Below are 113,461 nucleotides of genomic sequence, written 5' to 3' on the forward strand. Positions count from 1 at the left end.
GGCCGGGTAGAGGTAGTGGAGATCGCCGAGCCCGACGGGCGCAAGGCCCTGCGCGAAGCGGTGCTCGAGGCCCGTCGACAGCTCAATCACGGTAGCGTGCTACTGGCTCCTCTCGCCACCTCTTTCGACCAGTTCAAGGATTATAAGGAACGCTCGAGGGTATTCAGGGAAGTGGTATTCGAGTTGGGGGGTAGACGTGGATAGTATTTTGTTGCTGGCCCAGCTTTTGCTATTCGCTCTTTCAGCCCTGGGGGTAGCTACCTCCGACTGGATGCGGGGTGCTCAGGAGCCGCACACACTGGAAAACCTGCGCAATATCGTTCTTTCGCTGGCTTTAATGCTACTGGTCTCGCGCCTACGCCCCCAATGGGCTCTGTGGGCCGCCCGGCCCGCTTTCCTTCTCTCACTGGGCCTCTTGCTAGCCAATCTAGTGGTGGGGTTTGGACCCGGCAGCGAAAAGCGCTTTATCGATCTACCCTTTACCTCGTTCAACATCCAGGCCTCGGAGCTGGCCAAGCTGGCCGTAGTGCTCTACCTGGCGGCCTTTTTCCACAACAAACCCACCGATTATCCCATCATCGGCCCCATTGTGGCTGTGAGTCTGGCCGCAGGCCTGATTGTTGTCTCGCCCGACCTCGATACAGGCTTGTTTATACTGATTTTGTCGGGCTTATTGCTAATGGTTATCGGGGTTCCCTGGCGTCGCCTGGCAGCCATTACCCTCACAGCCTGTATCCTGGCGCTCTCGGTCTCGGGGCTATACCTGCACCGCTTCGAAAAGGTGCGCGACCGCTTCGAAGGTTGGAGCACCTACGTTAGCGGGCGGGTCAACGAGCTGAGCCCAGAGGTCATCCGGGGGCCTTTGTACCAGATTACCCAGGCCCACAAAATCATTGTGAATGCAGGTCTGTTTGGGCAGGGCGTAGGTGCCCGTATGCCTAACCTGCCCGAGTCCCACAACGACTTCGTACTGGCTGCCATCATCTGGTCGGGGGGGTGGCTGGCGGGCTTTATGGTCTTGCTGGCCTGGTGGCTCATCCTGGCCCGTGGGCTCCAGATTGCTGCCAACCTAGAAGGCGCTTCCAGTGTGCTGGCCCTGGGCCTGACCCTGTATCTGGTGCTGCAGGCAGCCCTCAATATCGCCGCAGTAATAGGCACCATTCCCATTGGTGGCTCCCCCCTGCCCATGGTCAGCATGGGCGGCAACTCGATGCTAATGGCCGGAATCGCCATGGGCCTCTTGCAGGCGCTTTCGAGGGAGGCCTTCACCCAAACCAGCAAAGCTCGAGGTCAGGAGGTTACTTCATGAACGCCATTCGTATAACGCTGCAAGGAGGTGCATGGTAGTCGTTACCGGGGGCGGCACCGGCGGCCACCTGTACCCAGGGCTGGCCGCGGCCAGGGCTCTGTTAGATGCGGGCCAGCCAGTCACCTACGTGGGGGCTTTGGGGGGCCTCGAGGCCCGTGTGCTGCCCGAAAGCGGCCTGCCTTACCGGCTTATCCCAGCTGGCAAGCTCTCACGTGAGGCCCTGCGCCCGGCAGAAGGGGTCAAGGTTTTGCAAGGCCTCCAGGCTGCTCGACAGGTAGTGCGCGAGTTAAAACCCAAAGCCGTGCTCAGCATGGGCGGTTACGCAGGATTTCCGGTAGCTTTCGTGGCCGCGCTGCTGGGCATTCCCATGGTGATCCACGAGCAAAACGCCAAGCTGGGGCTGGCCAACCGCATCCTGGCCCGGCTGGCCCGCCGGGTTGCCCTCGCCACGCCTATACAACTGGAACCCCGGCTGGCCGCCAAAACCCAGGTGGTAGGTTACCCGGTGCGCGAGGAGAAACACAGCCAGGCCGAGGCTCGAGCGGCCCTGGGGTTGGATCCCACGCGCCCCACCATTCTGATTCTGGGTGGGAGCCAGGGCAGCAAGGAACTCAACGAACAACTGCCCCAGCGGCTTTACCCCCTCCTGGGCAAATGGCAGGTTCTTCACCAGTGTGGGGTGCGCTGGGAAGCTGAGCTCAAGGCCCAAGAGCGACCCCACTACTTGGTGCGGGGCTACCTAGACAGTGCGCTGGCCTGGAGCGCCGCCGACTTTGCCATCACCCGCGGGGGGGCAGGCACCATGGCAGAAGCCGCCTTCCACCAGGTACCGGTGCTGGGCGTGCCGCTACCCCGCAGCCTGGACGGGGGCGCGCAGTGGGCCAATGTGGGCTTTTATGCCGAGCGGGGCGCGGCCCGGCTGCTTTACTCCTGGGATCGGTTCGAGGCCGAGCTTAATGCTTTGCTCGACCCCTCCACGCGGGCGAATATCCGCGATAAACTCAAGAGGTTGTCGCCAGCCGGAGCAGCCGAGCGGCTGGCCCAGATTGTTTTGGAGGCGGCGTGAAGCATTATCACCTGATGGGCATTGGCGGGATTAGCATGAGCGGGCTGGCCCGCATCCTGCGCAAGGACGGGCACATGGTGAGCGGCTGCGACCACCAACCCTCCGACCTGACCCGGCAACTCGAGCGCGAAGGTATCCGGGTCTACCAGGGTCATAGCCCAGCGCATCTGGAAGGGGTGGACGTGCTGGTAGCCTCTACCGCTATCCCGGACAGCGAGCCCGAACTGGCCACCGCCCAGACCCTGGGCCTGCCGGTCTGGCGGCGGATTCAGGTGGTGGCCGAGATTCTGCGGGGCGGTTATAGCCTGGGCGTCACCGGCTCGCACGGCAAAACCAGCACCACCTCCATGCTAGCGAGCATTTTTGTGGCGGCCCAGACCGACCCCACGGTGCTGCTGGGGGCCGAGCTGGGCCTGATCGGCGGCAGCGCCAAGGTGGGCTCGGGCCGGTATCGGATTGCCGAAGTGGACGAGTCCGACCCATTGTTCCGCTTTCTGGAGCTGGATGTGGCGGTGATTACCAACCTCGAGCCCGACCACGTCTCACCCGATGGACAGGCCCGCCCCAACTACCACACCTCCTTCGAGGCCCTGCAGGATGCAGTGCGCTCCTTTGCAGGCCGGGCCCGGTACATCATCTACAACGGCGAGCCCCGCTGGCAGTTGCTGGACGCGCTCACCCAGGGCCGTCCCCGCAGCAGCTTTGGGCTTTTGGCATGCGACTGCCACGCCAAAGAGATTGCCCTCGAACCCTTCGGCAGCCGCTTCGAGCTGGTCTGGCAGGGTCAGGTGCTGGGGCCGGTGCGCCTGCAAGTCCCCGGCGAACACAACATCACCAACGCCCTGGCCGCCTCGGCGGCGGCGCTGGTGGCCGGAATCCCCTTCGAGGCCATCCAGCAGGGCCTCTACCAGTACACCGGGGCCAGCCGTCGCTTTGAAAAAGTGGGCGAGTTGAACGGGGCTTTGATCGTGGACGACTACGCCCACAACGCCACCAAGCTGTTTGCGCTGCTCAAAGCTGCCCGCAACACCGGCCTGCGCGTGCGGGCCGTCTTCCAACCCCACCGCTATGGCCGCAGCGAGCAGGAATGGCCCCTGTACGCCCAGGCCCTCGAGCAAGCCGACGAGACTCTCCTCCTCGATGTCTACGCCGCCGGGGAGGCCCCCCTCCGGCTTACCAGCGCCCAGATTGCCCAGCGCATGCTCGAGCACCTCAGCGCCAAAGGCTGCCGGGCTTCGTACCAAAGCTGGGACGATACCCTGGGCTACCTGCGCCAGAGTGCCGCACCGGGCGATCTGATCCTGACCATCGGGGCGGGCAGCGTCTCCAGGCTGGGGCGGCTGCTGGCCGAGCCAAAGGAGGCGGTATGAAGGTAGCCCGTCTGCCTCTGGCCAAGCTCACCACCATCGGGGTGGGGGGGGAGGCCGAGGTCTGGACTGTGGAAACCCTGGCCGACCTGGAAAAGGCCACCCAGGCCCCCTACCGGGTACTGGGCAACGGCTCCAACCTGCTGGTCTCGGATGACGGTGTACCCGAGCGGGTCATCCGGCTCTCGGGCGAGTTTGCCGAATGGAACCCCGATCTCTCGGGCTGGGTGGGCGCGGGCGTCCTGGTGCCCACGCTCCTGCAGGCCTCGGCCCGGCTGGGCCTGAGCGGCCTCGAGGGCCTGCATGGGGTTCCGGCCCAGGTGGGGGGCGCGGTCAAGATGAACGCCGGCACCCGCTTCGGCGAGATGGCCGACGCCCTCGAGCTCGTCGAGCTCTACCACGACGGCAGACTGCATGTGTACCACCCTTCGGAGCTGGGCTTCCGCTACCGGCATTCCGAGCTGCCCGAGGGTAGCATCGTCACCCGGGTCAAGCTGCGACTGACCCCTTCCACCCAAGAAGCCGTACAGGCCAAAATCGCCCTGGTAGATGCCGCCCGCAAGGGCCAGCCCAAAAAGAAAAGCGCGGGCTGTGCCTTCAAAAACCCCCCCGGCGACTCGGCGGGCCGTCTGATTGATGCAAACGGCCTCAAAGGAACCACCATCGGCCGGGCTATGATCAGCCTCGAGCACGGCAACTTCCTGGTCAATCTGGGTGGGGCCACCGCCGCCGAGATGTACACGCTCATCCGGAAAGTGCAGGCAGTGCTTCCGCTCGAGGTCGAGTGGGAAATTTGGGGCCAGATAGCCGTAGGTACCGAGGTGGGCCGATGAAAAACCGCATGAACACAAGTGAATGGGAAAGCGCAACAGTTAGGTTTGTGCATCCAGGCTCCCGTGCACAGCGTGCCGTACGCCCACAGGGGGGTGGACATGGTTAGAGCCCTGCTCGCGGCTTTGCTGCTGGCTACCCTGGGGGTTGGCTCGCGGGTGGTGTTGCCTGTCGAGCAGATCGAAGTGGTGGGTAACAAGCAGCTCTCCTCCACCCATATCCAAAAGATCACCGGTCTGAGACCAGGCGAACCCTGGCTTTGGGCCTGGCCCTTCAAGCTTAGGCCTTTACTGGATAACCCCTGGGTGCTTTCGGCTACCCTCGAGCGCCCTGCGCCAGGGCGGCTTCGCATTGTGCTGCAAGAGCGCAGTTCAGTTGCCAACATCCTGCTCGACAATAGGCGCCTGGGGCTGAGCCCAGATGGCGTCCTGCTGCCCGATGCCCCACCCCAAACCCCACTGCTTGTGGGTCGGGGCGAAATTCCCTTGGACGACCTGTTGCAGTTGGTTCAAACTTTCCCTGGTGCAAAGCAAATCCGCTACGATGTGGGGGGTTATCAGGTCTTGGGTGAAAGACTTAATGTCTGGGGTCGAAGCGTCAAAGAGTTGCAAGATTGGGCCAAAGTCCGCAGAATAGGCAAAAGTGACGCAAGCCCTGTACTTGCGCACCCCGCTGTTGGGTCGGATGGCCCTGTATACGTGTATTCTTGGGGGGTGAGTGCTCGCCGATGATTCTTGTAGGTTTAGACGTTGGAACCACCAAAGTGACTGCGGTCATCGGTGAACTGTCTTCGGACGGTATCCTGGACATTATTGGGGAGGGTACGGTACCTTCTCAGGGGCTCAAGCGTGGGGTGGTCACCAACCTCGAGCGCACCACCGAGTCCATCCGTCAGGCCATTTTCCAGGCCGAACGAGTGGCCGGGGTCAAAGCCGAGCAGGTCTGGGTGGGGGTGGCTGGGGCCCATGTGCGTAGCGTAACCAGCCACGGGCTGGCTGCTATCCGGCGGGGCCAGCAAATCACCGCCACCGATGTAGAACGGGCCATCGAGCAGGCCAAGGCTTATCCCTTCGAGGGCGACTATGAGCTCATCCATGCTCTACCGCTGGAGTTTCGGGTAGATGGCCAGGAGGGCATTCGCGACCCCATCGGCATGGCCGGGGTACGCCTCGAGGTTGACGTCCACCTTGTAGCTGGTAGCAAAGGCCCCCTCACCAACCTGCGCAAGGCCGTGGAGGATGCTGGCCTGGAGCTACAGGGCCTGGTGCTGCAAGCCTATGCCTCAGGACTGGCGGTACTCTCGCCCGAAGAACTCACCATGACCGTCATGCTGGTGGATATCGGTGGGGGCACCACCGATGTGGCGGTCTTCCGCCAGGGGCGGCTGGCCCACTCAGCGGTGATTCCCCTGGGCGGCGACCACGTCTCGCAGGACATCGCCAAGCTGCTGCAAATCCCGGTGGAGGAAGCCGAGCGGGTGGCCAAAAAGTACGGCGCGGCCCTGCCCGAGCTGGCCGACCCCGAGCTGGTGCTAGAGGTCAGCCAAGAAGGCTCTGCCCAGATCTCCTACCAGGCCCCCGACCTAGCCCGCATCATCCGTCCACGTCTGCGTGAAATCCTGCATCTGGCCCGCCAGAGCGTGGACGAAGCCCTGGGACCTCTGGAAATTACTGTGGGTAAGGTAATTGTAACCGGCGGCACCAGCATGGTGCGCGGTTTGGAGGAGCTGGCCCGCAAGCAGTTCAACCTGCCGGTGCGACTGGGAAAACCCATTGGCGTGCAGGGTCTGACCGACGTGGTGGCCTCCCCTACCCACGCCACCGCTGTGGGCCTGGTGCGCCACGCTGCCAGCCTGGCTGCTCAATCCCACCCTGTCCGCAGCCACCGGCCCAGTCGTAGCAAGGCCAGCCAGACCAGCAAGCCCCTGCTCAACACCGAGAGTGCCAGTGGGCTCTGGGAGCGACTCAAAGGGATGTTCAAAAACTTCTTTTAGCTTTTGTATTGGTAAAGTAGTCTAGTGCAATAACACCAGGAGAGATTATGGGTGACGTACAGATTAAAGTTATCGGCCTTGGCGGCGCAGGCAACAACGCAATCAATCGCATGATTGAATCGGGCCTGACCGGCGTTGAGTTTATTGCGGCCAATACCGACGCGCAGGTACTGGCCACCAGCCTGGCCGAAGTACGCATCCAATTGGGCGACAAGCTTACACGGGGTCTGGGTGCCGGCGCCAACCCCGAAATCGGCGAAAAGGCTGCCCAGGAGGCCGAGGAGCTGGTGAGCGAGTACCTCGAGGGCGCCGATATGGTCTTCATCACCGCAGGGATGGGCGGTGGAACCGGCACGGGCAGCGCACCTGTGGTAGCGCAAATCGCCAAGAGCCTGGGCGCTCTCACGGTTGGGGTGGTCACCCGTCCCTTCTCCTGGGAGGGCCCCCGTCGCCTGCGGGCTGCCGAAGAGGGCATCAAGCGCCTACGGGAACAGGTTGACGCCATGGTGGTCATCTCCAACGACCGACTGCTGGGGGCCCTGGACAAAAAGGTCTCGGCCAAGGATGCCTTCATGATTGCCGATCGGGTGCTCTATCACGGGGTCAAGGGCATCACCGATGTAATTAACCTGCCCGGCCAGATCAACCTCGACTTCGCCGACGTGCGCACTCTGCTCACCGGGGCTGGCCAGGTCTTGATGGGCATTGGCGCAGGCCGTGGCGAAAATAAAGTGCAAGAGGCCGCCCAGTCAGCCATCCAAAGCCCCTTGCTCGACCGCTCGGTGGACGGGGCCCGCAAGTTGCTTATCAACGTAGTGGGTGATGAGAACATCTCGCTCTTGGAAGCCAGCAGTGTGGTCGAGCAAATTCGGGAAGCCACCGGTATGGAAGACGTGGATGTACTCTACGGCCTCACCTATGACAACCGCGCCCAGGACGAAATGCGGGTAATTCTGATCGCTGCGGGTTTTAATGAGAGCGCCGTGGTCGCCAAACCCGGCGGGCGCCTACCGATGGACTTTCCCACCAGCAACGTTGACGTTGGCAACTTCGATATCCCCGCATTCATACGCTATGGTGATGGCGATTACCCACCCAAGCGAGGCAATTAGCGCCTAGGGCCGGTCAACGCCCCAAGCCCGATGATCGTTTTAGGCATCGACCCCGGTATCACCAACCTGGGCCTGGGTGTGGTGGAGCAGGTCGGAAAGCAAACCCGGATGCTGCATGCAGAGGTGGTCAAAACCACCCACGGCGAACCAGCTCCAGCCCGAGTAGGTAAGCTATACCGCGCAGTTTACCAAGCCGCCATCAACTATCGTCCCCAAGCCGTCGCTGTAGAAGAGCAGTTTTTTTACCGGCAAAACGAGCTGGCCTACAAGGTGGGCTGGGCCATGGGGGCGGTCTTTCTGGTGGCCGACCAGCTCGAGATTCCGGTCTATGGTTATGCCCCCCCCAAAGTCAAGCAAGCCCTGGTGGGCACGGGCCAGGCCGACAAACAGCAAGTGGCCTACATGGTGCGGGCCCTGCTGGGCCTGAAAAAACCCCCCACCTCCACCCACCTGGCCGATGCCCTGGCTATTGCCCTAACGCACTGCTTTTATCAAAAGCTCGCACCAGGCAAACCCGTGAGTTAAAGACCTCGCTGGATGCAGATATGAACAAAGCTGGCAGCTGGCCCGCTCTACAATGTTTGTTGCTATGAATCGTCTAATTGGCGTCATGGTCTTTGTCTTGATATGTGGTTCTGCTTTGTCGCAGGGTGTGCGCAGCCTGGGTATGGCTGGCCTGGTTTTACCCGGCCCCGAGGCCGCATACCTCAACCCAGCTTACGCGGCCTATCCCGCAGGTCAGTATGGAAGAGATCAAGGCTTCCGGCTGCCGGTGGGGCTGCTGGGCCTGTTGTTGCGCCCCGAAAGTAGCCCGCTACCTGCCTTCTCTGGTCTTTCCAATCTCACCAACGAAAACAGCCCCTTCGACCTGCTTACCTTCTACGACCAGTTCACCTACCTGAACGAATTTCTGATCAACCCCGCCTCCTCAAAAGCCTTTATCAACCCCAATACTGGATATCCCGAAATCCAGATCGAGGTTAACGCTACCGGCATCAAGATCACCGACTACCAGGGCAACCCTATACCGCTCGACCTGGGGCTGGGGAACACAAGTGGTGTAGCCAGCACCAAAGCCCTCACCCCAGCCCCACTGTTTCGGATACCGGTCTCGCTAGAAAACAATCTTTACCTCGACCTTGGCCTGTATGCTGGGGGATTTGGTCTGGGTCTTTCGCCCAACGATAACTTGCGCCAGGCCTTGCGGAACAACCAGCTTCAATCCAATACCGAGTACGCCCTAATCCTTGATACAAGCGCGCAGGCCGGCATAAGTGTAGGGTTTGGCTATGCCACCCGCCTACCCGACCTACCCATTCCCGATCTTGGGTCGGCCAGGCTGTATGTGGGCACCAGGGGTGAGGCCTTTTATGGCCTGGCTTACCTCGAGGGCAATCTGAGCATCGGGGTTCAGACCGACGCTCAGGGGCGAATCGACCCCAACCAGCCGCCGGTATACAGAGGTACAGCCTTCTACACCATCCCCGGCAGTGGCAGCGGCTTTGGCGTCCGGGCCGACCTAGGAGTGGTTATGGAAGTGCAAGGCACCACGGTGGGGCTGGGTATTCGCAACGCCCTTGGCTATACCCACTGGACCGGCACCGAGCTCCAGTGGAGCGGCTCATCCATGAACCCCACCTCGGCCCCGGGTGAGCGCAGCAGCATTGGCTTCGTACCTGCCTTCTTCCTCAACGCTGCCACGCAAGTACCCCTCGAGACCGGCTCGCTGATGGTAGGGGGCGACCTGGGTTACGAGGGTAGCCTGTACGGCCGGGTTGGCGGCGAGTACAGCTTGGGGCCCACCCGCTTGCGTGCTGGACTGGGCTTCGACAATGGCTTCCGCTTCGGACTGGGAGCAGGCTTCGTAGGCCCCGGGTTCAGTCTGGACACTGCTCTCACCACCCACCGCGCCCCCATCGTAGGCAATACTGTGTTCGGCATCGCTCTGAGCCTTGGTTTCAACTTTTGAGGTGCACCATGCCCAGACTCATCATCACCCTATTGCTACTACTCCTGGTCGGGTGCAGCGCCAGCACCCGCTACACCTTCAAGTTTGATATCCTCAGCTTTATCCCGCAAAACCAGCGCAGCCTCAACATCCCCTCCGGCTATTACCTGGTGGTGTATCCTGGCCTCGAGGGCCAGTTAGTACCACTGCCTATAGCACTAGATATCCTTGAGCGAGGCCAGATTTCTATTCAGGGCAGCCTGACCAACACCGGTGCCATCCCCATGACCGGAAGCTATGAGATCCGGCTGGCTCCCGAAAGCGACACCAACCTCAACGACAACTCTGGCGGAGATGTGGGCCTGGGCAACACCAGCTTCAACGTTGCGGCTGGGCAAAGCCAGAACATTTCGACCACAGTAAGCCTGAGTGCATCCGAAAACAGCGTGGCATTCAATATCATCAAGTCCGGATCTTTCCGAATTGCCATTCGGGTCGAGGCCAATAGCAACGGAGGCCGTTTCGATCTTAGCGCTGCAGAGGCAAAAGTAACCGGGCGGCCCTTTGCTGTGATCAAATAGCGTCAGGTTTGGTGGCAAGCCACCGGGTCTGGCATCAAGCACGCTGGGGGGTATCCAAGTACCCCCCAGTATTCCCGGAGCAGTACGTCGGCGCTAGTTGACTGGGCTTTCACCTATCTGGCGGCGAGCCAACACGATTTCCTTGGTCGGGATACGGCTGTGAATAAACCAAAAACCCACCACCCCAATCAATAAGACCAGCACCTTAGCCCAGAATACCGGGATAAAGAAAATAGCGCTTGTTAGTGCAAAAAAACTCAGCATGCAGAGTGCGAAAATCTTGGCCCGCCGCGACATTCCAAGTCCGTTGCGGTAATCCCGCACAATGGGCCCCACCTTGGGTAGGTTAAGTATCCAGTTGAGGAAGCGCTGGCTACTTCTGGAAAAAAAGTACGCAGCCAAGATAAAAAACACCGTAGAGGGCATCCCAGGCACCACCGCGCCGACAAAGCCCAGACCTGCAAAGAAAAATCCGAGGGAAAGCCAAAGGGGCTGTAAGGGGTTGATAGGCGGCTTCATAGCTTTTAGATAGTATGCCAAAAAAGCAGTGGGGATAAATGTACTAGGCTTTAGCTATAAAAGCCTGTGACCCCAATACATGTGCCCAGCCCCCTACTGCGCCTAACCCAGATCCCAAGATACCGGAAGACCGAGCACGAGTGGGAAAACCGGATGTTGATGTGGTTGATAAGCTTGTCAAAGCAGCCTGATGGCCCTGGGCAGCCGGCGAACGAGCATTCTGGCGACAGCGCAGCGGGTCAAGTACCCGCAGAACACCCGAAAGTACCGAACCGCTTTGGAAAATAGAAACCACCCGTCCAGGCCACAGAGTATCGCTTCTTCTGGTTCTTGGGTTCGCAGCTGGCAGCTTTAACCAGGAGAGGCTCGGCCGATCCCCACAGGTCGGTTAGTTAAGGGCTGCGGCTCCCGCACCTTGTGAAAACAGCTAGGATTCCACGCACACACCGACCGGCTGCCAGCGGTTGACTGTGAACTAACTAGCTGCCGCAACACGGGCGAGCACCTGGCGGCTTACAGCCTTTAGGGTTTCGAAAACCCCTGTACCGTTGGTAGCAATAGCCTCAAAGATAGGCAGGCGCATCTCAGGGTCTATCACCGCCTGAATCATCTCAACCGGCAGGGCGTCCGGGGCGTCGCGCTTGTTGGCCTGGAGCACAATGGGGATATCTTCTACCTTAATGCCGTACTCCGCTAGGTTCTCGCGCAGGTTACGCATAGACTCGGCATTGGCCCGCAGACGGTTAGGGGCCGAGTCGGCCACAAATACAATGCCGTCTACGCCCCGCAAAATTAGCTTGCGGCTGGCGTTGTAAAACACCTGACCCGGCACAGTATAGAGGTGAAAGCGGGTTTTAAAGCCCTTTACCTCACCCAAGTCCACCGGTAAAAAGTCGAAAAACAGGGTGCGTTCGTCTTCGGTAGCCAGTGAAACCATCTCGCCTTTGCGGTTTTGCGGCACCTGCTGGAAAACCCATTTGAGGTTGGTGGTCTTACCGGACATACCGGGGCCGTAGTAAACAATTTTGAAGTTGATTTCCCGGGCGGCAAAGTTGATCGTGCTCATAGTTAGTTACCAAATAGTTCGTCCAAAAGGGCGCTGGCCCCATCGCGGTACTCGTGGTCAATTCCAAGGGTTCCGGGCTGAACCAAAGCGTCTTGGGTGATGACCTCGAGCGACTGTGCGGCCCGCTTACCAAACAGCTTAATCCGTCCGACCGGGGCCGAGTTATCGAAGATGATGACCAGTAGGGCCAGCTCGCCCACTTCTTCGGCGTAGAGGCCGTAGGTAGCACCCTGATGCAAAAGTTCGTTGAAACGAGGCTCACCCAGCATTTTGGCCAAAGCTTGGGTAGCGGCTGCGTTACCGGCAATTAGGGTTGCGAGCGAGTCCAAAGCAGGGGGCCGAGGTGCCCACAAGGCTTCTTTGTGTGCAAGTACGAAACCCTTCCGGTCAAGCAGCAGCACGTAGCGGGCCCCGCTCTCACGGAGCAGCTCCTCGAGGACGTGTGCAGCCTTTTCGTAGGCGCCCCCAAAGAGTGCGATGGCAGGCTCAACCATAATGGGCCCAGTGTAACATGCATGAGGCGTCTATCCCTGTGATGAATTACGCTGAGTTGGCAAGGTTCTAATGCCAGCCTCGGGTGAGCCGCCACCGAATGGTGGCGAAATAGCCCAGCCGGAGCCACCGCATAGCAGAACACAATAACACTCCTTGGTAGAAAAGCGTTTTCTCCGTCGAGCCAAGCGAGGGGCATGCCTTGTTTCGGCAAGCTAATCATCATAGGGTTCAAAAAGGGTTCAAATAGATAGCCTCTAAGATTTGATGACGGCTTTTTTAGCCCAGCATACAAAGAACAGATCTATACACCAAGGCACTAAACTGGACTGGGGGCCTAGACTTGAAGCACCTGTACGTTCACGTCCCATTCTGCCCTACCATCTGCCCCTACTGCGATTTTCACGTAGTTCGTCGGCATGGTGGGGTGGTAGAAGTCTATTTAGAGCGTTTAGCTCAGGAGGCTCAGGTTCTTTTTGAGCAATACCCGGGCCCGCTGGAAACGCTTTATCTGGGCGGGGGTACCCCCAGCTTCTTACGCGACCACGAGCTGGAGGCGCTTTTTCGCGCCCTGCCTTGGGGCCTCGAGGGGGCCGAGGTCACCCTCGAGGCCAACCCCGGCACACTCAACGCCGAGCGCCTCCGCCTGCTGCGCGACTTAGGGGTCAACCGCATTTCCCTGGGGGTGCAGAGTTTTCAGGATACCGTGCTCAAGGCCCTGGGCCGCGCCCATGGGCGTAAAGGCGCGCTACGGGCAGTAGAGCTATGCCTCGAGGCCGGTTTCCGCACCTCTTTAGACCTAATTCTGGGCCTCCCCGAACAGAATGTGGAGGCCGATCTCACGCAAGCAGTGGCCCTGGGCGTGGAGCACATTTCGGCTTACACCCTACAAATCGAGCCCGGAACGCCCTTTTCCTTGACGGATCTCGCGCCCGACCCGGACGCTGAGGCCCAGGCTTTCGCGCTGGCTCAAACGGTGCTGGGGCAGGCCGGTCTGGTGCGCTACGAGGTTTCTAACTTCGCTCGTCCCGGCCAGGAAAGCCGGCACAACCTGGCCTACTGGCGCAACACCTTCTGGGGGGGAGTTGGGCCTGGAGCCACCGGGCAGCTTGCCGGGCGTGATACCTACGCCTTCCGATATACCAACCCCCCTCTACCGCGCTGGTTACAGGGCGAGGGGCCTTTGATAGAGCAAGTCTCGAAGCTCGAGCACATCAAAGAATCCATCATGTTGGGCTTGCGGCTGGCTCAGGGAGTGGACATCGGGCAAATCGAGCAGCGGTGTGAAATGAACCTATGGCATGCCCTGGAGCCCGCAGTGCAGGCCTTGTACCGCAATGGGCTTCTGGAGGTACAGCAAAAGAGAATTCGAGCAACTGACCTAAGCACCCTTCATCCCATTATCTTGCGTCTTTGGGACGCACTGGAGGCAAAAGCGTTGCATGGGTAGCCCTCAGCCCGACTGCATTAAGGAAATATTCAGGGCCTCAAAGTCGCGCAGGGCCTCGAGGGCATTCGGGTAGCGCTGACGTATATCCTTGGAAATAAGGCGATCCAGGAAGCTCTGTAGTTCTGCGGTAACAATCAGGCCGGTATCCGGTGCGGCCACCAGGGGTGGTGGGGCAAGGTTAAGGTGGGCATTCATCACCTCGACTGGCTCACCCACAAAAGGCAATTCACCGGCAACGGCCCAGTACAGCAGAATACCAGCCGAGTACATGTCCGATGCCGCAGTGGGTGATTGCCCACGAATTTGTTCTGGGGCAATGTAGGCTATGGTGCCCAAGCGAACCCTCTGGCTAAAACGCTCGCTCTCTGGGCCAGACAGGTCAAAATCTACCAGGCGGGCCTCTCCAGTCCCGTCTACCACAAGGTTATCCGGCTTGACATCGCGGTGAACCAAATTCTGAGCGTGCATGTGCGCAAGGGCCTCAAGTAGATGCCTGAAAACCACCAGCACCTTTGCAGGGTTGCCCTTTCGCCACTCCGACATACGGCTACCGGGAGCAAAAGCTAGCAGCACTGCCGGATTTTCGCCGCCATCGTGCGGCACAGCCAGGCGTGCTAGAACAGGGTTGATGCGCGGGTGCTTGAGCCGCTGACCCACCTTCCATTCGCGGTCAGCCCGCCCCTCGAAACCCTTGGGAAAAACCTTCAGCGCATAGGGGGTGCCGTGTATATCGAAGGCCAGGTACACCGTCGCCAACGCCCCACGGGCAATCGGTCGGACGACCTTGTAGCGGCCTTCCAAGGTAATTCCGGCTAACCCCACAACCATCACTATACCGATTTTGTCTGGCGCTTGGGGTTAATTGACCGCCGTAGACGAAATAGAATAAGCAAATAACAAGCTCGGTATAATACCCTTTCCGCTTGAATCCTTCAGCGCCCTGCGCAGTCAGAGGTGAAGGATTCAAGCCGACCGAAGGGAGTAGAAAAGCATTTCGGTAGTATCGTTTAGGCTTGTCAAAGTGAACGATACTACCGAAATGCGTATAAGAAGTACGCCATCTTTTGAAGCTGGCCAGGCTTTACAAGATCGTGCTTAAAGAAGGCCCGGCAAAAACGAATCTGCTCAGCTTAGAATTCCTGCTAAGGAGGTTACTACATGCGTGGTCTAGTGCTATCTGGGGGTGGTGCCAGGGGGCTCGCCCATATTGGGGTGCTTGAGGTGCTCGAGGCCCAGGGGTTTGAAGCCGAGGTAGTTGCTGGCACCAGCATGGGGGCGGTCGTAGGAGCACTCTACGCCTCAGGCAAAAAACCCCCGGAGATCCTCGAAATTGCCCGTTCAACACCCTGGTTGCGCCTGCTGGATCTGGTTCCTCGTCCAGGGCTCATATCCCAGCGGGGCCTGAGGGAATTTCTGGCCAGACACCTGCCCACAAGGTTCGAGCAGCTTTCAAAAAGGCTGGTGGTGACGGCGGTAGACCTCGAGGCTGGCCGGCTGGCCTACTTCTCGGAAGGCGACCTGACCGGGGCTGTGCTAGCCTCTGCCGCCTACCCTGGCCTGATAGCCCCGGTACCCTTTGAGGGCCGAACCTATGTGGATGGCGGCGTGCTTGACAATTTGCCTGTAGACGCCGCCCGCTTTATGCGAGCCAGATACGTACTGGCCGTAGACGTAACCCCGGAGATACGCTTACCTGGGGTTCCACGCTCGTCTATCGGGCAGGTGCGAAGGGCCATCGACATTATGCAAAACCACCTAACCGCAGCGCGCCGCTCGCTATATCCACCCGAGCTTTATATTCGTCCCGAACTGCCTGGAGTTGGCATCGAGCAATTTGGGCGACTCGAGGAAATTGTCGAGGCTGGCCGCAAAGCAGCTGCTCAAACCCAGCTCAGGTTTTAGTTCGCCGCTATAGGGGAAGCGAGCATGGCGCACACGAAAGCCCCTGGCCTCGAGCTGCTTCATCCCGTGTCCAATACCAAATTCGCAAATCAAGCCGACTTTTCGGGCCAATCCTGTCGGGTGTGCGTTATGCTATGGGCCGGGCAGTAGCCGCGACGAAAGGAACTTTTGCGATGTACAGGTTTTTGGACTACCTCTTCAAAGAATGGTTTCGCCAGGTAGGCGAAGCGCTTTTACTGGCTTTTCTGGTTACTACGTTCGTGTTTACAACAGTGGGCGTGGTCGGTAGCTCGATGAATCCCACGCTGCTCAACGGTGAGCGGGTGTTCGTGCCCAAGTACGAGACCTGGCTGGTGCGCTTTGGACTAATGCAGTGGCGGCGGGGCGAGATAGCCATCGTCAAGCCCCCCGAAGGAACGCCCAATGCGGTGGCTCAATTTCCAGTGTTGGGTTTTCAGTTTCGGGCTTTTTTCATCAAGCGCATCATTGGTCTTCCAGGAGACGAAGTAAGCCTGCGAGAGGGCGTGGTTTACATTAATGGCCAGCCTATTAACGAAGTCCATATCACCGCTTCCCTTAATCCGTACCCCGATAGCTATCCCTTAGTGTGCTACGAAAATGAACGTTTGACTGCTTTATATACCCAGCAGCAGGTGCGTTTTACCCCAGATACATTACCCGACTATCTCAAGCCTACCCTCGAGATGCTGACACCCCCTAGCCCTGAAGACTTAGAAAAAAGCCGAACAGGCGAGCATTGCTTTACCGGGTCGCTCAAGCTCAAGCCCGGCTATTACTTTGTGATGGGCGACAACCGCACCTTTGGGGGCTCGGAGGATTCGCGCACCTTTGGCCCGGTGCCTACCGCTGCAATTGCTGGTCGGGCCAATGCTGTCTGGTGGCCCCTAAACCGTATCCGCGGCCTGGATATCCCTGAAGGTTTCAAGGGCTTGTAGCGCTGTATGGCCGCATGATAGCTATAATACCTAAGACAATCGGCAAACAAACAGCTCTAACGCCGGGCTCAAAAAAGCAGTCTTCGAGCAAAAAATCTTACTGCGGTTGCTGAGCTTTTCGAAGCAGGGCACACACCTCACTGCAGCGAATGAGCCGAATCCGGTATCATAGCGCTTTCAGCCAGGGAAGCATCTGGAGCAGGTTGGAGACCTCGAGGTCGGCGGGGTACTGGGGGTTTTTGGCCCTGAAGCCGCGCTCGACCCATACCGACTTCATCCCGGCTGCTACCGCACCAGCTACGTCGCGCTCGGGGTTATCGCCTACCATCACACACGCTGAAGGCTCGACTTCCAGCATATTGCAGATGTGTTCAAAGATACCCCGCTCGGGTTTGCCAGTATCGAGCTCCCCCGAAATTACTGCGGCCTGGAAGCGATCCAGCAAGCCAAAGCCCTCGAGCTTCTCTCGCTGCAAATCGGGCACGCCATTGGTAACGATGCCCAGATTGTAGTTCGAAAGAGCCTTGAGCAGCTCGTCAATCTCGGGATAACGCGGGTAGAGCCGCCGCTCGCTCAAATAGCGGTGGGCTAGGGCTTCGCTAAGAGCGTCGTCGTGGACGTTCTGTTGGGCCAGGGCCTCGTTCCACACGGCCACACGGAAAGAAGGGGCCCAGTCGTGCAGGATTTTTAGGGCCGGGTGGGTCTGGGTCTCGTAGCGCGCCCACAACCCCTCCCCTGCGCTGTGACCGATGCGTTGGGTATAGTCAAATACCGGCGAGGCTTTCCACAGCCGCACCGTGGCTTCCTCGGCATCCTGAATAAGGCGGGGGATGTCCAGGCTGTACCAGGAGGCTGCATAAAAGGCACAGCTTCGCAGGGCATGCAACGAGACCGGGTGATCCAGAATCAGGGTTTCGTCGAGGTCGAAAAGGACAGCACGAATCACCCCACAATCCTATACCAACTCTTCAAGCGTGCGACGCAAAAAGGCCACTCGGCAAACCGGCTGCTGCAAATGCAATCCATTGGGGTAGCGCACGAATGGAACCTGCTCCTGGGTAGCTGGCTTGAGCTTTTTACCGATGTGCTGTAAGAGAAAACTGTCTCCCAGCTCTGGCTATGGCTGATTCAACCAGAGATCCCCAGGGCCGCCAGCCTGCTTAATCCCTACAAATACATGCTATCTCAAAAGCAAACCAGCCGATGCTGCTCGCATCAGCTGGTCTTCAAAGTAGCCAAATAGGGCTTTATAGCAAGCCAGCCTCGCGCAACAACTTGAGCGCAGTATCGAGGGGTAGCTTTTCAAAGTCTACTTTGGGGCTCTTAGCCACCGCTTGGTTGATAGGGAGCAAGCTCGAGGTGAGCACAACGCCCTTAGTCACCGGGTACTCGATGATCTCGCTGGCAAAGAACTGCTGCCCTTTGGGCGAAAGCAACCACAGCAAGAAACGGTTGGCCGAGGCCGGGTTCTTGCTGGTTTTGAGAATGCCAGCGCCGGTAATCAAAGCCAAGCCGCCCACGTCGCCATCGGCAAAGTAGTAGGTAGCTATGGGCTGGCCCGCCCGCACATAGCGTTGGATGTAGTAGTGGTTGGTAGAGCCCAGGTCAATCTCGCCTGCACGAATAGCCTCCATCATGGCCGGGTTGGAGGCGTAAGATTTAGGCTCGAGGGCCTTCATCTCGGAAATCCACTGCCGTGTGCGGGCCTCGCCATACTGCGCAACCATGGCCGCAATCATGTCCTGGAAACTGCTGTAGGTTGGTGTCCAACCAATGCGCCCTTTGTACTGGGTGAGCTTAGGGAGATCCATAATGCTCTTGGGCAGGTCTTCTGGCTTGACCCGGCTGGGGTTGTAGGCCAAGACCCGCAAGCGAATGGTCAGGGGTACCCAAAGGCGGCTGGCCGGTACGAAGTGGCTGGGGATACGCGTGATGGAGTCGCCCAAGCGCACCAAAAGTCCCCGCTCGGAAGCCACTCCCAGGGCCCCGGCAGTATTGGCCCAGAAAACATCGGCTGGGCTGCGGCGGCCCTCTTCCTGGAGGGCAGCCAGAATCTCGGCGTCGCGCCCGTAGCGCACGTTGACTTTAATGCCGGTCTCGGCCTCAAACTGCTTCACCAACGGCTCGACCAGCCCTTGCCCGCGGCCTGTATAAATGGTGAGACTTTGTTGTTGGGCCTGAGCCAGGCTCAGTACAGCCAGCAAAACGGTTGCTAGAACAGGATATCTGCGCACTATCTTCCTCCTGGGACTGCCTTTCAAGCCGTTTCGGCTCGAGGCTGAGTCTATAGAAGGCCACATCTAAAGTCAAGTATTCCGGTCGGATTTATGCAATATTGATACGGATATTCATTCGCAAAAACCTGGCGGCAACCTTGGATTCAGTCTGTAACTGGCTTTTAGCGTAGACTTGATGGCATGGGCAGGTTTTTCACCCCCTCAACTGTTCGTGCCATCGGTCAAATTCTGGCCGTCTCGTATCCTTTGCTGGCCCTCTCGGCAGGAGCTCGCTCAATCTATCAGCTCTTTTTCAAACCCGGTGTAACCGACTACTTCCCTCCTACCCTCTCAGCCATTGCTGCGGCCATTTACCTGGTAGCGACCGTGGCATTTATAATCCGCAAACCCTGGGCCTGGTGGGTTTCGGTTATAGCTCTCAGCATCGAAATGGTGGGGGTACTCCTGGTGGGCACCCTCAGCCTGCTCATGCCCGAAGTAGTAGGTCGCACTGTCTGGCACGACTTCGGCATCGACTATGGCTTCCTGCCCCTGGTGCAACCTCTACTGGGCCTGGTCTGGTTGTTCTGGCCCGACAACCGCAGGCTCTTTATCACTTCAGCCCGCCCATCATCCCCGTTGTAGAGCTCAGGTTACGGCAGGTTCGCGGGGCCGGATGGCCTCGGCCACAAATGCCCATAGAACACCCAGCAGAAGACCCAGCACCCCGGCCACAATGGTAAATAACACCGGCCTGGGGAAGCTGGGCCGCAGCGGCTCGGCAGGAGGTACCAAGACCTGTACCAGCAGGGCCTGGCTCACCAATTGGTTGATGGATTCGGGCTGTTTCGATAAGTCGGTTAAGGTGCCAATGCGGGCCTCGAACTGGGCAATTTGCGAGCGCAGGCGCGACTCGTCAAGGCTCAGGCTGGTGTAGGCGGGGTTGGTCGCCCGCGCCGCCTGGGGGTCGTTGCCACGAGCCTCGAGGGCAGCGGCCACGGTGGGGTTAGAAACCACCCGATCGGGTGCCTGGGCAAGCTGGGCCTGGATGCTTTTGAGGGCGTCCTGAGCGGCCTGAAGGTCGAGCCGCGTCTGGGCTAGGGCCGCCCGCAGATTCGCCTGGGCGCCCTCGAGCAGGTTGCGCTCGAGGTACTTGCGGGCCACCTCGAGAATCCGCTCAGCCCGCTCACTGGCCTCAGCAGCAGTGCGCCCTTCTGCTGTGAGGAACAACAAACCCCGTTTCTCATCGAACCGGGCCTTATAGAAGCGGGTGGGGTCATCCACGCCAAGCTGGTTGGCTAGCAGCTTAGTCTGCTGCAAGTCCACAAACCCCTGGGCCAGCCCGGGGAGGGAAGGCAGGTTGTTTAGCAGGCCCTGGTTGGACTGGTTGGCCAGACTCAGGCTCACCACCACCTGACTGGTGTAGGTTTTGGGCGAGAGGAGGCTCCAGAGCAGAGTAACTACAGCCAAGGCTATCCCCAGGCCTAGTATTTGCCACATCCGCCGCTTGAGAGCCAGATAGATGTCGCGTAGAGATATTTCGTCGGAGGTTTGGGGCACTTGCTGTGTCACTGCATCATATTATCAGCCCTTTTTGGGCTGAGTACATAAGCGTAACTCCCACCATGGTGGCTACTGGAGGTGCAACATATAACTTCACCACAGTAACGTTGCCCAAATCTCGAAATCACCTACTATAAATATATGCAGACTCTGGAATCTCTAAACTTCCCTGACACCAGCGAGCTGGTTTCTATAATTATGCCAGTACACAATGGGGAAAAATTCATTAGGGAGGCAGTTGAGTCCGTATTTTCACAAAGTTATACAAACTGGCATTTAATCATTGTTAATGATATGTCAACCGACAGGACTCAATACATACTTGAGGAATTTACCTCATCTTCCTTTAAAAACAGAATCGAAATTATTGAGAATAAAGAGAACCTTGGCGTAGCTCTTTCAAGAAACAGAGCTATTTCTCAAGCCAGTGGTGATTGGATAGCCTTTCTCGATGCCGACGATGTCTGGCATCCCAACAAACTCAGAGAACAATTACAATTAGCAAGGTTGAACAGTTCCTTGGTGGTTTTCTCTCCGTACTATGTAATGAACGAGGAGGGAGTCGTAAATGGGATAGTTCAAAACAAGCCCATTGTTGAATTGAAAGACATGCTGCACTTTAATCCGATTGGAAACCTAACAGGGATGTACAAAAGCTCCATATTGGGAAAGTTTCTACAAAAAAAAATAAAGCACGAGGACTACATCATGTGGTTAGAAGTTATAAAAAAGGCTGTCCGAGCCCACTCGACCCCAAATCCATTGGCTTTTTATCGCAAGACTCATCGGAGTGTGTCTGCATCAAAAACCAAGGCGATTGGATGGCAATGGAATATATACCGAGAAGTGTTTCAATACGATTTTTTTTCAAGCTTATTCAGTTTGATGATCTATGCAGGTCATAATCTTACCAAGGTGAAATCCTTGAAGCATTCGCTACACTACAAATGTTATTGTACAAAAGGACTTGTTGAGATATGACGGTGCTGCTAAGTGTTTTCAGCTTGACACTCTTAATCTGCTTTGCCCTTAGCTTGGCACTTAGTATCAGGCTATTTGGTATAGCATCCACACCTTCGCTCTTCTTATATTCGCTAGCCCTCTTTCAAGTCATTCCAGTTTTGTACGGGCTATACACTGGATACTACCAATATGACCTAACCAGGCAAATAAACATGCTCTCCGTGGGCATCGTTGCCTTTACCATCGGTTATCTGCCTTTTGGGTTAGCCCGGCGTAGATTGCTCAAGAAGACAGTGTCCGGTTTATCCCCAAAGGAATCTCGCACTGTTTTCAAGGCAGCGCTGTATTTTAGCTTGCTACTTTTCCCAATAACCGCAACGCTAGCTGTACAGTTTTTTTTGAGTCGTCGAGGAGGGCAATATGGGCTCACCGAGCCCATTAGCAGTTTAGAGCAGCTTTTTTTCTATGCAGCCCTAAGCTTTTTTTGTTTAGCGCTCAGCGTGAACTTAAAACATATTCCACTCAAGTGGATTTTGCTTTTGGTAGCTATAGTTTTACTTCCACGTCTGCTTGTATCCTTGGTTTACAGCCGGATCTTTATCTTTTTAGCCCTGGTACCGCTCTTATATTCTTTGTATTTTAGTCGCCTGAACTATAAATTGTCTCCCTCAAAAGCTACGGTGGCTTTTGGTGTACTGGCTTTATTCGTAATCTTGCCTGCACTGACAAGGGATACCAGCATTGTGGCTTCACAGCAACGTTTTGAGGCCCTTGTCATGAATGGTTCCTCCATACCCATTCTGGAAAAATACGAACAGTACGACATACAACGCAACCAGTCGTACGTATTCGCTTCAGTGATACTAAAAGCCATTCCCTTTTCAATACCACTCCCAGAGAACTACCGTGTGAATGTATGGGGCATCGAAGGGGCTGTGGCTACACTAGATAGAGTACTGAGCAGTTACGAAAATCAAGCAAGGGAAGATCTGTTTTATGGCACGGGATCGAACTATTTGCATGAGCTATACATAGACTTTGGCTGGCTCGGGGTGATTGTTGGCAGTATACTTGTGGCACTGGTGGCTTCCTATATGGAATATAAAGGGGTTCAGTCACTTTTTTTTAGGTTTATTTGGCTGAGCGTGCTTACCAGCTTTCTTTTCCTACCCCGTAGCAACGTGGGTTACTTTGTGGAAAAGCTACCTTTATACATCGCCTTTTACTTGCTTGCCTGGTTTGCCATCAAGCTTCTCAAGGAATCTACTGAGGCCACAAAAACGACTTATGCAAAAACCCAAAGTAATCATAACCTCCAGTAAAAAAACAGGGGGAGTTCGAACGTTTTCCCAAGCGTTAGCATCGGCACTGAGCCATCTTGGTTATGAGTGTACGTTAGTTGATTCAATCCAAGAACTGCTCAAACCCGCTATGCTGCATCAGTTAAGACAACCAGGGGTCGTGCTTATATCGTCATTAGGTTTCGGGGTCTTCAACTTATTTGCTCGTAGCTCAATATACGTGCTGCACGGTTTCCCTCGTTTGGATGACGCTGGCTTGTTTGGTTTTATCAAGGTAGCTCTTGCTACAAAGATTTTTTCACGCTGGGCTACACGGGTTACGGCTATTAGTCAACTTACGTATTTAGCCAATGCTGCCTTTTTTGGAATCCGTAGCCATCGGATTATTGGAAACCCCTTTATCTCACAGGAAAGCCTCACTCGTAAAGAGGCCAGGAACGAGATCATTAGAGTTCTCTATGTGGGACGGTTGGTGGGCGTAAAGCGGGTCGAGCAAATCGTCCGTGGGTTTCTCCTGGCCGTTCAGCAAGAACCACGATTGCATCTTGAAATTGTTGGCTCTGGGCCAGAGGAACATTCCCTAAGAAAGTTAGCTGATCACCCCAGCATCTCTTTTGCCGGTTCCATGCCCAATTCTGAAGCCTTAGCCAAGATGAGCCAGAGTGATATCTTCATCTCCTTGGCCGAGGGGGAGAACTTTGGAATCACATTTGTAGAAGCGCTAGCATCCGGCTGCTACCTGGTTTGCCCTACCTCGGGCGGGCATTTGGACTGGGTGGTGGACTATCCACAGGTTGCCTATGTCAAGAACATTTTTGACCCCAAAGAGGTCGCGGAATCCATACTGGAGGCAGTCAAGAAGCTCGACTGCCCAAGGAAGCCGTTGGATGCAGAGTGGAATCTGAATGTTGCACGGAAATATGATGCGCTGATCCTCGAGGCCGTGAATGAAAAGGCTCGAAAAAGTATTTCGTAGCAATATAGATATCTTATTTTTTCAGTTATCCAATTTTGCTTTTAGCCCTCTCCTCTATTTCTTACTTGGAAGCGGGCAATTGGACAATGGGTTGGATTTGCTTAAAACCATCTACCTTATAGAGGTTTATCTTGCTGTACCTGCGGTTATTTTTTACTTTAACCAGCGTAAAATCTCGGCTTTAGTAGATACTTTTGGAAAGCCGCTATATGATGCCATTGCCGTCGTAAAAATATTACTCAGTGTGGCTACAGGTCTTGTGACGGTTTTTGTTTCGAAAGCCATTGGGCTCCAATTACTATCTGTGTTCATTTTGTGCCTGATAGGAAACGCCATTACGCCTCATTGGCTATTGAGTCAGTTTAGCTACACGCGTTTCACACTAGCCTCATTTATCTTCCGTTTGGGTGTCCTTGCCGCTACCTTTTTTGGTTTCGAGCAGCTTCTGCTGCCTCTATACACAGTTAGCTTGTTGGCACCCGGCCTATATGCTTTTGTGCACTTTCGAAACAAGATTTCTAAGGGATCTGGAGCCCCTGTCTGGCCTGTTGTTGCTAGCATTGGAACCTCTGGATCAATTAGTTTGGTACGAACCTTTGCCACTTCTACATTGCTCTTCTCGATAATAAGCCTTGTTCCACCAAACACGCTATCCATATACGCGACCCTGGAACGAGTAATTCGCTCGGGCTTTTCTTTTATGGTGCCTTACATTTTACGTCTGAATCTGCGAAGAGGTATCCATATGAAAACTCAGCTTTTGCCCATTTTGCTACTCGTAGCAGGGGCTCTGACCATCTATTTCTTTCATGCTCACTCTTATTTACCTTTATTATTGCTGGCCGTTATAGTTCTTTCTCTTGACCTTTTGGCCTTTATATTTAGTGAGCAGGTAGGTTCGAATCTAGCCTCGAGGTCATATTATATTGTTATTATCGGGCTTTTCGTGATCTCGTTTTTTGGATTTTATTCTTTTTTGATCCTGCTTACCCTTCTGGCTTTGCTACCATTTCTAGTTCGTTCAAGTGAGCACGTAGCATGAGATGGCTCTTGGTTACAGCAACTACCATAGGTGTGTTTTTACCTCACCTATGGTCGGCGCTGGTTATCCTAAGGGCTGTTCCACTTATTCGAGCGGCAAATTTGCCGCTCGAGCCTCTACTAGTTCCCACTATTTTTGCTCTTTTTCGCCTTGTGGAGAATTTGGGCAGAGACCCCTGGTTTGGCTTTGGCGAGATGGTGTACCTTTTAGTGGTTGGTTTTTCTCTCCTAGTGGTTCTCCACAACTACACAGCTAGTGATAAAAATGCCCTTCTGAAGGGTATATTTTTGGGTAGCACCATTCTCGCGGTTTTTTCAACACTCAACTTTTTTGACCAAATCTATTTGATAAAGCCCTGGACGGCATATCCTTCCGAAGCGCGCATTTTGAAAAGAAATACCTTTGAAGCCCTTAGCCCAAACACAATTGCAACCAGAGATTTGGGCTATGTGGGCCCCGGTATCCTCAAAGCTTCCGTGCGTTTGCGTCACATAGATACCAACAATCGAGAACTAAGGCTTCCGATATCATTTGTACGAGAAAGTAGTCCTATTACTCCTAGTGCATTTTGTACGGCCACTACAAAAGAAACAACCTGCACAATTACTGTAAAACTTGAGAGGCGCGAAAGAACAGTGCTGTGGCTTGGAGGGTGGGATAGCTGGCAAAGCAAGAATTCCTCGATACTCGAAGTATCTTCCCTAAGGCTTTTTTATCTGGAACCTCCACCTATAGAGCAAATTCTATTCAACAGTGGCCGTAGCGCTGGATTCACATTCAATCCAAACGCTTTAGGTTTGGTCTCGTTGATCTGTATTTTGCTAGTGGCTTTACTCCACAGAGCATCTTGGCATACGGTTATCTTGAGTTGTATTCCGCTCTTTGTCTTGCTGCTACAGTCCGGTAGCCGTGCTAGTCTGGCTGGATTGGTTCTGTTTATTTTGATACTGCTGATTAGGCCCCCTGCATTGAAAAGGTCTGTGGGCTACATGACCCCCATCATCATCTTGCTGGTGATATTTTGGGGATTCCGCTTCACCCCCGAACCAACCATTACACTACCTCGAATTCTCAACCCCTTTGAGGACGTCTATCGTGAGTCGAGGGTATCGCTATACGCCGCGGTCATTGAACGGATAGGTCTGAGCTTTATTGGCACTAGAGATACTGCGTCTTTACTAAACGATATTCAAAGTGATCTTGCACTAGGAACGCTCGAGCATACTCACAGCTTGTGGCTCCAAGTATACATAGCCAGCGGTATTCTCGGCTTATTGATCTTTCTGGCTGTGTTCATTTTGGTAGAGTACCGCCTAAGCCAGAAACGGCTATATGTAGCTCAGGCAGCATTTTTTTCTTTATACTGTGTTTCTTTTTTTGACTATTTCGCTTTTTATCCGCCTTATTATATTCTTTTGTTCGGGCTCGGATACCTAGCCCTGTCCCCGAAGGCCCGTTTGGTTTCTTAATTATGACTAGGTCATTTACAAAGTCTCTCAGTCATTGGGAGTCCCCACCCATCATAGCTCTGACTCTTTATCTTGCTCTCTGCATAGCAAGCCTAATAACGCTGGGGCACATCAGGCTATGGGAGGTATTTACTTATCCTTCGTATGGCGGACTGATCGTACTCCTCGTCATTGCTGGTTTATGTTCTTTCTGGCTTTCAGGCAGGTGGAGTCGGCATCCGCACACCAGCGGCTTGCTGGCCAGTGTATGGGCCATGGTCATACCTTTTCTTGCACTGGCTGCTGCTTTTTTTATCTTTGGCTGGTGGTACTCTCGCCCATTCTATTTAGTATTTTTCTTGGTGCTTTTTGTTATCAATTTTGTTAGTTTATTTATTAAATCACGGCGAGTGATCAAAGTGGCCGTGACATCTCCAGATGTCGCTGAAATCATCAAGTCAGCAGGCGCCAAAAATATTAAGGTTTTATACATCAACGATTCCGATGAAGCCGATGTGATTGTTACAGATCTCCGACACAGTTTCTCGGATTTTTCAAAACAAACTTATAGCAACTTTGCGGCCCAGGGCAAAGAAATTATAGATATTGCCACGTTCCTGGAGGAACTCACGGGAAAAGTGGAGATATCCTCTCTGTCTAAAGAAGCTGAGATTTTACTCAGGCCCAAGGACTATATAGGCATCAAACGTATCTGGGAAACAGCCCTAGTTCTTTTCACCCTCCCTATTTGGGTATTTTTGGCAGGACTCATAGCTCTGCTGGTACGCCTCGACTCCAAAGGCCCCATTTTATTTAAGCAGCGACGTATCGGTTTGTATGGTCAACCTTTCGAAATGTACAAATTTCGCAGCATGTATGCCGACTCCGAATCAAATGGCCCCAGATTCGCTCAAGTTGGAGATTCTCGAGTTACAAGGGTTGGGGCTATATTAAGGAAATTTCGACTTGATGAAATACCACAACTGTGGAATGTGATAAAGGGAGACATGAGTCTTATCGGGCCCCGTCCAGAGCAGGAGGCGTTTGCAACTCAATTCGCCCAAGAGATTCCCTTTTTTGAGACCAGACACTTCGTTCGTCCAGGTCTAACTGGATGGGCACAAGTTGTGCACGGCTATACGTCAGATCAAAGCGGCGCTAAGGAAAAACTGGCATACGACCTTTACTATGTAAAAAATTTTTCGTTTTGGCTTGACTTATTAATCATAATCAAAACACTTTCAGTAATTTTCCGTGGATTTGGTGCTAGATAGCTGCGGAAAACAGTAAGTGCGAATCCGGATTGGTACAAGGGTTTGATACCGTTTCCGCTTGAATCCTTCACCGTTGACTATCTCCAACGGTGAAGGATTCAAGCCGACCGAAGGGAGTAAAAAAGCATTTCTAAGAACCCAACATTTGTAGGGCTCGAGGTCTGGTTCCGGGCCTCTCAGCCTCAATGATAGGCCGCTAATCTCATGTAATATTCAAGCCTCTGAGCAGATTTTGCCAGCGGCCCGTGTCCAGCGATACGTCCTCGGGCAGCACCACCAAGGCTTCCTGGCGACGGGCTGGCTGAACGTCGGGACGGGTACGCAGGGCCAGCTCGTAGGCAGACTTGCGCTCGGTGGCGATGTGGAGGGTGTTATACGGAATGCGCTGGAGGTTTTGCAGGGCCAGGGCAATCTGGGGGGCGATGACCTCGAGGTAGTCCTGGCTGGTATAAAGGTCGGTATAAGCGGTGGGATACGGCCAGGGCGAAGGGCGGAAAGAGGTGCGGATAATCAGGTGACGCGTCAGCAGCCGCACGATCTCTTCGGCTACCAGTTTGGAAAGCGCGTAGTAGTTGCGCACCGGCCCCACCGGGTCTTCTTCCCGGTAGCCGCCCACATCCCCCCAGAACACATAATCGGTCGAGATGTGGACAAAGTGCAGGTCGTACCCCAGGGCAGCCCGAACCAGGTTACGGGTGCCCTCCACGTTCACCCTCCAGCAAAGGGCTTTTTCGACCTCGGCCCCGGCCACGTTGGTGTAGGCCGCAGCATGCACCACAACCTTTGGCCGGTACTTCGCAAAAGCCCGCTCAACGCTGGACGGGTCGGTGATGTCCAGCTCGGCTCGACTGGGCGCGATCAGCTCGGGCAGTAGCTCCCGCAGCGCCGTTCCCAGGCGGCCCGTTCCGCCGGTCAGCAGCATTCCCCCAGTTTCAGCGCTGCCCATACCAGGTCTGCATGAGGCTCTGGTGTTCTTTTTTCGCCCGCACGCGCTGCCACCAACCGGGGTTTTGCACGTACCATTCGATGGTCTCCGCCAAGCCCTGGCTAAAGTTATAGCGGCGCACCCAGCCCAGGGCCTCGGCTTTGGAGGGGTCTACCGAGTAGCGGTAGTCGTGGCCGGGCCGATCGGCCACAAACTTCTTTAGGGTTGCGGGTTTGCCCAAAGCGGCCAGGATGGCCTCTGCCACCTGAACGCCGCTGACCTGCTCCCGCGCCCCCAGGTTGTAGGCTTCTCCAGCAGCACCCCGGTGCAAAATCAGGTCTATACCGGCTGCGTGATCCAAGGCGTGCATATAGTCGCGCACCGCCGAGCCATCACCGTAAATGGGCAGAGGCTTATCTTCCAGAGCGTTGGTGATGAACAAAGGGATGATTTTCTCGGGGTACTGGTAGGGGCCGTAGGTGTTGGAGCCGCGTGTAATTACCACGTCCAGCCCGTGGGAGATACCGTAGGCCAGCACCAGATGCTCGGCCCCGGCCTTGGAGGCTGCGTAGGGCGAACGGGGCCGTAAGGGGTCGGTCTCGAGGGAGTGTCGGTCGGTACCGCTGAGATCACCATAGACTTCGTCGGTGGATACCTGCAAAAAACGGCGCACCCCCGCCTTGCGGGCGGCCTCGAGCAGCACCAGGGTGCCCTCGACGTTGGTACGCACAAACGCCTGGGCGTCCAGCAAACTACGGTCTACGTGGCTCTCGGCGGCAAAGTTCAGTACGGCATCGGCTCCCTGCAGGGCTTTTCGGGCATCGGCGGGGTTGGCGATATCGCCCTGGATGAACTCAATCTGGTTCAGTACGCCTTCCAGGTTCTCCAGATTGCCCGCATAGGTGAGCTTATCCAGCACCACAATCTGCCAATCGGGGTGGGCGGAGAGTGCATAATGCACGTAGTTGGCCCCAATAAAGCCTGCACCCCCCGTTACAACCACGCGTTTAAAATTCATCACGATCCCTCCCCTAACCTTTGTCGTCGGCCCACAGATCGGCCCCAAAAAAATCCCAGGGCAGGCGGCCCTCGTTGGGGTCGGAGGGGTTGAACTGGTCGTTCATAGCATACAGCAGCAGCGCACCCTGATAGCCCGCACGGTAGCCGTGAGCTACGCCCGAAGGAATGTACAGAAGTGAGGGCGCCTCGCCGGAAAGCAGGAAAGAACGCTTTGCACCTTTGGTTGGGGAATCGGCGCGCACATCCACCAACCACACCAGCAAGGCCCCCTGCACCACACACCAAAGCTCGTCCTGGGTGCGCTTGGGGTGCAGGTGAAAGGCATTGATACGGCCTGGAACTGCCCAAGAGACTGAGAACTGGCGAGCCTCGAAGGGCACCGGAAGCCCCTCCACCCGCCCATCCTTCAGGCGCAGGTACTCCATGAAGGCGCCCTCGAGGGCCCGGTGCTTTTTGAGGGGATGGTGAATCACGCCAGCGATAGGGGCCGCTTCGGAGTAATTCTGGTAGGTTAGATGCGCTAGGGCCTTATCGTCAAGTTTCATCAATGACTTATCTTATGCCATAGCAGCCAGCACCATGAGCCGAGACTTCTCTATCCTTATCGTATCGCACAACACCCAGGGCATTCTTAGCGAGTGTCTGCAAAGGCTAAAGGCCCACTACCCACAAGCCGAGCTGATCGTGGCCGACTCGGGCTCTACAGACGGCAGCCCCGACTGGGTAGCGGCCGCTTACCCCGAGGTTCGGCTGCTGCGGCTGCCCAACCGCGGCTACGCCTACGCGGTCAACCGGGGCCTCGAGGTAGCCCAGAGGCCCTGGGTGGTGGAGATGAACAGCGACGTATACCTGGAGCAGGGTGACCTCGAGGCCCTGCAGATGGCTTTGGAGGCCAACCCCAAGGCTGCGATGGCGGGGCCTACCCTGTACACACCCGAGGGGCGGTTACAGTCTTTTGGGCCGCTCTATGCCCCTTATTACTGGAACTTGCGCAGCCCCAGGGCCGTCCGTTGGGTATCCGGTGCAATCATTATGGCTCGTAAGTCGGCCTTGCAGGAAATTGGCGGGATGGACGAGCGCTTTTTTTTCTACAACGAGGATCTCGAGTGGTGCACCCGAGCCCGGCGCAAGGGCTGGCAGGTTTTGCTGGTACCGCGCCGGGTGCTGCACCTGGGGGGCAGCTCCACCCCCAAAGACCCCCGTTTTATAGCCGAGGGCTACCGGGGCGGCCTGCTGTTTACGCGGGATTACTACCCATATCTGCATGGGCTGCACCGAAAAGCGGTCTGGCTCGAGGCCCATCTGCGCCTGTGGCTCGATCCCAACACCTTGCGGCGGCAAGGCTACGGACTAATCTTGCAGATGCTACAGGACAGATTGCTAGACGTCTCCCCGTTTCTACGTGAGCCAGCACGCGGGCCTAGGGAAGATAGCTAAAACCGCACCCGACTACGATCCCCCAGCACCAGTTGCAGGGTATGGCGGCGGGCATTGCCCTGCCCGTCCACCACCACCCCCTGCCCCAGCACGCTGCTGTCCAGGCGGTAGGGCAGCTGGTAAACCTGGGCCTCGTCCATCAGAATCGAGTACTCGACCTCGCTGGAGATCACCCTGGCATTTTTGCCAATGGCCGTGTAGGGGCCAATAAACCCATCCTCCACCAGCGCCCCGGCCCCGATGTAGGCCGGGCCCCGCACCGTGCTGCGGACGATGCGGGCCCCCGGTTCCACCACCACCTCGCCCACCACCTGGGAATCGGCCAGCTCACCTTCCACCCGGCGCTCGAGGCTCGAGAGCACCAATCGGTTGGCATCCAGCAGGTCTTCGGGCTTGCCGGTGTCCTTCCACCAGCCGCGCACCTGGTGGGCTACCACCCGCAACCCTGCATCCACCAGGCCCTGAATGGCCTCGGTGATCTCGTACTCGCCCCGACCGGAAGGTTTGAGCTGGTTGATGATGTGGTGAACGGCCGGGCTAAACAGATACACCCCTACCAGGGCCAGGTTGGACGGAGGTTCCTGGGGTTTCTCTATGAGCCGCACCACCTTTCCGGCCCCGTCCAGCACCACCACCCCGAAGGCCCGTGGGTCTTCGACGGGCGTGAGCAGGACAATGGCCTCCGGGCGGGTTTGCAGATACTCTTCCACCAGGTGTTTGATACCGCCCGAAAGCAGGTTATCGCCCAGGTAGAGCACAAAAGGGCTATCGGATAGAAACCCCTGGGCGGTCTTGACCGCGTGGGCGATGCCCAGTGGCGCTTCCTGCACGATATAGGTGAGGCGCACACCCCAGCGCGAGCCATCGCCCAGCGCCGCTCGCACCTCGTCACCGGTCTCCGGGCTGAGGATGACCCCTATGTCGCGGATGCCGGCCTCGAGCAGATCCTCGATAGCATAGAACAGGTTGGGCTTCCCTGCGATGGGAATAAGCTGCTTGGCCCGGGTGTGGGTGAGGGGACGCAGGCGCGTTCCTTTGCCTCCGGAGAGAACCAGTCCCTTGAGTTCCATAAGCCTGCTCAGTTTATCCAATGCAAAAGCCCCGTTCGCAAGTCCTTTCCCGGCATGGTGTAGAATCGAGGCCAGGCTGCGACTGCCCGAGTACCCCTCGACGACCTGTTCTGCGCTTTTGGCTACCGACAGTCGAACTTTCGGAGGTTGCGATATGGTTCAGTCCAGTGGCAGCATGCCCTTCGGCCTCGAGGCTACCCCGCCCCGTTTTGCCCTCCACGGCACACCCACCCCAGGCCTGACCGGGCTAGCCCAATCGCTGAGCAAGGTACTCGAAGCCAAAGGTTACATCCTAGACCCGCAGGCCGAGGCGCCGCGGGCTGTTCTCAATTTTATCCAGGCCGAAAAACCCACCCCCTACCGGCGCAAAGCCCAGGGCACCATGGTGATCTCCTTCCTCGAGCTACCCCAGATGCCCCCCGACCCCATCGCCGGGCTGTACAGCTACCTGGTGCGGGCCCTTTCCAACATGCTGGTGGTGTATGTGCCGGGCCAGGGGGCGTATTTTCTGACCCTCGAGCTCGGTCGGTACCACGAGCCCGAAGGGCCTGGCTTTGCCGAGCGGGTCTTCGAGCGAATCCACCCCATTGCCTCCTCGGTGCTGGTGGTGCAGAACATCTTTGAAACCGACCTCGAGCCCGAGCTCTGGCAGGGCGATGCTCTAACCAAAAGCCTGAGCGCCGCCGGCCGCAAACTGGCCGAGTGGGACTTGCTTCCAGCCGCTTTTCCCATCGAGGAAATTCTGCCGCCCGAAGACTTCCGCCACGTCAAGCGGCTGTATGGCATTGGCGGGCTGTCCTACGGCAACCTCTCGGTGCGCAAGGACGAGCGGCGCTTCTGGATGTCGGCCAGCGGGGTGGACAAGGCCAACCTGCGCGAGGTGGGGCGGGACATCCTGATGGTCACCGACTACGACCCCATCCAGAACGCCATGCGCCTCTCGGTTCCACCGGGGATTGAGCCGCGCCGGGTGAGCGTGGACGCCATCGAGCACTGGATGATCTACCGCGAACACCCCCAGGTAGGGGCCATCCTGCACGTGCACGCCTGGATGGAGAACATCGCCTCCACCCAGTTCAACTACCCCTGCGGCACCTACCAGCTCGCCGAGGCCGTGGCGCAAAAAGTGCGCGAAGCCCCCGACCCCAGCCGGGCGGTGGTGGGCCTCAAAAACCACGGCCTGACCATTACCGGGCACAGCCTCGAGGAGATTCTGGAACGCATCGAGGGCCGGCTTTTGCGCCAGGTGCCCATGTCCTAAAGCGCATCCGCTTTGGTTGCTTGAAGGGCCTCGACCCGAGCGCGTAAGCGTCGGGCTCGCTCCACAAGCGGCTCGGCCTGGCCGGCAAGCTGGGCCTGAAACTCCAGCGCTACCACCTTGCCGGGGGTAAAGGCCCGCCCGTCGGGGTTGGGGAACAGGCTATTCAGCAGGTCGAAGTCTTCGTCGGAGCGCCAGTCGGCCTCTTTCTTGAGGCGATCCAGGTAGCCCCACTGGAAGCGCTCCTCGCTGAGCTGCCCTGTAATAAAGCGCTCGAGCAGATCCAGGTAGGCCTGAAGCCCCACCACCGCGGGGTTGCGCACGTGCTTGCCGATATGAACCGGCAGGTGCTGCAGCAGCAAAGGCTCTAGCTGCTCGGGGTTGATCTTCCAGTTGTCGAGGTCGAAGAGGGGCCGGGCCTGACGAAAAAGGATGAACTGCGGGCTCTGGTGCTGGATGCCGGTGCGGGCTTCGACATGGTTCGAGGCCGGGCGGTCTTCGGGAATGCGGATGATACCGATGGCCACGTCGGGGCGGGGCTCGAGGTACTTCTGCACGTACTGCATGGCCTCGAGGGTCTTGTCGCTGGTGCTGGCCTTGAAGATGGCCGTCAGCTCGAAGCGTTCTAAAAAAGTATCTACATCCTCGGGTGTTCGGAGGGGAAAAACCCGTTCACGCAGGCTCATGGGTTTCATACTAGCTGCTACAGGGCGGGCAATCCGTGGGGTATGCCCCGGTTTTGGCTCGTAAGGCGCGGCCACAACCCTCAGCCCCACGCTTCGCATTCGTCTTATGACCAATCATAAACTCATGCTTTGCGTTATCCTAAACTCTGGAATGGATCGGCTACCTCCACCCCGAACCTTGCCCATACTGCCCGCATTGCTGGCCTTGCTGCTGCTGGCGGGTGTGCTGACTGGAATCTATTTTGTGTTTCCTGGCCTTAAGGAACGCATTGATGGGGTCTATGGCTTGCTTTCCAGCGGCAATCAGCAGGCTATGCAGGCCTGGGTGGCCGGGCTGGGCTGGCTGGGCCCCCTGAGCATTATCGGACTGATGATCGCCCAGACCCTGGTCTCGGTGGTGCCGATGGCCTTGGTCATGCTGGTCTCGGTGCTGGCCTTTGGGCCGGTATTCGGCGGCATTTTGGGTTGGGTCGGGGCCGTTATCGCGGCCATGGTGGGCTACGGCCTCGCCAGGCTGCTGGGCCCGGTGGTGGTGGATCGCTTCGTTAGCGAGGATATCCGGCGCAAAGTGGAGACCCAGGTCGAGCGCTACGGCCCCTGGGCCATCATCGCGTTGCGGCTGTCCTTCGTGGTGCCCACCGACAGCGTGAACTTCGTGGCCGGACTGGTGCGCATGCACCCGCTTAAGTTCTTGCTGGCCACCGCAGTGGGGGCCCTGCCCGTAACGGTGGTTATTGCCTGGTTGGGCGCCGATTTCTCCCGGCTGGGGCCCTTTCTCCTGGTGGCCACCCTCGTGGGCCTGGTGGCCCTGGGGGGTTGGATTCTCTACGACCGTACTCGACTACAACGCAAAACCCAGCCCAGCGAGAGCGAATCAGCCTAGGTCTCCCACCAGGGCTTCCATGCCCTCCACCGCGCCCATCCGGAGGGAGCAGTCGGCCTGGCTCGAGAGGGGGGTGGGGTTGGGGTTGATCTCGATCAGATAGGCACCGCTCGAGTGCGCCAGCCGTCCCAGGCTGGCCGCAGGTTCAACCTCGGCGCTGGTTCCAATCACCAGGGCCACCTCGGCTTCGGCAAAAGCCCACAAGGCCTGCTCAAAAGCACCTTCCGGTAGCAACTCCCCAAACCACACCACATCCGGGCGACCCCTGGCCTTGCAGCTCGGGCAGTAGGGCGGCGGCACGAAATGGGCCGGGTCAGGAAGCGGAAACCGCTCTCCGCAGCGCTCACAGCGGCCCCTGGCAATGTTGCCGTGCAGTTCGACCAGGCGCTGGGAACCGGCCCGGCTGTGCAGGCTGTCCACGTTCTGGGTCACCAGTAGAAAGCCCTCCCCTATCCGCTGTTCCAGCAGGGCCAGCAAAGTGTGGGCCCGGTTGGGCTGGGCTTGCATGACGTTCTGGTAGCGCCAGGCATACCATTCCCAGACCTTCTGGGGGTCGCGGGCGTAGGCTGCAGGCGTAGCGTACTCTTCGATATCAAAATCCTTCCACAAACCCGCGGCATCGCGAAACGTAGGAATGCCGGAAGGTTGGGAAATGCCAGCTCCGGTGAGCACCGCCACCCGGCGGGCCTCCCACAGGCGCTTGCGAGCAGCTTCCAGGTTCATGCTCACAGTGTACGAGAAGGAAGGGACTCCGTAGAATACGGACAGCCTGCACGGGAACCATGCGACTCTACACTGCCCAAGCCATGCGCGAGGCCGACCGGAAGGCCACCGAGCTGGGCTATCCCAGCCTGCTCTTAATGGATACGGCCGGAAGGCGCTCGGCCAAACGTTTATTGCAGTATTTTGGGGGCCGCAAAGCTGTGGTGCTGTGCGGCAAGGGCAACAACGGGGGGGACGGGCTGGTAGCGGCCCGCTGGCTCAAGGTCTGGGGCGCAGAGGTCGAGGTTTTCGCCGCCGAGGGCCAGGCCGGCGATGCGGCCCTGGCAAGGCAGGCCTTGCAGGCCCACGGCATAGCCATCCGGCCCCTGGAGGAGTGGCAGCCCGAGCGCAACACGGTAATCCTGGATGCCCTGTTTGGCACGGGGCTGCGTGGCCCACTGGAAGGGCCGTATGCCCGGCTGGTCGAGCAGATCAACACTTCTGGGCTGCCGGTGGTGGCCATTGACCTTCCCTCAGGTCTACCCTATTCGCCCCATGTTCAGGCCAGCCTGACCGTGGCGCTGGCAGGGCTCAAAAACGAGCATCTGTTCTACCCACACCGCGCCGCCTGTGGGCGCATCCTGATAGATAACCTCGGGATGCCGCCAGAAGCCCTGAGGAATGAAGCGCTGCCGGAGCTCTTGCACAGAGCGCAGATGCAGAAGCTCCTTCCCAAACGAGCGGGCAATGCGCACAAGGGCTCGGTGGGGCGGGTACTGGTGGTGGGGGGCTACCTTAGCTATACCGGTGCGCCCAGCCTGGCGGCCCTGGGGGCCTACCGAACCGGTGCCGGACTGGTCACCATGGCCTATCCCGCCGACTGCGCGGTGCAACCACCCCTGGAGGCTGTGCGCCTCCCGTTGTTGGAGTGGAACACCGCCAACCTTCAGAGGGGCCGGGCAGAGGCGGTGGCAGTCGGGATGGGTGCGGGCGACGGAGGGGTACAGGCGGCCCTGGCCGCGCTGGGTCTAAAGCGCCCCACTGTACTGGACGCCGACGCCCTGTACGAGCGAGCTTTGCAAGCCTACAGCGAAGCAGCACTCCCCACCGTGATAACCCCCCACCCAGGGGAGGCCAGCCGCTTGCTGGGGCTGCCCAGCGAACAGGTGGCCCGCTTCCCCCTCGAGGCCGCCCAAACCCTAGCCAAGCGCTATCCGGGGCTGGTGGTGGCGCTGAAGGGTGGCCCCACCGTGCTGGCCTGGCAACCCCAGGGGGGCCCCACTTCAACGCCACAACTCGCGGTCAATAGCACCGGCAACCCCCATATGGCCACTGGAGGGATGGGCGATGTGCTCTCGGGGGTGATAGCTGCCCTGCTGGCCGCGGGCCTCTCGCCCTGGGAGGCCGCCCGGCTGGGGGTGTACCTGCATGGGCTGGCCGGCGACCTGGCGGGCAAACCGGGTCTGCTGGCCCACGAGGTCGCCGAGGCGCTGCCGGTAGCCATCGAGCAGCTACAAGCGGGTGGTATCAGAGATTTCTGGGAGCCCGAATAGTCCCCAACAGCAGCACGCTCATGGAGGCCATCCATAAAACATCGTAGGCCACGATGGACCACTGGGCCGGCGGTACACCGCCCAATACGTAGACCACTCGAGCCAGACTGCCCAGCACCAGCGCCCATACCACTTCTTGTAGGTATCGTCCGATACGGCCTCCAGCCAGCACCGGGGTTTGCTGGGCAAAAAGTAGGGTCAGGTAAAAGGCCACCACTGCATAAATCAGCTCGACCAGACTCAGGGGGCGGATCAGGGTAGTAAGGGCCGAGAGCAAGACCCCGCCCAGTCCGGCCAGCAGGGCCAGGCGCAGGGCAAATCCGAGGGGGTACAAGCCCTGGCGCTCCATGCGGAAAGGAAGCAAGCTGCCCATCAGCAGCAAGAGGGTCACACCCACCAGATAAATGCCCTCTCGTATGGCCCGGGTGTCCAGGCCAGTGGCTTCGTTGTAGGTAAACAGCAGGTCGCCGATGCCCAAAAACACCAAGCCTGTCGCCAGGCCAGACAGGGCTACCCGCAAAATGACCGGCGAGAGGGCAGCAACCCGCCACAGCGCATAAGCCCCCACAAAGTTGGATAGGCTTACGGCCAGATTGCGGGCATAGGAGTCGCCCAGCAGGCCCAGCAACCAGACCAGCCACAAAATTCCCAGCAAACCGTAAGCCCTCATGGACTTAGCCATCATACGCCTTTTGTGTCGAGGGCGTGTCAAGCGCAGGGGAAGCGCTGCTACAGTGTTGGACGTAGCAAGCGGTCGAAGAGGGTGGCGGCATTGGGCTCGAGGCTTTCGGTCAGCCACTGTCGGAGGGCTTTCTCCAGAGCAGTTGGGTCGTCGGTGGTGTAAATTTCGCGCAGTCGCTCGAGGGCCGAAGAAGCACCGCGCCCCATGTATTCTTTGAGCACCTCTTGCACCGCGCTCCAGACCACGCTAAGGCGGCTACTCCGCTGGGCCTGGTCTTCTTGTTGGGCTTGCTCGAGCAGGTCGGCCGGGGCCTGGCCCGGCGCCTGCACCAGGTGTAGGTAGCCCTCGTGAAACTCCGGCGGCAACGCTTCGTCAAAGAGGCAGTTTCCACGGAAAAAAAACCAGGCCCGCCCTACCAAACCATCCTCGAGCACCAGCGCGCCGGTAAACTGCTCTTGCGAAAGTTGATCCATCAGATCTGCAGCCACCACATTGCTGGCAGCCGCCCAGGTTGCCCGCAACGATCCCTGGGTGAGGGCCACCAGAGGGGGCAGGTCGTCGGGTTGAAGGCGGTAGAGCGAGAGTGTGGCCAGGCCCATCTCGCGCCGTAAGGCCCTGTAGGCCACAGTGCCAGCCAGGTGGCCGTAGGTCGTCTGTCGCCAGGCCCCTAGGAGCCGCCCCCGGTAAAAGGCCAGCCATCCCCGCTCCTCACCCGAAAAGCGTGCCAAAGCATAGCCGCAGAAACCCTCCCCGCGCAATCGCTCGATCAAGTCGGGGGTAAGTAAACTGCCCTGCACGCTTTCAGCCACGGGGTCGCGCCGGGGCAAGGCTGCCAGCAGATACCCCATGAGTGAGGGCGAGATATGCTCGAGCAAACCCTGATTCTCATCCACGGCGCCCCTCGCTCAAAAGGCTGATTTGATATAAACCCCGCGACCCCCAGATCGGTGTAGCGTCGAGTAAGCGGGCATAGCGCAACCAGCGATTACAGAAGGTGACGGCATCGCGCCATCCGTTCAAAAAGCCGTGCTGCGTGTTCACCGTTGACCCAGAGCTTTCCTACCGCGCATATGACCGCGGCATAAGACGCAAACCGCCCAAAGACAGCAGATGTCATCCGTCACAGGCTTGTAGTATAGCCTGATTTGTCTGAGGCTGAAGCGGAATAAGCTACGCCGCCCATGCCGGCCGATCTCGGTGCCGGATGGACTCTACCTTAGCTTGGTGTGAGGGTATGATGGCAAAGACCGCCGCCCTCGAGCGGTAGCGCTATGTCTGACCAAACTGTATACGTTCAAGTTCCGGCCACCCTGGCCAACCTGGGTTCTGGCTTCGATGCACTGGGGGTTGCGCTTGATCTGTACCTCGAGGTTCAGGCCACCCCGGCCCACACCGACGAGCTGCACTACACCGGCCAGGGGCAGGTGCCCAACACTCCCGACAATCTCATTCATCAAGGCTACCGCGCTGCCTGGCAGTCCCTGGGCGAACCTGACCCGCCGCCCCTGGCGGTCTGGGCCCATAATCCGATTCCCCTGGCCCGGGGCATGGGCAGCAGCTCAGCAGCCCTGGTAGCGGGTGCAGCCCTGGCCGATGCCTTTTCGGGGGGGCGGCTTGGGCTGGACGGCATCTTTCGGGTAACTGCTGGTCTGGAAGGCCACCCCGACAACGTGGCCCCAGCGGTATATGGCGGTTTTGTGGCCGCGCTGGCCGACCCCCCCCTGGCCCTGCCCATGCCCTCGCCCAAGGGGCTGCGCTTTGTGCTGGGTGTTCCGCCCTACGAGGTGCCGACGCCGCTAGCCAGGGCCGCTCTGCCTAAAACCATTCCCTACGCTGATGCCATCTATAACCTGGCCCGCAGTGCGCTCTGGCCTGCGGCCCTCCACACGGGGCGCTTGGATGCCTTGCGGGAAGCCGCCAAAGACCGCCTGCACCAGCCCTACCGCGCCCATCTGATGCCGGGCCTCGAGGCCGCCCTCGAGCGGGTCTATGCCGCGGGGGCTCTGGCCGCTTTCGTAGGCGGCGCAGGGCCTACCCTGGCCGCCCTGAGCGACGCTCAGCATATCGAGGCCGTTCGGCAGGCCATGCAAGACTATGTGGGGCAGGGCTTCACGCTGGTACTCGGCCTGGGAGAGGGGCTGCGATGGAAGGTAGCTTCGATACCATCCCACTAAGCGACGTGCTGCAGATGATCCACGCCAGCCGTGGAACGGGTATTTTGCAGCTTAAAACCCATCAACTTCCCTTAAAGCTACAGTTCATGCTGGGTGAGGTGGTCGGTGGGAGTATCCTGGACTGGGAGGGCCTCGAGGCCATCGTCACTTTTCCACTCCATCCCGAACAGGGTCATTTCAGGTTCGACGCAGGTCGGGTTCAAGGAACCCCGCTTATGCCGTTTAAGGTTTTTGTGGGGGAGTGGGCCCGCATGAACGACCAGTGGGCCCGCTTCCGCAGCGTGCTGGACTCCCCCAGCCGGGTGCTGGAAACACCCAGGGCGGTAGAGCCCTACGCCGTTTTTGTGGGGGGCAAGAGCATCCGGGCCGCCGCCAAAAGCTGGGGGGTTCCGCTGATCATTGCCGCCGAACGGGCCTGGCGGGGGTTACGAGAGGGCGACCTCACCAAGCTGCGCAAGTATGCCTGGTTCGCGCTGCGCATCCGCCACCCTTCGGCCCGGCGCACCCAGGCCGGCATACGCGACCCCAGCGACATAACGGTACTGCTCGACGGAAACCGCAATCTGGGCGAGCTCATTCAGGCCGGCCTACCCATTGCCAAGGTTCGGGCCTACCTGCTCGAGCGTATCGTCAGCGGGGAACTCGAGGTTCCAGGTAGAGGCTGGATACTGCGCGACCTGCTCTGGGAGATCGAGGCTGAACAAACCGCCCCCAAGTAGCGCGCGTTAAACCCCAGCCCTGCGAAAAGCCTCGCTAACCAGGGCCTTGGCCTCCTCCACGACGCGCTCGAGGTGGGCCTCGCCCCGGAAGCTTTCGGCATAAATTTTGTACACGTCCTCGGTTCCGGAGGGCCGGGCCGCGAACCAGGCGTTCTCGGTCACCACCTTGAGGCCCCCGATGGGCTCGTTGTTGCCGGGGGCGCGGGTGAGCTTGGCCCGGATGGGCTCGCCGGCCAGCTCGGTAGCGGTCACCAGCTCGGGCGAAAGGTTGGCCAGCACCTTTTTCTGGGCGCTGTTGGCCTCGGCATCGATGCGGGTATACACCGAAGCGCCAAAGCGGGCCTCGAGGTCGCGGTAGTGCTGGCTGGGCGACTGTCCGGTCTTGGCCAGAATCTCGGCGGCCAGCAGGCCCAGGATGATGCCGTCCTTGTCGGTGCTCCAGGCCGAGCCGTCCATGCGCACGAAGGAGGCCCCCGCGCTCTCCTCACCCCCAAAGCCCAGGCTTCCGCTCAAAAGCCCCTCCACGAAGTATTTGAAGCCCACCGGCACCTCCACCAGCCGGCGGCCCAGGCTCTGCACCACCCGGTCAATCATGCTGCTGCTGACCAGGGTCTTCCCCACCCCCATACCGGCGGGCCAGCCGGAGCGGTTTTGATAGAGGTAATGGATGCAAACCGCCAGGTAGTGGTTGGGGTTCATCAGGCCGTCCGGGGTCACGATGCCGTGCCGGTCGGCGTCGGGGTCGTTGCCAACGGCCACGTCGAACCTGTCCTTGAGGCCAATCAGAGAGGCCATGGCGTAGGGCGACGAGCAGTCCATGCGAATTTTGCCGTCTTTGTCCAGGGTCATGAAGGCAAAGCTGGGGTCAATGCGTTCGTTGACCACGGTCAGGTGGAGGCCGTAGTGCTCGGCGATGCGCTGCCAGACCCGTAGCGAGGAACCGCCCAGCGGGTCTACCCCAATCCGGACACCCGTGGCCTTGATGGCGGCCATGTCCACAACGCTTTCCAACTGGCGCACATAGGGCGTGACAAAATCGAAGTCCCGAACCGCCTCCAGGGCCCGGCGGAGCGGCCAGCGTTTTACTTCGGTGAGGCCGTCGCGCAAAATCTGGTTGGCCCGTTCCTGTATCGCCCGGGTCACGCCGGTATCGGCGGGGCCGCCGTTGGGGGGGTTGTATTTGAAGCCGCCGTCCTGGGGAGGGTTGTGGCTGGGGGTGATCACGATGCCGTCGGCCAGGCCGCTGCTCCGATTGCGGTTGTGCTCGAGGATGGCGTGCGAGACCAGGGGGGTTGGGGTATAGCCCCGCCCTTCCTCGACCCTCACCTCCACCCCGTTGGCCGCCAGCACCTCCACCGCGGTGATCCAGGCCGCCTCGGAAAGCGCGTGGGTATCCATGCCCATAAAGAGCGGCCCGGTAATGCCGTGCTCGGCCCGGTACTCCGCTACTGCCTGGGCGATGGCCAGGATGTGGGCCTCGTTGAAGGTGCCGGCCAGGGAGGTGCCCCGGTGGCCGCTGGTGCCAAAGGCCACCTGCTGGGCCGGGTTGTGGGGGTCGGGCTTTATGGCATAGTAGCTGCTCACCAGCCGGGGAATGTTGACCAGAAAACTGTGGGGCGCGGGCTGGCCGGCCAGGGGGTGTAGGCTCATAACGCCTCCTTCTGCCAGGAGTCTACGCGTTGGTGGGGTTGGTTTGTCAATGCGAAACGCTCAGGCCTGGGCTATCTCCTGGCCCTTGTGCAGGGCTTCTATCCTATCCACCACATACTCGGCAAAGGGCATGGAAGCCGTCCAGGCCGGCGAGATGGCGTTGAGCACGTGCAGGCCCTCCCCATTGCCCTCGAGCAAAAAGTCCATCACCAGCTTTTTTTCCTGGTGGTCGTAGAGCTGGGCGCGGATGCCCGGGCGGCCCCAGGTGCGGTAGTTTTCCGGCTTCACCCCTTCCAAGAGGGCCGCGGCCTGCTGTACGAGGTAGGTTCTGGAGTACTTTTTGATCTCTTCCAGGGCCAGGCTGCGGAAGTTGAAGTCGTTGCGGAAGAACAGAATGGCCTCGTCGCGCAGAATCGAGAGGGCCTCGAGCGCATCGAAACCCTTCAGCCCCTCGTAGTTCTCGCGCCAGAAAGCCGGAATGGCGGTGGGGCCAATTTTGGCCTGGCCGTCCACCGTCACCGTGAAGTGGACGCCCAAAAAGGTGTTGCGCAGGTCGGGCACCGGGTAGATGTTGGTTTTGAGCGCGCCCACCGGCTCCGAGCCGTACACGTACAGCCCCTTGAAGGGCAGGATGCGGTAGCGCAGCCCCACGCCAAAGTCGTGGGCCACCCGGTCGGCGTGCAGCCCCGCGGCGTTGACCACAAAGCCCGCGCTGTAGACCTCCTGGGGCGTGATGATATCCCGGCCCCGCCGGCCCTGGTAGGGGCTGTCCAGGCGAATCTCGATACCCTGGGCTTTACACTCGGCGGCGATGGCGGCCATGCACTCTTTGGGATCCACGGTGGCGGTGTTGGGCGACCACAGGGCCAGTTCGGTCGATTTCACCCGCGGTTCGATTTTTCTGGCCTCCTCGAGGGAGATCAGGTAGGTCTCTACCCCGTTCAGGTCGCCCCGGCGCTTGAGTTCCTTTAGCCCCTCCACCTCCTGCTCGTTTTTAGCCACCACCAGCTTGCCGCAGCGGTTGATTTTGAGGCCCCGCGCCTCCACAAACTGCTTCCAGCGGGCGTTGCCCTCACGGGTAAAGCGGGCCTTGAGCGAGTCGGCGGTGTAGTAAAAACCGGCGTGCAGCACCCCGGAGTTGCGCCCGGAGCCGTGCTGGGCCAGTTCTTTCTCTTTCTCCAGCACCACCACGCTGGCCGCGGCATCGCGCTTCTTTATCTCCAGGGCAACGGTCAGGCCCACAATACCCCCGCCAATAATCAGGTAGTCGCAGGTTTTCATCCCTTGCATTCTATGCCGGCCCGGAAGCAGCTTTTGTTCAAGCCCGGTCGCCCGCGTCTTTGACGATGCGCCGCGTGGGGTAGGGAATGACAATCCCTTCGGCGTCGAGCCGCAACTTGATGCGGCGGCGGAACTCGCGCCCAATAGCCCACTGCTCCTTGGGCTTGGTGTTGAACAGAACCCGGATCAGGATGCCCGAGTCGGCCAGTTGCTGGATGCCCAGGGTCTCAGGCGGCTGGTCGGTGAATTTGTCGCGCCACTCGGGGTCGGCGTAAAAGGCCTCGGCTTCCGAGCGCACCACCTCGAGGGCCCGGTCAATGGGCGTCTCGTAGGCCACCGAGACGTCCACCACCGCGCGGGCCCAGTCGCGGCTCATCACCGTAACTTGCTGGATGGTGGAGTTGGGGATGAAGTGCACCCGGCCTTCCAGGTCGCGCAGCACCGTAATGCGCAGGTTGAAACGCTCCACCCCCCCGGAAAGCTGGCCCACGGTGATCACATCGCCCACCCCGTACTGGTCTTCCAGTAGGATAAAAAAGCCGTTGATCACGTCGCGGATCAGGTTCTGGGCGGCCAGCGAGATGCCCAGCCCCACCACCCCGGCCCCGGCCAGCAAGGCGGTGACGTTCAGGCCCAGGTTGGACAGGGCAAACAGCACCCCCAGGGCAATAATCAGCACCTTCAAGACCGACTCGAGCACGCTTTTGAGGGTTTGTAGCCGCACCTGCTCCCGGCTAAACTCCCCCGGCCCCACCGGCATGCGCTGCAGCAGCCGGGGCACCAGGCGCAAAGCCAGCGAGGTCGCCCCCAGAATCAGCAGCACGGCCAGCCCGCGCTCGCCCAGCCAGCCAAAGAGCACCTGGCCCCAGGCGTAGAAGGGCTCGAGGCGCACCTGCCAGACCTGGGCTCCCAGTGCCGCTATCATCGCCGCGGTTAGAAGCCACCAGGCCCACCCCGCCCAGCGCCAGTAGCGGTCGTCGCGGGGGTCGGGGGTGAGTGAGGCCAGCCAGCCAGCCAGGCCGGCCCCGGCCCGCCCCACCCAGAAGCCCAGTATTAGCAAGCCGACAGTGATCAAAACACGTAGCCAGAGGCTCGAGGTCTCCACGCTTCCCCCTCCTATCCGGCCAGGCGGGCGATGCCGGCCCGCACCCGCTCCACCAGGCCGGCCTCCACCACGCCCTTGGCCTTGCGAATCGCGCTCAGCACCGCCCGCCCATCGGCGGAGCCATGCCCGATAAACACCGGGCCTTCCACCCCCAGCAAGGGCATGGCCCCGTACTCGGCAGGATCCATCCGGGCGCGCAAACCCTGCAGGGCCGGGCGCACCAGCAAGGCCCCCAGCCTGGTCAGGAGCGAACCCCCGCTCAGAGCTTCGCGAACCCATTTAAAGATTGTCCGGGCCTCGCCTTCGGAGAGCTTGAGCACCACGTTGCCGGTGTAGCCGTCGGTCACCACAATATCGGTCGTGCCCTTGAAGATGTCACGCCCTTCCACGTTGCCGTAGAAGCGCAGGCCGGGCGCGGCCTTGAGCAGGGGAAAGGTTTGCAGGGTGAGTTCGTTGCCTTTGTGCTCCTCCTCCCCGATGGAGAGCAGACCCACGCTGGGCTCCGCTATCCCCTGGGCCTGGGCATAGGCCGTGGCCATCACCGCAAACTGCACCAGCCATTCGGGCTTGCAGTCTACGTTGGCCCCGCCGTCGGTCAGAAAGGTACGCCCTTTTTCGCTGGGCAGCTCAATCAGCAGGGTGGGCCGATCCACCCCCCGGATGCGCCCCAGGTTGAACAGGGCCGAGGCCAGCGTGGCCCCGGTGTGCCCCATAGCCACCACCGCCGAGGCCTCGCCCTGCTTGACCAGCTCCATGCAGACGTTGATGGAAGCCCGGCGCTTTTTGCGTACGTCGGTGGCCTGGTCGTGCATGGTGATGTACTCGGGGGCTTCAGCGATGGGCAGATCGCCCCCCTGTTGCTGTAGCTCCTGTTTCAAGACCGCCGTGGGGCCTACCAGCACCACCGGGATTCCCTGCTTGTGGGCTTGTAGGGCGCCTTCTACCGTAACTTTGGGGGCATGGTCGCCTCCCATGGCATCGAGGGCAATCGGTTTCACGGGTTATAGCCTACGGCCAACGGCGCTACCACGCCACCGGCATGGCCTTGTGCCCCCGGATCACGAACCCACCGGCGTACTCGACCCGGTCGGTAGCCAGGTGGATGTTGGGCAGCCGCTTGAGCAGGGTCTGGAAGGAGGTCTGGAGCTCGAGCCGCGCCAGGGGTGCGCCGATGCAATAGTGGATGCCCAGACCAAAGGTCAGGTGCTGGTTCTCGGCACGGGTTAGGTTCAGCCGGTCGGGGTCGGCAAATTTGCGCGGGTCGCGGTTACCCGAGGCATACATCAGGGCTACCTCCTGGCCGCGCCGCAGCGGGATGCCTTTGTACTCGAAGTCCTCGAGCACCCAGCGCTCGAACATCGGCAAAGGGGTGTCGTAGCGCAGCAGCTCCTCCACGGCCAGCTTGAAGAACTCCGGGTGGTTCTTGGCCGCCGCCTCCTTGGCCCGCTCCATCTGTTCGGGGTTGCGCGAAAGGGCCAGAAAACCGGCAGTGGTGCCGTTGACCGTGGCCTCGTGGCCGGCGTTCAGGAGCAGGATGCAGTTGGCCACCAACTCGTCGGGGGTGAGTTTGTCGCCCTGCTCCTCGACCTCCACCAGGGCCGAGATCAGGTCGTCGCCAGGCTTGCGCCGGCGCTCGTCGGCCAGTTGCCGGATGTAGGCCGAAAACTCCACCACCGCCTGGTTGGCCTCCCTGGCCTGAAGGTCGGTGAAGCCCAGCTCGTACAGCTTCACAATTTTGGCCGACCACGGGCGCAAAAGGTGTCGATCCTCCTTGGGCACGCCCAGAAGCTCAGCGATCACCGTAACCGGCAGGGGTTCGGCGTAGTCCCGCAGGAGATCCATCTGGCCCATGTCTTCGGCCCGGTCGATCAGTTCGTTTACGATGCCCTGAATCTTTCCGCGCAGCCCCTCCACCCGGGCCGGGGTAAAGGCCTTCATCATCAGGCCCTTGAGCCGGGTGTGCTTGGGCGGCTCGTTGTCGAGCATGTGGTTTTCCTGGAAGTGGTCGAAGTCGCGGGTCAGCGGGTTGGGCGGCGGCCAGCCCAGCTCGTCGCGGGAAAGGATATGGGTAATCGAGCGGCCCAGGCGCTTGTCGCGCAACAGGTTGGCGATGTCCTCGTAGCGCAGGAAAAAAATCTTGTTCCAGACCTCGTCGTAGAAGACCGGCAGGTTCTCCCGCAGGTGGGCCAGGGTGGGGTAAGGGTCGTAGATGAAAGCCGGGTCGTTGATATCGAGGTGATAGGTGTGCATCAACAAAAAGGATAATACCGTTTCCGCTTGAACCCTCAACCGCCATGCGCAGTCAGAGATGAAGGGTTCAAGCCGACCAAAGGGAGTAGAAAAGCATTTCGGTAGTATCGCTTAGGCTTGTCAAAGTAAACGATACTGCCGAAATGCGTATAAACCCCCCTACCCATCTGGGTAAGGGGGCTGAACAATTACCACTAGAGGTGCTCAGGCGCTAACCGGGACGTGCTTATTAAGGCGGGCCACAAAGTTGCTCTTGGGGGCTGCGCCTACCATTACCTCCACCGGCTGGCCGTTTTTGAACAGGATGATGGTGGGGATGCTCATCACCCGGAACTTCATGGCAGTCTGGGGGTTGGCGTCCACATCCAGCTTGGCCACCGTCACCTTGCCTTCGTACTCCCTGGCCAGCTCTTCCATCACCGGCGCTACCATGCGGCAGGGGCCGCACCACTCGGCCCAAAAATCTACGAGCACATAGGGATGTTCTTTCAAGATGGTATCAAAGTTGGCATCGTTGACTTCGATCGGTTTAGCCATAGTTATTTACCTCACACAATGGGGCCAGGCACAGGCCCTCTAGGCTCCACACTCTAGCACGGCTGGCCGGCTGTAGGGAAAGCCGATACACTTTTTATAGTGCAAGAGGTCGGTCTGTTGAATAGGCCCGAATACATCGAGGCGCTTGAGCTTTGGCGTCAGGGGCGGTTCTGGGAGGTGCACGAGGCTTTGGAACCCCTCTGGCTTCGGCTTTCGGGGCCTGAGCGCGAGCTGACCCAGGGCATTATCTTGCTGGCCGCTGCCCTGCACAAAGCCAAAGACAACCCCAAGGGTGGCTGGCGCAACTTCCAAAAAGCCTTGCGGCATCTGGCCAACCTGCCCCAGAACTACCAGGGGGTTCGGGTGGCCGCCTTGATCGAGGAAACCCGGCGGGCCCTGGAAAAAGGCCCCGGCCAGATACCGCCTTTTCCCTTGTTATGAGGTGGTGTGGTCCTCGAGGGTAGCCTCGGGGGCGTTTTTCTTCACCGAGGCGATGCCGTTTTCCATCGCGGTCTGTGAGCTGTACATCTCGCTGCGCCCAATCTCCTGGTGGTTGGCGGCTTTGAGGACAAAATAGGGCTCACCGTTGCTGGCGGTGCGGCGCTCGTAGCGCTCATCCAGACCGGCGTTCTTACGTACCGACTCAATGCCGCCCAGGGCCCCGTCTTTGCTCTGGTAGCGCTCGCTGGTGAGAATGGTCTGGCCGTTGGCGGCCTTGAGGTTGAACATGTACTGACCATCAGACGAGCGGGTGAGAACGAATTTACCTGCCATGTAACTCCTCCTGAACTGGGTCTATCCACTTCCAGAATAGCAATCAGATATGCAGGAAATGTGGAAAACGCTTTGCCTAAACTACACTCCACAGCCCCACTCGAGCACCTTCACAAACTGCTGTCCGTTCCAGCGCCAGACCGTACTGCCCCACCCTTCGTGCACCCAGTCCTCGGTAATGATCTCCATTTTTCCATCGCCATCGAGGTCGAGGATGGCCCCCAGGCGGCGGGTCACCACGGTGGGCATGCCCTCGCTGCCGTCGAAGGGCTTTTCGAGGTGGGTCACGTCCAGCACAAACGTACGCAGTTCGGTATCGTTCAGTAGCTTGCGCACCAGGATGAGGCCGTAATCCCCCACCTCGCTGGCATAGCTGCCCTCAATCCGTCCGTTGCTCAGGAAAAAGCCGGGCTGGTTGGCGCTCAGGAGAACCTCGTCTCGCCCGTCGGCGTCGAGGTCTGCCCGCAGAGCCTGGGTGATGTTGGGAGCTTTCTTGATCTTGCGGCGGTCAAGCTCGGCGGCCACTGCCTGCCGGTGGGCGGGGGTGGGGGCGAAAGAGACCACCGGGCGCGGCTGGGGGTTCCAGGGGGCCGAGATGGCATAGGCCGGGTACTGGATGGCGCGGCGCTCGAGCAACACCAAAGGGGTTTCCCGGTTCCAATCGCAGATATCGGGGGTTGTGAGCCCCTCCGCCCCCTGGGCTTGGTTGATGCGGCCAGCCGGGCCAAACACCTGGTAGCGCCGGGCCTCGAGGCGGCTCAACTTCTCGGCCTCGATCCACCGCCCACCCTGAAAAGCGCCTACCACCACGGCCTGCTTGGCCTCGTTCAAACGCAACAGAACCGCACCTTGTGGGGCCTGCGCCACCGACAAACCCAGCACCATCAGCACACTCCATACCTTCTGCATGTTCCAAGGGTAGCAGAACGGTGTTCGGGCGTGCGTGCTTTTTGCGTGTCCATGCCCAGGCTTACCAACCATCCCCTAAACGATTAGGCTATGGGCGATGAATGCGTACACTTACCTCTACCGGGGCGGCCTGCTGGAAAACCGCCACAAGGTTTCGCTGGCTATTGTGGATCCCTCTGGCCGGGTGCTGGCCTACTGCGGCAACCCCTACCTTCAGGCCCCCCTGCGCTCCTCGGCCAAGCCATTCCAGACCCTGGCCCTTTACCTGAGCGGCGCCATCCAGCGCTTTGGCATCAGCCCCGCCGAGGTGGCCCTGACCTGTGCTTCCCACGATGGAGCCGAGCAGCACGTAGCCATGGCCGCGAATTATCTGCGCAAAATTGGCCTGGACGAAAGCTATCTGGCCTGCGGCACTCATCCCCCTTTCGACGCCGATGCGCGCAAGGCCCTGCAACAGGCCGGCCAGGCCCCCACCCCCCTGCACAACAACTGCTCCGGCAAACACACCGGCATGCTGGCGGCCGCCCTGGCGCTGGGGGTGAGCCCCCACGGTTACGAGCAGCCCGAGCACCCGGTGCAGCAGCTCAACCTGCAAACCCTGCGCGAACTATCGGGCCAGCCCCGTATCCCCTACGGCGTGGACGGGTGCAGCGTACCCACCTTTGCCCTGCCCCTGGCCCCTGCCGCCCGGATGTTTGCCCTGCTGGCCCAGCCCGAGGCCGCCCCTGCAAAGTACCAGGCCGGCCTGGAGGCGGTTTTCCGGGCTATGCGGCAGCACCCCGACCTGGTGGCCGGCCCCAAAAGCATTGACACCGTGCTGATGCAAAAGCTACCGGGGCTCATCGCCAAGCGCGGAGCCGACGGCTACTATGGCCTGGCCCTGCGGGATACCCGCTGGGGCCCTGTTGGCATCGCTCTCAAGGTGGAGAGTGGCTCCAACGAGGCCAGGGAGCCCATGGTGGTCAGGCTGCTGGAAGAACTGGGCCTGCTCTCACCGGAAGTGGAGCTGGAGTGGCGCAGACCGCTCATTCGGAATGTACGCAAACTCGAGGTGGGGCATCTGGAGGCGCGGCTCGAGCTCTGCTGGGTCTAGGTCGGTTCTCAGAAAAAACCCGGCCCTGCTCAATAGTCAAAAAGCCGTACTGAACTTGTTTTTTGCCGCTAGGACAAATTGGAAGGGGCCGCAATTGGCACATCCCGTGCGGTAATCTAACTCCGATGCAAGCTGAGTTTGTTCACGAAGTAGCCTCCCGCCCACCCCTGGTACTGGGGGTGGATCCCCGGCCCGAGCTGCACGGCCCCAACCCGCTGGCCCACATCCGCCGCTACACCCTCGAGCTTCTGGAAGCCTTAGCCAGCAGAATCTGCGCCGTCAAGTTCCAGGCCGCTTTCTTCGAGGCCCTGGGCCCCCAGGGGTTCACCCTAATGCACGAGCTGATCGTGGGGGCCCGGGTGCTCTCGCTGCCGGTGATTGTGGATGCCAAGCGGGGCGATATCGGCTCCACCGCCGAGGCCTATGCTAAAGCCTACCTGCAGGCCTATCCGGGCGCGGCCCTGACGGTCAACCCCTACCTGGGCCGCGATGCCCTGGAGCCCTTTTTCAACGCGGCCCAGGCCTCGGGGGGTGCGGTTTTCGTGCTGGTCAAAACCTCCAACCCCGGCTCGGGGCTTTTTCAGGATCTGCCCCTGGAACAGGGAGGGCGGCTGTACCAGGCCGTGGCGGACTACCTGGCCCAGCAGGCCGAGCAGCAGCGGGTGGGGGACTGGTCGCGGGTGGCGGCGGTGGTGGGGGTGACCTACCCCGAGCAGGTTACCGAGATACGCCAGCGCCTCCCCCACTCCTTGCTGCTCCTGCCCGGCCTGGGGGCCCAGGGGGGCCAGGCCATCAAGGGGCCGGGGCTGCTCAACTCGGCCAGCCGGGCGCTGTATTACCCTGGCGGCGAACCCGGTCTGGAAGCAGCCGTGCACCAGGCCGAGGAATACCTGGCCGCGCTGCGGTAACCCCGGTTCAGCCCCCTTTGAGCGCCCGCCTGAAAATCTGCGGGGCGAACTCGGCCACCGCCCGCAAAAAGCCGGTCACGCCGCGGGCCCGGCCCGGGGTGATGTAGACCGGCACCCCCAGGCTTTCGGCCTCCAGCCGCACCGGCTCGGAAAGGTCGTGGCCCACGTAGCTGCTGATGATCATCAGGCCGTGGGCCCGCTCGAGGCGGCTTTGTATGCGCCGGATAACCTCCCGCCCGGCGGTGTGGGTGTCGGAGTCGAACCAGTCGAGCTCGAGGCCCTGGTGTTGCAGGATGGGGGTCAGGCGGCTGCGGAGCTGGGTGTGCCCTCCCACCACGATCAGGTACTCCCCATGGAAGCGGGGCAGCCCCTCGCGCATCAGGGCCTCGGGGGTGACCCCGGCCAGGGTATCGGGGCCGCCCTCGAGGGTTGCCAGGGCCCTCGAGGTGGCCTTGAGCTCCTCCAGGTAAAGCTGTAGCTCGGGGTCGGTGGGGTTCAGAAAAAGCAGGTTGCGCAGAATCTCGCGCGAGAGCTCGAGGTCTTTCTCCCGGTAATAGGCGATGTCCAGGGCCTTACGCCAGGTCTCGGTGGCCTTCTGGTAGGCCCCGGTGCGCTCGTAGTGCTCGGCCAGGTCGTAGAGCACCTCCAGGGCCTCGGGGTTGCGGGCCAGCTCAGAAAGCAAGAGCCCCTCGGCCCCCAGGGCCTGCCCGGCGTTGTACAGCGCGGCCAGGTAGCGGCCCCGCACCGCCCCGGCCTCCTGGCTCTGGGAGAAGCTGCGCGAGAGGCGGTAGGCCAGCTCGAGGTGCTCCAAAGGCGGCTCGGCGGACTGTTCGAGGCTCTGGGTGAGCATCCGGAAGGCCTCCCAGGGCCCTTCCAGCTCCTCCACCAGCTTGAGTACGGGCTCAATCTGCGCAAAGGGCTGCAACCCTGCCTCGCGCACCCGACCCAAGAACTCCCGGGCCAGCACCGGCTCCCCGGCTTCCTGGGCCTCCTGGGCCAGCTCAAACAACTGGGTTACCGGGTAGGCCCGGTGGGCGTGGGCCCGCTTGTGATCGCCCAGCACCTCGAGCACCGGGGCGCCCAGGGCCCGTTTGGACAGGGCCAGCAGGTGGTAGGCCAGCCCCGCCGCCTCCCCCCTGGACTCCCGCGCGGCCCGCTCGAGGTAGCGCAGCGCCTCGGTGTGCCGCCCCTCGCGGTGCCGCAGCAGGCCCAGGGCCAGCAGTGCGGTGGCGTCCTCGGCCCGGGCCACCGCGTCGGTCAGGTAGGGCTCCGCCTCCTTCAGGTCGGCCAGCGGCACCCTGTCCAGGGCCTCGGGGCCCCGCACCTTCAGGCCCGCCAGGGCCAGCCCCAAAGCCCCGTGCGACTCCCCCAGCACGTACAAGCGCTGGGCATACCGGGCCGCCCGGCCCCACAGGCCCTGCTGCAAGGCGGCCTGCAAACCCACCCGCAGCAGCCCCCGGGTCAGCAGGTCGGGCGAGAGGTCTTCCACGAACTCCACCCGGCGGCTGGCCTCGCTCCAGTCGCCCTCGCGGCACAGGCGCACCACGCGCTCCTCGATGCGCTCGAGGGTGGTTTTGAGGTAGACCTCGGCCTCGGGCAGGCCGCACTCGTGTAACTGGCGCAGGGCCTCCGAGAGCCGTCCTAAGCCCAGGTAAACCTTCCCCAAGGCCAGCTTGAACCGGCCTCCGCGGCTGGACAGCGCTTCCAGGCGGGGCAGGGCCCGCGGGTAATCCTCCTGCTCGGCCCAGCACAGCACCCGCAGGTTTTCGGCCTCGGGCTGATGGGCCAGGGCCAGGGCCGCCTCGGCTTCGGCGTAGCGCGCCAGGGCAAACAGGGCCCGGCCCCGCAGGTGGGCCAGCTCGCCGGTTGCATCTTCCGGTATCAGGCGCAGCACCTCGGCGTATGCGCCGCCCTCGAGCAAAGCCCAGACCTCCTCGCTCGAGGGCAGGGGGCTTGGTGCGCTTGGGCGGGGGTTCCGGGCTTCGCCCGGCAGCGGCGAGGGGTCGGGCCGCACCAACGCCACCGGCATCCGGGCGGTAATCAGGGTGTAGTCCCCCTCGCCCACCAACTGCACCGCCTCAAACCCCATCTGCACCAGGGCCTGCTCGGCGGCCTGGGGGTTCTTGCCCAGAAACGGCCCGTGGGCGTAGGCCAGCAGACCACCCGGTTTGAGCAGCCCCTCGAGGCCCTGCAGGCGCTGCACAAAGTTGAAGTGCTCGAGGTAGCGGGGGGCCTCGAGGGTGTTGGGTAAGTCCCCCAGATACCCCTCGGGCAGGCAGGAGAGCAGCAGCACCGCGTCCATCTCCGGCAGGCCCGGCTGGTTCGGAAACCAGCCCTCATGCCACTGCACCCCCTCGCCGGTGCGGGCCCGACCGATCTCCACCGCCTGGGCCACCCCCTCCAGGGCGTGCCACTCCAGTTCGGGCCGGGCCTCACGCAGCAGCGTCACCAGCGCACCAGTAAAGGCCCCCACCTCCAGCACCCGCCCCTGGGCCGGCAAAAGCGGGGGCAGCACCCGCACGTAAAACTCCACGAATGGCAGATGCATAGCGTACACCAGGGCTTCCAGCCGCTCCCGCGGGTGGCTGAGCACCGCAGTGTAAAAACTTCGCACCGCCTCCAGGTCGCCTCCTTTGGCTTCCAGATAGCCTTTCCAGGCGTCCAGGATGGGTTTTCGTCGGCCAGGGCTGCCGATGCGTTTGGCCAGCACCGCCTCGAAACGGCCCGGCGAAAGGGGGGCCTCGAGGTGAAACTGGCTACGAAAGTAGCGCTTAACTTGGGTGTTCACGGTGTCCACAAACCACCTCGCTCATCCGAAGGCGTTGAGGGGTATTGTGGCAAGTTCGGCCCAGGCTGTAAACCACCCAGCTCACTACCCCCCGTGGGTATGTGCCCCACGGTTCAGGCTATGGGCAAAATGAGCTGGCAGGCTATCAAAATGTGGGGCTACTCGAGGGCAGCCGGTACAAAGCGAACCGTCTGCCCAGGGCGAAGCTGGGCCAGCCAGGGCAGGTCGGCGGGATGTACCAGCGCCGGCTTGGCATAGCCGCCGATGCGGCCCCGGTCGTTGAGCAGCACAATGGGCTGGCCCTCGGTGGTAATCTGCACCGCCCCCAGCGGGGTGGCCTCGCTGATCAGCTCGCCCCCTGGCACCTCCGGCCCCACAAGCCGGAGCCCCATCCGATCCCCCGAGGCCAGCTCGTAGGTTCCAGCGCACAAAGCCCGCATCGCTTCCAGGCTGTACTGCGGCCCCGGCAGCAGGCGCACCCGCTGCACTCCCAGAGGGGGTAGGGCAAAGCCGAAGCCCGCTCGAGCCCCCCGCACCTCCGCCACCCCCAGCACATCACCGGCCTGCAAGGGCCGCCCGATCAGCCCCCTGAAGTCGGTGCTGGCGCTCCCATAGAAGCGATCGCTCTCAATACCCCCCGCCAGGGCCAGGTAGCCCCGCACGCCGTCGGGGGCCGAGGCAAAGTGCAGCTTATCGCCGGTGCGCAAAGCAAAGGTCTGGGCCACAGGCATGGGCACGCTGTTGACCAGGGGCACCATCCCGTAGCCCACAAAGACGGCCACCAGCGGCCGCAACGCACTCAGCACAGGGCCCTTGAGGGTCAGTTCCAGGAGCGGTGCATCCGGGGGGTTGCCCACCAGCCGGTTGGCCAGGCCCGCCAGCCGCCCATCCAGCGCCCCCGAGGCCGCCAGCCCCAGGCGCCCGGCCATGCGTCGCCCGCTGTCCATCACCAGATCCAGCAGGCCCGGCTCCTCCACCCGCAGCGCCGGATACCGCGGGGCCGCTGGCAGCAAGGGCTTGAGGGCGGGCACCGCCGGGGTGGGGCCTTCAGACGGCACAAACCGCACCCGATCGCCGGCTTCCAGCAAAAACACCGGCGCGCGGTGGGGGTTGTAGACCTGGGTGAGCGCAGTGCCAATCAGGTGCCACCCGCCGGGCGAGGGCAGTGGGTAAATACCGCTCTGGTTGCCGGCAATCGCCACCGCGTGGGCCGGCACCAGGGCTCTGGGCGTCCCCCTTCGGGGCAGCCGCAGGCGCTCGGGCAGGGGCCCCAGAAAGGGAAAGCCCGGTGTGAAACCGGTGGCGAACACCCGGTAAGGGGCCTGGCTGTGCAGCCGTACCACTTCCTCGACCGAAAGGCCGGTTTGTTCGGCCACCCAGGCCAGGTCGGGCCCGTCGTAGCGGATGGGGATCTCGGCCTCTTTGCCTGCTAGCGCATCGGACAGCGCCTCCAGATGCCGGCGCACCCAGCGCAGAACCCGCGCCCGCGCGACCCGCTCGGCGTCGTACTCGAGGTAGAGCTTCACATAGCCAGGCACCACGTCGGTCACACCCGGCAGCAGGTGGGCCAGCAGGGCCCGCGTCAGGGCCAGCATTTTAGCGCTGGCCTCGAGGTCGAGTTGTTCGGAGAAAGGCAGGTAGAAGCCGGTCAGGGTCATGCAAGGCCAGGATACCGCTCCTGAACAGGCAGCAGGCCGTTACTCAGTAAGTCTCAATGGTCACCCCTTCGGCCTGCAGCGCCTCCCGCACGGCCCGGGCAATCTCGACCGCGTTGGGGTTATCGCCGTGGATGCACAGGGTCTGGGCCCGCACCTCCACCCAGCCCCCATCCACCGCTGCCACCCGGCCCTCCACCACCATCTGCACCGCCCGACGGGCCGCCTCGGCGGGGTCGTGAATCCAGGCCCCAGGGGTTCCCCGTGGGGCCAGCCGACCGTCGCGGCTGTAACCCCGTTCGGGGAAAGCCTCGGCGACGGTGCGGAGCCCCAGGCGCTTGGCCTCCTGCTCCAGTGGGGTGTTGGGCAGCACCACCAGCGGCACCTGGGGGTCGAAGTCCAGGGCCGCCTGGGCGATGGCGCGGGCGGTCGGGGGGTCTTTGGTGGCCCGGTTGTACAGGGCCCCGTGGGCCTTGATGTGGTGCAGGGGCAGGCCCCGCACCTTCAGAAAAGCGCTCAGGGCCCCCACCTGGTAGAGCACGTCGGCGTAGATCTCCTCGGGCGTGGCCGCCATCTCCCGCCGCCCAAAACCCACCCGGTCGGGGAAGCCGGGGTGGGCCCCCACCGCCAGGCCGGTCTTTTGGGCGAGCTCGAGGGTGCGCCCCATGGTGAGCGGGTCGCCAGCGTGAAACCCGCAGGCCACGTTCACCGAACTCAGCAGGGGGAACAGCTCCTCGTCCCGCCCCAGCTTCCAGTTGCCAAAGGATTCGCCTGCATCGGCATTCAGGTCAATCTGCATTAATTCACACAATAATCAGCTACGCCGGGTTGTCAACAATCCAACCTTCTTCCAAAAGTGCACGCTGCCTCGGGTTCGGTAAGGTGAAAACCCAACTCCAGGCGGGTTTGTGCCTACCAGCCCAGCACCAAGGCAAACATCAGCGGGGCCACAATCGAGGCGTCCGACTCGACGATGAACTTGGGCGTGTCCACGGCCAGCTTGCCCCAGGTAATTTTCTCGTTGGGCACGGCCCCCGAGTAGGAGCCATAGCTGGTGGTGGAGTCGGAGATCTGGCAAAAGTAGCCCCAGACCGGAATATCGGGGCGCTGCATATCCTGGTGCAACATGGGCACCACGCAGATGGGGAAGTCGCCCGCGATGCCCCCGCCAATCTGGAAGAAGCCGATGGAGTGCTGTTTGGAGGTCTCTACGTACCACTCGGCCAGCATCATCATGTACTCGATGCCGGTACGCACGGTGTGGACGTTTTTAATGTGCCCATTGAGGCAGTGGCCGGCGTACATATTGCCGGTGGTGGAGTCCTCCCAGCCCGGTACCACGATGGGCAGGTTTTTCTCGGCCGCCGCTACCATCCAGCTATCCTTGGGGTCAATCTGGTAGTAGGGCTCGAGCTTCCCCGAGCGGATAATGCGGTACAAAAACTCGTGCGGGAAGTAGCGCTCCCCGGCCCTATCGGCGGCCTCCCACTCGTCTAGCAGGGCCTGCTCGAGCCGCCGCATGGCCTCCATCTCGGGAATGCAGGTATCGGTCACCCGGTTGAGGTGGCGCTCCAGGAGCTTCTGCTCATCCAAGGCGGTCAGTTCGCGCCAGTTGGGAATGCGTTCGTAGTGATGGTGGGCTACCAGGTTAAAGAGGTCTTCCTCCAGGTTGGCCCCGGTGCAGCTAATGGCGTGCACTTTGTCCTGCCGGATCATCTCGGCCAGCGAGAGACCCAGCTCGGCAGTGCTCATGGCCCCGGCCAGGGTGACCATCATCACCCCCCCTTGCTCGAGGTGGGCGCGGTAGGCTTCGGCGGCCTCCACCAGGGTGGCGGCGTTGAAGTGACGAAAATGGTGCTTCAGAAACTTTGAAATTTCTCCACCTGGCATACAAGCTCCATTCTCGCGGGGTGGGCGATGGTGGCTCCCCCCTTTGGTCTTCAGACCAAGCGCCACGGTGCTCCAGGGACAAAGGCGTCCCGCCGAGCTCCAACTGAAAAGTGTACCTGGGGTTGTGTGGGCAGTCAAAAATAGGGGCTTTGCTCACTACCCACAGGTGCCTGCCCGGCGTATGGTGGGGCCTGTGAAAGACCTCGAGTCCCGAGCCGACATCGCTGTTGTGGTAGACAGGTTTTATGCCAGAGCCATCCAGGACGAGCAGATCGGTTACCTATTCGAAGGCCTCGACCTGATGAACCACCTGCCGGTCATCTACGACTTCTGGGAGAACATCCTGTGGCGCACCGGGGCTTACAAGGGCGGCATGATGTACAAGCACCTGCTGCTCAACGCCCGCAAGCCCCTCCGGCTCGAGCACTTTCAACGCTGGCTCGAGCTCTTTACGCAAACCATCGACGAGCACTTTGCCGGGGAGAACGCCCGCACCATGAAGCAGTTCGCTCACTCGGTGGCCCGCACCATCTACGCTCGAGTCTCCCAGCAAAATAGCCTCCCGCTCGGGGTTCGGGATGCCCCTAGCGAAACCAGCGCCAAAGCAGATTGAATAGCAGGCTCAGCACCAGACTCACCAGCAGCATGGAGGTGAGGGGAAAGTAAAAGCGAAAACCCTCGCGCTCGAGGCGAATATCGCCGGGCAGGCGGCCAAACCAGGCCAGCAGCCCCGGGGCATACAGCCACACCAGACCCAACAGCACCAGCATCAGGCCCAGGGCCACCAACGCGCGCCCGATCTCCATGCTTCAATGGTAGCCCAGTTCGCGTAGAGCTTCAGGGTCTTTGCGCCAGTTAGGGTAGACCTTGACCTGCAAGTCCAGGTAAACCTTGCGGGCCAGAAAGACCTCGAGCTGCTTGCGGGCGGCTGCCCCAATTTCCTTGAGCTTGCGCCCCCCCGCCCCAATCAGGATGGGCTTGTGGTTCTCGCGCTCGACGTAGATGTTCACCTGAATGTAGAAGGTTCCTCCGCCCCCGCCGGCGGGGGCAGGGCGCAGCTCAAACGCTTCGGTTTTGGTGGCAATCGAGTAGGGAATCTCTTCCTTGAGGCGCTTCATGGCCTCCTCGCGCACGATCTCGGCCGCCCATTCCTCGGGGGTCTGGTCGCCTTTGGCGTAGTCTTCAGGGAAAAAGAAGGGGCCTTCGGGCAACAGGGAAAGGATCTCGTCCCGCAGGGCTTTGGCATCGCGCTCATTCTGCGCCGAGATCATACGGGTTTCCAGGCCCGGCAAAAGCTCGGCGTAGGCCTGCAGCGCAGCCTCGGGATACTTGGCGGCATCGGCCTTGTTCCCGACCAAAATAATGGGCACCTGATCTTTCAGGGGCCGCAAAGCCCGCGCCACCAGCTCATCCTCGTGGGTAGGGGGGTGGCGCAAATCCACCAGCCAGAGCACCAGGTTGACCTCGGCCAGGGCCTCAGTAATCTGCCGGATCATGTACTCGCTCAGGGCATCGGAGGCTTCGTGCCAGCCCGGCGTGTCCACAAATACAATCTGGCGGTTGCCCTCGGTGTGAATACCGCGCACCCGCTTGCGGGTGGTCTGCGGCTTAGGGCTGATGGGGGCGATTTTCACGCCCAGCATGGTGTTGACCAGGGTAGACTTGCCCACGTTGGGCTTGCCCACCACAGCTACAAATCCGGAATAGGTCGTGCCTTCAGTCACGCCTCCTAGTATAGAGGCCTTCCCCACATCCGTTATCCTGTAGCGAGTTATGCCCGACCCCCTGGCCCTTGCGCTCACTCCCCAGATTGGCCCCCAACGCCTGCAGCAAGCCCTCTCAACCGACCTGAGCGTGGAGGCTGTGGCCGAGGTGCTGGGCCCGGAAATTGCAGCAGGCTATGCCAGAACCCTTCAGAGCGGCCTGGCCGAACAGGAGCGCGCACAGGCAGCCCGGCTGGGGGTACGGCTGATCGGGCTCTGGGAGGAGGATTACCCAGAGGTGCTCCGGCACCTGGAGAGTCCGCCCATGGTGCTGTACCTGAAAGGGGAACTACCTCCTTCCGAGCGCAACATCGGAATTGTGGGCACCCGCAAAGCCAGCCCCTGGGCTACCGCCTGGACGCACAAAGTAACCCGCGAGCTGGCCGAGGCTGGCATCGGGATCATCTCGGGGCTGGCTCTGGGCATAGATGCCGCCGCACACAAAGGGGCCCTGGACGGGGGCGGCTATACCCTGGGGGTGCTGGGCAGCGCCATAGACCACTTCTATCCGGCCCAGAACCGCGCCCTGGCCGAGAGGATGAGCGTACTCTCGGAGTTCCCACTGGGCACCCCCCCACAGGCCGGGTTGTTTCCCCGGCGCAACCGGATCGTGGCGGCCTTCGTCAGGGCGGTGCTGGTGGTGGAGGCCGGGGAAAAAAGCGGCAGTCTGATTACCGCCAGGTTTGCAGCAGAGCTGGGCCGCGATGTGCTGGCCGTACCGGGTCGGCCCGGCGATACTTTTTCGCTGGGCTGCAACCGGCTGATTCAGGACGGAGCCGGGCTGGTGCTGAACACCGAGGACGTGCTGAACGCCCTGGGGGTGCTGGCCCCCAAAAAGCAGGCCGTGCAGTTGGAGGGAAGCGAAGCTAAAGTCTACCGGGCCTTGCTCGAGTTCCCCGAGGCCCTGCCCGACGACCTCGCACAGTCCACCGGCCTTTCCACTGGCGAGGTTCTCTCGGTGCTGATGATGCTCGAGCTTAAGGGACTGGTGCAGAGCAGCGCAGGGCGCTACAGCCCAGCGTAATGGGCTAGCTCAGGAGCAACCTCTCCAGAGGCCGCCACCTGCTCGAGGGCCTCCTGTAACACCTCCACCCCTGCTCCCCGCCGGCAGGCCCGCTCGGAGAGTATTCTTCGCCACAGGCGGCCACGGGGCTGCCCCTTGAACAGGTTGAGCATGTGCCGGGCAATGGCCCATAGCGGGGTGCCCTGCTCGAGCTGGGCCTCGGTGTAGTGCAGCATGGCCTGGGCCACCTCGAGGCGGGTGGTGGCGCGGGCCTCGCCAAACAGCATCCGATCCGCTGCCTCGAGCACAAAAGGATCCTCGTAGACCGCCCGCCCCAGCATCACCCCGTCCACCTTAGCCAGATGGGCCTGAACTTCTTCCAGCGTGCGCACCCCCCCATTCAGCACGATGGTCAGGTGGGGGAAGTCCTGCTTGAGCTGGTAGACCCAGTCGTAGCGCAGCGGGGGGATGGTGCGGTTTTCGGCGGGCGAGAGCCCCTTGAGGTAGGCCTTGCGGGCGTGGATGATAAATACCTCTATGCCCACCCCGGCCAGTTTTTCGACGAAGCGGGCCAGATAACGGTAGTCCTCCACCTCGTCCACCCCCAGCCGGTGCTTGGTCGTGACCGGAATTTTCACGGCCTGTCGCATGGCCGCCATGCTTTCTGCCACGAGATCGGGCTCGAGCATCAGGCAGGCCCCAAACCCACCCCCCTGCACGCGCTCCGAAGGGCAGCCCAGGTTCAGGTTGATCTCGTCGTAGCCCCAGGCTTCGCCAATCCGGGCCGCCTCGGCCAGCTTTTCCGGCACCGAGCCCCCTAGCTGCAGGGCCACCGGGTGCTCTTCGGGGCTAAAATCCAGCAGTTTGGGCCGGTTGCCCAGCAAGATGGACTGATCCACCACCATCTCGGTATACAGGCGCACCCGCCTGGAGATGAGCCGCACCAGATAGCGAAAATGCCGGTCGGTCCAGTCCAGCATCGGCGCGACGGACAGCCGGTGGGGATTCGTAGCGTGGACAATCGGGGTGGTGGTCATTTGAAGCCTATGAGCATTCAGGCGCCTGCCAGAACTTCCTGGGGCGATAAGCGTTTGGGCTCGCGGAACTCGATATCCTCCCACTCGCCTTCCTCGATGACCTCGAGGTTGGGGTTGAGGCCACGGAAATAGGCCACCACCTCCTGCACCAGGTCGTCCGGGGTCGAGGCCGCCGAGGTAATGCCCACCGTGCGCACCCCCTGGAGCCACTCCGGCTGGATGTCGTGCACGGTATTGATGCGCTCAGCCCGGCCCACCAGGCTCTGGGCCAGCTCCAGCAGCCGCATCCCGTTGGAAGAGGCCAGGCTGGTGAGTACCAGAAACAAGTCCACGTTGGGCGCGATCCGCTTAACGGCATCCTGGCGGTTTTTGGTGGCGTAGCACAGGTCGTGGCGGCTGGGCACCACCAGCTTGGGGAAGCGCTGCTTGAGAATCTCGATGGTGGCGAGGGTGTCGTCCACCGAGAGGGTGGTCTGGGTCAGCACCACCACCTTTTCGGGGTCGGGCACCTCGACCGTGCGGGGGTCGGCCAGGCGGGGGTCGCGCCCCACGTGGGTGTGCACCGCCACCAGGATGGTGTTTTCCGGCGCCTCGCCGCGTGTTCCCTTAATCTCTTGGTGGTCGGCGGAGTCGCCAATCAGCAAAATCCAGTAGCCTTCCTTTGCATAGCGCTTGGCCTCACTGTGGACTTTGGTCACCAGGGGGCAGGTCGCATCAATCTGGTGCAGGTTGCGCTGGGCGGCCTCGGTACGCAGCCAGGGAGGAATCCCGTGGGCCGAGAAAACCACGGTTTCGTTCAGCTTTTTGCCGGCTTTTGCCAGCTCGTCGCGTAGTTGCTCTACCTCGGCCAGGTCTTCGACAAAGTGCACCCCGTGCTGTTCTTCCAGCCGTTTGACCACCACATCGTTGTGGACGATGGCATGGTACACCACCAGTTCGCCCTCATCGCGCAGCGCTCGAGCCGCCTTTTCCACTGCCTCAATGGCCATGACCACCCCGGCGCAAAAGCCCCGGGGTTTGGCCAGATAGATCCGCTCAACCATACCAAGAGCCTACCTTAGCACAGGCGCTTTCCCTGCTCTGTAAGCCAGGGCTGCACCCTGCTCTAGACCCCATAAAGCGCGGTGTATTTGCGGGTTAGATACTCTACCAGGTACTGCGGGTTAAGGTCTTCGCCGGTTACATGCCGGAGCAGGTCACGGGGCCAGTAGCGGCTGCCCTGATGGTGGATTTTCTCGCGTGTCCAGTTAAGCAGCGGTGCGAACTCACCGCGCTCGAACCTAGCCTCGAGGCCGCCCAGCTCCTGCTCGGCCTTGGCGAAAAACTGCGCCGCGTAGAGGTTACCCAGGGTGTAGGTGGGGAAGTAGCCAATGAGCCCCGCCGACCAGTGCACATCCTGCATCAGACCGTCTTTTATTTCCGGGGCCTTTATTCCCAGATAGGCCTGGTATTTGGCATCCCAGGCCTCGGGGGCCTCCTCCAGGCTCAGATCTCCCCGCAACAACGCCAGCTCGATCTCGAAGCGGATCAGGATGTGCAGGTTATAGGTCACCTCGTCGGCCTCCACCCGGATCAGGCTCGGCTCCACCGCGTTGACGGCGAAGTGGAAGTCTTCTAAGCGCACATCCCGCAGCGACTCGAAATACTGCTGGGCTCTGGGCCAGAAAAAGCGCCAGAATCCCAGGCTACGCCCCACCAGGTTCTCCCAGGTGCGGCTCTGGGACTCGTGCACCCCCAGCGAGATCTCGGTGCCCATGGGGGTGCCGAAGTGCTCCGGCAAAAGCCCCTGCCCATACAGGCCGTGCCCCATCTCGTGTACGATGCTAAAAAAGCCGGTGTTGAAGTAGTTCTCGTCGTAGCGGGTGGTCAGGCGCACATCGCCGGGGCCGATGCCCTGCATGAAGGGGTGGGCCACCACATCGAGCCGGCCCGCCTCGAGGTCGAAGCCCAGGGTCGCCAAAACCTCGAGCCCAAAGGCCTCTTGCGCGGCCAGGGGAAAAGATCGGTGCAGAATTGCGGTGTTAGGTTTGCGCGCACTACCCTCGAGCCGCTCCAGGAGCCTCACGGTAGCCTGGCGTAGCTGGGCGAAGACCGGCTCGAGCTGCCTGGCGGTAGCCCCCGGCTCGTACTGATCCAGCAAGGCGTCGTAAGGCTCCTCCCGATAGCCCAGCGCCTCAGCCAGCTCGCGGGTGAGGCCGAAGATTTTTTTAAGCGCCGGCTTGAAACCGGCCCAGTCGTTCCTGGGCCGGGCCTCCTGCCAGATGGTCTCTCCTTCGCTGGTAGCCTGGGCCAGCTCCACCGCCAGGCGCTCGGGTACCTTGGTCTGCAGGTCGTAGGCCCGGCGCCACTCCCGCACATTCACCGCTTCCACCGATTCGGGCTCCCCCAGCCAGTCCGAACCCTCCACCACCGCCAGCATCTCGCCGATGCGGGGGTCGGTGGCCCGCTGGTGCAGCACCTTGGCCAGCGCAGCCTGCATCTGGGCCCGGTGGGCATGTCCCTTTTTAGGGGTGTAGGTAGCCTGATCCCATCCGGCCAGCTTGCCAAAAGAGGCCAGGCAGGCGGTTTCGCGGCTGTGTTCCAAAAGCCAACGGTATGCTTCTTGCGGCGTCATACCCGCCCATCATAGCGGTTCAGTCCCAGGCCACCCAGGCCCCACCTGTCCGTAAATCAAGCTGCAGGAGGCCGTTCTGGTACGCATATCCCTGACCGCGTGTGGGGGGCGCTATTCCCCAGACCTCGGCCACCACCCCCTCCCGGCTGTGGCCGGAGCGGTCGGTAAAGTGAAGCTCGAGCCGCCCTCCATCAAAAACGCCCTCGAGCTCGCTCCAGGCCCCTTCATCCCCACCCTCGCCCGCATCCTCGAAGACCCGGCCCCGCACTTCCGGCCCCAGTGCCACCCGGAAACAGAGGAAGGGCCAGCGGGCAGAGCGGGTCGGGTAGCGGGCCTCGGTTAGGGGAATAGCCGTGCCGGCCCGCTGAAAAAGCGGCAGGTGCTCCAGCGGGGCGGCGACTCGGTGAAAACTAGAGCCCTCCAGCCGCTCGCCGCTCCAGAAGTCCTGCCAGCCCCCAGGCGGTAGGTAAACCTCGCGGGCCCGCTCCCCCCGGCGGAGCACCGGGGCCGCCAGCAGAGCTTCGCCCAGCAAAAACTGGTCGTCGCGCCAGGCCGCTGCCTCCTTGGGCCAGTGCAGCCCAAGCGGGCGCAAGAGCGGCAGCCCCTCCTCGTGGGCGGTGCGGGCCAGACTGTAGAGGTAGGGCAGCAATCGGTAGCGGAAACGCAGGGCCTCGCGCATCTGGCTCGTCCAGGGCTCACCAAAAGCGTAGGGCTCCTGGCGGCGGGTGCCCAGGGCGCTGTGGTTGCGGAAGAAGGGGTACAGGGCGCCCAACCACGTCCAGCGCAGCAGCAGTTCGGGCTCGGCGTCCAGGCCAAACCCACCCACATCGCCGCCGGCCAGGGGTATTCCCGAAAGCCCCAGGGAAAGCAGCATCGGCACCGAGAGGGCCAGATCCTCGTAGCGGCTTTCGTTGTCGCCCGTCCACACGAAAGCGTAGCGCTGGATGCCGGGGAAACCGCTGCGGGTCAGGATGAAGGGCCGCCGCCCCAGGGCTTGCAGGCCCCGGTAGGTGGCCTCGGCCATGCCCAGGGCGTACAGGTTGCGGGCCTCGAGGTGGCTCAGAACCCCCTGCCGGGCCGCGAGGGGCAGGGCCTTGTCGGGGGGTTCAGCACCCCCCAGCTCCAGCACCGCGGGCTCGTTCATGTCGTTCCAGATGCCCGCGAACCCGTATGTTTGTGCAAACTTCTGCACCTCTTCGGCCCAGAAGGCGCGAGCCTCCTCGCGGCTAAAGTCGGGCCAGACCGCCCGCCGGGGCCAGACCCCCCCCACCAGCAGCTCGTCCCGGTCGTCCTGAATGAACACCCCACGGCGCCTGCCTTCCTCAAATACCGCGTACCCCTCCTCGGCCTTCACCCCCGGATCCACGATGGGCACCAGCCGCACCCCCTGATCCGACAACTCCTGGGCCAGGGCGGCCAGCCGGGGGAAACGCTGGGGGCTGGCGGTAAAGACCTTGTACCCGTCCATATAGTGGATGTCGAGCCAGACTGCCTCCAGGGGCAGCCCGTGGGCAGCAAACTGCTCCACCACCTCCCGCACCGAGGCTTCGTCGGCGTAGCTGTAGCGGCACTGGTGGTAGCCCAGGGCCCACAGGGGGGGCATGGGCGGCCTCCCGGTCAGACGGGTCAGGCCGGCCACCACCTCCAGCAGGCTGCCTTCCAGCAAGTACAGGTCGAGGGTAGGGCCGGCCACCGCCAGGCGGGCCTCGGCGGGATGGGAAAAGCCCAGGTCGAACAGGCTGGGATGGCTCTCGTCCAGTAGCAGCCCCCAGGCCCGGTCGCCCTCAACCCGCAGCAGAAGGGGGCTGGCCTGGTAGAGGGGGTCGCGGCCTGGCCGGGGGGGCTGGTCGGCGGTAAAGTTCCAGTAACGCCTCCCCCGGCGCTCGAGCCCCCCCACCCGCTCCCCCAGCCCCAGGTAGCGGGCTGCTCCCAGCGGAAAGCTAAGGGCCAGCAAGGGGTAGGGTACGCCGTCGGTGAGTAGCCGCAGCAGCGGTGGAGCCTCGCGGTGCGGGCAGCCCCAGAAGGCCAGCTCGAGGCCCCCCCACCCAAGCCCCTGCTCCCCCGGCACCAGCGGCGAAAGCCCTTCAGCGAGGTAGCTTTCCGCCACCTTCTGGGGTTGCCTACGCACCACCCCCTGCACTGCCGGGCCTTCCTTGGTAGCGTCGCGGGGCCGCTGGGTCAGCAGAAACCGCCAGGCCCGCACCCCCTCGTGTTCGACCTGTTCCACCCTAGCCTGCACCAGCCCCCCCTCGAGGGCCAGCCGATCCATCCGATCAAAGGGAATCTCCCAGTTCAGCAGTTCGTTCAAAAAGCCTCCCTAGCCTAGCTTGCTCAAGAATCCCGGACACCCCCAACCGGGCCGCGGATTTCTAGAACCTCGAGGCTTCCGGTGTATGCCTGTGCAAAACGATGGTTCAGCCTTTCACCGCACCTGCGGTCAGCCCGGCCACGATGCGCTGCTGGAAGATCAGCACCAGGATCACCAGCGGCACCGTCACCACCACCGAGGCCGCCATAATCGAACCCCAGGGAATCTCGAAGGGGGTGGCCCCGCCAAACGAAGCGATGGCCACCGGCACGGTGCGCACGTTGTTGCCAATGGTAAAGGTCAGGGCGAAGAGGTACTCGTTCCAGGCGGCAATAAAGGCCAGCAGGCCGGTGGTCACCAGACCGGGGCCGGTGAGGGGCAGCATGACCTTGATCAGGGTTTGCATGGGCGTGGCCCCGTCCACGTAAGCGGCCTCCTCGAGCTCCCGCGGCAAACCCCGGAAGTAGCCGGTCAGCACCCACACGGTAAAGGGCAGGGTGAACAGCAGATACGAAAGAATCAGACCTGCATGGGTATTAAACAAACCCGTCTCCCGCAGCAGCACAAACATACCCGAGAGCACCGATACCTGGGGGAACATGGTCATGGCCAGCACCAGGTAAAGTACGGCGTTTTTAGGGGGAAAGCGCAGCCGGCCCAGGGCATAAGCGGCCATCACCCCCAGCACTAGGCAGATCAGGGTGGCCCCCCCTGCCACAATCAGCGAGTTGAGCAGGTTGCGGCCAAACTCCGCTCCGCTAAAGACATTCTGGTAATGCGTAAGGGTGAAGGGCACCGGCAAAAAACTGGGGTTCGAACTAAACAGCGCGTCGCTGGTCTTGAAGCTGCTAATCACCGCCCAGTAAAAAGGAAACACGCTGTAGACCACGATAAAGACCACCAGCGCATAAAACAGCAGCCGCCCCAGGTAGTAACTCCAACCTCTAGTCCTCACCGCGCACCCCCTTTCCGGCTACGCGCATGTAGAGCACCACAAAGATAAAGATGATCACCAAAATCGCCACCGATACCGCAGAACCGTAACCCAGATCCTGAAAGTCAATCAGGGTCTGGCGGTTGTAAATGGCCAGGCTTCGGGTAGCGGTATTGACCCCCACCATCACGAAAATTACGTCGAAAACCCGCAGCGCATCCAGGGTGCGGAAAATAAGGGCCACCACCAGGGCCGGGGTGAGCAGCGGGAGCGTGAGCGTCCAGAACTGCTGCCACTTGCTGGCCCCGTCAATGTCGGCGGCCTCGTAGATGTCGGACGGAATCAGTTGCAACCCGGCCAAAAGCAGCAAGGCCATAAAGGGTGTGGTCTTCCACACATCCACCGCCACCATGGCCCACAGCACGGTATTGGGGTTGGCCAGGAAGGCGATTTTGTTGGCCACCAAACCGGTATTTACCAGGATGACGTTGATCACCCCGTAGATGTCGTTGAGCATCCACTGCCACATCTTGGCCGAGACCACCGTGGGGATGGCCCAGGGAATCAGGATGGCCGCCCGTACGATACCCCGGCCCCTGAAGTTGGAGTGAATCACCAGGGCAATGGCCAGTCCCAAAACGGTCTCGAGGAAAACCGAGACCACCGTAAAACGCAAGGTGTTCCAAAGTGCGCCTCTAAAGTCGGGATCCTGCAGCAAAAAAATGTAATTTTTGAAACCCACAAATTCGGTCGGCTCCACGAACGAAATATCGGCCCGGTGAAACGAGTAGTAAAAGACCTGAGCCAGTGGGTAGCCAGCCACGAACGCCACCACCAGGAGCGTAGGCAGTACCAGCAGCCAGGCTAAGCGGGTTTGTCGAATTGTGAGCATCTACATACACCTCCACCCAAAGTCGAACCTCGACAGCCAGCGGTATTGTTCCAAGACACCGCTACTATATTGCTTTGTGCAGGCATATTCAAAGCGTGGTTCTCAGCCCTACCTGGCCGCATCATATGTCATGCAACGCGACCGTGAGAGAGCCTCCCTAAAAGTTAGTGTGGGTAACTCTATAAAGGATTGGGGCCGGATATCCGACCCCAATCTCGCACCACTATGGCAGTCTAGCGCAGAATGCGCCGGAAGGCAGCTTCCATGTCCCTCACGGCCTGGGCCGCGGGCTTACGTCCAGTGATAGCTTCGTGTACACCCGTCCAGAAGGCCTCGGAGACCTGGTTGTAGCGGGCACCCGCTACGCCCGAAGGACGGCCCACGGCGTTTTGGAACACCGGCAGCAGATCCTTGAAGAAGGCGTTCTTGGCCAGCACCTGAGGGTCGTTGTACAGGGCGGGCCGGGTGGGGAGACGCGAAAGGCTGATGGCGTTGTCTTTCTGGACTTCCACGCTGGTCAGGTACTTGACCAGATCAGCAGCAACCCGCTGGTTGCGGGAGTAGGTCGAGACCATCAACTGCCAGCCGCCCAGGGTTGCGGCGTTCCGGCCGCCTTGGCCTGCTCCACGGGGCAATACGGTCACGCCAATCTTGCCGCGCACAGCGCTACCTTCGCTCTGGCCCAGGCTGTAAGCATAGGGCCAGTTGCGCATAAAGGCAGCATTGCCCGACTGGAAGGCGTTACGGGCTTCCTCTTCAGCGTAGCTGGTCACACCGGGAGGCGAGATGCGGCCCACCCAGCTCCGTGCCATGTTGAGGGCGGCGATGGCCTGGGCGTTGTTGATGCTGATGCGGCCATCGGGCTCGATGATGCGTCCGCCGCCCATGGAGAAGATCCACTCCAGCGCGTCGCAGGTCAGACCTTCGTAGGCCTTGCCCTGCCAGACAAAACCCCAGAAGTCGCGGTTACCGGCCTGGCGCTCGCCGGCTTGAATCTTGGTAGCCATCTGGTCGAGCTCGGTCCAGGTCTGGGGCGGGCGCTGATACCCGTACTTCTGCAGCAGATCGGTGCGGTAATAGAGCAGACCCGCATCGGTGAAGAAAGGAATCGAGGTTAGCTTGCCTCGGATGGTGTTGTTTTCCACAATACGGGGGAAGAACTGGCTCAGCTCGGCTTCGGTAAAGAACTGCTTGAGATCGGCCGCATGGGGCGCCACAATGCCAGGCCAGATCACGTCGATCATGTACACGTCAACGTCGGCGCTGCGGGCTGCCCAGTACTGCTGGTACAGGGCCAAACGGTCGTTGGTATCGGCAGGGGAGTCAATGTACTCGATCTTGTTGCCGGTTTTTTGGGCCCACTCCTCTGCCTTAGCCTTCATCCAGCGGCCACCTTCACCCACCGCGGTCGAGTCGCCCGCCACGCGGATGGTTACCCCCTGGGCGAGGGCCAGCCCGCCCACAGTAAGGGTCAGGGCCAATGCACCTATCAGCCATTTCTTCATATTTCCTCCTATTTATTTGGAAGTGCTTCCACGGCAAGTCAACCATCAACACAGCTGGCTCAACATCTTTTGGAAGAACTTCCTGCGCGAAGTCTATACCAGCCATCTTACGCTGTCAACCCAATGCTCATTGCCGAAAAGCAGCACGGAGACGGCAAAATTGAAGCCCGGTAAGGCCAAGCTGCCATACCGGGTTTATTGCAAGGCGCAGGACGCTTTTGAGGCGTAGCAGCCTGCCGACTCATCTAGTCTGCGCAGTACGCCACACTACCCACATTTACTGTACCCACAGCTATAGCACTTGGTGCAACCTTCCTCGCGCACCAGGTTTTCATCGCCGCACTCGGGGCACTTCCCTAACCCTAAGCCTGGCTTGATATTCTGGATGGGCGCGGTCATGGCCCGCTGCATGGCCTGGGGCACCATGTGGTCGTCGGGGGGTATCTGGGTGGCTTTACGATCGGCCTCGGCAATCTGGATTTTACTGGTGGTCTCGAGGGCCACCGCAATCAGGTCAGCTTTGCTGGTCACGAAGCGGCCCTGGTAGCTGCCGTACAGGCCGCCATTAATGCCGCGCAGGGTTTTGACCAGTTCGGCTACCGGCACACCGTATTGCAGGGCCTTGGAGATGATGCGGCCCAGCGCCTCGCTATCGGCGTTGGCCTCGTCGCCGGCCTTGCCCGAGGTCAGAATTACCTCCACCGGGTGCTCACCCTGCATATTCACCGTAACCAGGAAGCCCCGGCGGGTGCCGTCGGCAGCGGTCAGCTTGACCATATCGGTGTAGCCCACCAGCCGGCCCGTGCGCTCGAAGATGGGGCGGGCGGTACGTTCTGGGCTGGGCGGAACCTCCAGAAGGGCGGGCTGTACGGCCACCGTCTCCTGGCTCTTGGCCTCGGTCTTCTCCTCTTTCTTTTCTTCCTTGCTTACCGAGAGCACCTGGTACTCGCGGCTGCCGTCACGGTAGACCGTAATGCCTTTGCAGCCAGTCATGTAGGCCTCGGTATAGGCCGCCTCTACGTCTTCTACGGTGGCCTGGTTGGGCAGGTTGATGGTCTTGGAGAGCGAGTTGGCCGCATAGCCCTCGGCGTCGAAGGCGGTCTGCACCACCCCCTGCATTCGCACGTGGTCCAGCGGGGGCACGTCGTGGGCCCCTTCAAACACCGCGGCGATGGCGGCGGGGATGCCCTCGAGTCCCTTCACGCTACCGTGGTTGGCCTGGATGGCCTCGATAATGGCGTCCCAGTTCCAGGCCCCGTCTTTCTCGAACGGCCCGGTGGCCGGGAACTGCTCCATCATCTCTACAAACAAGGGGTGCAGCAGGGCTTTGTACTGCCCGCCGATGCGCCGCCACATGAAGGGCGAGAACATCGGCTCGATGCCGCTCGAGACCCCCATCAGCATGCTGGTGGTTCCGGTGGGGGCCACCGTCAGCACCGCCACGTTGCGCCGCGGGCGGATGCCCAGCGCCTCGAAAGCAGCCCGGTGCTGTTCATAAAGCGGGAACACCCCGCGCTCCTGGCCCAGCCGCTCCGACTCGGCGATGGCCTCTTCGCGCATGGCGTTCATCACCTGGGCCACCACCCGGCGGCCCGCCTCCGAGGAGTAGGGCAGCCCCATCTTGATGAGCATGTCGGCCAGGCCCATCACCCCCAGGCCCAGGCGGCGCAGGATCTGGCTGGCGACACGGTTGTCCTCGAGGGCAAACACGTTCACGTCCAGCACGTTGTCCAGGAAGCGTACCGCGGTGCGCACATCCTTGCGGAACTCGGCAAAGTTGAACACGCCGTTTTCCACGTAGGCGGCCAGGTTGATGGCCCCCAGGTCGCAAGGTTCGCCCACCGTAAGAGGGATTTCCCCGCACGGATTGGTCGAGCGAATCTGATAGCGCGGCCCCAGGTTCTTGAGCGCCGAAAGCTCGTTAATGCGATCCACAAAGATCAAGCCGGGCTCACCGGTGGCCCAGGCGTGCCAGGCAATCTCGTGCCAGAGCCACTTAGCCGGCACTTTGCCGTCGTAGACCGGGATGGGCCGGGCGCCATCCTGGGCACGCTCGGGCAGGTCGGGCAGCGCCCCTGTGTAGGGCCCCTGCACCGGGTAGGGGTAGTATTTGCCTGGCACCTCCGAAGGTTCCACTGCCCATAGCCCATCAGCCTGAAGGGTTTGCCAGAAGGCTTCGGTGACCAGAATCGAGATGTTGAAGGTAGAGATATCGCCCTCGCTGGCCTCGCGGTCGAGATCCTTAGCGGTCAGGAAGTCCAGCAGGTCGGGGTGGTCAATGGCGATGGTCGCCATCCCGGCGCCACGCCGGGTTCCGCCCTGTCGCACCACCCGCAGCACCGGGGCGTACACATAGCGCAGGGTGGCGACGGGGCCGGCTTTTTCGGCTCCAAGGTTGGCCCACTCCAAAAAGTTATCGAAAATCTCCACCAAAAAGCTCACCGGGCCGCTGCTGGTGCCACCACTGCCTCGGATGGGCGCCCCCTCAGGCCGCAGACTGCTAAAGTCCACATGGGGTTCCTGGCCCTTTACAGCCAAACCCAGAGCCGATTTGGCAGCCTCGATAATGCCGCGCATATCATCGGGCACGATCAGCGTATCGCCGGGCTTTTCCCGCACCGTCATCACCCCGTTGCGCCGGGCCAGCGCCGCGAGCTCGGGCTTTAGAAGGCCGTAGACCACCCGCGTCCAGTTGCGTACGGTGATCTGTTCCTTATCACCATCGGGGTTGATGGGGGGGCGCATCATGCCCTTGATGAAGTCTTCGACGTCGGCATGGTCGGCAGCAAGGTACGCGAAACCGCGCACCGTGCCGCGGGGGCCTGCGCTTTTGCGGGAAGTGTAGGGATCGAGGTTGACCCCGTTACCCCCGCCCACCTTGGTCACCAGGGCCAGCTTGGTCGCCACTTCCAGCACCCCATCGAAGCTGCTGGGGTCGTGTTCGGTCGCGCCCTGTACAAAGCAGTTTAGAACGTTGCCGTGCTGGGTTCCCGCGCCTGCCAGCACCCGCCCGCCAGGGCAAAAGCGCTTCGAGGCCATCAAGCGATAAAACTGCTCACCCCAGTAGGCTTTGTCCTGCTCGGATTTTTCCGGTGAAGCCACCCAGGTAGCCACCCGACGAAACATACCAAATACATCCCCATCTCCCGGCTGCATGTACTGGCGCTTGGCAATGGCTTGGGCGTGATCATCGAAAAGTGCGGGCTCAAAGCTATTCATGGGTTCCTCCAATTTCGAGTAAAAACTCCCCAGCCACTTTGGTGGCACTATATATGGGGGTTTCCGCGCTAAATGCTACTACTGGTTGTGTATTTCTGGCAAGTAGCCAGGAAAACGATTAAGAACGAGGATGATTCGATAAGTACATAATACATCTGGGCTTATTGAAAAGCAAAGATTGCATATTGTGGATTTGAAGTAAAATAGCTACTAAAAGTAGTGGCTCAACAGTTGTTAAATCTGTTGCAAACAGAAATACCCAGATCATCCCAGCGGTTTATTCCAGGGTCTGCCATACTGCCAGGGTAAAGGGTTCTAGAATACCGCCCTCGAGGCAACCCCCCACACAACGGCCCGTTTTACCCGACAGCAAGTCTACTACCTGTTCGCCGCGCGGCCACAGCCCATGTAGGGGTATGTGGACGCGCCAGGGTTCAGGGGATGCGTTAACAGTCACCACCACGCTTGTAGGCTCGAGGGTACGGGCAAAGGCCAGGCGTCCATCCTGGGCATACAGGTATTGGTAACGCCCCCGGCGCAGCACCGGCAACGACCGGCGCAGGGCCGACATCTGCTGGATGGTGCGCTGAATGGGCTTATGCCAGCGAGACTCATCCCAGATCATGCCCCGACGGTTGTCGGGGTCGTGGCCTCCGGCCATGCCAATTTCGTCGCCGTAGTAGACCGTGGGTGCTCCCGGCAGGGTAAAGAGCATGGCAAAGGCCAACTGTACCCGCTCGAGCTGGCCCCGCAAAAGGCTAAAGATGCGGGGGGTGTCGTGCGAGGTCATGATGTTCATCTGCGCGGTCACGATATCCCAGCCATAGCGACTGAAGAGATCCTCGAGGCGATGGTGGCAGGCCATGGCCCCCAGACTCTCCAGCCGCCCCAGGCCGCTCTTGGCAGCCAGGTCTTTGTCAAGTAAATCGGCTCCTACAAAGCCCAGAATGGCCCGCCCTAGGGGGTAGTTCATCACCGCATCGAACTGATCGCCCCTCAGCCAGCGGCTGGCATCGTCCCAGATCTCACCCACGATATAGGCTTCGGGGTTGCGGGCCTTCACCCGCTGGCGAAACTCACGCCAAAAATCATCGTCATCGATCTCGTTAGGCACATCCAGACGCCAGCCATCGATGCCGTACTGAAGCCAGTACTCCGCCACCGACAGCAGATACTCCCGGCACTCGGGGTTGGCGGTGTTGAACTTGGGCAGCTCGGGGTTATTCCACCAGGCCGCGTAGTTAGCATGCTTGGCATAGGCATTTAGGGGGAACTTGTAAACATGAAACCACTCCAGGTAGGGTGAGGCGGCCTCGTTTTCGATGATGTGCTGGAAGGCGAAATGCGCCCGTCCGCAGTGGTTGAATACCCCGTCCAGAACCACCCGAATATCGCGCCGGTGGGCTTCCTCCACCAATCGCTGCAAAGCCACATTGCCTCCCAGGATGGGGTCTACCTGAAAGTAGTCGCTGGTGTGGTAACGGTGGTTGGCGGTTGAAGCAAAGACTGGGCAGAAGTACAGGGCATTGAAGCCCTGCTCTTTGATGTAATCCAGCTTCTCGATAACTCCCCAGAGGTTGCCCCCCTTGAAGCCGCGCAGGGTAGGGGGTGCGTCCCAGGCCTCAAAAGCACTTTGTACCGGCGCGGGATGGCCCGCTGGTCCCTGCCCTATACGAAAGCGATCCGGAAATATCTGATAGAAAACCGCGTCTTTGACCCACTCTGGTGTCATTCAAACTCCTGCACGTTGCCAGGGTTAGTCTAAACCCTATGGGCCAAATCTCAAGTGCAGCCGCACAAATATCTGGCGCTAAAGACCCGGCTCTGATAGGATGCCAAAGTTATGCCGCGTGGGAATCTCTTTGTCATGACCGGGGCCTCAGGAGTGGGCAAGGGTACCATTCGAGGGCGGCTCTTGGAGTATCACCGCATGTACTACTCCATCTCCATGACCACCCGCCCGCCCAGGCCAGGCGAGCGGCACGGGGTGGATTACTACTTTGTCAGCAAGGCCGAGTTTGAAAGCAGGATCGCACAAAACGGTTTTCTCGAGTGGGCCCAGTATGTGGATGACTACTACGGCACCCCTAAAGAGCCGGTCGAGGAAGCGTTGAGCAAGGGACAAGACGTGCTCCTGGAAATCGAGGTTCAGGGTGCTTTGCAGGTAAAGAAAACCATGCCGGAGGCTATTCTGGTCTTCATTATCCCACCCTCTCTTTCAGAGTTACGGCGCCGGCTGCTGGTGCGCGGAACCGACAGCCTAGCCAAAATTCGCAAACGACTGGAGCGAGCAGTAGAAGAGATTCGCATGGCCGACCGCTTCAAGTATGTACTGGTCAACGACCAGCTTGACAAGGCGGTCTCTGATTTCGCGGCTATTATACAAGCCGAGCGGCTGTTGCAGCCCCGTATGACCGAGGCCATCGAGCGGGCCCTCTCAAAAGACCCTGCCCTAGAAAGTGAACTCGATGAGATCGAGCGCAAGCGGCTCGAGGCCGGCGAAGCCAGTAAATAGCGGGAGCTGCGATAAGGGGACTCCTCATACAGCCCCGTTCTTATCCTTTAGCATGCTCTACCAAGAAAGTGCATGCCGTTGCTGCTTCTATCCTTATAGTTTTGGATGAGGCCCTCCAGTAAGCTCGGCACGAACATCCCTTTTTGATGTACAATCGGAACCTGGTTGCAGAGGTATACCTATGGCAGAACCCGGCATCGACACCCTTCTGGCCCTGACCGATTCGAAGTATCGCCTGACCGTAGTAACGGCCAAGCGAGCCCAGCAGCTTTTACGCTACGACTTCAAGAACACTGTACTGAGCCCCGACGAGTACCCCCGGATGCGCACCCTGGAAGGCGACAAGCCAGACCCCAACGCTGTGACCTGGGCTATGCAGGAGCTCAAGACCGGGCGGCTTCTAATCGGTGAAAACTTAATCCCCGAAGATCGGCTCACCAAGTTTCTCGATCAGATGTATCCACGCGAGGTCGTCGAACCCGCAGATTAAAACAAGGTGCTGTTTGGCGCGTGCGGGCTGCTCAGAGCCAGCCCGCATCTTCATGCATGGAGCAAGGAACGGTAAAGCTTCCTATATCGCATTATTTCTTGGTGCATTAGCTGTGCTGGCCCTGTATAATCTCAATCCGGTATTCAGGGAGTTGCTATGGCAAGCAAGGAGCAGCGGCATCGTGCCATCCAGGAAATTATCAGCCGGGAAAGTATTTCTACCCAGGCTCAGCTCGTGGAGCGGCTACGAAAGATGAACTTCGACGTAACCCAGGCCACGGTCAGCCGGGATATTAGCGAGATGCGTCTGGTACGAGTTCCACTGGGGCGAGGCAAGCATAAGTACGCCCTGGCCCACCTCGAGCTCTCCGAAGATGTGATGGACGAACTCCGACGCATTTTTCCCACCTTTGTGCGAGACGTAGATCGTGGAGAAAACATCGTGGTGCTGAAGGTTTCGGAGGGGCACGCGTCTGGCATTGCGCTCTTGATCGACCGGCTTCGGCGCGACGACATTGTGGGCACCATCGCTGGCGAGGATTCCATTTTGGTGGTGGGCCGCACCATTCAGGCCGCCGAAAATTTACAGGAAGAATTTGAGGCCCTTCTAACCTGATTGCACCTCCTCCAGGCCCAAAGCTGCAGCGCGTGGCCTCTTCAAAGCATAGGCCATTCTGTTATCAACAAAACCAATGTGATACCCTGATCTCTGGGTATGTTAGAGCGCCTCGAGGTGCAAAACCTGGCGGTGTTGGAGCAGGTAACGCTCGAGTTTAGCCCAGGGCTGACCGTGCTTACAGGCGAAACCGGAGCTGGCAAGAGCGTGCTAGTAGACGCCTTATCCCTGCTTCTGGGCGAAAAGGCCGATGGCCTTATACGCACCGGAGCCGAGACTCTGTTGGTCACAGCTTTTTTTGGGGGAAAGAGTCTCTCACGTAGGGTCTCGCAAGGTCGCAGCACGGCCCGTATCGACGGCGAAGTGGTCAGTCTGAGGGAGCTGAGCGAGGAGACCGCCCTGCATCTCACGATTCATGCTCAGCACGCAGCCCTGGCCCTCTTCAATCGTAAGGCCCAGCGCAGGCTGCTCGACTCTCAGATCAAACCGGATTTGCTGGAGCGCTATCAGCGTGCATTTGCACAGTATCAGTCCATTTTGAGCGAGACCGGGCGCTTGGAAGCAGCAGCCCGCGAGCGTGAGCGCAAGCTGGATATTCTGCGTTTTCAGATTGCGGAAATAGATCAGGCCCGGCTGGTCGTGGGAGAAGAGGAGCAGCTTAGGCAAGAGACGGAGCGCCTGCGGCACCTCGAGACCCTGCGTGAGCGGGTTTCGGCGGCGATAGGCGCTCTGAGCGGGGAGGGTGATGCGCTGGGGTTGGTGACCCTGGCCTCGAGGGAGGTCAAAGCGGCGGGCCGCTTTGATGCCCATCTGGAGAGCCTGGGCCGCGACCTGGAGACTGCCCTGGATGCATTACGGGCAGTGAGCCGCGAACTAGAAGATTATCTGGAAAACCTCGAGGCCGACCCCCAACGCCTCGACGAGGTAGAGGCCCGGCTGGCCCTGATCGAGAAGCTGGGGCGCAAGTACGGTGAAGGCATCCCGGCCATCCTCGAGTTTGCCGAGACTGCCCGGCAGGAACTGGTAGAACTCGAGGGGGCCGAGGATCGCCTAAGTCAGCTCTATAGCCAAAAAGAAACAGCCTGGAAAGCACTTCTGGAAGCAGGGCGGCAGCTTACCGAGGCTCGCACCCAAGCTGCCGAGGCGCTCTCACAAAAGGTTGTCGAGGAAATTCGGGCCCTGGGGATGCCTTCAGCGCAGTTTCAAGTAGGGTTGCTGCCTTTGGAGACCCCCGGCCCCGAGGGGCTCGAGGAAGTACAGCTGCTTTTTTCGGCCAACCCCGGCCTGAACCTGGCCCCATTGGAAAAAGCAGCCTCGGGGGGTGAGCTTTCGCGGGTCATGCTAGCCCTGGCCTTATTGACCGGCACCGAGGCCGAAACGGTGGTGTTCGATGAGGTAGACGCTGGGGTAGGAGGTGAGGCCGCCTGGCAGGTAGCCGAGCGGCTTTTCCGGCTGGCCCAGGAACGCCAGGTGCTGGTAGTGACCCACCTGCCACAAATTGCTGCTCGAGCCCAGAACCACTTCCGGGTGGTCAAGCATGAGGCCGGGGTGCAAGTACAGCGGGTACGCGACGAGGAGCGGGTGCGGGAGCTGGCCCGCATGCTCTCGGGCAGCTACTCCGAGGCTGCCCTCGAGCACGCGCGCGAGCTACTGCTGGGCGTAAGCTCGTAACCGTTTAGCCGAGCTTGAGCAAAACCCGCACCCCGTCCGCCACGTACTGCACGGCCAGCGCGGCCAGCAGGATGCCTAACACCCGAGTAATTACGTTGATACCGGTACGGCCCAGCGAACTGGAGAACTTGAGCGCAGCCCTGAGCGACCAGTAGGTCAGAAACAGCACCAGCGCGGCCACGGCCAGCACCACCACGAACCCCCATATCCCCCCCGGGGCCGACCCAGTGAGAATCAGCACCCCGGCCAGGGTGCCAGGCCCAGCGATGAGGGGGATGGCCAGGGGAAAGACCGAGATATCGGTTCGGGCTTGCGACTCGGCGTGCTCCTCGTCGGTCTCGCGCTCGAGCTGGGCATTGATCATGTCCAGGGCGATTTTGAATAGCAGTAGCCCCCCGGCCACCTTGAGGGCCTCGAGGCTGATACCCAGGTGGCGGAGGATCACTCCACCCAGTATGGCAAAGCCCAGTATCAAAAACCCCGCCACCAGGGTCGAGCGCAGGGCAATTTTCTTTTGCTCCTGATAGCTGCGAGTACCAACCAGGCCCAAAAAAAGCGGTATCAGGCCGATAGGGTCTATCAGCACAAACAGGGTCAGAAAGGCCTTAACAGCAAACTCAATCATGGATAGGGTTTTCCTTAGTATTTTCAACAATCCCTACAACAAGCCGTCAGTCTAGCATAGTTCCTGAAGGTCGGGTTCCAGTACGCCGCTCGAGGTATTTTTGTCTTCCCCAAACCCTTATACTGAGGCCACAAGGAGGTTAACCATGATTCGCACTGTCGCCCTCGTAGGGCACAGCGGCAGCGGAAAAACCACCCTCGGCGAAGCGCTTCTTTACTTCACCGGGGGCAAGGATCGCATGGGCAAGGTAGAAGAGGGCAGCACTACCTCGGACTATACCCCGGAGGAAAAAGCCCACCGGGTCTCAGTTCGCACAGCGGTGCTGCCCCTGACCTACCAAGGGCACCGCATTTACCTGCTCGACGCCCCAGGCTACACCGATTTCGTGGGGGAAATACGGAGCGCCATGGAAGCCGCTGATTCGGCGGTAGTGGTAGTCTCGGCGGAAACTGGTGTGCAGATTGGCACCGAGCGGGCCTGGACGGTAGCCGAGCGGCTGGAGCTACCCCGGATGGTGGTGGTCACCAAGCTGGAAAAAGGGGGCGATTTTTTTGCGCTGCTCGAGGATCTGCGCTCCACACTGGGGCACATCCTCCCGGCGCACCTGCCGCTTTATGAAAACGGGCAGTGGGTTGGGCTGATTGATGTGCTGCACGACCGGGCCTTCCGCTACGACAAGGGCCGCCCGGTGATTACCAGCATCCCCGAAGACCAGAAAGCCCAGGTCGAAAAATACCGTAACGAAGCCCGCGAAGCCATCATCGAGACCGATGAAAGCCTGCTGGAGAAGTACCTCGAGGGCGGCGAAGTGGAGGAGGTGGCCCTCTCGAGGGCCTTCCACGAGGCCGTGCGCAAAGGCCAGGTTTTCCCGGTAGCCATCGGCTCTTCGGGGGCGCTTATCGGGCTGGATATGCTGCTCGACCTGTTCCTCGAGGCCCTCCCCTCCCCCGAAGAACGCTGGGGCCAGGGCAGCCCGGCGGCCAAGGTGTTCAAAGTGCAGGTGGATCCCTTCATGGGGCAGGTGGCTTTTGCCCGGCTTTACCGCGGCAAGCTCAAGGCTGGCGACACCTTGCAGTCAGACAACGGCACGGTTCGGCTGGCCCACCTCTACACCGCCAAAGGTAAGGATTTGATCGAGCTCGAGGAGGCCGAGGCCGGAACCATCCTGGCCCTGCCCAAAGCCGATAGCCTGCACAAGGGCATGGAACTCTGGCAGGGGGAACGCCTGGAGTTTCCCTCGGCCCGCCTGCCCGACCCGGTCGCGATGGTGGCTATCACACCCGAGTCGCGCGCCGATGAGGCCAAACTCGGCGACGCTTTGCGCAAGCTGCTGGAAGAAGACCCCAGCCTGAGGTTCGAGCGCAACCCGGAGACCGGCGAACAGATTCTGTGGGGTATGGGCGACCTGCATCTCGAGACCGCCAAGGAACGCCTGGCCGACTATGGGGTCAAAATCATCAGCCGCCCCCCCAAAATCCCCTACCGGGAGACCATCCGCAAAAAAGCCGAAGGGCAGGGCAAGCACAAAAAACAAACCGGCGGGCACGGGCAGTACGGCGATGTCTGGCTGCGGCTCGAACCCCACCCCGACTACGAGTTTGTCTGGGAGATTACCGGCGGGGTGATCCCCACCAAGTACATGGAATCAGTAGAGGCGGGCATCAAAGAAGCAGCCAAGACCGGGCCGCTGGCCGGTTATCCAGTGATTGGTTTTAGGGCTGTGGTCTATCATGGCTCTTATCACGATGTGGATAGCTCAGATATGGCCTTCCAGCTGGCCGCCCAGCTAGCCTTCCGCAACGTGGTCACCCAGGCCAGTCCCACCCTGCTCGAGCCCATCTACACCCTGAAGATTTTTGTTCCCCAGGATCGGGTGGGCGATATTTTGTCGGATATGCAGTCGCGCCGGGGTCGCATCCTGGGCATGGATCAGGAGGGGGCCCTGGCCGTGGTGAGCGCCGAAGCCCCCCTGGCCGAGGTGCTCGAGTACAGCCGTACCCTGTCCGGGCTCACCCAGGGCACCGGTGCTTATAGCCTCGAGTTCTCCCACTACGCCGAAGTACCCCCCAATCTGGCCCAAAAAGTGATTGCCGAGCGGCAGAAAGCTGAGGCCTGAGCAAAGCGGTACAGCTACCTGTCAAGGCAAAAAATCGCACACTGTAGAAACCCGGGCGAGTACCATGAATCCATGGCTCGCCTGTTGATTTTTGTACTCCTTCTCCTTGGCTCGGCTCTGGCCCAGAACTTGCTTGCCCTGGCCCCTCAAGGGGCGGTAGCCGGCTTTTACCTGAACGACCTGCGCGGCAGCCGTTACCTGAGCGGGCTGGCCGCCGACTGGAAACAAAGTGGAATGGAAGCTCTGCTCAACCGTGAATTGCAGCAACAAGCCGGCTCCGAGGCGGCGCTTCTGGGAATTGCCGCCGGAGGTCTAGCAGCAGCACTTTATACCGATGGATTTTTCGTGATTGCCCGCCCCAGCGCCGAAGCCATGCAAGTGCTGCGTCGCGAGACCAAGGGGCTGCGGCCCCAGGGCGGCTGGCTGGTAGGGGGGGATCGTGAGGTCGAGATGGGCTTCAGCCGCGATCTGGTGTTTATGGCCTCCCCCAAGTATGCCCGCTTATTCCTGCAAAACCGCCGGGGTCTGCAAGCCCCGGTACGGGGGGATATCGTGCTATGGGGGGCCCCGCCGCAAGACCTCCTGCGAAGCCTGGATCTGCCCCCTCGAGCCCTAGGTGCAGCCCGAACCTTCCGCCGCTTTAGCTACGCCATCCAGCTCACCCCCGGAGGCTACACCGACGAGAGTCGTCTGGAGCTAAACCCCGCCTCCGACCCCGCCCTGGCCAGCCTTTTATTACCCAAAGAGCAACCCTATAACGCAGCCGATCTGCCCAGGGGTTTATCCGTAACGACCGGGGTATTCGACCTGAGTCGGTTTGGGGCCTACCTGCCTGGCTTGCTGCGCGAGTTCGATGTGCGGCTGAGCCTGGATCTGAGGGCTTTTGGAGCACGCTTTGCTACCGTTACGGTACAGGGGCCACCCCCTGCGCGGGACGGACTGGGCGAGGGCCTGCTGGGTCACAGCCTGATCTACTGGGAGCTGCGCGACCCCCCCACCGCCGAGGCCAATCTGCTGGCGCTTTTGCAAAGCCTGGCGGCCTTCTCGAGCCCCGACGGCCAGGGCGGTTTCAGGGTGCTGGGCAACGAGGGTGACTTTAAGGCCGTGGAGGTAGGGCTGGGTGGGGTGCTGTACTATAAGCTCGAGGCCAACCGGCTGATTCTAGCCACCAGCAAAAGCGCCCTGGCCGCGGTCAAAAACCCCACCTGGCGTACAGATCCGGGCTTCCAGCGCTTCCGTGTGCGCATACCGGCCAATGCGGTGGGCTACACCTTCGCCAACCAGGGCGCTATTTTGCAGCAACAGTTTGGTTCGTTGAACGATCTGCTGCCCCTAACCATCGGTCAAGGGGATGCACTCGAGCGCGATCTGATCAAATCCTTTGGCAGCTTCCTCGAGCTTGTGGGTAAACGTTTTGGTCTGGGTCTTTCCTATGCGGTGGTGGAGGGCAACAGTCTGGTTAATCGAGGCTTTTACGAGGTGCGGTGGTAGAAGGCTGCATAGGCTTGCCGAAGTAAACGATACTGCCGAAATGCGATCAGATGCCAAATCTGTGTACGTAGCGTATAGAGTGGCTCTGAGAAAGAACCCGGCGATATTCCGCAGTCAAAAAACCTGGTTGTCTTCTTTTAGGGATGGGGGCGAAAGTAGAGTTAATCACGGCAAAACGCCGCAGTGGGCATACTCGAAGTTCGCTTTCGCTTACCGTATCGGAGTCGGGCAAGCCAGGCTGAGGCGCTTCAGGGGGTCTCTTTGGCTGCTATAGAAGCGGCATCACACCGCAGCGACGAGAAAACCTCGAGCGCCCCATCGGAGCCTACTGATTAGCTCGCTGGTTTTATCGAGTGAAAAAGCGAAAGGAAAAAGCCAGTACTACAAAAAGCACGCCCAATACAACGGTAATCCGGTACAGGCCTCCGGTAATCCCGCGGGTGCTAAAAAGGTCAGTCGAGCCGCCAAACATATCGCCCGCCCCCTGCTTGGGTTCTTGCGATAGCACCAGGTAAACCAGAAACCCAGCCACAGCGATATAAATGAAAATTACGATGTTCTGTAAAAACTCCACTTGAGGCCTCCACAGCTACGGGGGATGGTTGGTGCCGGGAATGGGACTCGAACCCACACGGCTGTTAACCGTCCGATTTTGAGTCGGGTGCGTCTACCAATTCCGCCATCCCGGCACGCTCGCTTACTTCTGGCATAGTCGCCAGCAAGACTAAACTATAGTGCCTTTTGCACGGTTTCGCAAGCCGATACTGAGAAGTGCTGCCAGAATTACCGCCCAGTCCCCAAAACGTACGTAGGGGGTATGGTGTTGCAGAATACCAAACTCCCCCGCCAGATAGGCCGCCTGTCGCTGCGGTATGCGGGCCATGACCCGCCCGTAAGGGTCGATGATGGCGGTTACCCCATCGTTTCCGGCCCGCAGCAGCCAGCGGCCGGTTTCAACAGCCCGCAGCCGGCCCATCTGGAAATGCTGTAACCCGCCAAAGCTGGGGCCATACCAGGCATCGTTGGAGCCCAGCTCCAAAACTTGTGCACCATTCAAAACCAAACCTCGCGCCACCGACGGGAAAACCGATTCGTAGCAGATAAAAGCACCGTAGTTATCTAAGGGTGTATAGGCCGTACCTGGCATGCGGCTGCCCAGGTCGCCGTCGAAGCCAAAGGCTCGAAAAAAGAAGCGATAAACAGGGCGCAAAGCTTCGCTCCAGGGAAAGTATTCCCCAAAAGGAACCAGCCGGTTTTTGTCGTAAAAGTGGGTAACTTGCCCGCTCCAGAGGCGTACTACCCGGTTGGTTATGCCCGTTTCCAGACCGCTGATGAGTTCGCGGTGGCCCAGCAGGGCTACCAGTTGAGGCGAAAAGCCCGCAACGGCCGTCTCGGGCCAGACCACCACCGTTACATCGGGGTGGGCCTGCAAGCCCTGGCGAGTGAGTTGCAGGTAAGTTTCCTCGGCAGAGGCCCCCTCGAGCTTCCGCAAGGGGTTGATGTTCCCCTGCACCAACAGGGCTTTTTCGTTCGCTTGAAGCGCGGGGAGTGGGATGCTCCATAGCCCCACCCAGCCCAGCAGCAGCCCGGCCAAGCCCAGGGCCGGGGCCGAGAAAACCACCGGGTCGGCGCGCAGCCGTTGCCAGGCTGCATATACCCCCACGGCCATCCCCAATACCACCAACGAAAGCAAGTAAACGCCCCCCAGGCTTGCCAGCACCCGGCCAGGGGCCTCGACCAGGGCATAACCCATAAAACCCCAGGGAAAGGCGATCTCGCCCAGGGAGGTGAGGTATTCCTGCACCACCCAGAGCCCGGCCCGGGCCAGGGGACGGCCACGGGTCAGGCCAAAGACCACCCCCCAGAGGGCAGCTTTGATCAAGACCAGCGGCAGGTAGGGCACCGCCCCCCAGGGCGTTTCAAACAACACCACAAAACTCAGCGGGAGCCAGACCAGGTGCACTGCCCAGAAACCAATTCCGGCCAGCAGACCAAAGCGGAAGCCCCCCCGGGTCAAGAGCCAGATCAGGGGCAGTGGGGCCAGAAATCCCAGCGGTGTCGGCGGCAGACAGAGCGCCAGGGCCATACCCAAAAGAAGCGGGGTCCAAAACTGCACGGAATAAAGCATACGCGGTCGGGTTGTAAAAAGCCTGAACTTCGAGCCCAAAGCCCCAACCGGCCAAATGGGCCATCCCTTTGGCCGGTTCGTGTCAAAATGAAGCCGTCATGCGGCTGGGGATCATTGCCGAAATTCACGCCAATCTGCCTGCGCTCGAGGCCGCCCTCGAGGCTTTGCGCAAGGAAGGAGTCGAACAGGTGTTGGCGGTTGGGGATCTGGTCGGCTACGGCCCCCATCCCCGCCAGGTGATTCGCAGGCTCGACCGCGAGGGTATTCCCTGTGTGCCGGGGGCAGCCGACCTGCGGGTGGCCTATGCCCTGCCCGCGCCGCCGCGGGAGGGCATCGCCGAGACTACCATCGCCTGGACGCGCGAACAGCTCGGCCAGCGCGAGCTGCACTTCCTGCGCAACCTGCGCTCGCGCCACCGCTACGACACCCCAGGGGGCCGCCTGATGGCCTTCCACGGCTCACCGGAAGACCCCGAACACAAAATTGACCTGAATGAAGCGCATCCCCAGGAAATTCTGAGGATGCTCGAGTCCATCCGCTCGCGCTACGCGGTGGTGGCCGGCAAGCACATCCCCTTTCGTCGGGCGGTACACAGGGGCGTGGTCTTTGATCCGGGCTCGGTGGGCCTGAGTTTGGGGGGTGAGCCGGGGGCCGACGTGCTCATTCTGGAGGACGATATCCACGGCGAGGTGCTCCACCGGTTCTTGAAGCTACCCTACGACTACGGCCAGGTGACCTTCGACCTAGCAGCCTGGGAGCTACCCGAGGTGCTGGCAGAGGTGGTGCGGCAAGGGCGGTTTCCTCAGTAATACTCAGCCCTGTCTTTCCAGCAGACCCCGCGCCAATCCCGCCACCTGCAACACCGGGTCGCGGCGCAGCGGTTCAAGCGAAACAAAATCACCCAGCCGGGCCAGGGCCTGGGCGGCTGTGGCCCGCACCACCGGATTCACGTCCTGGGCACCCCGGCGTATCAGGGGCAGGTAGTCCGGGTTGCCCAGGTTGGCCAGCACCACCAGCGCGTTGCGGGCCATGCGGGTGCGGCCCGGGCGCAGGAACACCGTTCCAGCGTATTTGCGTTCGAAGGCCTTGGAGGAGAGGTAGAAAAAGTCTTCGAGGTTGGGGTAGGCCAGCTCGGGTTCGGGGACAAAATCCTGCCAGAAAGACCTGGCCTTGCGGTTCCAGGGACACACCTCCTGGCAGATATCACAGCCAAACAGCCAGTCGCCAATGCCCGCCCAAAGCTCGCCCGGAATCGGGCCGCGGTGCTCAATGGTCCAGTAGCTGATGCACAAGCGGGCGTCCAGGGTTCCGTCGCCCAGCAGGGCCTGGGTGGGGCAGCGGGCCACGCAGCGACTGCACCGTCCGCAGCGGTTGGGGTAGGGCTCTGACGGGGGGGGCTCGAGCGAGGTGAGGAGCACCGCCAGCGTAAGGTAGGTGCCCTCCCCCATCCGCATCAGCATGGCGTTGCGGCCAATCCAGCCCAGGCCCCCCAGCGCGGCATAGGAACGCTCGGACAGCGGGCCGGTGTCCACGTAGCCCTTGGCTTGCAGGCCCAGGCGCTGGGCCAGGTGTTCCAAGGCCTCCAAATGCGGCTGTATCAGGCGGTGGTAATCGCGCACCCAGGCGTAGCGGGCCATCCGACCCAAACGGAGACCGCCGGGGGGTTTGGGGGGCGGCGGGTAGGCGTGGGGGGCGGCCAGCACCAGCACGCTGCGGGCCCATGTAAAGCGCTGGGAAGGGTTGAGCCGGGTTTCCAGGTTCCGGGGCAGGTAGGCCATCCCAGCTTGCTTGCCTTCGGCCAGCCAGTCGCGGTAGCGCTGCTGGGTTTCCTGTGGCAAGTCCAGGCCGGCCCAGGCGGTCAAAAAGCCCCGCTCCTGCGCTGCTTGGGTAAGCGCTTCAGCCACCTGCACACGCCAATTGTCTGAGGTTTAGCAGGTAAATACAAGCCAGGAAGCCCGCTGCATACATTTGGTATACCGTGCTCTACAATAGCCGTTGTGAGCGTGAACGCACCGCGTGACTTTTTCGCCGAGCAAGGGATTGAACCCCTTACCGCCCAGGGCTATGCCCAGGAGGCCCGCGCCCAGGCCTTCCCCTATCTGAAGGCCCTCTCAGAACGGGTGCTGGTCTACGACGGGGCCATGGGAACCGAGATATTCAAGTACAACCTGAGCGACGCCGACTTTGGAGGGCCCCAGTACAGCGGCTGCCCGGAAATTCTGAACCGCACCCGTCCCGACGTGATTGCCGCCATTCACCGGAGCTACCTCGAGGCTGGCGCCGACGTGATCGAGACCAACAGCTTCGGCTCAATGCCCCACGTGCTGGCCGAGTATGGCCTCGAGTCCGAGGCCGAAGACCTGGCCTACGCTGCCGCCCAGATTGCCCGCGGTGAAGCCGATAAGAAGTCTGCTGAAAAGCCCCGCTTCGTGGCGGGGTCGCTGGGGCCAGGCACCAAGCTCATCTCGCTGGGGCAGATCGGCTGGAAAGAGATGTTTGAGTCATACCGCACCGCGGCCCGCGGCCTGATCCGGGGCGGGGTGGATCTGCTGATCATCGAGACCTGCCAGGACGTGCTGCAGGTGCGCTGCGCGGTGCTGGCCTGCCGCCAGGCCATGCAAGACCTGGGGCGGGAGGTGCCCTTGCAGGTACAGGTCACCTTCGAGGCCACCGGCACCCTGCTGGTCGGCAGCGACGACGGGGCGGCCCTGACCGTACTGGAAAGCCTGCCGGTGGATGTGGTGGGCATCAACTGCGCGGTGGGCCCCGACCTGATGGACACCCACGTCCGCCATTTCTGCCAGCACAGCACCCGCTGGGTGGCCTGCCTGCCCAACGCCGGGCTGCCCCGCAACGAGGGGGGCCGGGCCGTCTTCGACCTGACCCCCGCCGAGCTGGCCCGCTGGCAGCTCAAGTTCGTGCAGGAGTACGGGCTGAATGTGGTGGGGGGGTGCTGTGGCACCGGGCCGGAGCATATCCGGGCGCTGGTCGAAGCGCTGGGGGGTTGCCACGCCCCACAGCTGCGGGGCAGCCAGCAAAAGCAGACTCCTTCCCCGCTGGGCCAGGTGGCCAGCCTCTACCAGAGCGTACCGCTGCGGCAGGATACCGGCATTCTGATCGTGGGGGAGCGCACCAACGCCACGGGCAGCAAGAAGTTCCGCGAGCTGTTGTTTGCGGGCGACTTCGACGGCATGGAGGCCCTGGCCGCCGAACAGGTGGCCGAAGGGGCCCACGTGCTGGACGTCTCGGTGGCCTGGACCGGGCGCGACGAGGTGCGCGACATGCGCGAGGTACTCAAGCGCTTTGCCACCAGCGTGCCGATTCCCATCATGGTGGACACCACCCAGCCGGAGGTGATGGAGGAAGCCCTCGAGCACCTGGGGGGGCGGGCCATTCTGAACTCGATCAACCTGGAGGACGGCCTGGAGAAGTTCGACCGGGTAGCGGCTTTAGCCAAGCGACACGGCGCAGCCCTGGTGGCCCTGACCATTGACGAGGACAAGGAAGCCGGCATGGCCAAAACCGTGGAGCGCAAGGTGGAGATCGCCCTGCGCATGTACGAGCGGCTGACTCAGGTGCACGGCATCGCGGGCGAGTCCATTCTGTTCGACCTGCTCACCTTCCCCATCACCCAGGGCGACGAGGACACCCGCAAGCTGGCCCTATGGACCATCGAGGGCATCCGCCAGCTCCGCCAGCAGCTTCCCGAGGTGGGGTTTATTCTGGGCATCTCCAACGTATCGTTTGGCCTCTCGCCCCAGGCTCGGGTGGTCTTGAACTCGGTGTTTCTGGACGAGTGCATCCAGGCCGGCCTGACCGCGGCCATCCTGAACGCCGGGAAAATTCTGCCCATCAACCAGATTTCCCAGGAGCAGTACCAGCTGGCCCTGGATCTGATCTACGACCGGCGGCAGTTCGGGCCCGCCGGCGAGGTGACCCACGACCCGCTCTTCGCCTTTGTGGACTACTTCACCAAAAACAAGGTGGACAAGACCCAGGCCCGCGACCCGCTGGCCGGCCTCGAGCTCGAGGAGCGCCTCAAAAAACGCATCATCGAGGGGCGCAAGGTGGGCCTCGAGGCCGACCTGGAACAGGCCCTGGCAAAGTACAGCCCGGTGGAGATCATCAACCAGATTCTGCTGGAAGGCATGAAGGTGGTGGGCGATCTGTTCGGTGCGGGTAAGATGCAACTGCCCTTCGTGCTGCAGGCCGCCGAGACCATGAAGGCTGCGGTGCGCTACCTCGAGCCCCGGATGGAAAAGCTCGAGGGCGTCCACAAGGGCACCCTGGTGATCGCCACGGTTAAGGGCGATGTGCACGATATCGGCAAGAACCTGGTGGACATCATCCTCTCCAACAACGGCTACAAGGTGGTGAACCTGGGCATCAAAAAACCCATCGAGGAGATTCTGGCCGCGGTGGAGGAACACCAGCCCGACGCGGTGGGCATGAGCGGGCTCCTGGTCAAGAGCACCGTGGTGATGAAGGAAAACCTCGAGTACATGGCGGCTCGAGGCATCAGCCTGCCGGTGCTGCTGGGTGGGGCCGCGCTCAACCGGCACTACGTGGAAAACGACCTGCGCCAGACCTACGCCACCGGCCCGGTTTATTATGCTTCCGATGCCTTCGATGGCCTGCAGCTCATGGAGGAGCTGACCGGCCACGCCCCGCCCCGCCTCACCAGCCGCGAGGTGAGCGGCCACAAGTACAAAACCGCCTACGAAATTTTGCAGGAGAAGCTGATGGCCGGTTCAGAGTACATCCCTTCCAACACCCCCCCCGCCCCCCGCATCCCCAGGCCGCCCTTCTGGGGCCGGCGGGTGGTGGACAAAAGCGAACTGGAGGTTGGGGTCATCTCCCGCTACGTCAACAAAAACGCCCTCTTCCGCGGGCAGTGGGGCTTCCGCAAGGGCGAGATGAGCCAGCCCGAGTACGAGGCCTACCTCGAGCGGCTGGCCGAGCCCATGTTCGAGGAGATGGTCTTGCAGGCCATGGCCGAGGAGTGGCTCGAGCCCGCGGTGGTCTACGGCTACTGGCCGGTGGCCTCGGACAAAAACGAGCTGATCGTCTTCGACCCCGAGTCCGGGGCCGAGCTGTTTCGTTTCAACTTCCCCCGCCAGATGGGAGCGGGTTCGCGCCATCTGTGCATCGCCGACTTCTTCCGCCCCCGCCATGCCCCTCCCATCGGGAACGAGCCGGACTGGTTCCCGCCGGCGGCCTGGGCCAACGGGGCGCGCGACGTGCTGGCCGCCCAGGTGGTCACCATGGGCCGCAAGGTCTCGCAGGTGGCCCAGGAGCTGTTCCAGTCCGATGCCTACCAGGACTACCTCTACCTGCACGGCTTCTCGGTGGAGATGGCTGAGGCCCTGGCCGAGTACTGGCACAAGCGCATCCGCCAGCAGCTCGACATCGCCCAGGACGACGCCACCAGCTTAGAAGAACTCTTCCGCCAGGGCTACCAGGGCAGCCGCTACAGCTTCGGCTACCCGGCCTGCCCCCGCTTAGAAGACCAGAAGTACCTGCAAGAGCTTCTGCAGTGGCAGGAGATTGGGGTGGAGCTGAGCGAGGAGTACCAGCTTCACCCCGAGCAGTCCACCAGCGCCATTGTGGTGCACCACCCGGCGGCCAAGTATTTCAATCTTTAGTTTCCGCCAGCACCGCCTCGAGCCGGCCCAGGTGGGCCTCGAGCGCCTCGGGGGTATCGGCCCGCAGGGTGATGTGCCCCACCTTGCGCCCGGGGCGCACCTCCTTGCCGTACCAGTGCAGGTGGGCCCCCGGAATTTCCAGCACCCGCGCAAAGTCGGGCTTCAGGCCAATCAGGTTCAGCATGGCCGCCTGGCCGCGGGGGGCGGTGGCGCCCAGCGGCAGGCCCAGAATGGCCCGCAGGTGGTTTTCGAACTGGCTGGTCTCGGCCCCCTCGATGGTCCAGTGGCCGGAGTTGTGCACCCGTGGGGCCATCTCGTTGGCCCAGAGGGTGCCCTCCACCTCGAATAACTCAATAGCCAGAACCCCCACGTAGTCCAGCTTCTCCAGCACCCGCGTGGCGATGCGCTCGGCCTCGTGCTGCAAGCGGGCCGGGGTGGCCGGGGCGGGGGCCCGGCTCTTGCGCAGAATGCCCCCGGTGTGCTGGTTCTCCACCAGCGGGTAGAAGGCCATCTGCCCGCGGGTGTTCCGCACCGCCAGGATGGAAAGCTCGCGCTCGAAGGGCACGAAGGCTTCTAGAATCAGGGGCTGCCCGCCCAGAAGGGCCCAGGCCGCCTCGAGGTCGGCGGGCGAGCGCAGGAGCTTCTGCCCCTTGCCGTCGTAGCCCAGCCGCCGGGTCTTGAGCAGGGCCGGCCATCCGGTGCGCTCGAGGCCGTCCAGCAGGTCGTTGCGGGTCAGCACCGGGTAAAACAGGGGGGTGGGGATGCCCAGCCCCTGAAAAAAGGTCTTTTCGGCCACCCGATCCTGGGCCACCTCCAGCGCCCCGGGCGGGGGGTACACCGGCCGGTGCTGGGCCAGCCGGGCCGCCGCCGCCACCGGTACGTTCTCAAACTCGTAGGTCAGGAGCGAGAGCCCCTCGGCAAACCGATCCAGCGCCCCTTGGTCGGCATAGTCGCCCACCACCAGCTCGGCCAGTTGGCCCGCCGGGGCCTCGGCCGCCGTGTCAAAAAACCTGAACCCAAGCCCCAGCGGATACCCCGCCAAAGCCAGCATACGTCCCAGTTGTCCACCGCCCAGAACCCCTATCTGCACGCCTATAGCCTACTTTAGGCTGAAAAAAGAGCCAACCCAGCCCACCTTAGCTCCTCAATCCAGCCTTGGCACCGGAAATAACAGACGCTCAATGGGCTGCTGCGGCGGCCAGTCGGCAGCAGGCACCGGCTGGCCCACCAGATAACCCTGCACCAGGTCGCAACCGTTATTGTGCAGCCACACGAGCTGCTCCTGGGTCTCGACCCCCTCGGCCACCACCTCGGCCTCGAGGCTGTGGGCCAGGTCAATGGCCGCTCGGATCAGTTTCTCGTCCCGCACGCTGGTACCCAGGTAACTGATAAAGCTACGGTCTATTTTGAGCCGATCGAGGGGCAGTTGGCGCAAATAGCCCAGCGAGGCATAACCGCTGCCAAAGTCGTCAATGGCAATCTGTACCCCCAGGGCTTTGAACCTGCTGAGGGCCTCTCGAGCCTGCTCCGGCTCGCGCAGCAACACGCTCTCGGTGACCTCGAGGGTGAGCCACCGAGGGTCGGTTTCCGCTCGGCGCAGTGTCTCCAACAGTTCGCGCACCACCTCGGGTTGTATCAGCGACTGGGTCGAGATGTTCACGGCGAGGCGGTAATTGAAACCCTTCTGCTGCCAGCGCTTAAGCTGCAACAGGCCTTTTTGTAAAGCCAGCAGATCCATCTGCTCAATCAAGTGCACCTCTTCGGCCAGAGGAACAAAATCCGATGCCCGCAAGGTAGCTCCCTGATGGGGCCAACACAAGAGGGCTTCGGCTTCCTCTATACGCCCTGCCCGAAGATGCCAGATGGGCTGGTACAAGAGCTCAAACTGCTGCTCCTGGATAGCCTTACGCATCGCCGCTTCAAATTGCAGCCGTTCCTCGGTATATGGGCTTGTAGCCGCATCATAGATAACCACCCGGCTGCCTGAGTCCTTGGCCTGGTACATGGCAATGTCGGCTACTTTCAATAGCTCAACAAAAGTGCGACCATCTTTGGGAAAACTGGCAATTCCCACACTTACCCCTAGACTGGGCAGTTTATAGGCAGGGTTGCTCGATCCTAGGGTGCTGCGTATCGCCCTGGACATACGGAACGCCACCTGCCGGGCCTGTTCTGCATCGGTATTGAACAAAATGCAGGCGAACTCATCGCCGCCCAGGCGGGCCAGCATATCCTCGGAACGCAGTTGTTTGCTCAGTACTTGCGATACTTCTACTAAAAGCTCATCGCCTACATCGTGGCCCAGTGTGTCATTTACGGTTTTGAAGTTATCGAGGTCGAGGTACAGGAGGCTCACCGGTATCTCCCGCTGGCTGGCCTTGTACAGCAGTTCTTCGGCTGCTCGCCGCAATGCCCGGCGGTTGGGTAGCTTGGTGAGTTCGTCGTGGTAGGCCATATACTCCACATAAGCCTGCTGTTGCTTGCGCTCGCTGATGTCGCGCATCCCCACCACGATGCCCTGCAAAGCCCCCTCTTCGCTCCAAACAACATTGACCAGGCTCTCGATCCACACCGCATGCCCGTCCTTGTGCCTGCAAGCACACTCGGCGGTATAGACCCCCTTTTCCCGGATGGCCCGCAAACCCTCTCGCCGAACCTTAGACCACTGGGCCCTGTCCGTCAGGATGGAAGCAGGCTTACCCACCAGTTCCTCGGGGCGGTAGCCCAGCACCTGTTCAACCGAGGGGGTGACGTACTGCACCCTGGCCCAGGGATCGAGCAACAGCACCACGTCCCGGATGGAGTTGGTAATCTGGCGCAAACGGTACTCCCGCTCCCGCAAGGCCTCTTCGGCCCGACGTCGTTCGGTCACATCACGTCCATTCACCACACTTCCAACAGGGTTTCCTTGCTCGTCGAAGATAAAGTTGACCAGGGTGTCAATCCAGACATAGTGCCCCTCTGCATGGCGATAGCGGCCCTCGAGCTGGTACGAGCCAGCTCCAGCCAGACTTTGTTCAGCCAAGTGCATGGCTTCCTCGCGGTCTTCGGCGGCCAGGTAATCGAAGGCAAGCTGGCCCAGCATCTGATCCGGGTGATACCCCAGCAATCGCTCAACCGAAGGCGTTACATAGCGTAAATAGCCCCGTGGATCGGTGAGAGCGACCACGTCCTGCATGGCGTTAGTGATCTGCCGCAGCATCTGCTCGCTCTTGCGCAGTTGTTCCTCGGCCTCGCGGCGGTCTTGAATCTGCCGTGCTCCCAGCACCATACGGACGGGGTTGCCCTCGAGGTCGTAGACAAAGTCGAGCTGGGTCTCGAGCCAGACCTTCGAGCCATCCTTGTGGTGGTGCTGGTACTCCAGCCGCAAGGGCCGTCTTCCCTCTCGCGCAGCCCGCACCGCCTCCAGCACCCAGTTGCGGTCTTCTGGTTCAAAAAATTCGAAAGCGTTGCGGCCTACCAACTCCTGTGGATCGTAGCCCAGCGCCGCCTGCACCGAGGGGGTAACGTACTCGATCAGGCCCTTCGGATTCAGCATCATGACAACATCGCGCATCGAGTTGGTCAGCTCGCGCAAGCGCTGCTCGCTTTCCCTTACGGCTTGCTCAGCCAAGTAGCGCTCGGTCACATCCCGCAGGCCGACCACTACACCCTGAAAAACCCCTTCGGGCGAAAAAAGAAAACTGATGGAAGCTTCCAGGATGCGCCGTTCGCCGTCGGGGCGTTGATACGAAAAGCCCACCAGGGCCACATGGCTTTTAGGCGTGGCCTCGAGCACCATTTGGCTAAAGATGCGCTGTTGCTCAGTATCTAGCAGGCTATAAACCGAACGGCCTACCACTTCTTCGGGCCGCCAGCCCGCCACCGTATATACCGATGGGGTCGCGTACTGGATCTGGAGGTTAGCATCCGCCAACAAAACCACGTCTCGCACGGTCTCGGCAATCTGGCGCAGCACCTTTTCGCTCTGCAAATGCTCTCTTTCGGTCTGTTCCAGGGCCGTAACGTCTTGCCCAATGGAGGTAATTCCTACCACCCGCCCCTGCCCATCCCGCAGCACCGTGTTATTCCACACCACCGCCCGCTGCTCGCCGCTCCGGGTCAGAATGCGGTTTTTGTACTGGGGCATGATTGTCCCCTGGGCTATCTGCTGCTCAAAAGCTGCTTTTAGATTGTCGTCCTCAGGCACAAACAGCTCGAACCAGTCACGCCCGGCTATTTGAGGCCAGCTCCAGCCGGTGAGCTCGAGCAGACACCGGTTACAAAACATAATGCGACCTTCCCGGTTCAGTCTGACCACCAGCAACGCCATTTCCTCAAAGGCTCGGTCGGTCTGGCGATCGTCCTGCAAATCCCAAAAGCCACCCGACCCCCGGTACAACCAACCCAGCAGCCCCAACAACAGCAAGGCGGTTAGGGCCAAGCCCCACAAGCGAGTCTCTATACTCCACGCCACCACGAGCAAAGCCAGCAGCGCTGCCGCCGGCCATGCCCAGTCCACGGTGCGTTGGCTACTCACTTAGCTTAGTTTAGTGCATTGGGAAACAAAGCCCGGCCCAAATGTGGAATGGCATCATTCATCGGGGATCGGGTTCGGCCAGCACCGCCTCGGTCTGGGTTTTGCGATACTGTGCTAAGGCTGCTTTGCACGGGGGGTATTTGTTGGCCAGAATGCTCACGGCCAGCAACGCGGCATTGATCGCGCCGGCACGGCCAATTGCCAGGGTACCCACCGGCACCCCGGCCGGCATCTGCACGATGGACAGGAGCGAGTCCAGCCCTTTGAGGCTCCTGGACTCCACCGGTACCCCCAGCACCGGCAGGCTGGTTTTGGCCGCGGTCATGCCGGGCAGGTGCGCCGCGCCCCCGGCCCCGGCGATGATGACCTCGAGGCCCCGCGCCTCGGCTTGCTCGGCGTATTCAAACAGCAAATCCGGGGTACGGTGCGCCGAGACCACCCGCACCTCGTAGGGCACCTGTAGCTGCTCTAAGGTCTGTGCAGCGTGCTGCATGGTTTCCCAGTCCGACTTCGAGCCCATGATCAGGCCCACCAGGGGGTGAAGGGGTAGCTCCATGTGGCCTCAGTTTATCGCGCAGGCAGCACTTCGGCGAACCGGCACGCCCGCCTATCGACTGGGTGGCCTGACCTGATTTAGGGCTGACAAAAACTGTATGGACGGGTTAAGGTCGAGGATTCCTTGCGCATCCCAAGATCCAGGTTGACCTTAGAATCGTATAGCATGGACACCCTGGAGCTACTTCGCGCCAACCTGCTCTCCCCTGCCGTGCTGGCCTTTGCCCTGGGCATTGTGGCTACCCTGGTCAAGTCCGATTTAAAAATTCCCGATGCGCTTTATACCACCCTTTCGATCTACCTGCTGCTCTCCATCGGGCTCAAAGGTGGGGCTGCCCTTGCCACCACGCCCTTCGCCGAAGTATGGAAACCCGCATTGGCTACGCTGGCTTTGAGCATAATCACCCCGCTCCTCTCGTATACCACCCTGCGCCGCCTGGGGCGCTTTGACGTGGTCAACGCGGCGGCCATTGCCGCTCACTATGGCTCGGTCTCAGCGGTTACCTTCATTGCCGCCACCACCTTCATGCAAGCGGCAAAGCAGCCTGTGGAGGGGTTCTTGCCAACCCTGGTAGCCATTTTGGAGGTTCCGGCTATCGTGATCGCCCTGCTGATTGCCCGTCGCAGCCTGGGAGGGGGCTCACTGGGTGAAGCGGTACGGGAAATTTTCGCCGGGAAAAGCGTTTTGCTGCTGGTAGGGGGTTCGGTGATGGGGTTCCTGACCGGGCCCGAGGGTCTCAAGCAGGTAGCAGCGGTGTTCGTGGAGCCTTTTCGCGGTGTGCTGGTGCTGTTTTTGCTCGAGCTGGGGATGATAGCCGCCAAGCGCCTGCGCGACTTGCGATCGGTGGGGGGCTTCTTGGTTGGTTTTGGGATTGCCATGCCGCTGATTCAGGGCAGCCTGGGGGTATGGCTGGGCAGCCTGGCCGGCATGTCGGTGGGGGGGGCGATGGTGCTGGGCGCCATGGCCGCGAGCGCCTCGTATATTGCTGCCCCGGCCGCGGTGCGCATCGCCCTGCCCCAGGCCAACCCCAGCTACTATCTCACCGCCTCGTTGGGCATTACCTTTCCCTTCAATCTGACCCTGGGCATCCCCATCTATTACGCTATTTCTCGCTGGCTGCACGGAGGTAGTTAATGGCCCTGGTTTCACTCAAGCTGGTTACCATCATCGCCGAGGGGTTTCTGGAAGAAAAGCTGGTGCGAGACATCAAGAAGCTTGGGGCCAAAGGCTACACCATCACGGCTGCCCGGGGTGAGGGCAGCCGGGGGGTGCGGGCCAGCGAGTGGGAAGGAAGCAACATCCGCCTGGAAACCATCGTAAGCCCCGCCGTGGCCGAAAAAATCCTGAACCACCTGGCCGAGGTGTATTTTGCCAACTATGCGGTGATTGCCTTTGTGGAAAACGTCGAGGTGGTGCGGGGCGATAAATACACCTAGCCAGACCGCTACGACGGCACCCCAGACTTCCTTACCCCTCTGCCGTCTCGCTGGTAGTGCAGCACGCCGCCTTTAATCACCAGCTCGAGGTGCTGCTCGGGGCGGGTAAGCACCCGGATGTCCTCGAGCGGGTTTCCCTCCACCGCAATCAGGTCGGCGTAGGCACCGGGGGCCACCACCCCCAGCCGCCCCTCGGCCCGCAGCAGCCGGGCGGCATACAGGGTCGCGCCGCGGATGACCTCGAGGTTGGGCTGCACCTGCGCCCGGATGGCGAACTCCTCGAGCTGGTGCCGGTGCATGGCCCCCAGCAGATCGGTGCCGTAGGCCAGGTTCACCCCGGCTTTATAGGCCATCTCCAGCGCGGCCAGCCCCTTATCGAGCACCAGGTCAATTTTGTAGGCCACCTCCTGGGGCAGGCCCGCCGCGACCCCTTCTTTGGCCAGGGCCTGATAGGTGACCAGGGTGGGCACCATCCAGGCCTCGTGCTGCAAGAATAGCTCCACACTGGACTCGTCAATCAGGTTGCAGTGCTCGAGGCTCCGCACCCCCGCGCGCAGGGCCCGGTTGACCGCGCGGGCGGTGTAGGTGTGGGCCATGACGTACAGGTCGGCCATCTCGGCCTCCTCCACCGCGGCCCGGATCTCCTCGAGGGAGAACTGGTCGTTGGTCAGGCGGTCGGTGGGCGAGGCGATACCGCCCCCCAGCATCAGCTTGATGTGGTCGGCCCCCCGGCGAATCTCCTCGCGGGCCGCCCGCCGCACCTCGGGCACCCCGTCCACCACCCGGCCAAAGGCCACCGGGGTGCTAACGGTCTCGACAGCAATTTCACCCGCCGCCCGGCTGTCGGCGTGGCCCCCGGTCTGGCTCAGGGCCCGCCCGCAGATGAAAAGCCGCGGCCCCACGATCAGCCCCTCCTCCACCGCCCGCTTGAGGCCAAAGTCGGCCCCGGCAGCGTCCCGCACGGTGGTAAAGCCGCGCAAGAGCATGGCCCGCATAATCTCGGCGGCCTGCAGGGCGTTGTAGTGCGGGGAGGCGTTGTGCAGTTCGCGCAGATTGGCCGTCCAGGCCAGCACGTGCACGTGGGCATCAATCAGCCCTGGCAGGAGGGTTTTACCCCCCAGGTCAATCTGTACCACCCCGGTGGCCCGGGCCTCGGGGGCTTCTAGGTGCATGGGCTCGAGGCGCTCGATCAGGCCGTCCCGAACCACCACCCGCTGATTGGGCAAAAGCAGGCCAGCTTGTACATCCAGCACGCTGGCGTTTTGGAGGAGGGTTATAGGCAACACAGGCAAGTCTAACACCCCATGCGTTTGTACTATTTTTCCCATGAAATAGGGCTTAAAGTCACTCAACTACCGCATGGTTTTCCGATAGGATATGGGCAAGCACAGGAGGTGCTATGAACGTTCTGGAACGACAGCAGGAGGCGGGCCTGGCAACCCCTACACCCATCATCAACGACTTTTCGCTAGTGGTAGCCACCGCCAACGGAACCGGAAGTCAGACCGCAAACCTCACGCTGTTGCGGTCTTTTTTTAAGCTGGGCATACCGGTTCACGGCAAGAACATCTTTCCTTCCAACATCCAGGGGCTTCCTACCTGGTATCACATCCGGGTGAGCCACGAGGGCTACATTGCCCGCAAGCCCTCGGAAATTCTGGTGGCCTTCAACCCCGCCACCGCCCACGAAGACCTGCAGGAGCTACCCAGCGGCGGGGTATGTATCTACAATGCCGATCTCAAGAACCTGCCCAAGCGCAACGACATCACCTATTACCCGGTTCCGGTTGGCGAGCTCATCGCTGGGATTGACGTGCCGGTCAAGCGCAAGCCCTACATCGCCAACATGACCTACGTGGGGGTGGTGGCCTGGATGCTGGGGGTGCCGCTGGAGGTGGTGGAAGAAGCCCTGGGTGCGCAGTTCGACTACCGCCAAAAGCTGGTGGAAAGCAATATGCAGGTGGTGCGCCGGGCCCACGCCTGGGCCACCGAGAACCTGCACAAACAAGACCCGTTCCGCCTCGAGCCCATGAACAAGACCGAGGGCCTGATCATCATGACCGGCAACGAGGCCGGGGCCTTAGGGGCGGTGTTCGGCGGGGTGAGCGTGGCGGCCTGGTACCCCATCACCCCCTCCACCAGCTTTATGGATGCCCTGCGGGAGTTTTTGCCCAAACTCCGCAAGGATGAAAACGGCAAACCCACCTACACCGTGATTCAGGCCGAGGACGAGCTGGCCGCCGCCGGCATTATCATGGGCGCGGGCTGGGCCGGGGCCCGGGCCCTTACCGCCACCAGCGGCCCTGGTATCAGCCTGATGGCCGAGTTCGTCAGCTACGGCTACTTCACCGAGATTCCCGCGGTGATCTGGGATATCCAGCGGGTCGGCCCCAGCACTGGCCTGCCCACCCGCACCAGCCAGGGGGATGTCTCCTTTGCCTACACCCTGGGTCACGGCGACACCAAACACCCCATCCTGTTCCCCTCCTCCATCGAGGAATGCTTCGAGTTTGGCTGGAAGTCGCTGGACCTGGCCGAGCAGCTCCAGACCCCGGTGTTTGTACTCTCCGATCTGGATCTGGGCATGAACAACTGGATGGGCAAACCCTTTGAGTACCCCGACCAGCCCATGCAGCGCGGCAAGGTGCTGAGCGCCGAGCAGCTCGAGGCCCTGGGCAGCTTCGCCCGCTACAAGGACGTGGACGGCGACGGCATTCCCTACCGTACCCTGCCCGGCACCCCCCACCCCCTGGCCGCCTACTTTACCCGCGGCAGCGGCCACAACGAACAGGCCCAGTACAGCGAGCGGGCCGACGACTGGGAGCGCAACATGGCCCGTCTGGCCCGCAAGTTCGAGACCGCCCGCAACCTGGTGCCGGCTCCCGCAGTAGACCACCACCCCGCCGCCCGGGTGGGCCTCATCGCCTACGGCACCACCCGCTATGCCATCGAGGAAGCCCGCGACCGGCTGGCCTCCCAGCTTCCCACCAGCTTTTTGCGCCTGCGGGCCCTGCCCATCAACCAGCAGGTGCGCGATTTTGTGGCGGCCCACGAGCGGGTCTACGTAATCGAGCTCAACCGCGACGGGCAGATGTGCAGCATTCTCCAGGCCGAGATGCCCGATTATGCTGCCCGTATTCGCTCAATTGCCCACCTGGACGGGCTGCCTCTCACGGCCCGCTGGGTACAAGAACGTCTGTTGCAAGAAGAGGCCAGCGCCTAAACCCAAGCCAGAGGTTAGTTTTATGGAAAACCCCAGTCCAGTCCCGCCCATCAAGCTCAACGCGGTGGGCCTCAGCAAAAAAGATTACGACGGAAGCCCCAGCACCCTGTGCAAGGGCTGCGGCCACAACTCCATCGCCAGCCAGGTGGTGCAGGTCGGCTTCGAGCTCAACCTACGGCCCCACGAAATTATCAAGCTTTCGGGCATCGGCTGTTCGTCCAAGTCGCCGGCCTATTTTTTGGGCATGTCCCACGGCTTCAACGCCCTGCACGGGCGGATGCCCAGCGTAGCTACAGGAGCCCTGCTGGCCAACCACACCTTGAAAGCCATTGGGGTCTCGGGCGACGGCGATACCGGCAGCATTGGGATGGGGCAGTTTAAGCACCTGATGCGCCGCAATGTGCGGATGGTTTACGTCGTGGAGAACAACGGCGTGTACGGCCTCACCAAGGGGCAGTTCTCGGCCACCGCGGAAGAGGGCCTCGAGCTCAAATACGCCGGCCACAACGAGTTTCCCCCGGTAGACCTGTGCATGGAGGCCATCATCGCCGGGTGCGGCTTTGTGGCCCGCAGCTTTGCCGGCGACGCCAAGCAGGTACGCGAGCTGCTCAAGGCCGCCCTCTCCCACCGGGGTACCGCCCTGCTCGACATCATCAGCCCCTGCGTGGCCTTCAACAACGAGGACGACAGCCCCAAGAGCTACAGCTACGGCACCAAGCACGAGCAACCCCTGCACGAGCTGGGTTTCATCCCCCACGCCGAGGAAATTTCCATCGAGCCCTTAGAGCCCGGCGAGTTCCGTACGGTGCGGCTGCACGACGGCTCCCTGATTAGCCTGCGCAACCTGGGCCACGACTACGACCCCACCAACAAGCTAGCAGCCCTGGAGCGCCTCCAGCGGGCCCAGGAAACCGGGGAGTTCATTACCGGCCTGATCTACTACAACCCCGACCGGCCCAGCCTGGCCGAGCTCGAGGGCCTGAGCACCCCCCTGGCCCAGCTTTCCCCCGAACAACTGCGCCCCAGCCAGGCCGCTCTGGAGCAGTTGTTGCAGTCCTATCGTTGATAGGCCTTTGAGCTAGGGCCAAGCTGGACTACAACCAGCCGCGCAGGCGGTAGACCAGCAGCCCCAGGTACTCCCGCGTAAGCGGGGTCAGGGCCTGCAAGCGATCGGCGGGGGCCACCAGGGCCCTATCGAAGCGGGGCTCGCTCGAGTTCACACTCAGCACCTCGAGGCCCAGCCTGCGAAAGGCCCCTGCAGCCCGGCGGCTGTGGGCGGGGGTGGTAACCAGCAGCACCCGCTGCCAGCCCCGCGCCTGTACCAGCTCGGCCACGGCCAGGGCCTCGGTGCGGGTGGTGCGCATCTGGGGCAAAAAAAGAATCTCCGGGCCTTCGTCCCCGTACAAGGCCTGTACGCGCTGGGCGGCCACCCGGCCCAGCGAAGGGCAGCGGGCGTCGCCAAAAATCTCCCCCACCGTGTCGGAGAGGGTGATGCGGGGAGCATGGCCGGCCCGCCAGAGCTCGAGGCCCTTCTCCAGCCGGGCCAGCGAGGAGGCCTCGAGCTCCCCCGCCCCGCAGTGCATCCCGCCCCCCAGCACCACAATCAGGTCGGCTTTTTGCGGGGCTTCATTCACAACCAGGCCCTCGGCCAGCACCCTGGTGAGCGGGGTAAACACCACCACCGCAACCAGCAGCGCACAGAGCCCACTGCCCCAAAGCAAAACCCGGAAGGTGGGGCCCCACCCGCCCAGCAGCGTTCCGCCCAGCCACAGCCCCACCAGCGGCCCCAGGCCCAGCTCGGGGTTGATCACCAGCCCCAGCGGTAAGAGCAGCAGGCTCAGTCCCGCAGCCATCAGTAACCGTAGCGATAATCCGGGCATCGTGATCATCTTACCGATTACCGACCCAGCCTCGAGAAAAACCGCCTGCCGGGCTGTTGGACAGGATTATCTGGCAACTTTTTTATGACGCTTTTTGTGCACAAAACGCGTGATACGATATATTCATGGCCGTTTTGACCACCGACCAGAAAATGGTGCTGGACATGGTGCGGGCAGTCTCCCGCGAGGTGCTGTGGGCGATGGCCCCCGAGTACGACCGCACGGGGCAGTACCCCTGGCCCCAGCTCAAACAGCTCGCCCAGCTCGGGCTCCTGGGCATGACCACCCCCGAGGCCTGGGGCGGGGCCGGGCTCGACTCGGTCACCTGGGCTTTAGCCATGGAGGAGATCGCCGCCGCCGACCCCAGCGTGGCGGTGATTCTTTCGGTCACCTCGGGCCTGCCCCAGTACATGCTGAACCGCTTTGGCAGCGAGGCGCAAAAAAAGAAGTACCTGGTGCCCCTGGCCCGCGGCGAGTGGATTGGGGCCTTCTCCCTCACCGAGCCCCACGCCGGCTCCGACCCGGCCTCCCTCAAGCTCTCGGCCCAGAAGGTGCCCGGCGGCTGGGAACTCAACGGACTTAAGAGCTGGGTCACCTCCGGCGGACAGGCCCAGGTGTATGTGGTGATGGCCCGCAGCGAGGCCGGCATCAGCAGCTTTATCGTGGAAAAAGACACCCCCGGCCTCAGCTTCGGCAGCCCCGAGGACAAGATGGGCCTGCATGCCTCGCACACCTGCGAGGTGCGCTTCGAGGGGGTTTTCGTGCGCGAAGAGAACCTTCTGGGCCAGGAGGGGCGCGGGCTGGCCCAGGCTTTGGCCGGACTGGACTCGGGGCGCATCGGCATTGCCGCCCAGGCCGTGGGGATGGCCCGCGCGGCCTTCGAGATTGCCCGGCAGTACGCCGACGAGCGCACCCAGTTCGGCCAGAAGATTCGGGAATTCCAGGGGGTGGGCTTCAAGCTGGCCGAGATGCACACCCGCATAGCCGCCGCCCGGGCGCTGGTGCTGGAAGCCGCCGCCAAAAAAGACCGGGGCGAAAAGTACACCCTCGAGGCCTCCACTGCCAAGCTCTTTGCCTCCGACGTGGCCGTGAACGTAACCCGCGAGGCCGTGCAGGTGCTGGGGGGCTATGGCTACCACCGCGAGTACCGGGTAGAACGCTACTACCGCGATGCCAAAATCACCGAGATTTACGAGGGCACCAGCGAGATACAGAAGCTGGTAATCGCTCGAGAGCTTTACCGCTAAACCCGCCCGGTTGCAGCCCTGGGGCCGTTGGCCGTAGGCTTTGAGCCGATGAATGTCCTGATTATTTACGCCCACCCCAACCCCGGCTCCTTCAATGCCGCCCTGCGCGACCTGGCGGTGCGAACCCTGAGCCAGGCCGGGCACAGCATTCTGCTTTCCGATCTTTACACCATGCGCTTCAACCCGGTGCTGAGCGCCCAGGAGCTACAGGGCGACCTGAAGGACATTCAACCCGAAATCGAGAAGGTGCGGCGGGCCGACCTCTTGCTGTTTCAGTTTCCCGACTGGTGGTACGGAATGCCGGCCATCATGAAGGGCTGGATTGACCGGGTATTTGCCTACGGGTTTGCCTACGACGACGAGCACAGTTTCGAGAACGGCCTTTTGCGGGGCAAAAAAGCCATGCTCAGCCTGACCGTGGGGGCCCGCGAAGACTATTTTCGCCAGGCCCCCCAGCGCGACCTGGTGCGGGTGCTCGAGCCCATCCACTACGGCATTTTTGCCTACTGTGGCCTGGAGGTGCTGCCCCCCTTTATCGCCTACGGGCCGGGTGAGATGAGCGAGGCCGAGCGCAAAGCCACCCTCGAGGCCTTCCGCGAGCACCTGAAAAGGCTCCCCGAACTCGAGCCCCTGCGCTTCAGCTCGACTTAAGCCATAACAGCTAGGCTACACCCATGCACCGCCGCACCGTGCTCAAAGGCCTGGCTTCGGCCCTGCTAACCGGCCCCTCTGCCTTTGCACAGGCCACCCCCAGCCCCAGCAACCCCAGCCACCACAAACTGGCCGCCCTTTACTCGGCCCAGCACCGCGGCATCGCGCTGCTGGTGATGGTGGACGGCCAGATCCTGTTCGAGGATTATCCGGGCCGGGGCCGCCCCAGCCGCGCCCACGAACTGGCCAGCGGCACCAAGAGCTTTAGCGGCGTAATGGCCGTGGCCGCTGTGCAGGACGGCCTGCTTTCGCTGGAAGAACCCCTGGCCCAGACCCTGACCGAGTGGCAGGGCGACCCCTGGCGTTCACAAATCAACCTGCGCCAGCTCCTGCACCTCACCAGCGGCATTCCCGGCGGCAACCTGGCCCGCCCCCCCACCTACCAGGCCGCCCTCGAGACCCCCGCCGAGGCCCCGCCCGACACCCGCTTTTCCTACGGCCCCATCCCCTTTCAGATCTTTGGCGAGCTGATGCGCCGCAAGCTGAAGGGTGACCCCCTCGAGTACCTCACGCGCCGCATCTTCGAGCCGATTGGCCTGGAGTACGCCTTCTGGCGCCGGGGGCCCGACGGCCACCCCCACCTGCCCTCCGGGGCCTTTCTCACCGCCCGCAACTGGGCCCGGTTTGGCGAGCTGGTACGCCAGGGCGGGCGGTGGCAGGGCCAACAGGTGGTGGACGAGGCTTTGCTGCAAAAGTGTTTTGAGCCCTCGAGGGTCAACCCCATCTACGGCCTGACCTGGTGGCTGGGACGACCCATCAGCCCGGCCCAGCGCGCGGCCATTGGACGCGTAGGGCAGGACATGGACGCGCTGGCCGGCACCCCCGGCCTCCCCGACGACCTGGTCATCGCCGCCGGCGCGGGCGACCAGCGCCTCTATATCAGCCGCCAGCTCGGGCTGGTGGTGGTGCGGCAGGCCGAGGGCATTGTGGAAAGCCTGGCCGGACGCCAAACCGGTTTCTCCGATGCGGTTTTTTTGCGCCTGCTCTTGACCGGGCAGGGTTAGCCCAAAACCGCCGGATGCGCTAGACTGCCGCCGTGACGCAAGGTGAAGTACGCGAACTGGTCTGGAACGCCCTGGCCCAGCACCGGGCCGCCACCTACCCCACCCCACCCCACGGACACCATCCCAACTTTGTGGGGGCCAGTCGCGCCGCCGAGCGCCTGATGGGCCTCCGGCTGTGGCAGTTGGCGACGGTGATCCTGGCCGGGCCCGACCAGGTGCTCAAGCCGCTGCGCGAGGCGGCTTTGAAGTCCGGCAAAATCGTCCTCATGCCCCACCCCGACAAAGCCGGGCGGTACCTGAGCCTCGAGGGCCTCCTACCCCACCAGCTCAAACGGGTGCGGGAAGTGGCCCAGCTGGGCAAACCCATCGAGCTAAAAGAGACCACCATCGACCTGGTGCTGGTAGGGAGCGTGGCGGTGGACGAGGCGCGCAACTGGCTGGGCAAGGGGTACGGCTTCCCCTACAAAGACCTGCAGGTGGCCGCGCCCTGGGTCACCCTGGCCCATACCCTGATGATTTTTGATGAGCTACCCTGCCAGCCTGAACGAAGGGTAGACCTGATCGCCACCCCCCATCAGATCATTGGGGTTTGAGGTGGCCGTCCGGCAGGCCCCAGATCGCGGCAGGGGCCAGTTCCACCAGGTTGCCGGCCGGGTCGCGCACGTACAGGCTGGGGCCGGCTTTCCACTCGGCCCAGGTGACGGGGTAGCCGTGGGCCTCGAGGCGCTCCGCCCAGCCTGGCAGCTCCTCCGCGGCCACCCGAAAACACACGTGCACGCTACCTAAGGCCCCATGCGGCGACAGAACGGTTTCCTGCTGGGTGGCTTGGGGGTTGAAGACCAGAAAAACCCCCGGCCCGGCCCGAAAAAACAGATGCCGCCCCGGCTGCTCGGCGAAAAGCTCCAGGCCCAGCAACCCCTGGTAGAAGCCTCTGGCGGCCTCGAGGTCGCTCGCGTACACACAGGTCTCGAGCACCCCCGCGATGTTCATGGTGATACCTCTCGGGGTCTATGAAAACCCATCGTGTGGCCTGCGGTCAAGCGCGCTGGCTGGCCTCGGCCAGGGCCCGCAGTCCCGCGGCCAGACCGGGCTCGAGGTCGCCTTCGGCATAGCGCCACGCCCAGTTGCCCCCCAGCCGTCCGGGGAAGTTCATGCGGGCCTCGGGGCCCAGCCCCAGCACGTCCTGCAAAGGCAGGATAGCCAGCTTGGCCGGGCTCCTGAAGGCCAGCTCAATCAGAGCGCCTGCGGCTTCGTATTCCGAGAGGCAGCGGATGCCATAACGGGCCAGGTAGGCCCGCATGAAGGCCCGCTCGGCCTCCGGCGCGGTGCGGAACCATCCCAGGGTGGTGTCGTTGTCGTGGGTTCCGCTGTACACCACCACATTGCCGTGCTCGGGGTAGTTGTGAGGCAAAAAAACGTTGTCCTCACCGGAAAAGGCAAACTGCAAGATCTTCATGCCGGGAAACCCAAAGCCGTCGCGCAAAGCCTCCACCTCGGGGGTGATCACCCCCAGGTCTTCAGCGATGATGGGCGCATCGCCCAGTTGGGCCCGCACCGCGGCAAAGAGCTTCTCCCCCGGGGCCTTGACCCAGCGGCCCTCCACCGCATTGGGCCGGCCAAACGGAACCTCCCAGTAGGCTTCAAACCCGCGGAAGTGGTCAATGCGCACCAGGTGGCACTGCTTGAGCGACTGCCTTATGCGCGCAATCCACCAGGCAAAGTTCTCCCCTTCCATCACATCCCAGCGGTAGAGCGGATTACCCCAGAGCTGGCCGGTTTCGGAGAAGTAATCCGGCGGAACGCCCGCCACCACCGTGGGGTTGCCATCGGCATCGAGGTAGAAGTACTGCGGGTTGGCCCAGACATCCGAGGAATCGAAAGCCACGAAGATGGGCATATCGCCGATAATCTGAATACCCCTGGTTTCGGCATAGGCTTTAGTTTTGCCCCACTCGGTGTAAAACAGCCACTGAACCCACTCGTGCAGGGCCACCTCGTAGGCCAGCTCCTCGCGGGCCTTGGCCAGGGCAGCCGGTTTACGATCGCGCAGTTCGGGGCTCCACTCGTTCCAGGGCTTGCCGCCAAACCGGGTCTTGAGGGCCATGAAGAGCGCGTAGTCTTCCAGCCAGAAGCGCTCGGCCTCGATAAAGGCTTCCAGTCGTGCTTTATCCTGGGCAGAGGCCCCTGCCTGAAACCCTGCAAAGGCCCGCCGCAACAGGGGCCAGCGGGTCTCGTAAAGCCAGCCATAGTCCACGCTGCGGGCGTTGTACTGCGGGGGTTCTTCGCTTTTTTCCAGCCAGCCTTTTTCAATCAGCAGCTCGGGGTCAATCAGGTACGGGTTGCCAGCAAAAGCCGAAAAGGACTGATACGGCGAGTCGCCGTAGCTGGTAGGGCCCAGGGGCAAGACCTGCCACCAGCGGGCCCCCGCGTCGGCCAGCCAGTCCAAAAAACGCTCGGCCTCGCGGCCCAGAGCCCCAATCCCCCAGCGACCCGGAAAACTGGTGGGGTGGAGCAAAATTCCAAAAGCGCGTTGGAGTTGCATAACAAGGCTAGTTTATACCCATACCGACACATTATGGAAGCGCTTCTATACGGAAAGACAGGCTGTAAAGACGATAACTGACCCGCCCCAGCGAAAGGTGGCGGGGGCGGGCAAAGAGATACTGAGCGCTAGTCGGCAGCGGCCTCGACCACGCCCAGGGCCTCGTCCACCAGGGCCAGCCCCTCTTCTATCACGTCCAGGCCGTATTTCAGTTCCTCGCGGTTGATCACTAGGGGTGGGCAGACCCACAGCATGTTGAAGCGGCTGAAGGCGTAGATGTGCCTGGACTTGAGGTAGCCCGCCAGTTTTTGCATCTCGGGCGAGGTGCCGTTGAAGGGCGCCAGGGGCTCTTTGGTGGTTTTGTCCCTGACCAGCTCGAGCACGCTGAACAACCCGATGTAGCGCACATCCCCCACACAGGCGTATTTTTTGCGCATGGCCTCGAGGCGCTCCCCCAGGTAGCGGCCCTGCTCGAGGGTGTTTTCAAACAGGTTTTCTTCTTCGTATACCGACAGGTTGGCTACCGCCGCCGCACACGAGACCGGGTGGCCGGAGTAGGTCAGCCCGCCCCAGAGCATATGGTCTTCGAAGAAGTCGGCGATGGGCTTGGAAACAATCACCGCACCCAACGGCATATAGCCGCTGGTAAGGCCCTTGGCGCAGGTCACGATGTCGGGCTTGATGCCGTAGTGCTGGGTGGAGAGCCACTTGCCGGTGCGGCCAAAGCCGCTCATCACCTCATCGGTAATAAGCAGGATGCCATACTTGTCGCACAAAGCCCGCAGCTTGGGGTAGTAGTCGTCGGGCGGTACCAAAAGCCCATTGGAACCGGTAATCCCCTCCACCATAATGGCCGCGATGGTGTGGGGGCCTTCCATCTGGATAATCTCCTCGATATGGCTCACACACTCCCGCTGGCAGCTATCCGGGGTCTTGCCAAAGGGGCAGCGGTAGCAGTAGGGGTCGAAGGCTCGCACGATGCCCGGAATGCCCGGCTCCACCGGCCAGCGGCGGGGGTCGCCCGAGGCGGTCATGGCCCCCATGGTGGCCCCGTGATAGGAGCGGTAACGGGTGATGATCTTGTCACGGCCTGTATACAGACGAGCCATCTTCATGGCGTTCTCGTTGGCCTCGGCCCCGCCCAGGCAGAAAAACGACTTGGCCAGCCCGGTCACCTCGGCCAGCTTTTTGCCCAGCTGGCCTCTAGGCTCGGTGGCAAAGCTGGGGCCGGCGAAGCAAAGCTCGTCAACCTGCTTCTTAATGGCCTCGAGCACCTTGGGGTGCTGGTGGCCCACGTTGATATTGATGAGCTGGCTGCTGAAGTCCAGCCACTTGTTGCCGTCGCCGTCCCAGAACCATACGCCCTTGGAGCGGGTCATATGGATGGGGTTGGCGGTGCTTTGTACCGACCACGAAAACAGGGTGTAGTCACGGTTCTCTTGAATAACTTCCTTAGATGAGCGTTCCATACCCAGGCCTCCCCTACGCGTTTAGATAGTCTCAATGGTAGTCCTCGCGCTCGGGGGAAGCAATGGTCAAAGTGTCAAAGAACATAAGTCTTTTGTGTTAGATGCAAAATATTTTTTATTTATCTGCAAACATAAGGGCTCGTATAGTTTTGCTGGTGACCAGTAAGGCCTGGCCTAGCTACGCCGCGTAGGATTGGGGGTCAACCGCAGTTCAACCTTGAGAATTTGCTGGCCTCGCCGCACCGTCAGGACAACGGTATCCCCCACCTCTTTACTCCGAATGTAGCGCTGAAGCTCGGTGACGTTGTTGAAGGGACGGCCATCGGCCTCGAGGATCACGTCAAATTCGTAGACTTCCTGGCCGTTCTCGCGCCGAATGGCAAAACCGCGCAAACCTGCCCGCTCGGCGGCCCCACCACGCAGCAGGCCCTGAATCAAAACCCCTTCCTTGGGGATGCGCAAGGTGGCTGCGGTTTCGTCATCAATCTGGAAAAGCTGCACCCCAATGTAGGGAACATCGCGCTTGCGGCCGGCCTGCAGTTGCGCAATCACCTCACCCAGGCCTTGCAGCGGGGAAAGGTAGCTCTCGAATACCCCATTGGGCTGTCCAATCGCCACCACCACCGCTACCACCCGCCCCGCCTGGTTGAGCACCGGGCCGCCCGAGTCGCCAGGGGCCAGCGGGATGGTGGTGGAGATGGCGATGGAGTTGAAAAAGGGGAAAATATCGCGCTCGACGGTATTGACTATCCCATAACGCGGTGCGATAAACTGGCCCCTCGAGTTCCCAATAGCCAGCAAGGGCTCTCCCACACTTGGGCCGCTGGTGGTCTCGAGCGGCAAAAATGGCACCGGCTCGTTTACTGAGGCCCGCAAAATGGCAATATCGCGGAACTCATCGTAGCCCACCAGTTCGGCAGAGAACGACTGGTTTTTGGAGTCAATCACCCAGAAGCCCCGGGTGTCCTCGACGACGTGGTACGCGGTCATGACCAGGCCATCGGCGCTGATGAAAAAGCCAGAGCCCGTGCCTTCGGGCACGGTTTCGATGCGCACGGATGCCGGGAGGGCCTGGGTGTAGACACGCTCGAGGGCCGCACGCATCTCGGCCGACAGGGTTCGGGGGGGCTGCACCGGCTGCGCATGGATCACCGCAGCCAAAATGCTAAGGTAGGCCACCGCTGCAAAGGCTAGCCATGAACGCCGCATTTGAGGTCTCCTCCCGTTGCGCCCGAGCGCAGCTATAAAAACCAGGGTAGCTCATTGGCGCTGGATTTCGATATTGGAATGCACAGTTTATTCTCTCTTTTTTTTTCAACAAAACAACCTCCTCCAGGCGGAGGAGGTTGTTGATGAGTAGATTTAGCGACCCGAGAGACCCTTGTTAATTTCCGCTACCATGGCGGACACGATTTGCGCCACATTGGTATCCGGCTTCTGCACAGCCTGGGACAGCGCATTGCCCCAGGGCCCCCAAACCTTACCCATCTCGGGGATGTTGGGCATGGGGGCGCCAAGGGCGATCACCGCCGAAAAACCGGCCACTACCGGGTCGTTGCGAAGTTGCTGTACAGCCTGCTTGGATACCGGCAGGCGGCCACCGGCCTTGTTGAAGGCCACCTGGTTCTGGGTGCTCACCAGCAGCTTGGCAAAGTTGGCCGCCGCAGTCTTGTTGCGCGAGTAGGCGTTCATGGCTACGCCCTGCACGCCCACAAAGGGACGCCACTGCCCACCGCCGGGCGGGTTGGGCATGGGGGCAATGCCAAAGTCGATGTTGGCTTTTTTGTAGTCGCCAATGGCCCAGGGGCCGTTGAGGATCATAGCCAGGGCCCCTTCCTTGAAGGCGCTATCGGCCACGCCGTAGTCTACCCCTTCGGGAATCAGGCGGTAGCGGTAGCGCAGGTCTTTGATGAAGCTCACAGCGCGGACGCCCGCATCTCCACCCAGGCGGGTCTGGCTGGCATCGACGCCCTGGGCCGTGCGGCCAAAGACGCTGGCTCCATAGGCCGTGAACCAGCCATAGTTAAAGTAGGGGTTGGCCAGGTCGTAGAGGAAGCCGTAGGAGTTGCCCTTAGTGTTTTCCTGTGCAATTTTTAGGAACTCGTCCCAGGTCTTGGGGGCTTCTTTGACCAGTTTCTTGTTGTAGATCAGGGCCACCGACTCGGCGAACATGGGCAGCGCGAAAAGCTGGTTGCGGTAGGTGAGCGCATCCACCGCTACATCCGAGAGGCTTTGAATGTAGCTGCTGGTTGCGTACTTGCCCATGGGCTCGAGCACCCCCGCAGCCGCCATCGCCCCCACCCAGTCGTGGGGGATGCTCACCACCAGGTCGGCCGCCTGACCCTGGGGCGCGCCCAGGATGAACTTGTTCTGAATATCGCCGAAGGGTACTTCGACCACTTCAACCTGGGTGCCGCTGCTTTTGGCAAAGGTGGCCGCGGTCTGCTTGAGCCAGGCCAGCTCGGGCCCGCCGTAGTGGGTCCAAATTGTGAGTTTGCCCTGTGCCATCGCCGAGCCCAGTAGACCTAGGGCTGCTACGGCAGCAATCAAAAAGCCTTTTTTCATTTCTTCCTCCTGGTTTGAAGCCATTGCCTAAAGAATTTGTGGCATGGCTTGCCTTGAACATCGACAGCAGACTCTGGCAGCGTTTCCACAGTGTTCTAAACGTTACTTTTGGACTATCTGCCTTCTGCGTCACCAGGTATCTTACTACATTCTTCGACTACGTAAAGAGTCTGGTATCCCCCCAAGACAAAGCTAAAGGGCACGTCAAGACCAGCGTCCAGGATTTATCTTGAGTGAGTTGGCGGTAAAGGCATCGCGCAATCCACCCCCGGGACATTTGTCCGATGCTAGCTAAAAATCACGCCTTACTTCCTGGGTGGCTGGCTCGGGCGCAGATCGAGCTGGCTTGGGATGACGCGGGGGTCGCTTTGCAGCAGGTAGAGCACGGCCTGTGCAATGTCTTGCGGCTGTATTTTCCAGGATGCCCCGGTACTGTTGCCGGCAAAGGGCGTGTCTACCGAGCCGGGCAGAATGCTGCTCACCCGAATGCCGTGGTAGCGCAAATCCAGCATAGCCGCCTCGGAAAAGCCCAGCAAACCAAACTTGCTGGCATTGTAGGCAGCCCCGTTGGCAAAGGCGTTTTTCCCGGCCAGCGAACCAATGTTGATGATATGGCCCCCACCCCGCTTTTGCATGGCTGGTACAGCGGCCTTGGTCGCGTAAAAGGGGCCGGTCAGGTTGGTTTGCAAGACCTGCTGCCAATCCTCCGGGGTAAGCTCGTGCACGGGTTTGAAAATACCCACCCCCGCGTTGTTAATCAGGAAGTCGAGTCCGCCAAAATGGGCCTCGATCTGCTGCACAGACCGCTCCAGATCCTCGTAGCGGGTCACATCACCCGGCAGGGCCAGGCTGTTGCCCAGTTCTCCCGCCAAACGCGCCAGCCTGTCCTGGCTGCGGGCAAAAAGCCCCACCCCCACGCCGCTCGAAACCAGTTGTTTGGCAATCTCGAGGCCAATCCCGGAGGAAGCTCCGGTAACCAGTGCTACTTTTCCTTGCAGCTTTGACATAGGCCAATACTGTACAAAAAATGCAGGCGAACACAAGGTTCGCCCACACGATTCATCTATACCTACTTGGGTTTGTAAATGTCCACCCCACCGGCTTTTTCCAGGCTCTGCATGAGGAACTGTGCGGTCACCAGGGGCTTGCTATTGGCATCGCCCGGCAGCGTTCCAGCAAACACCTCGAGCACGTCGGCGTAGCCGTCGCCGTCGGAGTCTTTCATAGCCTTGAGCGTTTCGTACAGGGCTTCGCCGATGTTGCCCTTGAAGTTGGCCCGGAGCTGGTTGCCGAAGGCATTCCAGGGCGCACCCCCGTTGGGGTTTACGTGGCAGTACTGACAGGTAACCGTGCGCACATCGCCGTTATCGGCTACCAGATTGAACTGCGTAATGGCCTGCAACCGATAGGGCCCTCGAGCCTGCACCAATGGGAGCAGCACAACGGCCAAGGCCAGCACAAAAAAACCTAGTTTTCTCATTCGAGCCCTCCTTAGGGGCACGCCTCTAGCGAACCGTTATCTTGCCAAACATGGTTTGTGCGTGCACCACAGTGCCTGTGTTTATCGAACAAATGTACTCGTATTCACCTGCGATGTTGAGCACGATTTTTACCTTGTATGCCGGGCCAGGGAAAAGGTTTTGTGTGCTAAAGTCCTTGGGCGCGCCGGAACCCGGCCTGGTCTGCGCGATGTGAACCGTGCTGTCCTGGTTAACGAACTCAATGCACTCACCCCTCCGGATGGTCACATCTGCGCTGTTGGTGCCCTTTACCCTGAAGCCCTCCTCGATGCTTACAGCCTCGATTACAACACACGCTTTGGGAGTGTCGGGTTGACAGGAGAGCAGCAGGCCCAACAATAGCAACCCAATCCACCGCATGGTCTTATTGTACGCGTTTCATCGAAAAGCATCTGGCAAACTTCGCACCCCGACCCTCAAGGTGGCCTGCTCGGTCTCATATGTCACCTCCACCCATATTTACGTACCGGTAGCCGGGACGGATTCACGGGCTATTCGGTTGTACGAGGCCCAGAGGCCAGATGGGCTTCGGGTAGGGCTATTCCTGCAGCGGCTGCTCCTTGCGGGGAGATCCGAATTTATGGGCCTCTACCAGCATCCGCAGGGCCTTGCCCCGGTGGGAGTGCACCGCTTTTTCCTCCAGGGTCATCTCGGCAAAGGTTTTGCCTACCTCGGGCAGGTAGAACAAGGGGTCATAGCCAAAACCCCACTCCCCACGGGGGGCCTCGAGGATCTCTCCCTCGGTCTCGCCCCGGTAAAGTTCCATGTAACCATCGGGGTAGGCAATTACCAGCACGGCCACAAACTTGGCCTTGCGCGCGCTGGGGGGAATTCCTTTAAGGCGCTCGAGCAGGTATACGTTGCGCTCGGTGTCGGTTTTTTTGTTGCCGTAAC

General features: G+C 61.1%; 104 protein-coding genes and 1 tRNA gene (2 of these 105 only partly in view). 48 read left to right on the forward strand and 57 right to left on the reverse strand.

Annotated elements, in window-relative coordinates:
* The 11 genes from murD to Q0X18_RS08365 all read left to right on the forward strand — a co-directional run.
* Positions 1-204 carry the 3' end of a UDP-N-acetylmuramoyl-L-alanine--D-glutamate ligase gene (gene murD / locus Q0X18_RS08315; RefSeq protein WP_297560891.1) on the forward strand. Its footprint begins 1,071 nt before the window's first position, so only the last 204 of its 1,275 coding nucleotides appear in the window; its start codon lies beyond the left edge, outside the window; the stop codon is at positions 202-204.
* Positions 197-1,309: an FtsW/RodA/SpoVE family cell cycle protein gene (locus tag Q0X18_RS08320; RefSeq protein ID WP_297560894.1), complete on the forward strand. Its 1,113-nt coding sequence runs from the start codon at positions 197-199 to the stop codon at positions 1,307-1,309. Before murD ends, Q0X18_RS08320 begins: the two co-directional genes overlap by 8 nt.
* A gap of 31 nt (positions 1,310-1,340) precedes the next feature.
* The gene (locus Q0X18_RS08325) at positions 1,341-2,375 is read left to right on the forward strand and encodes a glycosyltransferase (RefSeq protein WP_297560896.1); all 1,035 of its coding nucleotides are present in this window, start codon (positions 1,341-1,343) and stop codon (positions 2,373-2,375) included.
* Positions 2,372-3,745 (forward strand): UDP-N-acetylmuramate--L-alanine ligase, encoded by a 1,374-nt coding sequence (murC, locus tag Q0X18_RS08330; RefSeq protein ID WP_297560899.1) that lies wholly within the window; start codon positions 2,372-2,374, stop codon positions 3,743-3,745. Before Q0X18_RS08325 ends, murC begins: the two co-directional genes overlap by 4 nt.
* Positions 3,742-4,575: a UDP-N-acetylmuramate dehydrogenase gene (locus Q0X18_RS08335; RefSeq protein WP_297560902.1), complete on the forward strand. Its 834-nt coding sequence runs from the start codon at positions 3,742-3,744 to the stop codon at positions 4,573-4,575. Before murC ends, Q0X18_RS08335 begins: the two co-directional genes overlap by 4 nt.
* A gap of 99 nt (positions 4,576-4,674) precedes the next feature.
* The gene (locus Q0X18_RS08340; RefSeq protein ID WP_297560905.1) at positions 4,675-5,304 is read left to right on the forward strand and encodes an FtsQ-type POTRA domain-containing protein; all 630 of its coding nucleotides are present in this window, start codon (positions 4,675-4,677) and stop codon (positions 5,302-5,304) included.
* Positions 5,301-6,566 (forward strand): cell division protein FtsA, encoded by a 1,266-nt coding sequence (gene ftsA, locus Q0X18_RS08345; RefSeq protein ID WP_297560909.1) that lies wholly within the window; start codon positions 5,301-5,303, stop codon positions 6,564-6,566. The genes Q0X18_RS08340 and ftsA overlap by 4 nt, the downstream gene beginning before the upstream one ends.
* Before the next feature lie 47 nt (positions 6,567-6,613).
* On the forward strand, positions 6,614-7,678 hold the full coding sequence (gene ftsZ, locus Q0X18_RS08350; RefSeq protein ID WP_297560911.1) for a cell division protein FtsZ: 1,065 nt from the start codon (positions 6,614-6,616) through the stop codon (positions 7,676-7,678).
* Positions 7,679-7,708: 30 nt separating this feature from the next.
* Entirely contained in the window at positions 7,709-8,203 is a 495-nt protein-coding gene (ruvC, locus tag Q0X18_RS08355) for a crossover junction endodeoxyribonuclease RuvC (protein WP_297560913.1), read from the forward strand.
* A gap of 64 nt (positions 8,204-8,267) precedes the next feature.
* Positions 8,268-9,647, forward strand: a complete 1,380-nt coding sequence (locus tag Q0X18_RS08360; RefSeq protein ID WP_297560915.1) for a TetR family transcriptional regulator — start codon at positions 8,268-8,270, stop codon at positions 9,645-9,647.
* 8 nt (positions 9,648-9,655) lie between these two features.
* A complete protein-coding gene (locus Q0X18_RS08365) occupies positions 9,656-10,207 on the forward strand; it encodes a hypothetical protein (RefSeq protein ID WP_297560917.1) in 552 nt (183 codons plus the stop codon).
* A 93-nt stretch (positions 10,208-10,300) separates the two neighbouring features.
* On the opposite strand, the gene Q0X18_RS08370 is transcribed toward Q0X18_RS08365, so the two are convergent.
* The 3 genes from Q0X18_RS08370 to Q0X18_RS08380 all read right to left on the reverse strand — a co-directional run bounded on the left by Q0X18_RS08370 (position 10,301) and on the right by Q0X18_RS08380 (position 12,286).
* Positions 10,301-10,726 carry a YbaN family protein gene (locus tag Q0X18_RS08370; protein ID WP_297560920.1) on the reverse strand — a complete coding sequence of 142 codons (426 nt, stop codon included), beginning with the start codon at positions 10,724-10,726 and terminating at the stop codon, positions 10,301-10,303.
* Positions 10,727-11,201: 475 nt separating this feature from the next.
* The gene (locus Q0X18_RS08375) at positions 11,202-11,792 is read right to left on the reverse strand and encodes an ATP/GTP-binding protein (RefSeq protein ID WP_297560922.1); all 591 of its coding nucleotides are present in this window, start codon (positions 11,790-11,792) and stop codon (positions 11,202-11,204) included.
* Positions 11,793-11,794: 2 nt separating this feature from the next.
* Positions 11,795-12,286: a roadblock/LC7 domain-containing protein gene (locus tag Q0X18_RS08380; RefSeq protein WP_297560925.1), complete on the reverse strand. Its 492-nt coding sequence runs from the start codon at positions 12,284-12,286 to the stop codon at positions 11,795-11,797.
* Positions 12,287-12,627: 341 nt separating this feature from the next.
* On the opposite strand from Q0X18_RS08380, the gene hemW reads away from it, so the two are divergent.
* Entirely contained in the window at positions 12,628-13,734 is a 1,107-nt protein-coding gene (hemW, locus tag Q0X18_RS08385; RefSeq protein WP_297560928.1) for a radical SAM family heme chaperone HemW, read from the forward strand.
* Between the two features lie 3 nt (positions 13,735-13,737).
* Here the strand turns inward: hemW and Q0X18_RS08390 are convergent, their stop codons facing one another.
* On the reverse strand, positions 13,738-14,562 hold the full coding sequence (locus Q0X18_RS08390) for a serine/threonine-protein kinase (protein WP_297560930.1): 825 nt from the start codon (positions 14,560-14,562) through the stop codon (positions 13,738-13,740).
* Between the two features lie 330 nt (positions 14,563-14,892).
* On the opposite strand from Q0X18_RS08390, the gene Q0X18_RS08395 reads away from it, so the two are divergent.
* Together Q0X18_RS08395 and lepB are read left to right on the forward strand one after the other, a co-directional pair.
* On the forward strand, positions 14,893-15,636 hold the full coding sequence (locus Q0X18_RS08395) for a patatin-like phospholipase family protein (protein WP_297560933.1): 744 nt from the start codon (positions 14,893-14,895) through the stop codon (positions 15,634-15,636).
* Between the two features lie 173 nt (positions 15,637-15,809).
* Positions 15,810-16,592 (forward strand): signal peptidase I, encoded by a 783-nt coding sequence (gene lepB / locus Q0X18_RS08400; protein WP_297560935.1) that lies wholly within the window; start codon positions 15,810-15,812, stop codon positions 16,590-16,592.
* 166 nt (positions 16,593-16,758) lie between these two features.
* On the opposite strand, the gene Q0X18_RS08405 is transcribed toward lepB, so the two are convergent.
* Together Q0X18_RS08405 and Q0X18_RS08410 are read right to left on the reverse strand one after the other, a co-directional pair.
* Complete coding sequence (locus Q0X18_RS08405) at positions 16,759-17,538, reverse strand: HAD family hydrolase (protein WP_297560937.1); 780 nt, start codon at positions 17,536-17,538, stop codon at positions 16,759-16,761.
* 301 nt (positions 17,539-17,839) lie between these two features.
* On the reverse strand, positions 17,840-18,826 hold the full coding sequence (locus Q0X18_RS08410; RefSeq protein WP_297560940.1) for an iron ABC transporter substrate-binding protein: 987 nt from the start codon (positions 18,824-18,826) through the stop codon (positions 17,840-17,842).
* 183 nt (positions 18,827-19,009) lie between these two features.
* Here Q0X18_RS08410 and Q0X18_RS08415 point away from each other — a divergent pair, with 183 nt between their 5' ends.
* Positions 19,010-19,453: a hypothetical protein gene (locus Q0X18_RS08415; RefSeq protein WP_297560942.1), complete on the forward strand. Its 444-nt coding sequence runs from the start codon at positions 19,010-19,012 to the stop codon at positions 19,451-19,453.
* A gap of 3 nt (positions 19,454-19,456) precedes the next feature.
* On the opposite strand, the gene Q0X18_RS08420 is transcribed toward Q0X18_RS08415, so the two are convergent.
* The gene (locus tag Q0X18_RS08420; RefSeq protein WP_297560945.1) at positions 19,457-20,380 is read right to left on the reverse strand and encodes a Wzz/FepE/Etk N-terminal domain-containing protein; all 924 of its coding nucleotides are present in this window, start codon (positions 20,378-20,380) and stop codon (positions 19,457-19,459) included.
* Between the two features lie 132 nt (positions 20,381-20,512).
* Here Q0X18_RS08420 and Q0X18_RS08425 point away from each other — a divergent pair, with 132 nt between their 5' ends.
* The 6 genes from Q0X18_RS08425 (at position 20,513) to Q0X18_RS08450 (ending at position 27,375) form a co-directional block, all read left to right on the forward strand.
* Entirely contained in the window at positions 20,513-21,352 is an 840-nt protein-coding gene (locus Q0X18_RS08425; protein ID WP_297560947.1) for a glycosyltransferase family 2 protein, read from the forward strand.
* Positions 21,349-22,656 carry an O-antigen polysaccharide polymerase Wzy gene (wzy, locus tag Q0X18_RS08430; protein WP_297560948.1) on the forward strand — a complete coding sequence of 436 codons (1,308 nt, stop codon included), beginning with the start codon at positions 21,349-21,351 and terminating at the stop codon, positions 22,654-22,656. The genes Q0X18_RS08425 and wzy overlap by 4 nt, the downstream gene beginning before the upstream one ends.
* Positions 22,622-23,611 carry a glycosyltransferase family 4 protein gene (locus tag Q0X18_RS08435; RefSeq protein ID WP_297560951.1) on the forward strand — a complete coding sequence of 330 codons (990 nt, stop codon included), beginning with the start codon at positions 22,622-22,624 and terminating at the stop codon, positions 23,609-23,611. The genes wzy and Q0X18_RS08435 overlap by 35 nt, the downstream gene beginning before the upstream one ends.
* Positions 23,583-24,653: a hypothetical protein gene (locus Q0X18_RS08440; RefSeq protein WP_297560959.1), complete on the forward strand. Its 1,071-nt coding sequence runs from the start codon at positions 23,583-23,585 to the stop codon at positions 24,651-24,653. Before Q0X18_RS08435 ends, Q0X18_RS08440 begins: the two co-directional genes overlap by 29 nt.
* Complete coding sequence (locus Q0X18_RS08445) at positions 24,650-26,122, forward strand: O-antigen ligase (RefSeq protein WP_297560962.1); 1,473 nt, start codon at positions 24,650-24,652, stop codon at positions 26,120-26,122. Before Q0X18_RS08440 ends, Q0X18_RS08445 begins: the two co-directional genes overlap by 4 nt.
* 233 nt (positions 26,123-26,355) lie before the next feature.
* Positions 26,356-27,375, forward strand: a complete 1,020-nt coding sequence (locus Q0X18_RS08450; protein WP_297560967.1) for an exopolysaccharide biosynthesis polyprenyl glycosylphosphotransferase — start codon at positions 26,356-26,358, stop codon at positions 27,373-27,375.
* Positions 27,376-27,577: 202 nt separating this feature from the next.
* Here the strand turns inward: Q0X18_RS08450 and Q0X18_RS08455 are convergent, their stop codons facing one another.
* Genes Q0X18_RS08455 through Q0X18_RS08465 form a run of 3 tightly spaced genes read right to left on the reverse strand, consistent with a single transcriptional unit; the run spans position 27,578 to position 29,865 of the window.
* Positions 27,578-28,321, reverse strand: coding sequence for a sugar nucleotide-binding protein (locus tag Q0X18_RS08455; protein ID WP_297560969.1), 744 nt, complete (start codon positions 28,319-28,321; stop codon positions 27,578-27,580).
* The gene (gene rfbB / locus Q0X18_RS08460; RefSeq protein ID WP_297560972.1) at positions 28,308-29,318 is read right to left on the reverse strand and encodes a dTDP-glucose 4,6-dehydratase; all 1,011 of its coding nucleotides are present in this window, start codon (positions 29,316-29,318) and stop codon (positions 28,308-28,310) included. The genes Q0X18_RS08455 and rfbB overlap by 14 nt, the downstream gene beginning before the upstream one ends.
* Positions 29,319-29,331: 13 nt before the next feature.
* Entirely contained in the window at positions 29,332-29,865 is a 534-nt protein-coding gene (locus tag Q0X18_RS08465) for a dTDP-4-dehydrorhamnose 3,5-epimerase family protein (RefSeq protein ID WP_297560974.1), read from the reverse strand.
* 34 nt (positions 29,866-29,899) lie between these two features.
* Here Q0X18_RS08465 and Q0X18_RS08470 point away from each other — a divergent pair, with 34 nt between their 5' ends.
* Positions 29,900-30,757, forward strand: a complete 858-nt coding sequence (locus Q0X18_RS08470) for a glycosyltransferase family 2 protein (protein WP_297560976.1) — start codon at positions 29,900-29,902, stop codon at positions 30,755-30,757.
* Here Q0X18_RS08470 and Q0X18_RS08475 read toward each other — a convergent pair.
* Entirely contained in the window at positions 30,754-31,827 is a 1,074-nt protein-coding gene (locus Q0X18_RS08475) for a glucose-1-phosphate thymidylyltransferase (RefSeq protein WP_297560979.1), read from the reverse strand. The genes Q0X18_RS08470 and Q0X18_RS08475 overlap by 4 nt on opposite strands.
* Before the next feature lie 154 nt (positions 31,828-31,981).
* Here Q0X18_RS08475 and Q0X18_RS08480 point away from each other — a divergent pair, with 154 nt between their 5' ends.
* Entirely contained in the window at positions 31,982-33,088 is a 1,107-nt protein-coding gene (locus tag Q0X18_RS08480; RefSeq protein ID WP_297560981.1) for a class II aldolase/adducin family protein, read from the forward strand.
* On the opposite strand, the gene Q0X18_RS08485 is transcribed toward Q0X18_RS08480, so the two are convergent.
* Positions 33,085-33,771, reverse strand: coding sequence for a monothiol bacilliredoxin BrxC family protein (locus tag Q0X18_RS08485; protein ID WP_297560983.1), 687 nt, complete (start codon positions 33,769-33,771; stop codon positions 33,085-33,087). The genes Q0X18_RS08480 and Q0X18_RS08485 overlap by 4 nt on opposite strands.
* 151 nt (positions 33,772-33,922) lie before the next feature.
* Here Q0X18_RS08485 and Q0X18_RS08490 point away from each other — a divergent pair, with 151 nt between their 5' ends.
* Complete coding sequence (locus Q0X18_RS08490) at positions 33,923-34,654, forward strand: TVP38/TMEM64 family protein (RefSeq protein ID WP_297560989.1); 732 nt, start codon at positions 33,923-33,925, stop codon at positions 34,652-34,654.
* On the opposite strand, the gene Q0X18_RS08495 is transcribed toward Q0X18_RS08490, so the two are convergent.
* Entirely contained in the window at positions 34,646-35,377 is a 732-nt protein-coding gene (locus Q0X18_RS08495; protein WP_297560992.1) for an NAD-dependent deacylase, read from the reverse strand. The genes Q0X18_RS08490 and Q0X18_RS08495 overlap by 9 nt on opposite strands.
* Positions 35,378-35,436: 59 nt before the next feature.
* Here Q0X18_RS08495 and Q0X18_RS08500 point away from each other — a divergent pair, with 59 nt between their 5' ends.
* Positions 35,437-36,909, forward strand: coding sequence for an NAD(P)H-hydrate dehydratase (locus Q0X18_RS08500; protein ID WP_297560994.1), 1,473 nt, complete (start codon positions 35,437-35,439; stop codon positions 36,907-36,909).
* Here Q0X18_RS08500 and Q0X18_RS08505 read toward each other — a convergent pair.
* Together Q0X18_RS08505 and Q0X18_RS08510 are read right to left on the reverse strand one after the other, a co-directional pair.
* Positions 36,884-37,579, reverse strand: coding sequence for a hypothetical protein (locus Q0X18_RS08505; RefSeq protein WP_297560997.1), 696 nt, complete (start codon positions 37,577-37,579; stop codon positions 36,884-36,886). The genes Q0X18_RS08500 and Q0X18_RS08505 overlap by 26 nt on opposite strands.
* 59 nt (positions 37,580-37,638) lie before the next feature.
* Positions 37,639-38,484 (reverse strand): hypothetical protein, encoded by an 846-nt coding sequence (locus tag Q0X18_RS08510; RefSeq protein ID WP_297560999.1) that lies wholly within the window; start codon positions 38,482-38,484, stop codon positions 37,639-37,641.
* A 378-nt stretch (positions 38,485-38,862) separates the two neighbouring features.
* Here Q0X18_RS08510 and thrB point away from each other — a divergent pair, with 378 nt between their 5' ends.
* Entirely contained in the window at positions 38,863-39,765 is a 903-nt protein-coding gene (thrB, locus tag Q0X18_RS08515) for a homoserine kinase (RefSeq protein ID WP_297561001.1), read from the forward strand.
* The gene (locus Q0X18_RS08520; RefSeq protein ID WP_297561004.1) at positions 39,735-40,484 is read left to right on the forward strand and encodes a DUF4388 domain-containing protein; all 750 of its coding nucleotides are present in this window, start codon (positions 39,735-39,737) and stop codon (positions 40,482-40,484) included. Before thrB ends, Q0X18_RS08520 begins: the two co-directional genes overlap by 31 nt.
* Positions 40,485-40,490: 6 nt before the next feature.
* Here the strand turns inward: Q0X18_RS08520 and pgm are convergent, their stop codons facing one another.
* From pgm to trxA, 6 genes are all read right to left on the reverse strand, one after another.
* The gene (gene pgm, locus Q0X18_RS08525) at positions 40,491-42,134 is read right to left on the reverse strand and encodes a phosphoglucomutase (alpha-D-glucose-1,6-bisphosphate-dependent) (protein ID WP_297561006.1); all 1,644 of its coding nucleotides are present in this window, start codon (positions 42,132-42,134) and stop codon (positions 40,491-40,493) included.
* Between the two features lie 60 nt (positions 42,135-42,194).
* Positions 42,195-43,415 carry an L-2-hydroxyglutarate oxidase gene (lhgO, locus tag Q0X18_RS08530; RefSeq protein WP_297561008.1) on the reverse strand — a complete coding sequence of 407 codons (1,221 nt, stop codon included), beginning with the start codon at positions 43,413-43,415 and terminating at the stop codon, positions 42,195-42,197.
* A gap of 37 nt (positions 43,416-43,452) precedes the next feature.
* A complete protein-coding gene (locus Q0X18_RS08535; protein ID WP_297561010.1) occupies positions 43,453-44,520 on the reverse strand; it encodes a mechanosensitive ion channel family protein in 1,068 nt (355 codons plus the stop codon).
* 11 nt (positions 44,521-44,531) lie between these two features.
* Entirely contained in the window at positions 44,532-45,518 is a 987-nt protein-coding gene (gene plsX / locus Q0X18_RS08540; RefSeq protein WP_297561012.1) for a phosphate acyltransferase PlsX, read from the reverse strand.
* A 25-nt stretch (positions 45,519-45,543) separates the two neighbouring features.
* Positions 45,544-46,770, reverse strand: coding sequence for a cytochrome P450 (locus tag Q0X18_RS08545; RefSeq protein ID WP_297561014.1), 1,227 nt, complete (start codon positions 46,768-46,770; stop codon positions 45,544-45,546).
* Between the two features lie 204 nt (positions 46,771-46,974).
* Complete coding sequence (trxA, locus tag Q0X18_RS08550; RefSeq protein ID WP_297561017.1) at positions 46,975-47,307, reverse strand: thioredoxin; 333 nt, start codon at positions 47,305-47,307, stop codon at positions 46,975-46,977.
* Between the two features lie 99 nt (positions 47,308-47,406).
* Here trxA and Q0X18_RS08555 point away from each other — a divergent pair, with 99 nt between their 5' ends.
* The gene (locus tag Q0X18_RS08555) at positions 47,407-47,748 is read left to right on the forward strand and encodes a DUF309 domain-containing protein (RefSeq protein ID WP_297561020.1); all 342 of its coding nucleotides are present in this window, start codon (positions 47,407-47,409) and stop codon (positions 47,746-47,748) included.
* Here Q0X18_RS08555 and Q0X18_RS08560 read toward each other — a convergent pair.
* Positions 47,743-48,081, reverse strand: a complete 339-nt coding sequence (locus Q0X18_RS08560) for a YegP family protein (RefSeq protein ID WP_297561022.1) — start codon at positions 48,079-48,081, stop codon at positions 47,743-47,745. The genes Q0X18_RS08555 and Q0X18_RS08560 overlap by 6 nt on opposite strands.
* 81 nt (positions 48,082-48,162) lie before the next feature.
* Positions 48,163-48,990 (reverse strand): hypothetical protein, encoded by an 828-nt coding sequence (locus tag Q0X18_RS08565; RefSeq protein ID WP_297561031.1) that lies wholly within the window; start codon positions 48,988-48,990, stop codon positions 48,163-48,165.
* A 97-nt stretch (positions 48,991-49,087) separates the two neighbouring features.
* Here Q0X18_RS08565 and Q0X18_RS08570 point away from each other — a divergent pair, with 97 nt between their 5' ends.
* Both Q0X18_RS08570 and pyrF read left to right on the forward strand, forming a co-directional pair.
* Positions 49,088-50,083 carry an asparaginase gene (locus tag Q0X18_RS08570; RefSeq protein ID WP_297561033.1) on the forward strand — a complete coding sequence of 332 codons (996 nt, stop codon included), beginning with the start codon at positions 49,088-49,090 and terminating at the stop codon, positions 50,081-50,083.
* A gap of 125 nt (positions 50,084-50,208) precedes the next feature.
* The gene (pyrF, locus tag Q0X18_RS08575; RefSeq protein WP_297561037.1) at positions 50,209-50,991 is read left to right on the forward strand and encodes an orotidine-5'-phosphate decarboxylase; all 783 of its coding nucleotides are present in this window, start codon (positions 50,209-50,211) and stop codon (positions 50,989-50,991) included.
* Positions 50,992-50,998: 7 nt separating this feature from the next.
* Here pyrF and Q0X18_RS08580 read toward each other — a convergent pair whose 3' ends face one another.
* From Q0X18_RS08580 to Q0X18_RS08595, 4 genes are all read right to left on the reverse strand, one after another.
* The gene (locus tag Q0X18_RS08580) at positions 50,999-53,779 is read right to left on the reverse strand and encodes a tetratricopeptide repeat protein (protein ID WP_297561039.1); all 2,781 of its coding nucleotides are present in this window, start codon (positions 53,777-53,779) and stop codon (positions 50,999-51,001) included.
* A 158-nt stretch (positions 53,780-53,937) separates the two neighbouring features.
* Complete coding sequence (gene pxpB / locus Q0X18_RS08585) at positions 53,938-55,437, reverse strand: 5-oxoprolinase subunit PxpB (RefSeq protein WP_297561041.1); 1,500 nt, start codon at positions 55,435-55,437, stop codon at positions 53,938-53,940.
* A gap of 43 nt (positions 55,438-55,480) precedes the next feature.
* Positions 55,481-56,233, reverse strand: a complete 753-nt coding sequence (locus Q0X18_RS08590) for a LamB/YcsF family protein (RefSeq protein WP_297561043.1) — start codon at positions 56,231-56,233, stop codon at positions 55,481-55,483.
* A 113-nt stretch (positions 56,234-56,346) separates the two neighbouring features.
* Positions 56,347-57,324, reverse strand: a complete 978-nt coding sequence (locus Q0X18_RS08595) for a deoxyhypusine synthase family protein (protein ID WP_297561045.1) — start codon at positions 57,322-57,324, stop codon at positions 56,347-56,349.
* Positions 57,325-57,517: 193 nt separating this feature from the next.
* Here Q0X18_RS08595 and Q0X18_RS08600 point away from each other — a divergent pair, with 193 nt between their 5' ends.
* Positions 57,518-57,937: a group III truncated hemoglobin gene (locus tag Q0X18_RS08600; RefSeq protein WP_297561048.1), complete on the forward strand. Its 420-nt coding sequence runs from the start codon at positions 57,518-57,520 to the stop codon at positions 57,935-57,937.
* Here the strand turns inward: Q0X18_RS08600 and Q0X18_RS08605 are convergent.
* Both Q0X18_RS08605 and era read right to left on the reverse strand, forming a co-directional pair.
* Positions 57,909-58,130 (reverse strand): DUF2905 domain-containing protein, encoded by a 222-nt coding sequence (locus tag Q0X18_RS08605; protein WP_297561050.1) that lies wholly within the window; start codon positions 58,128-58,130, stop codon positions 57,909-57,911. The genes Q0X18_RS08600 and Q0X18_RS08605 overlap by 29 nt on opposite strands.
* 3 nt (positions 58,131-58,133) lie before the next feature.
* A complete protein-coding gene (gene era, locus Q0X18_RS08610; RefSeq protein WP_297561052.1) occupies positions 58,134-59,048 on the reverse strand; it encodes a GTPase Era in 915 nt (304 codons plus the stop codon).
* Positions 59,049-59,097: 49 nt separating this feature from the next.
* On the opposite strand from era, the gene dprA reads away from it, so the two are divergent.
* On the forward strand, positions 59,098-60,111 hold the full coding sequence (gene dprA / locus Q0X18_RS08615; protein WP_297561054.1) for a DNA-processing protein DprA: 1,014 nt from the start codon (positions 59,098-59,100) through the stop codon (positions 60,109-60,111).
* Here dprA and dusA read toward each other — a convergent pair.
* The 9 genes from dusA to Q0X18_RS08660 form a co-directional block, all read right to left on the reverse strand.
* Positions 60,096-61,127, reverse strand: a complete 1,032-nt coding sequence (gene dusA / locus Q0X18_RS08620; RefSeq protein ID WP_297561056.1) for a tRNA dihydrouridine(20/20a) synthase DusA — start codon at positions 61,125-61,127, stop codon at positions 60,096-60,098. The genes dprA and dusA overlap by 16 nt on opposite strands.
* A 17-nt stretch (positions 61,128-61,144) precedes the next feature.
* Complete coding sequence (gene ispH / locus Q0X18_RS08625; protein ID WP_297561059.1) at positions 61,145-62,170, reverse strand: 4-hydroxy-3-methylbut-2-enyl diphosphate reductase; 1,026 nt, start codon at positions 62,168-62,170, stop codon at positions 61,145-61,147.
* A gap of 62 nt (positions 62,171-62,232) precedes the next feature.
* Complete coding sequence (locus Q0X18_RS08630) at positions 62,233-63,741, reverse strand: carboxypeptidase M32 (RefSeq protein ID WP_297561062.1); 1,509 nt, start codon at positions 63,739-63,741, stop codon at positions 62,233-62,235.
* A 19-nt stretch (positions 63,742-63,760) separates the two neighbouring features.
* Entirely contained in the window at positions 63,761-66,049 is a 2,289-nt protein-coding gene (locus Q0X18_RS08635; protein WP_297561064.1) for a glycoside hydrolase family 31 protein, read from the reverse strand.
* A 106-nt stretch (positions 66,050-66,155) separates the two neighbouring features.
* Positions 66,156-67,004 (reverse strand): carbohydrate ABC transporter permease, encoded by an 849-nt coding sequence (locus tag Q0X18_RS08640; protein ID WP_297561066.1) that lies wholly within the window; start codon positions 67,002-67,004, stop codon positions 66,156-66,158.
* A complete protein-coding gene (locus tag Q0X18_RS08645) occupies positions 66,994-67,875 on the reverse strand; it encodes a carbohydrate ABC transporter permease (RefSeq protein ID WP_013014341.1) in 882 nt (293 codons plus the stop codon). Before Q0X18_RS08645 ends, Q0X18_RS08640 begins: the two co-directional genes overlap by 11 nt.
* A 233-nt stretch (positions 67,876-68,108) precedes the next feature.
* Entirely contained in the window at positions 68,109-69,380 is a 1,272-nt protein-coding gene (locus tag Q0X18_RS08650) for an ABC transporter substrate-binding protein (protein ID WP_297561071.1), read from the reverse strand.
* 267 nt (positions 69,381-69,647) lie between these two features.
* Positions 69,648-72,599, reverse strand: a complete 2,952-nt coding sequence (locus Q0X18_RS08655; protein WP_297561072.1) for an adenosylcobalamin-dependent ribonucleoside-diphosphate reductase — start codon at positions 72,597-72,599, stop codon at positions 69,648-69,650.
* Positions 72,600-72,876: 277 nt separating this feature from the next.
* Positions 72,877-74,331, reverse strand: coding sequence for a glycoside hydrolase family 13 protein (locus Q0X18_RS08660; protein WP_297561074.1), 1,455 nt, complete (start codon positions 74,329-74,331; stop codon positions 72,877-72,879).
* A gap of 111 nt (positions 74,332-74,442) precedes the next feature.
* Between Q0X18_RS08660 and gmk the strand changes: the two genes are divergently transcribed.
* The 4 genes from gmk to Q0X18_RS08680 all read left to right on the forward strand — a co-directional run bounded on the left by gmk (position 74,443) and on the right by Q0X18_RS08680 (position 77,890).
* On the forward strand, positions 74,443-75,114 hold the full coding sequence (gmk, locus tag Q0X18_RS08665; protein ID WP_297561076.1) for a guanylate kinase: 672 nt from the start codon (positions 74,443-74,445) through the stop codon (positions 75,112-75,114).
* 181 nt (positions 75,115-75,295) lie between these two features.
* Complete coding sequence (gene rpoZ / locus Q0X18_RS08670; protein WP_297561079.1) at positions 75,296-75,604, forward strand: DNA-directed RNA polymerase subunit omega; 309 nt, start codon at positions 75,296-75,298, stop codon at positions 75,602-75,604.
* 156 nt (positions 75,605-75,760) lie between these two features.
* Positions 75,761-76,219 (forward strand): arginine repressor, encoded by a 459-nt coding sequence (gene argR / locus Q0X18_RS08675; RefSeq protein ID WP_297561081.1) that lies wholly within the window; start codon positions 75,761-75,763, stop codon positions 76,217-76,219.
* A gap of 99 nt (positions 76,220-76,318) precedes the next feature.
* Positions 76,319-77,890 (forward strand): DNA repair protein RecN, encoded by a 1,572-nt coding sequence (locus Q0X18_RS08680; RefSeq protein ID WP_297561083.1) that lies wholly within the window; start codon positions 76,319-76,321, stop codon positions 77,888-77,890.
* A gap of 4 nt (positions 77,891-77,894) precedes the next feature.
* Here Q0X18_RS08680 and Q0X18_RS08685 read toward each other — a convergent pair whose 3' ends face one another.
* Positions 77,895-78,515: a MarC family protein gene (locus Q0X18_RS08685; RefSeq protein ID WP_297561085.1), complete on the reverse strand. Its 621-nt coding sequence runs from the start codon at positions 78,513-78,515 to the stop codon at positions 77,895-77,897.
* 145 nt (positions 78,516-78,660) lie between these two features.
* Here Q0X18_RS08685 and Q0X18_RS08690 point away from each other — a divergent pair, with 145 nt between their 5' ends.
* Together Q0X18_RS08690 and Q0X18_RS08695 are read left to right on the forward strand one after the other, a co-directional pair.
* Entirely contained in the window at positions 78,661-80,631 is a 1,971-nt protein-coding gene (locus Q0X18_RS08690; RefSeq protein WP_297561088.1) for an elongation factor G, read from the forward strand.
* A gap of 72 nt (positions 80,632-80,703) precedes the next feature.
* Positions 80,704-82,122: a hypothetical protein gene (locus tag Q0X18_RS08695; protein WP_297561090.1), complete on the forward strand. Its 1,419-nt coding sequence runs from the start codon at positions 80,704-80,706 to the stop codon at positions 82,120-82,122.
* A 346-nt stretch (positions 82,123-82,468) separates the two neighbouring features.
* On the opposite strand, the gene secG is transcribed toward Q0X18_RS08695, so the two are convergent.
* The 3 genes from secG to lnt form a co-directional block, all read right to left on the reverse strand.
* On the reverse strand, positions 82,469-82,696 hold the full coding sequence (secG, locus tag Q0X18_RS08700; protein WP_297561092.1) for a preprotein translocase subunit SecG: 228 nt from the start codon (positions 82,694-82,696) through the stop codon (positions 82,469-82,471).
* A gap of 29 nt (positions 82,697-82,725) precedes the next feature.
* Positions 82,726-82,811: transfer RNA gene (locus Q0X18_RS08705), tRNA-Leu, on the reverse strand.
* A gap of 35 nt (positions 82,812-82,846) precedes the next feature.
* A complete protein-coding gene (gene lnt, locus Q0X18_RS08710; RefSeq protein ID WP_297563047.1) occupies positions 82,847-84,208 on the reverse strand; it encodes an apolipoprotein N-acyltransferase in 1,362 nt (453 codons plus the stop codon).
* A gap of 140 nt (positions 84,209-84,348) precedes the next feature.
* On the opposite strand from lnt, the gene Q0X18_RS08715 reads away from it, so the two are divergent.
* Positions 84,349-85,059: a metallophosphoesterase gene (locus tag Q0X18_RS08715; protein ID WP_297561094.1), complete on the forward strand. Its 711-nt coding sequence runs from the start codon at positions 84,349-84,351 to the stop codon at positions 85,057-85,059.
* A 3-nt stretch (positions 85,060-85,062) separates the two neighbouring features.
* Here Q0X18_RS08715 and queG read toward each other — a convergent pair whose 3' ends face one another.
* Positions 85,063-86,160 (reverse strand): tRNA epoxyqueuosine(34) reductase QueG, encoded by a 1,098-nt coding sequence (queG, locus tag Q0X18_RS08720; protein WP_297561096.1) that lies wholly within the window; start codon positions 86,158-86,160, stop codon positions 85,063-85,065.
* An 87-nt stretch (positions 86,161-86,247) separates the two neighbouring features.
* Here queG and metH point away from each other — a divergent pair, with 87 nt between their 5' ends.
* Positions 86,248-89,895, forward strand: a complete 3,648-nt coding sequence (gene metH / locus Q0X18_RS08725) for a methionine synthase (protein ID WP_374707510.1) — start codon at positions 86,248-86,250, stop codon at positions 89,893-89,895.
* On the opposite strand, the gene Q0X18_RS08730 is transcribed toward metH, so the two are convergent.
* Genes Q0X18_RS08730 through purE form a run of 3 tightly spaced genes read right to left on the reverse strand, consistent with a single transcriptional unit; the run spans position 89,885 to position 94,970 of the window.
* Complete coding sequence (locus Q0X18_RS08730) at positions 89,885-90,985, reverse strand: 5-(carboxyamino)imidazole ribonucleotide synthase (protein WP_297561099.1); 1,101 nt, start codon at positions 90,983-90,985, stop codon at positions 89,885-89,887. The two genes, metH and Q0X18_RS08730, sit on opposite strands and share 11 nt — an antisense overlap.
* A gap of 54 nt (positions 90,986-91,039) precedes the next feature.
* Positions 91,040-94,414: a bifunctional diguanylate cyclase/phosphodiesterase gene (locus Q0X18_RS08735; protein WP_297561101.1), complete on the reverse strand. Its 3,375-nt coding sequence runs from the start codon at positions 94,412-94,414 to the stop codon at positions 91,040-91,042.
* Between the two features lie 58 nt (positions 94,415-94,472).
* Positions 94,473-94,970, reverse strand: a complete 498-nt coding sequence (gene purE / locus Q0X18_RS08740; protein WP_297561103.1) for a 5-(carboxyamino)imidazole ribonucleotide mutase — start codon at positions 94,968-94,970, stop codon at positions 94,473-94,475.
* A 165-nt stretch (positions 94,971-95,135) separates the two neighbouring features.
* Between purE and Q0X18_RS08745 the strand changes: the two genes are divergently transcribed.
* Complete coding sequence (locus tag Q0X18_RS08745) at positions 95,136-96,104, forward strand: sodium-dependent bicarbonate transport family permease (protein WP_297561105.1); 969 nt, start codon at positions 95,136-95,138, stop codon at positions 96,102-96,104.
* On the forward strand, positions 96,104-96,406 hold the full coding sequence (locus Q0X18_RS08750; protein WP_027887776.1) for a P-II family nitrogen regulator: 303 nt from the start codon (positions 96,104-96,106) through the stop codon (positions 96,404-96,406). Before Q0X18_RS08745 ends, Q0X18_RS08750 begins: the two co-directional genes overlap by 1 nt.
* An 8-nt stretch (positions 96,407-96,414) precedes the next feature.
* On the opposite strand, the gene Q0X18_RS08755 is transcribed toward Q0X18_RS08750, so the two are convergent.
* A complete protein-coding gene (locus tag Q0X18_RS08755; protein ID WP_297561108.1) occupies positions 96,415-97,692 on the reverse strand; it encodes an amidohydrolase family protein in 1,278 nt (425 codons plus the stop codon).
* Between the two features lie 113 nt (positions 97,693-97,805).
* On the opposite strand from Q0X18_RS08755, the gene Q0X18_RS08760 reads away from it, so the two are divergent.
* Complete coding sequence (locus Q0X18_RS08760; protein WP_297561110.1) at positions 97,806-99,629, forward strand: 2-oxoacid:acceptor oxidoreductase subunit alpha; 1,824 nt, start codon at positions 97,806-97,808, stop codon at positions 99,627-99,629.
* A 22-nt stretch (positions 99,630-99,651) separates the two neighbouring features.
* Positions 99,652-100,695, forward strand: coding sequence for a 2-oxoacid:ferredoxin oxidoreductase subunit beta (locus Q0X18_RS08765; RefSeq protein WP_297561112.1), 1,044 nt, complete (start codon positions 99,652-99,654; stop codon positions 100,693-100,695).
* A gap of 28 nt (positions 100,696-100,723) precedes the next feature.
* Here Q0X18_RS08765 and Q0X18_RS08770 read toward each other — a convergent pair whose 3' ends face one another.
* Positions 100,724-101,509, reverse strand: coding sequence for a YdcF family protein (locus tag Q0X18_RS08770; protein ID WP_297561114.1), 786 nt, complete (start codon positions 101,507-101,509; stop codon positions 100,724-100,726).
* Positions 101,510-101,634: 125 nt separating this feature from the next.
* Between Q0X18_RS08770 and Q0X18_RS08775 the strand changes: the two genes are divergently transcribed.
* Genes Q0X18_RS08775 through Q0X18_RS08790 form a run of 4 tightly spaced genes read left to right on the forward strand, consistent with a single transcriptional unit; the run spans position 101,635 to position 105,064 of the window.
* Positions 101,635-102,756 carry an acyl-CoA dehydrogenase family protein gene (locus tag Q0X18_RS08775; RefSeq protein WP_297561116.1) on the forward strand — a complete coding sequence of 374 codons (1,122 nt, stop codon included), beginning with the start codon at positions 101,635-101,637 and terminating at the stop codon, positions 102,754-102,756.
* 48 nt (positions 102,757-102,804) lie between these two features.
* A complete protein-coding gene (locus Q0X18_RS08780) occupies positions 102,805-103,407 on the forward strand; it encodes an NAD(P)H-dependent oxidoreductase (protein WP_297561118.1) in 603 nt (200 codons plus the stop codon).
* 23 nt (positions 103,408-103,430) lie between these two features.
* Positions 103,431-104,471 carry a serine hydrolase gene (locus Q0X18_RS08785; protein ID WP_297561121.1) on the forward strand — a complete coding sequence of 347 codons (1,041 nt, stop codon included), beginning with the start codon at positions 103,431-103,433 and terminating at the stop codon, positions 104,469-104,471.
* Between the two features lie 32 nt (positions 104,472-104,503).
* Entirely contained in the window at positions 104,504-105,064 is a 561-nt protein-coding gene (locus Q0X18_RS08790; protein WP_297561124.1) for a 5-formyltetrahydrofolate cyclo-ligase, read from the forward strand.
* Here the strand turns inward: Q0X18_RS08790 and Q0X18_RS08795 are convergent.
* The 9 genes from Q0X18_RS08795 to rdgB form a co-directional block, all read right to left on the reverse strand.
* Positions 105,051-105,461 carry a VOC family protein gene (locus Q0X18_RS08795; protein WP_297561127.1) on the reverse strand — a complete coding sequence of 137 codons (411 nt, stop codon included), beginning with the start codon at positions 105,459-105,461 and terminating at the stop codon, positions 105,051-105,053. The genes Q0X18_RS08790 and Q0X18_RS08795 overlap by 14 nt on opposite strands.
* A 46-nt stretch (positions 105,462-105,507) precedes the next feature.
* Positions 105,508-107,013: a 4-alpha-glucanotransferase gene (malQ, locus tag Q0X18_RS08800; protein ID WP_297561130.1), complete on the reverse strand. Its 1,506-nt coding sequence runs from the start codon at positions 107,011-107,013 to the stop codon at positions 105,508-105,510.
* A 128-nt stretch (positions 107,014-107,141) separates the two neighbouring features.
* Entirely contained in the window at positions 107,142-108,482 is a 1,341-nt protein-coding gene (locus Q0X18_RS08805; protein WP_297561141.1) for an aminotransferase class III-fold pyridoxal phosphate-dependent enzyme, read from the reverse strand.
* 174 nt (positions 108,483-108,656) lie between these two features.
* The gene (locus tag Q0X18_RS08810) at positions 108,657-109,691 is read right to left on the reverse strand and encodes a S1C family serine protease (RefSeq protein ID WP_297561148.1); all 1,035 of its coding nucleotides are present in this window, start codon (positions 109,689-109,691) and stop codon (positions 108,657-108,659) included.
* A gap of 153 nt (positions 109,692-109,844) precedes the next feature.
* Positions 109,845-111,047, reverse strand: a complete 1,203-nt coding sequence (locus Q0X18_RS08815; RefSeq protein ID WP_297561151.1) for a maltose ABC transporter substrate-binding protein — start codon at positions 111,045-111,047, stop codon at positions 109,845-109,847.
* Positions 111,048-111,352: 305 nt separating this feature from the next.
* Entirely contained in the window at positions 111,353-112,054 is a 702-nt protein-coding gene (locus tag Q0X18_RS08820) for an SDR family oxidoreductase (protein ID WP_297561154.1), read from the reverse strand.
* Between the two features lie 62 nt (positions 112,055-112,116).
* A complete protein-coding gene (locus tag Q0X18_RS08825; RefSeq protein WP_297561157.1) occupies positions 112,117-112,527 on the reverse strand; it encodes a thrombospondin type 3 repeat-containing protein in 411 nt (136 codons plus the stop codon).
* 25 nt (positions 112,528-112,552) lie between these two features.
* On the reverse strand, positions 112,553-112,927 hold the full coding sequence (locus tag Q0X18_RS08830) for a hypothetical protein (protein WP_297561160.1): 375 nt from the start codon (positions 112,925-112,927) through the stop codon (positions 112,553-112,555).
* Between the two features lie 178 nt (positions 112,928-113,105).
* Positions 113,106-113,461, reverse strand: the 3' portion of a protein-coding gene (gene rdgB, locus Q0X18_RS08835; protein WP_297561164.1) for an RdgB/HAM1 family non-canonical purine NTP pyrophosphatase. It continues 256 nt past the right edge of the window; only the last 356 of its 612 coding nucleotides appear in the window; its start codon lies beyond the right edge, outside the window; the stop codon is at positions 113,106-113,108.

Source organism: Meiothermus sp., assembly GCF_026004075.1.
In the GTDB taxonomy this organism is placed as follows: domain Bacteria; phylum Deinococcota; class Deinococci; order Deinococcales; family Thermaceae; genus Meiothermus.

Coding starts and splice junctions, on each gene's coding strand:
- Q0X18_RS08650 (WP_297561071.1), bottom strand. CDS start 69,380: ATGAAGAAATGGCTGATAGGTGCATTGGCCCTGACCCTTACTGTGGGC.
- ftsA (WP_297560909.1), top strand. CDS start 5,301: ATGATTCTTGTAGGTTTAGACGTTGGAACCACCAAAGTGACTGCGGTC.
- rpoZ (WP_297561079.1), top strand. CDS start 75,296: ATGGCAGAACCCGGCATCGACACCCTTCTGGCCCTGACCGATTCGAAG.
- Q0X18_RS08365 (WP_297560917.1), top strand. CDS start 9,656: ATGCCCAGACTCATCATCACCCTATTGCTACTACTCCTGGTCGGGTGC.
- Q0X18_RS08690 (WP_297561088.1), top strand. CDS start 78,661: ATGATTCGCACTGTCGCCCTCGTAGGGCACAGCGGCAGCGGAAAAACC.
- Q0X18_RS08505 (WP_297560997.1), bottom strand. CDS start 37,579: ATGAGGGCTTACGGTTTGCTGGGAATTTTGTGGCTGGTCTGGTTGCTG.
- wzy (WP_297560948.1), top strand. CDS start 21,349: ATGACGGTGCTGCTAAGTGTTTTCAGCTTGACACTCTTAATCTGCTTT.
- Q0X18_RS08340 (WP_297560905.1), top strand. CDS start 4,675: ATGGTTAGAGCCCTGCTCGCGGCTTTGCTGCTGGCTACCCTGGGGGTT.
- Q0X18_RS08390 (WP_297560930.1), bottom strand. CDS start 14,562: ATGGTTGTGGGGTTAGCCGGAATTACCTTGGAAGGCCGCTACAAGGTC.
- rfbB (WP_297560972.1), bottom strand. CDS start 29,318: ATGAATTTTAAACGCGTGGTTGTAACGGGGGGTGCAGGCTTTATTGGG.
- Q0X18_RS08395 (WP_297560933.1), top strand. CDS start 14,893: ATGCGTGGTCTAGTGCTATCTGGGGGTGGTGCCAGGGGGCTCGCCCAT.
- Q0X18_RS08380 (WP_297560925.1), bottom strand. CDS start 12,286: ATGGTTGAGCCTGCCATCGCACTCTTTGGGGGCGCCTACGAAAAGGCT.
- Q0X18_RS08480 (WP_297560981.1), top strand. CDS start 31,982: ATGGTTCAGTCCAGTGGCAGCATGCCCTTCGGCCTCGAGGCTACCCCG.
- Q0X18_RS08500 (WP_297560994.1), top strand. CDS start 35,437: ATGCGACTCTACACTGCCCAAGCCATGCGCGAGGCCGACCGGAAGGCC.
- Q0X18_RS08370 (WP_297560920.1), bottom strand. CDS start 10,726: ATGAAGCCGCCTATCAACCCCTTACAGCCCCTTTGGCTTTCCCTCGGA.
- lnt (WP_297563047.1), bottom strand. CDS start 84,208: ATGGCCCTGGCGCTCTGTCTGCCGCCGACACCGCTGGGATTTCTGGCC.
- Q0X18_RS08565 (WP_297561031.1), bottom strand. CDS start 48,990: ATGCAGAAGGTATGGAGTGTGCTGATGGTGCTGGGTTTGTCGGTGGCG.
- Q0X18_RS08685 (WP_297561085.1), bottom strand. CDS start 78,515: ATGATTGAGTTTGCTGTTAAGGCCTTTCTGACCCTGTTTGTGCTGATA.
- Q0X18_RS08360 (WP_297560915.1), top strand. CDS start 8,268: ATGAATCGTCTAATTGGCGTCATGGTCTTTGTCTTGATATGTGGTTCT.
- pxpB (WP_297561041.1), bottom strand. CDS start 55,437: ATGACCCTGACCGGCTTCTACCTGCCTTTCTCCGAACAACTCGACCTC.
- Q0X18_RS08605 (WP_297561050.1), bottom strand. CDS start 58,130: ATGGAGATCGGGCGCGCGTTGGTGGCCCTGGGCCTGATGCTGGTGCTG.
- Q0X18_RS08780 (WP_297561118.1), top strand. CDS start 102,805: ATGAATGTCCTGATTATTTACGCCCACCCCAACCCCGGCTCCTTCAAT.
- Q0X18_RS08830 (WP_297561160.1), bottom strand. CDS start 112,927: ATGCGGTGGATTGGGTTGCTATTGTTGGGCCTGCTGCTCTCCTGTCAA.
- Q0X18_RS08645 (WP_013014341.1), bottom strand. CDS start 67,875: ATGCTCACAATTCGACAAACCCGCTTAGCCTGGCTGCTGGTACTGCCT.
- Q0X18_RS08765 (WP_297561112.1), top strand. CDS start 99,652: ATGGAAAACCCCAGTCCAGTCCCGCCCATCAAGCTCAACGCGGTGGGC.
- Q0X18_RS08680 (WP_297561083.1), top strand. CDS start 76,319: ATGTTAGAGCGCCTCGAGGTGCAAAACCTGGCGGTGTTGGAGCAGGTA.
- Q0X18_RS08715 (WP_297561094.1), top strand. CDS start 84,349: ATGCGGCTGGGGATCATTGCCGAAATTCACGCCAATCTGCCTGCGCTC.
- ruvC (WP_297560913.1), top strand. CDS start 7,709: ATGATCGTTTTAGGCATCGACCCCGGTATCACCAACCTGGGCCTGGGT.
- malQ (WP_297561130.1), bottom strand. CDS start 107,013: ATGCAACTCCAACGCGCTTTTGGAATTTTGCTCCACCCCACCAGTTTT.
- Q0X18_RS08760 (WP_297561110.1), top strand. CDS start 97,806: ATGAACGTTCTGGAACGACAGCAGGAGGCGGGCCTGGCAACCCCTACA.
- Q0X18_RS08455 (WP_297560969.1), bottom strand. CDS start 28,321: ATGGGCAGCGCTGAAACTGGGGGAATGCTGCTGACCGGCGGAACGGGC.
- Q0X18_RS08630 (WP_297561062.1), bottom strand. CDS start 63,741: ATGACGCCGCAAGAAGCATACCGTTGGCTTTTGGAACACAGCCGCGAA.
- dusA (WP_297561056.1), bottom strand. CDS start 61,127: ATGACCACCACCCCGATTGTCCACGCTACGAATCCCCACCGGCTGTCC.
- Q0X18_RS08440 (WP_297560959.1), top strand. CDS start 23,583: ATGAAAAGGCTCGAAAAAGTATTTCGTAGCAATATAGATATCTTATTT.
- dprA (WP_297561054.1), top strand. CDS start 59,098: ATGCCCGACCCCCTGGCCCTTGCGCTCACTCCCCAGATTGGCCCCCAA.
- Q0X18_RS08490 (WP_297560989.1), top strand. CDS start 33,923: ATGGATCGGCTACCTCCACCCCGAACCTTGCCCATACTGCCCGCATTG.
- Q0X18_RS08590 (WP_297561043.1), bottom strand. CDS start 56,233: ATGCAGATTGACCTGAATGCCGATGCAGGCGAATCCTTTGGCAACTGG.
- Q0X18_RS08465 (WP_297560974.1), bottom strand. CDS start 29,865: ATGAAACTTGACGATAAGGCCCTAGCGCATCTAACCTACCAGAATTAC.
- trxA (WP_297561017.1), bottom strand. CDS start 47,307: ATGGCTAAACCGATCGAAGTCAACGATGCCAACTTTGATACCATCTTG.
- Q0X18_RS08660 (WP_297561074.1), bottom strand. CDS start 74,331: ATGACACCAGAGTGGGTCAAAGACGCGGTTTTCTATCAGATATTTCCG.
- ftsZ (WP_297560911.1), top strand. CDS start 6,614: ATGGGTGACGTACAGATTAAAGTTATCGGCCTTGGCGGCGCAGGCAAC.
- Q0X18_RS08335 (WP_297560902.1), top strand. CDS start 3,742: ATGAAGGTAGCCCGTCTGCCTCTGGCCAAGCTCACCACCATCGGGGTG.
- lepB (WP_297560935.1), top strand. CDS start 15,810: ATGTACAGGTTTTTGGACTACCTCTTCAAAGAATGGTTTCGCCAGGTA.
- Q0X18_RS08485 (WP_297560983.1), bottom strand. CDS start 33,771: ATGAGCCTGCGTGAACGGGTTTTTCCCCTCCGAACACCCGAGGATGTA.
- Q0X18_RS08520 (WP_297561004.1), top strand. CDS start 39,735: ATGGAAGGTAGCTTCGATACCATCCCACTAAGCGACGTGCTGCAGATG.
- Q0X18_RS08545 (WP_297561014.1), bottom strand. CDS start 46,770: ATGCACACCTATCACCTCGATATCAACGACCCGGCTTTCATCTACGAC.
- purE (WP_297561103.1), bottom strand. CDS start 94,970: ATGGAGCTACCCCTTCACCCCCTGGTGGGCCTGATCATGGGCTCGAAG.
- thrB (WP_297561001.1), top strand. CDS start 38,863: ATGTCTGACCAAACTGTATACGTTCAAGTTCCGGCCACCCTGGCCAAC.
- Q0X18_RS08435 (WP_297560951.1), top strand. CDS start 22,622: ATGCAAAAACCCAAAGTAATCATAACCTCCAGTAAAAAAACAGGGGGA.
- Q0X18_RS08695 (WP_297561090.1), top strand. CDS start 80,704: ATGGCTCGCCTGTTGATTTTTGTACTCCTTCTCCTTGGCTCGGCTCTG.
- Q0X18_RS08570 (WP_297561033.1), top strand. CDS start 49,088: ATGAATGCGTACACTTACCTCTACCGGGGCGGCCTGCTGGAAAACCGC.
- Q0X18_RS08325 (WP_297560896.1), top strand. CDS start 1,341: ATGGTAGTCGTTACCGGGGGCGGCACCGGCGGCCACCTGTACCCAGGG.
- pyrF (WP_297561037.1), top strand. CDS start 50,209: ATGCAAGCTGAGTTTGTTCACGAAGTAGCCTCCCGCCCACCCCTGGTA.
- Q0X18_RS08745 (WP_297561105.1), top strand. CDS start 95,136: ATGGACACCCTGGAGCTACTTCGCGCCAACCTGCTCTCCCCTGCCGTG.
- Q0X18_RS08445 (WP_297560962.1), top strand. CDS start 24,650: ATGAGATGGCTCTTGGTTACAGCAACTACCATAGGTGTGTTTTTACCT.
- Q0X18_RS08475 (WP_297560979.1), bottom strand. CDS start 31,827: ATGGAACTCAAGGGACTGGTTCTCTCCGGAGGCAAAGGAACGCGCCTG.
- Q0X18_RS08795 (WP_297561127.1), bottom strand. CDS start 105,461: ATGAACATCGCGGGGGTGCTCGAGACCTGTGTGTACGCGAGCGACCTC.
- Q0X18_RS08560 (WP_297561022.1), bottom strand. CDS start 48,081: ATGGCAGGTAAATTCGTTCTCACCCGCTCGTCTGATGGTCAGTACATG.
- Q0X18_RS08785 (WP_297561121.1), top strand. CDS start 103,431: ATGCACCGCCGCACCGTGCTCAAAGGCCTGGCTTCGGCCCTGCTAACC.
- lhgO (WP_297561008.1), bottom strand. CDS start 43,415: ATGAAAACCTGCGACTACCTGATTATTGGCGGGGGTATTGTGGGCCTG.
- Q0X18_RS08750 (WP_027887776.1), top strand. CDS start 96,104: ATGGCCCTGGTTTCACTCAAGCTGGTTACCATCATCGCCGAGGGGTTT.
- Q0X18_RS08425 (WP_297560947.1), top strand. CDS start 20,513: ATGCAGACTCTGGAATCTCTAAACTTCCCTGACACCAGCGAGCTGGTT.
- Q0X18_RS08415 (WP_297560942.1), top strand. CDS start 19,010: ATGGGCAGGTTTTTCACCCCCTCAACTGTTCGTGCCATCGGTCAAATT.
- Q0X18_RS08655 (WP_297561072.1), bottom strand. CDS start 72,599: ATGAATAGCTTTGAGCCCGCACTTTTCGATGATCACGCCCAAGCCATT.
- Q0X18_RS08820 (WP_297561154.1), bottom strand. CDS start 112,054: ATGTCAAAGCTGCAAGGAAAAGTAGCACTGGTTACCGGAGCTTCCTCC.
- Q0X18_RS08495 (WP_297560992.1), bottom strand. CDS start 35,377: ATGAACCTGGAAGCTGCTCGCAAGCGCCTGTGGGAGGCCCGCCGGGTG.
- Q0X18_RS08375 (WP_297560922.1), bottom strand. CDS start 11,792: ATGAGCACGATCAACTTTGCCGCCCGGGAAATCAACTTCAAAATTGTT.
- argR (WP_297561081.1), top strand. CDS start 75,761: ATGGCAAGCAAGGAGCAGCGGCATCGTGCCATCCAGGAAATTATCAGC.
- Q0X18_RS08470 (WP_297560976.1), top strand. CDS start 29,900: ATGAGCCGAGACTTCTCTATCCTTATCGTATCGCACAACACCCAGGGC.
- Q0X18_RS08825 (WP_297561157.1), bottom strand. CDS start 112,527: ATGAGAAAACTAGGTTTTTTTGTGCTGGCCTTGGCCGTTGTGCTGCTC.
- Q0X18_RS08775 (WP_297561116.1), top strand. CDS start 101,635: ATGGCCGTTTTGACCACCGACCAGAAAATGGTGCTGGACATGGTGCGG.
- Q0X18_RS08805 (WP_297561141.1), bottom strand. CDS start 108,482: ATGGAACGCTCATCTAAGGAAGTTATTCAAGAGAACCGTGACTACACC.
- gmk (WP_297561076.1), top strand. CDS start 74,443: ATGCCGCGTGGGAATCTCTTTGTCATGACCGGGGCCTCAGGAGTGGGC.
- ispH (WP_297561059.1), bottom strand. CDS start 62,170: ATGGTTGAGCGGATCTATCTGGCCAAACCCCGGGGCTTTTGCGCCGGG.
- pgm (WP_297561006.1), bottom strand. CDS start 42,134: ATGAGCCTACACCCCCTGGCCGGCCAGCCCGCGCCCCACAGTTTTCTG.
- Q0X18_RS08815 (WP_297561151.1), bottom strand. CDS start 111,047: ATGAAAAAAGGCTTTTTGATTGCTGCCGTAGCAGCCCTAGGTCTACTG.
- Q0X18_RS08810 (WP_297561148.1), bottom strand. CDS start 109,691: ATGCGGCGTTCATGGCTAGCCTTTGCAGCGGTGGCCTACCTTAGCATT.
- Q0X18_RS08595 (WP_297561045.1), bottom strand. CDS start 57,324: ATGCCAGGTGGAGAAATTTCAAAGTTTCTGAAGCACCATTTTCGTCAC.
- Q0X18_RS08770 (WP_297561114.1), bottom strand. CDS start 101,509: ATGCCCGGATTATCGCTACGGTTACTGATGGCTGCGGGACTGAGCCTG.